General features: G+C 57.8%; 108 protein-coding genes, 1 tRNA gene, 1 rRNA gene, 1 other RNA gene and 1 pseudogene (1 of these 112 only partly in view). 79 read left to right on the forward strand and 33 right to left on the reverse strand.

Annotation, left to right across the window (positions count from 1 at the left end):
• Positions 1–77: 77 nt before the first annotated feature.
• From rrf to FO268_RS12155, 13 genes are all read left to right on the forward strand, one after another.
• Positions 78–193 (forward strand): 5S ribosomal RNA (rrf, locus tag FO268_RS12095).
• A 141-nt stretch (positions 194–334) separates the two neighbouring features.
• Entirely contained in the window at positions 335–1,885 is a 1,551-nt protein-coding gene (locus FO268_RS12100) for a 2-isopropylmalate synthase (RefSeq protein WP_150993368.1), read from the forward strand.
• A 28-nt stretch (positions 1,886–1,913) separates the two neighbouring features.
• Positions 1,914–2,741 carry a 2-isopropylmalate synthase gene (locus FO268_RS12105; protein ID WP_150993370.1) on the forward strand — a complete coding sequence of 276 codons (828 nt, stop codon included), beginning with the start codon at positions 1,914–1,916 and terminating at the stop codon, positions 2,739–2,741.
• A gap of 3 nt (positions 2,742–2,744) precedes the next feature.
• A complete protein-coding gene (gene rimI / locus FO268_RS12110) occupies positions 2,745–3,251 on the forward strand; it encodes a ribosomal protein S18-alanine N-acetyltransferase (RefSeq protein ID WP_225316677.1) in 507 nt (168 codons plus the stop codon).
• 96 nt (positions 3,252–3,347) lie between these two features.
• Positions 3,348–4,928, forward strand: coding sequence for a peptide chain release factor 3 (prfC, locus tag FO268_RS12115; RefSeq protein ID WP_150993372.1), 1,581 nt, complete (start codon positions 3,348–3,350; stop codon positions 4,926–4,928).
• Positions 4,929–4,944: 16 nt separating this feature from the next.
• Positions 4,945–5,733, forward strand: a complete 789-nt coding sequence (locus tag FO268_RS12120; RefSeq protein ID WP_150993374.1) for a TatD family hydrolase — start codon at positions 4,945–4,947, stop codon at positions 5,731–5,733.
• 241 nt (positions 5,734–5,974) lie between these two features.
• Entirely contained in the window at positions 5,975–6,403 is a 429-nt protein-coding gene (gene rplM, locus FO268_RS12125; protein WP_150993376.1) for a 50S ribosomal protein L13, read from the forward strand.
• Positions 6,404–6,415: 12 nt separating this feature from the next.
• On the forward strand, positions 6,416–6,808 hold the full coding sequence (rpsI, locus tag FO268_RS12130; RefSeq protein ID WP_150993378.1) for a 30S ribosomal protein S9: 393 nt from the start codon (positions 6,416–6,418) through the stop codon (positions 6,806–6,808).
• A 241-nt stretch (positions 6,809–7,049) separates the two neighbouring features.
• Entirely contained in the window at positions 7,050–7,646 is a 597-nt protein-coding gene (petA, locus tag FO268_RS12135) for a ubiquinol-cytochrome c reductase iron-sulfur subunit (protein WP_150993380.1), read from the forward strand.
• The gene (locus FO268_RS12140; protein WP_150993382.1) at positions 7,646–8,878 is read left to right on the forward strand and encodes a cytochrome b; all 1,233 of its coding nucleotides are present in this window, start codon (positions 7,646–7,648) and stop codon (positions 8,876–8,878) included. The genes petA and FO268_RS12140 overlap by 1 nt, the downstream gene beginning before the upstream one ends.
• On the forward strand, positions 8,878–9,633 hold the full coding sequence (locus FO268_RS12145) for a cytochrome c1 (RefSeq protein WP_150993384.1): 756 nt from the start codon (positions 8,878–8,880) through the stop codon (positions 9,631–9,633). Before FO268_RS12140 ends, FO268_RS12145 begins: the two co-directional genes overlap by 1 nt.
• Before the next feature lie 108 nt (positions 9,634–9,741).
• Entirely contained in the window at positions 9,742–10,371 is a 630-nt protein-coding gene (locus FO268_RS12150; protein WP_150993386.1) for a glutathione S-transferase N-terminal domain-containing protein, read from the forward strand.
• Between the two features lie 56 nt (positions 10,372–10,427).
• Entirely contained in the window at positions 10,428–10,847 is a 420-nt protein-coding gene (locus tag FO268_RS12155; RefSeq protein WP_191966963.1) for a ClpXP protease specificity-enhancing factor, read from the forward strand.
• A 69-nt stretch (positions 10,848–10,916) separates the two neighbouring features.
• Here the strand turns inward: FO268_RS12155 and FO268_RS12160 are convergent, their stop codons facing one another.
• The 3 genes from FO268_RS12160 to FO268_RS12170 are packed head-to-tail and all read right to left on the reverse strand — an operon-like array spanning position 10,917 to position 13,906.
• Positions 10,917–11,507: an SIS domain-containing protein gene (locus FO268_RS12160; RefSeq protein WP_150993390.1), complete on the reverse strand. Its 591-nt coding sequence runs from the start codon at positions 11,505–11,507 to the stop codon at positions 10,917–10,919.
• A gap of 2 nt (positions 11,508–11,509) precedes the next feature.
• Positions 11,510–11,884, reverse strand: a complete 375-nt coding sequence (locus FO268_RS12165; RefSeq protein WP_150993392.1) for a YraN family protein — start codon at positions 11,882–11,884, stop codon at positions 11,510–11,512.
• Positions 11,885–11,899: 15 nt separating this feature from the next.
• Entirely contained in the window at positions 11,900–13,906 is a 2,007-nt protein-coding gene (locus tag FO268_RS12170; RefSeq protein WP_225316679.1) for a penicillin-binding protein activator, read from the reverse strand.
• A 50-nt stretch (positions 13,907–13,956) separates the two neighbouring features.
• Here FO268_RS12170 and rsmI point away from each other — a divergent pair, with 50 nt between their 5' ends.
• From rsmI to lpxC, 18 genes are all read left to right on the forward strand, one after another.
• The gene (rsmI, locus tag FO268_RS12175; RefSeq protein ID WP_150993394.1) at positions 13,957–14,823 is read left to right on the forward strand and encodes a 16S rRNA (cytidine(1402)-2'-O)-methyltransferase; all 867 of its coding nucleotides are present in this window, start codon (positions 13,957–13,959) and stop codon (positions 14,821–14,823) included.
• A 63-nt stretch (positions 14,824–14,886) separates the two neighbouring features.
• An RNA gene (gene rnpB, locus FO268_RS12180) (RNase P RNA component class A) lies at positions 14,887–15,248 on the forward strand.
• A 305-nt stretch (positions 15,249–15,553) separates the two neighbouring features.
• On the forward strand, positions 15,554–16,006 hold the full coding sequence (mraZ, locus tag FO268_RS12185; protein ID WP_150993396.1) for a division/cell wall cluster transcriptional repressor MraZ: 453 nt from the start codon (positions 15,554–15,556) through the stop codon (positions 16,004–16,006).
• Positions 16,003–16,962 carry a 16S rRNA (cytosine(1402)-N(4))-methyltransferase RsmH gene (rsmH, locus tag FO268_RS12190; protein ID WP_150993398.1) on the forward strand — a complete coding sequence of 320 codons (960 nt, stop codon included), beginning with the start codon at positions 16,003–16,005 and terminating at the stop codon, positions 16,960–16,962. The genes mraZ and rsmH overlap by 4 nt, the downstream gene beginning before the upstream one ends.
• 34 nt (positions 16,963–16,996) lie before the next feature.
• On the forward strand, positions 16,997–17,404 hold the full coding sequence (gene ftsL, locus FO268_RS12195; RefSeq protein WP_150993400.1) for a cell division protein FtsL: 408 nt from the start codon (positions 16,997–16,999) through the stop codon (positions 17,402–17,404).
• Between the two features lie 30 nt (positions 17,405–17,434).
• Entirely contained in the window at positions 17,435–19,174 is a 1,740-nt protein-coding gene (locus tag FO268_RS12200) for a peptidoglycan D,D-transpeptidase FtsI family protein (protein ID WP_150993402.1), read from the forward strand.
• 4 nt (positions 19,175–19,178) lie between these two features.
• Entirely contained in the window at positions 19,179–20,663 is a 1,485-nt protein-coding gene (locus tag FO268_RS12205; RefSeq protein WP_150993404.1) for a UDP-N-acetylmuramoyl-L-alanyl-D-glutamate--2,6-diaminopimelate ligase, read from the forward strand.
• Positions 20,660–22,051, forward strand: coding sequence for a UDP-N-acetylmuramoyl-tripeptide--D-alanyl-D-alanine ligase (locus FO268_RS12210; RefSeq protein ID WP_150993406.1), 1,392 nt, complete (start codon positions 20,660–20,662; stop codon positions 22,049–22,051). Before FO268_RS12205 ends, FO268_RS12210 begins: the two co-directional genes overlap by 4 nt.
• On the forward strand, positions 22,036–23,121 hold the full coding sequence (mraY, locus tag FO268_RS12215) for a phospho-N-acetylmuramoyl-pentapeptide-transferase (protein ID WP_150993408.1): 1,086 nt from the start codon (positions 22,036–22,038) through the stop codon (positions 23,119–23,121). The genes FO268_RS12210 and mraY overlap by 16 nt, the downstream gene beginning before the upstream one ends.
• A gap of 14 nt (positions 23,122–23,135) precedes the next feature.
• A complete protein-coding gene (gene murD, locus FO268_RS12220; RefSeq protein WP_150993410.1) occupies positions 23,136–24,476 on the forward strand; it encodes a UDP-N-acetylmuramoyl-L-alanine--D-glutamate ligase in 1,341 nt (446 codons plus the stop codon).
• Positions 24,476–25,678 (forward strand): putative lipid II flippase FtsW, encoded by a 1,203-nt coding sequence (ftsW, locus tag FO268_RS12225; protein ID WP_150993412.1) that lies wholly within the window; start codon positions 24,476–24,478, stop codon positions 25,676–25,678. The genes murD and ftsW overlap by 1 nt, the downstream gene beginning before the upstream one ends.
• On the forward strand, positions 25,671–26,756 hold the full coding sequence (murG, locus tag FO268_RS12230) for an undecaprenyldiphospho-muramoylpentapeptide beta-N-acetylglucosaminyltransferase (protein WP_150993414.1): 1,086 nt from the start codon (positions 25,671–25,673) through the stop codon (positions 26,754–26,756). Before ftsW ends, murG begins: the two co-directional genes overlap by 8 nt.
• Positions 26,749–28,194 (forward strand): UDP-N-acetylmuramate--L-alanine ligase, encoded by a 1,446-nt coding sequence (gene murC / locus FO268_RS12235; protein ID WP_150993416.1) that lies wholly within the window; start codon positions 26,749–26,751, stop codon positions 28,192–28,194. Before murG ends, murC begins: the two co-directional genes overlap by 8 nt.
• Entirely contained in the window at positions 28,187–29,161 is a 975-nt protein-coding gene (locus FO268_RS12240) for a D-alanine--D-alanine ligase (RefSeq protein ID WP_150993417.1), read from the forward strand. The genes murC and FO268_RS12240 overlap by 8 nt, the downstream gene beginning before the upstream one ends.
• Positions 29,154–29,993, forward strand: a complete 840-nt coding sequence (locus FO268_RS12245; RefSeq protein WP_150993419.1) for a cell division protein FtsQ/DivIB — start codon at positions 29,154–29,156, stop codon at positions 29,991–29,993. The genes FO268_RS12240 and FO268_RS12245 overlap by 8 nt, the downstream gene beginning before the upstream one ends.
• Positions 29,994–30,029: 36 nt before the next feature.
• The gene (ftsA, locus tag FO268_RS12250) at positions 30,030–31,265 is read left to right on the forward strand and encodes a cell division protein FtsA (protein ID WP_150993421.1); all 1,236 of its coding nucleotides are present in this window, start codon (positions 30,030–30,032) and stop codon (positions 31,263–31,265) included.
• Positions 31,266–31,364: 99 nt separating this feature from the next.
• On the forward strand, positions 31,365–32,522 hold the full coding sequence (ftsZ, locus tag FO268_RS12255; protein WP_150993424.1) for a cell division protein FtsZ: 1,158 nt from the start codon (positions 31,365–31,367) through the stop codon (positions 32,520–32,522).
• Between the two features lie 215 nt (positions 32,523–32,737).
• The gene (gene lpxC / locus FO268_RS12260; RefSeq protein WP_150993425.1) at positions 32,738–33,652 is read left to right on the forward strand and encodes a UDP-3-O-acyl-N-acetylglucosamine deacetylase; all 915 of its coding nucleotides are present in this window, start codon (positions 32,738–32,740) and stop codon (positions 33,650–33,652) included.
• An 11-nt stretch (positions 33,653–33,663) separates the two neighbouring features.
• Here the strand turns inward: lpxC and FO268_RS12265 are convergent, their stop codons facing one another.
• Positions 33,664–34,110 (reverse strand): DciA family protein, encoded by a 447-nt coding sequence (locus FO268_RS12265; RefSeq protein ID WP_150993427.1) that lies wholly within the window; start codon positions 34,108–34,110, stop codon positions 33,664–33,666.
• A gap of 293 nt (positions 34,111–34,403) precedes the next feature.
• Here FO268_RS12265 and FO268_RS12270 point away from each other — a divergent pair, with 293 nt between their 5' ends.
• The 6 genes from FO268_RS12270 (at position 34,404) to ribA (ending at position 41,848) form a co-directional block, all read left to right on the forward strand.
• Positions 34,404–35,357, forward strand: coding sequence for a M23 family metallopeptidase (locus FO268_RS12270; RefSeq protein ID WP_150993429.1), 954 nt, complete (start codon positions 34,404–34,406; stop codon positions 35,355–35,357).
• A 175-nt stretch (positions 35,358–35,532) separates the two neighbouring features.
• On the forward strand, positions 35,533–38,280 hold the full coding sequence (gene secA / locus FO268_RS12275) for a preprotein translocase subunit SecA (protein WP_150993431.1): 2,748 nt from the start codon (positions 35,533–35,535) through the stop codon (positions 38,278–38,280).
• A 95-nt stretch (positions 38,281–38,375) separates the two neighbouring features.
• On the forward strand, positions 38,376–39,593 hold the full coding sequence (argJ, locus tag FO268_RS12280; protein WP_150993433.1) for a bifunctional glutamate N-acetyltransferase/amino-acid acetyltransferase ArgJ: 1,218 nt from the start codon (positions 38,376–38,378) through the stop codon (positions 39,591–39,593).
• A gap of 2 nt (positions 39,594–39,595) precedes the next feature.
• Entirely contained in the window at positions 39,596–40,555 is a 960-nt protein-coding gene (locus FO268_RS12285) for a Nudix family hydrolase (RefSeq protein ID WP_150993435.1), read from the forward strand.
• Positions 40,556–40,634: 79 nt separating this feature from the next.
• Positions 40,635–41,123, forward strand: a complete 489-nt coding sequence (gene moaC / locus FO268_RS12290; RefSeq protein WP_150993437.1) for a cyclic pyranopterin monophosphate synthase MoaC — start codon at positions 40,635–40,637, stop codon at positions 41,121–41,123.
• 110 nt (positions 41,124–41,233) lie between these two features.
• The gene (gene ribA / locus FO268_RS12295) at positions 41,234–41,848 is read left to right on the forward strand and encodes a GTP cyclohydrolase II (protein ID WP_150993441.1); all 615 of its coding nucleotides are present in this window, start codon (positions 41,234–41,236) and stop codon (positions 41,846–41,848) included.
• 18 nt (positions 41,849–41,866) lie between these two features.
• Here ribA and dxs read toward each other — a convergent pair whose 3' ends face one another.
• From dxs to FO268_RS12315, 4 genes are all read right to left on the reverse strand, one after another.
• A complete protein-coding gene (dxs, locus tag FO268_RS12300; protein ID WP_150993443.1) occupies positions 41,867–43,801 on the reverse strand; it encodes a 1-deoxy-D-xylulose-5-phosphate synthase in 1,935 nt (644 codons plus the stop codon).
• A gap of 142 nt (positions 43,802–43,943) precedes the next feature.
• Positions 43,944–44,843, reverse strand: a complete 900-nt coding sequence (locus FO268_RS12305) for a polyprenyl synthetase family protein (RefSeq protein ID WP_150993445.1) — start codon at positions 44,841–44,843, stop codon at positions 43,944–43,946.
• Positions 44,843–45,097, reverse strand: a complete 255-nt coding sequence (locus FO268_RS12310; RefSeq protein WP_137437402.1) for an exodeoxyribonuclease VII small subunit — start codon at positions 45,095–45,097, stop codon at positions 44,843–44,845. Before FO268_RS12310 ends, FO268_RS12305 begins: the two co-directional genes overlap by 1 nt.
• 48 nt (positions 45,098–45,145) lie before the next feature.
• Positions 45,146–45,931 (reverse strand): NRDE family protein, encoded by a 786-nt coding sequence (locus FO268_RS12315; RefSeq protein ID WP_150993447.1) that lies wholly within the window; start codon positions 45,929–45,931, stop codon positions 45,146–45,148.
• A gap of 84 nt (positions 45,932–46,015) precedes the next feature.
• On the opposite strand from FO268_RS12315, the gene FO268_RS12320 reads away from it, so the two are divergent.
• The 4 genes from FO268_RS12320 to FO268_RS12335 all read left to right on the forward strand — a co-directional run bounded on the left by FO268_RS12320 (position 46,016) and on the right by FO268_RS12335 (position 49,413).
• Positions 46,016–46,810, forward strand: coding sequence for a sulfite exporter TauE/SafE family protein (locus FO268_RS12320; RefSeq protein ID WP_150993449.1), 795 nt, complete (start codon positions 46,016–46,018; stop codon positions 46,808–46,810).
• Between the two features lie 15 nt (positions 46,811–46,825).
• Complete coding sequence (gene lgt, locus FO268_RS12325) at positions 46,826–47,614, forward strand: prolipoprotein diacylglyceryl transferase (RefSeq protein ID WP_150993451.1); 789 nt, start codon at positions 46,826–46,828, stop codon at positions 47,612–47,614.
• Complete coding sequence (locus FO268_RS12330; protein WP_150993453.1) at positions 47,611–48,450, forward strand: thymidylate synthase; 840 nt, start codon at positions 47,611–47,613, stop codon at positions 48,448–48,450. The genes lgt and FO268_RS12330 overlap by 4 nt, the downstream gene beginning before the upstream one ends.
• 447 nt (positions 48,451–48,897) lie before the next feature.
• Entirely contained in the window at positions 48,898–49,413 is a 516-nt protein-coding gene (locus FO268_RS12335) for a dihydrofolate reductase (RefSeq protein WP_150993455.1), read from the forward strand.
• Between the two features lie 9 nt (positions 49,414–49,422).
• Here the strand turns inward: FO268_RS12335 and FO268_RS12340 are convergent, their stop codons facing one another.
• Positions 49,423–50,943 carry a DEAD/DEAH box helicase gene (locus FO268_RS12340; protein WP_150993457.1) on the reverse strand — a complete coding sequence of 507 codons (1,521 nt, stop codon included), beginning with the start codon at positions 50,941–50,943 and terminating at the stop codon, positions 49,423–49,425.
• 206 nt (positions 50,944–51,149) lie between these two features.
• On the opposite strand from FO268_RS12340, the gene FO268_RS12345 reads away from it, so the two are divergent.
• Positions 51,150–51,938, forward strand: a complete 789-nt coding sequence (locus tag FO268_RS12345; protein WP_150993459.1) for an acyl-CoA thioesterase — start codon at positions 51,150–51,152, stop codon at positions 51,936–51,938.
• Between the two features lie 45 nt (positions 51,939–51,983).
• Positions 51,984–53,159 carry a YbfB/YjiJ family MFS transporter gene (locus tag FO268_RS12350; protein WP_150993460.1) on the forward strand — a complete coding sequence of 392 codons (1,176 nt, stop codon included), beginning with the start codon at positions 51,984–51,986 and terminating at the stop codon, positions 53,157–53,159.
• A gap of 57 nt (positions 53,160–53,216) precedes the next feature.
• On the opposite strand, the gene paaX is transcribed toward FO268_RS12350, so the two are convergent.
• On the reverse strand, positions 53,217–54,179 hold the full coding sequence (gene paaX / locus FO268_RS12355) for a phenylacetic acid degradation operon negative regulatory protein PaaX (RefSeq protein WP_150993462.1): 963 nt from the start codon (positions 54,177–54,179) through the stop codon (positions 53,217–53,219).
• Between the two features lie 305 nt (positions 54,180–54,484).
• Between paaX and FO268_RS12360 the strand changes: the two genes are divergently transcribed.
• From FO268_RS12360 to FO268_RS23000, 6 genes and pseudogenes are all read left to right on the forward strand, one after another.
• The gene (locus tag FO268_RS12360) at positions 54,485–55,642 is read left to right on the forward strand and encodes an ABC transporter substrate-binding protein (RefSeq protein ID WP_150993464.1); all 1,158 of its coding nucleotides are present in this window, start codon (positions 54,485–54,487) and stop codon (positions 55,640–55,642) included.
• A gap of 79 nt (positions 55,643–55,721) precedes the next feature.
• A complete protein-coding gene (locus FO268_RS12365) occupies positions 55,722–56,597 on the forward strand; it encodes a branched-chain amino acid ABC transporter permease (protein ID WP_150993466.1) in 876 nt (291 codons plus the stop codon).
• Entirely contained in the window at positions 56,597–57,604 is a 1,008-nt protein-coding gene (locus FO268_RS12370; RefSeq protein WP_150993468.1) for a branched-chain amino acid ABC transporter permease, read from the forward strand. Before FO268_RS12365 ends, FO268_RS12370 begins: the two co-directional genes overlap by 1 nt.
• The gene (locus FO268_RS12375; protein ID WP_150993470.1) at positions 57,601–58,359 is read left to right on the forward strand and encodes an ABC transporter ATP-binding protein; all 759 of its coding nucleotides are present in this window, start codon (positions 57,601–57,603) and stop codon (positions 58,357–58,359) included. The genes FO268_RS12370 and FO268_RS12375 overlap by 4 nt, the downstream gene beginning before the upstream one ends.
• Positions 58,360–58,397: 38 nt before the next feature.
• Positions 58,398–58,826: pseudogene (locus FO268_RS22995) on the forward strand (hemerythrin domain-containing protein); the annotation flags it as partial.
• Positions 58,827–59,036: 210 nt separating this feature from the next.
• Positions 59,037–59,741, forward strand: coding sequence for an ABC transporter ATP-binding protein (locus FO268_RS23000; protein WP_225316687.1), 705 nt, complete (start codon positions 59,037–59,039; stop codon positions 59,739–59,741).
• A 120-nt stretch (positions 59,742–59,861) separates the two neighbouring features.
• Here FO268_RS23000 and paaZ read toward each other — a convergent pair whose 3' ends face one another.
• The 12 genes from paaZ to paaF form a co-directional block, all read right to left on the reverse strand.
• Positions 59,862–61,907 (reverse strand): phenylacetic acid degradation bifunctional protein PaaZ, encoded by a 2,046-nt coding sequence (gene paaZ / locus FO268_RS12385; RefSeq protein WP_150993474.1) that lies wholly within the window; start codon positions 61,905–61,907, stop codon positions 59,862–59,864.
• A 91-nt stretch (positions 61,908–61,998) separates the two neighbouring features.
• Positions 61,999–63,078 carry a 1,2-phenylacetyl-CoA epoxidase subunit PaaE gene (paaE, locus tag FO268_RS12390; RefSeq protein WP_150993476.1) on the reverse strand — a complete coding sequence of 360 codons (1,080 nt, stop codon included), beginning with the start codon at positions 63,076–63,078 and terminating at the stop codon, positions 61,999–62,001.
• A gap of 13 nt (positions 63,079–63,091) precedes the next feature.
• Positions 63,092–63,661 carry a 1,2-phenylacetyl-CoA epoxidase subunit PaaD gene (paaD, locus tag FO268_RS12395; RefSeq protein ID WP_150993477.1) on the reverse strand — a complete coding sequence of 190 codons (570 nt, stop codon included), beginning with the start codon at positions 63,659–63,661 and terminating at the stop codon, positions 63,092–63,094.
• A complete protein-coding gene (paaC, locus tag FO268_RS12400; RefSeq protein ID WP_150993479.1) occupies positions 63,645–64,409 on the reverse strand; it encodes a 1,2-phenylacetyl-CoA epoxidase subunit PaaC in 765 nt (254 codons plus the stop codon). Before paaC ends, paaD begins: the two co-directional genes overlap by 17 nt.
• 12 nt (positions 64,410–64,421) lie before the next feature.
• Positions 64,422–64,703, reverse strand: a complete 282-nt coding sequence (gene paaB / locus FO268_RS12405) for a 1,2-phenylacetyl-CoA epoxidase subunit PaaB (RefSeq protein ID WP_027831090.1) — start codon at positions 64,701–64,703, stop codon at positions 64,422–64,424.
• 17 nt (positions 64,704–64,720) lie between these two features.
• Positions 64,721–65,713 (reverse strand): 1,2-phenylacetyl-CoA epoxidase subunit PaaA, encoded by a 993-nt coding sequence (gene paaA, locus FO268_RS12410; protein WP_150993481.1) that lies wholly within the window; start codon positions 65,711–65,713, stop codon positions 64,721–64,723.
• A gap of 316 nt (positions 65,714–66,029) precedes the next feature.
• The gene (gene paaK / locus FO268_RS12415; protein ID WP_150993483.1) at positions 66,030–67,340 is read right to left on the reverse strand and encodes a phenylacetate--CoA ligase PaaK; all 1,311 of its coding nucleotides are present in this window, start codon (positions 67,338–67,340) and stop codon (positions 66,030–66,032) included.
• 65 nt (positions 67,341–67,405) lie between these two features.
• Positions 67,406–68,635, reverse strand: a complete 1,230-nt coding sequence (gene pcaF / locus FO268_RS12420; RefSeq protein ID WP_150993853.1) for a 3-oxoadipyl-CoA thiolase — start codon at positions 68,633–68,635, stop codon at positions 67,406–67,408.
• A 14-nt stretch (positions 68,636–68,649) separates the two neighbouring features.
• On the reverse strand, positions 68,650–69,096 hold the full coding sequence (gene paaI, locus FO268_RS12425; protein ID WP_150993485.1) for a hydroxyphenylacetyl-CoA thioesterase PaaI: 447 nt from the start codon (positions 69,094–69,096) through the stop codon (positions 68,650–68,652).
• Positions 69,093–70,613 carry a 3-hydroxyacyl-CoA dehydrogenase PaaH gene (gene paaH, locus FO268_RS12430; protein WP_150993487.1) on the reverse strand — a complete coding sequence of 507 codons (1,521 nt, stop codon included), beginning with the start codon at positions 70,611–70,613 and terminating at the stop codon, positions 69,093–69,095. Before paaH ends, paaI begins: the two co-directional genes overlap by 4 nt.
• Positions 70,614–70,616: 3 nt before the next feature.
• On the reverse strand, positions 70,617–71,408 hold the full coding sequence (paaG, locus tag FO268_RS12435; RefSeq protein WP_150993489.1) for a 2-(1,2-epoxy-1,2-dihydrophenyl)acetyl-CoA isomerase PaaG: 792 nt from the start codon (positions 71,406–71,408) through the stop codon (positions 70,617–70,619).
• Positions 71,409–71,452: 44 nt separating this feature from the next.
• Positions 71,453–72,226 (reverse strand): 2,3-dehydroadipyl-CoA hydratase PaaF, encoded by a 774-nt coding sequence (gene paaF, locus FO268_RS12440; protein ID WP_150993491.1) that lies wholly within the window; start codon positions 72,224–72,226, stop codon positions 71,453–71,455.
• Between the two features lie 371 nt (positions 72,227–72,597).
• On the opposite strand from paaF, the gene FO268_RS12445 reads away from it, so the two are divergent.
• On the forward strand, positions 72,598–73,191 hold the full coding sequence (locus FO268_RS12445; protein WP_150993493.1) for a transferase hexapeptide repeat family protein: 594 nt from the start codon (positions 72,598–72,600) through the stop codon (positions 73,189–73,191).
• A 38-nt stretch (positions 73,192–73,229) separates the two neighbouring features.
• On the opposite strand, the gene FO268_RS12450 is transcribed toward FO268_RS12445, so the two are convergent.
• The 3 genes from FO268_RS12450 to FO268_RS12460 all read right to left on the reverse strand — a co-directional run bounded on the left by FO268_RS12450 (position 73,230) and on the right by FO268_RS12460 (position 74,965).
• Positions 73,230–74,129 carry a haloalkane dehalogenase gene (locus FO268_RS12450; protein ID WP_150993495.1) on the reverse strand — a complete coding sequence of 300 codons (900 nt, stop codon included), beginning with the start codon at positions 74,127–74,129 and terminating at the stop codon, positions 73,230–73,232.
• Between the two features lie 121 nt (positions 74,130–74,250).
• Entirely contained in the window at positions 74,251–74,499 is a 249-nt protein-coding gene (locus FO268_RS12455; RefSeq protein ID WP_150993497.1) for a hypothetical protein, read from the reverse strand.
• 121 nt (positions 74,500–74,620) lie between these two features.
• A complete protein-coding gene (locus tag FO268_RS12460) occupies positions 74,621–74,965 on the reverse strand; it encodes a hypothetical protein (protein ID WP_150993499.1) in 345 nt (114 codons plus the stop codon).
• A 124-nt stretch (positions 74,966–75,089) separates the two neighbouring features.
• Between FO268_RS12460 and FO268_RS12465 the strand changes: the two genes are divergently transcribed.
• Together FO268_RS12465 and FO268_RS12470 are read left to right on the forward strand one after the other, a co-directional pair.
• Positions 75,090–76,205: an AI-2E family transporter gene (locus tag FO268_RS12465; RefSeq protein ID WP_150993854.1), complete on the forward strand. Its 1,116-nt coding sequence runs from the start codon at positions 75,090–75,092 to the stop codon at positions 76,203–76,205.
• Positions 76,206–76,285: 80 nt separating this feature from the next.
• Positions 76,286–76,696 carry a peptidoglycan-binding domain-containing protein gene (locus tag FO268_RS12470; protein WP_150993501.1) on the forward strand — a complete coding sequence of 137 codons (411 nt, stop codon included), beginning with the start codon at positions 76,286–76,288 and terminating at the stop codon, positions 76,694–76,696.
• Positions 76,697–76,767: 71 nt separating this feature from the next.
• Here FO268_RS12470 and ilvD read toward each other — a convergent pair whose 3' ends face one another.
• On the reverse strand, positions 76,768–78,603 hold the full coding sequence (gene ilvD / locus FO268_RS12475) for a dihydroxy-acid dehydratase (protein ID WP_150993503.1): 1,836 nt from the start codon (positions 78,601–78,603) through the stop codon (positions 76,768–76,770).
• Between the two features lie 144 nt (positions 78,604–78,747).
• On the opposite strand from ilvD, the gene FO268_RS12480 reads away from it, so the two are divergent.
• Positions 78,748–80,004 carry an HDOD domain-containing protein gene (locus FO268_RS12480; RefSeq protein WP_150993505.1) on the forward strand — a complete coding sequence of 419 codons (1,257 nt, stop codon included), beginning with the start codon at positions 78,748–78,750 and terminating at the stop codon, positions 80,002–80,004.
• A 54-nt stretch (positions 80,005–80,058) separates the two neighbouring features.
• Complete coding sequence (locus tag FO268_RS12485; protein ID WP_150993507.1) at positions 80,059–80,637, forward strand: LON peptidase substrate-binding domain-containing protein; 579 nt, start codon at positions 80,059–80,061, stop codon at positions 80,635–80,637.
• 8 nt (positions 80,638–80,645) lie between these two features.
• Here the strand turns inward: FO268_RS12485 and FO268_RS12490 are convergent, their stop codons facing one another.
• From FO268_RS12490 to FO268_RS12500, 3 genes are read right to left on the reverse strand one after another with little or no spacing between them, the layout of a single operon-like run.
• A complete protein-coding gene (locus tag FO268_RS12490; RefSeq protein WP_150993509.1) occupies positions 80,646–82,100 on the reverse strand; it encodes a bifunctional DedA family/phosphatase PAP2 family protein in 1,455 nt (484 codons plus the stop codon).
• Positions 82,097–83,095: a GGDEF domain-containing protein gene (locus FO268_RS12495; protein WP_150993511.1), complete on the reverse strand. Its 999-nt coding sequence runs from the start codon at positions 83,093–83,095 to the stop codon at positions 82,097–82,099. Before FO268_RS12495 ends, FO268_RS12490 begins: the two co-directional genes overlap by 4 nt.
• Entirely contained in the window at positions 83,092–84,111 is a 1,020-nt protein-coding gene (locus tag FO268_RS12500; protein WP_150993513.1) for a GGDEF domain-containing protein, read from the reverse strand. The genes FO268_RS12495 and FO268_RS12500 overlap by 4 nt, the downstream gene beginning before the upstream one ends.
• A 198-nt stretch (positions 84,112–84,309) precedes the next feature.
• Here FO268_RS12500 and FO268_RS12505 point away from each other — a divergent pair, with 198 nt between their 5' ends.
• The 11 genes from FO268_RS12505 to lipB all read left to right on the forward strand — a co-directional run bounded on the left by FO268_RS12505 (position 84,310) and on the right by lipB (position 94,261).
• Entirely contained in the window at positions 84,310–85,548 is a 1,239-nt protein-coding gene (locus tag FO268_RS12505) for a glutamate-5-semialdehyde dehydrogenase (RefSeq protein WP_404802925.1), read from the forward strand.
• Positions 85,549–85,554: 6 nt separating this feature from the next.
• A complete protein-coding gene (gene nadD, locus FO268_RS12510) occupies positions 85,555–86,187 on the forward strand; it encodes a nicotinate-nucleotide adenylyltransferase (protein ID WP_150993517.1) in 633 nt (210 codons plus the stop codon).
• A gap of 86 nt (positions 86,188–86,273) precedes the next feature.
• The gene (gene rsfS / locus FO268_RS12515) at positions 86,274–86,624 is read left to right on the forward strand and encodes a ribosome silencing factor (protein WP_150993519.1); all 351 of its coding nucleotides are present in this window, start codon (positions 86,274–86,276) and stop codon (positions 86,622–86,624) included.
• Positions 86,625–86,626: 2 nt separating this feature from the next.
• A complete protein-coding gene (gene rlmH / locus FO268_RS12520) occupies positions 86,627–87,097 on the forward strand; it encodes a 23S rRNA (pseudouridine(1915)-N(3))-methyltransferase RlmH (protein WP_150993521.1) in 471 nt (156 codons plus the stop codon).
• 9 nt (positions 87,098–87,106) lie between these two features.
• The gene (gene mrdA / locus FO268_RS12525; RefSeq protein WP_150993523.1) at positions 87,107–88,999 is read left to right on the forward strand and encodes a penicillin-binding protein 2; all 1,893 of its coding nucleotides are present in this window, start codon (positions 87,107–87,109) and stop codon (positions 88,997–88,999) included.
• Positions 88,999–90,141 carry a rod shape-determining protein RodA gene (gene rodA / locus FO268_RS12530; protein WP_150993525.1) on the forward strand — a complete coding sequence of 381 codons (1,143 nt, stop codon included), beginning with the start codon at positions 88,999–89,001 and terminating at the stop codon, positions 90,139–90,141. Before mrdA ends, rodA begins: the two co-directional genes overlap by 1 nt.
• 89 nt (positions 90,142–90,230) lie before the next feature.
• On the forward strand, positions 90,231–91,259 hold the full coding sequence (mltB, locus tag FO268_RS12535; RefSeq protein ID WP_150993527.1) for a lytic murein transglycosylase B: 1,029 nt from the start codon (positions 90,231–90,233) through the stop codon (positions 91,257–91,259).
• On the forward strand, positions 91,256–92,128 hold the full coding sequence (locus FO268_RS12540; RefSeq protein ID WP_404802923.1) for a septal ring lytic transglycosylase RlpA family protein: 873 nt from the start codon (positions 91,256–91,258) through the stop codon (positions 92,126–92,128). The genes mltB and FO268_RS12540 overlap by 4 nt, the downstream gene beginning before the upstream one ends.
• Before the next feature lie 31 nt (positions 92,129–92,159).
• Complete coding sequence (locus FO268_RS12545; RefSeq protein ID WP_150993529.1) at positions 92,160–93,326, forward strand: D-alanyl-D-alanine carboxypeptidase family protein; 1,167 nt, start codon at positions 92,160–92,162, stop codon at positions 93,324–93,326.
• 28 nt (positions 93,327–93,354) lie between these two features.
• Entirely contained in the window at positions 93,355–93,624 is a 270-nt protein-coding gene (locus tag FO268_RS12550; RefSeq protein ID WP_150993532.1) for an HP0495 family protein, read from the forward strand.
• 4 nt (positions 93,625–93,628) lie between these two features.
• Positions 93,629–94,261, forward strand: coding sequence for a lipoyl(octanoyl) transferase LipB (gene lipB / locus FO268_RS12555; RefSeq protein WP_150993534.1), 633 nt, complete (start codon positions 93,629–93,631; stop codon positions 94,259–94,261).
• Here lipB and FO268_RS12560 read toward each other — a convergent pair.
• Positions 94,258–95,340, reverse strand: a complete 1,083-nt coding sequence (locus FO268_RS12560) for a GGDEF domain-containing protein (RefSeq protein ID WP_150993536.1) — start codon at positions 95,338–95,340, stop codon at positions 94,258–94,260. The genes lipB and FO268_RS12560 overlap by 4 nt on opposite strands.
• A gap of 259 nt (positions 95,341–95,599) precedes the next feature.
• Between FO268_RS12560 and FO268_RS12565 the strand changes: the two genes are divergently transcribed.
• Complete coding sequence (locus FO268_RS12565) at positions 95,600–97,042, forward strand: ABC1 kinase family protein (protein ID WP_150993538.1); 1,443 nt, start codon at positions 95,600–95,602, stop codon at positions 97,040–97,042.
• Here the strand turns inward: FO268_RS12565 and FO268_RS12570 are convergent.
• Positions 96,985–97,425, reverse strand: a complete 441-nt coding sequence (locus FO268_RS12570) for a YqaA family protein (protein WP_150993540.1) — start codon at positions 97,423–97,425, stop codon at positions 96,985–96,987. The two genes, FO268_RS12565 and FO268_RS12570, sit on opposite strands and share 58 nt — an antisense overlap.
• 34 nt (positions 97,426–97,459) lie before the next feature.
• Here FO268_RS12570 and FO268_RS12575 point away from each other — a divergent pair, with 34 nt between their 5' ends.
• Both FO268_RS12575 and FO268_RS12580 read left to right on the forward strand, forming a co-directional pair.
• Positions 97,460–99,586: a methyl-accepting chemotaxis protein gene (locus FO268_RS12575; protein ID WP_150993542.1), complete on the forward strand. Its 2,127-nt coding sequence runs from the start codon at positions 97,460–97,462 to the stop codon at positions 99,584–99,586.
• Between the two features lie 127 nt (positions 99,587–99,713).
• Positions 99,714–99,965 carry a GrxA family glutaredoxin gene (locus FO268_RS12580; protein ID WP_150993544.1) on the forward strand — a complete coding sequence of 84 codons (252 nt, stop codon included), beginning with the start codon at positions 99,714–99,716 and terminating at the stop codon, positions 99,963–99,965.
• 64 nt (positions 99,966–100,029) lie between these two features.
• Here FO268_RS12580 and FO268_RS12585 read toward each other — a convergent pair whose 3' ends face one another.
• On the reverse strand, positions 100,030–101,292 hold the full coding sequence (locus tag FO268_RS12585; RefSeq protein ID WP_150993546.1) for a 6-phosphofructokinase: 1,263 nt from the start codon (positions 101,290–101,292) through the stop codon (positions 100,030–100,032).
• Positions 101,293–101,446: 154 nt separating this feature from the next.
• On the opposite strand from FO268_RS12585, the gene mpl reads away from it, so the two are divergent.
• From mpl to FO268_RS12605, 4 genes are all read left to right on the forward strand, one after another.
• Complete coding sequence (mpl, locus tag FO268_RS12590) at positions 101,447–102,841, forward strand: UDP-N-acetylmuramate:L-alanyl-gamma-D-glutamyl-meso-diaminopimelate ligase (RefSeq protein WP_150993547.1); 1,395 nt, start codon at positions 101,447–101,449, stop codon at positions 102,839–102,841.
• Positions 102,842–102,879: 38 nt separating this feature from the next.
• Entirely contained in the window at positions 102,880–103,527 is a 648-nt protein-coding gene (locus FO268_RS12595) for a flavin prenyltransferase UbiX (RefSeq protein ID WP_150993549.1), read from the forward strand.
• A 116-nt stretch (positions 103,528–103,643) separates the two neighbouring features.
• Positions 103,644–104,789 carry an acyl-CoA dehydrogenase family protein gene (locus tag FO268_RS12600; RefSeq protein ID WP_150993551.1) on the forward strand — a complete coding sequence of 382 codons (1,146 nt, stop codon included), beginning with the start codon at positions 103,644–103,646 and terminating at the stop codon, positions 104,787–104,789.
• A gap of 153 nt (positions 104,790–104,942) precedes the next feature.
• Positions 104,943–106,790, forward strand: a complete 1,848-nt coding sequence (locus FO268_RS12605) for a hypothetical protein (protein ID WP_150993553.1) — start codon at positions 104,943–104,945, stop codon at positions 106,788–106,790.
• Between the two features lie 118 nt (positions 106,791–106,908).
• Here FO268_RS12605 and FO268_RS12610 read toward each other — a convergent pair.
• Positions 106,909–106,995 (reverse strand) — tRNA-Leu (locus FO268_RS12610).
• 272 nt (positions 106,996–107,267) lie between these two features.
• Between FO268_RS12610 and rnr the strand changes: the two genes are divergently transcribed.
• The 7 genes from rnr to dnaB form a co-directional block, all read left to right on the forward strand.
• Complete coding sequence (gene rnr, locus FO268_RS12615; protein WP_150993555.1) at positions 107,268–109,883, forward strand: ribonuclease R; 2,616 nt, start codon at positions 107,268–107,270, stop codon at positions 109,881–109,883.
• Positions 109,884–109,886: 3 nt separating this feature from the next.
• Positions 109,887–110,624, forward strand: coding sequence for a 23S rRNA (guanosine(2251)-2'-O)-methyltransferase RlmB (gene rlmB, locus FO268_RS12620; RefSeq protein WP_150993557.1), 738 nt, complete (start codon positions 109,887–109,889; stop codon positions 110,622–110,624).
• A 180-nt stretch (positions 110,625–110,804) separates the two neighbouring features.
• The gene (gene rpsF, locus FO268_RS12625) at positions 110,805–111,227 is read left to right on the forward strand and encodes a 30S ribosomal protein S6 (protein ID WP_150993559.1); all 423 of its coding nucleotides are present in this window, start codon (positions 110,805–110,807) and stop codon (positions 111,225–111,227) included.
• A 29-nt stretch (positions 111,228–111,256) separates the two neighbouring features.
• Entirely contained in the window at positions 111,257–111,487 is a 231-nt protein-coding gene (rpsR, locus tag FO268_RS12630; protein WP_007154918.1) for a 30S ribosomal protein S18, read from the forward strand.
• Positions 111,488–111,514: 27 nt separating this feature from the next.
• A complete protein-coding gene (locus FO268_RS12635) occupies positions 111,515–112,381 on the forward strand; it encodes a hypothetical protein (RefSeq protein ID WP_150993561.1) in 867 nt (288 codons plus the stop codon).
• 20 nt (positions 112,382–112,401) lie between these two features.
• Complete coding sequence (rplI, locus tag FO268_RS12640; protein ID WP_150993563.1) at positions 112,402–112,848, forward strand: 50S ribosomal protein L9; 447 nt, start codon at positions 112,402–112,404, stop codon at positions 112,846–112,848.
• 148 nt (positions 112,849–112,996) lie between these two features.
• Positions 112,997–114,153, forward strand: partial view of a replicative DNA helicase gene (gene dnaB / locus FO268_RS12645; RefSeq protein WP_150993565.1) — the 5' portion only. It continues 241 nt past the right edge of the window; 1,157 of the gene's 1,398 nt are visible here — the first part of the coding sequence; its start codon is at positions 112,997–112,999; its stop codon lies beyond the right edge, outside the window.

Below are 114,153 nucleotides of genomic sequence, written 5' to 3' on the forward strand. Positions count from 1 at the left end.
ACCCAAGACAATTGCGGATAACGCAACGAAATCAACATCACAGTCCTATCTCGTCCACCCAGTGATCAACCGTTTTGCCTGACGACCATAGCGGTCTGGAACCACCTGATCCCATCCCGAACTCAGCCGTGAAACAGACCAGCGCCGATGGTAGTGTGGCTTCTGCCCATGTGAGAGTAGGTCATCGTCAGGCTCTTAATACCTAAAACCCCGACAGCGTAAGCTGCCGGGGTTTTTTATTGCCTGAAGGAAACTGCAGGCTTTGACCTTTCCCCGGTCACTCAGTGATATACTGCCTGAAAACACTCGCTACGTTGTTCCGACGGAGATCGCTATGTCCGCGACAGACCACCTCGTTATCTTTGACACCACTTTGCGCGATGGCGAACAAAGCCCTGGCGCCACCATGACGAAAGCGGAAAAACTACGTATAGCGAAAGTCCTTGAGAAACTTCGTGTTGATGTGATCGAAGCCGGGTTCGCAATCGCCAGCCAGGGTGACTTTGATGCGGTGAAAGGCATTGCGGAGTCGATCAAGGGCTCTACCATTTGCAGTCTCGCCCGGGCTCTGGATAAGGATATCGATCGTGCTGCTGAAGCAGTAAGGCCGGCTGAACGCGGCCGCATACACACGTTTATTGCAACCTCTCCCATTCACATGAAGCATAAGCTGCAGATGCAGCCTGATGAGGTTGTGGAGCAGGCGGTCCGATCCGTCAAGCGGGCCCGTGGTCATGTCGATGATGTGGAGTTTTCCTGTGAGGACGCGGGCCGCTCAGAGCTGGACTTCCTGTGCCGAATTATTGAGGCGGCCATCAATGCCGGAGCCACCACCATCAATATCCCCGACACCGTGGGCTATGCAATTCCCGAGCAATTCGGCGAGACTATCCGGCAGTTGCTCAACCGTGTTCCGAATGCGGATAAAGCGGTTTTTTCTGTACACTGCCACAATGACCTCGGCCTTGCGGTTGCAAACTCCCTGGCGGCCGTCAGTAACGGTGCCCGGCAGGTCGAGTGCACCATCAACGGATTGGGCGAGAGGGCTGGCAACGCGTCCCTGGAAGAGTTGGTGATGGCGGTTCGTACCCGCCAGGATCTTTACACCATCGACACCCGCATTGATACGCAGCACATTGTGCCTGCCTCCCGGCTAGTGTCTACCATCACCGGGTTTCCGGTGCAGCCTAACAAAGCGATAGTGGGCGCGAATGCATTTGCCCATGAGTCCGGTATCCACCAGGACGGGGTGCTCAAGCACCGCGAAACCTATGAAATCATGCGAGCGCAGGATGTCGGCTGGCATACCAACAGTCTGGTGCTGGGCAAACATTCCGGAAGAAATGCTTTCCGTTCCCGCCTGCTTGAGCTGGGAATCCAGTTTGAGACCGAGACTGAGCTCAACGAAGCCTTCACCCGATTCAAGGCCCTGGCGGATCTGAAGCATGAGATATTTGATGAGGATTTACAGGCAATTGCCAGCCACACCCGCCAGAAAGAAGAGGATGGTCGGTACGGCCTTGTAACCATGCAGGTCTGCTCCGAAACCGGGGTAGTGCCCAGGGCCTTGCTGACGCTTCTAATGGATGGCAAAGAGCACAAGGTTGAGGCAGAGGGCAGTGGCCCTGTGGACGCTACGTTCAAGGCCATTGAGTCCCTGGTGGACTCGGGATGTAACCTTCAGCTCTATTCGGTCAACAACATTACCAGTGGAACTGACGCGCAGGGTGAAGTAACTGTACGCCTTGAGCGAGGCGGCCGTATCGTAAATGGCGTAGGAGCGGACACCGATATTATCATTGCCTCTGCAAAGGCCTACATCGAAGCTCTCAACCTGATCAGTCGCGGTGGTATTCGCCAGCACCCCCAGGGAGCTGACGTCTGAGCACGAAAGCAGGAAACGGATCAGTACTATGGTGATGACAGAGGCAGAGCGTCAGTATTACCTCGGGAAGGCGGGCATCCACCTTTGGTATGCCCGCGCGCCACTGCCGGGTGCTGCGCCCAGCCCCGAATTCCGGTTTCCGGAGGCCGATGATGCTCCTGAGGCCGACCCGGAACTGATAGTTGCACCATCTTCGCGGTCATCTACGCCAAATGCCCGCACTGATGGCCCGGGCAAAGATCGAATTGCCGGTCTGCAGGCATTAATGGCGAACACCAACTCTGAAGTGCGGAAGGACTCAGAGTCGGTGAAGCCGACCGAGCCGGCGAATGCCGGTCGCGCCGAGGCACCGGCTTCTGCACCCGATAGGCCGTTGTCGGGTGAGATAGTACCTGAACCGGATACTGCTGCAGAACCCGAACCACTGGGGCAGGTTGATGCGCATCTGGGCATCTGGATATCCGAGCATATGGTGCTTGTCAGTGGTATGTCTGACGAAGCCAGTGAGCGCTTGCAGCACACGCTGGCTGAAAATATTCTTTCCTCGCTTGGGGAATCCGTCGTGGCGGCACCGCGCCATATCCGCTGGCCTGTTTTTGGCAACCCACGTGTACCCGGCAATAGCGTGGAGGATTTCCGGCACACTCTCCGCAGTATGAGCAAAGAGTTCGGGGCCCGGAAACTTCTGTTGTTGGGGGTTATGACCGACGACATGGCCTCGGGTCGTGCTGAATGGCTAGCCGCTGCTCTCGGAGTTCCCGCAGTTGATTTTCCCCGAAGTCTGGCCGAACTCTCAGCGGTGCCGGCCTACAAGCGTGAGTTATGGCAACAACTCAAAGCTGGTCTCGGAGTCTGACCTGTGTCCAACGATGTCTACCGCAGGATCGAAGCCGGTACAATGACGATCAGGTCCCTGGGCGAGGACGATCTGCCTGAAGTGCTTGATATTGAATGTCAGGGCTATTCCTTTCCCTGGAGCGAGTCAGTCTTCCGAGGCTGTTTTCGTCCGGATTACCGGCTTTGGGCGCTGGAAAAGTGGGGTAGGCTAACGGGTTACGCAGTGGTTGCCTATATGGCAGGTGACGCGCATCTCCTGAATCTGTGTGTTGCTACCAGTGATAGAAGGTCCGGCGCCGGGCGGCACCTGCTGAGGCACCTGGTTGTAGAATCCGCGCGCGACGGCATGTCGCAGGTGCTCCTGGAAGTGCGGGACAGCAATGCTGGCGCGATAGACCTGTACGCCAGTGAAGGCTTCTCCGTTATCGGGCGCCGGCCGGGTTATTACCCCGGAGGCCCGGAACGCGAGGACGCTTTGGTGATGGCTCTGTCTCTCAATGGTCATTGTCCCTCTTCAGGTCCGCCCTAGCGCTGGTGTGCAGAGATGCGCATTCGCTTGAGTGGGTTATTACCCTTATAATGGCGACCGTTTTTACAGTCTCTCCGAATCAGGTTTTTACCAATTATGACGAGCCTTGCCAGCGAAGTATCCCATCGCCGCACGTTTGCGATTATTTCGCATCCGGATGCCGGTAAAACGACGATTACAGAAAAGGTGCTCCTGTTTGGTCAGGCCATACAGAAAGCTGGCACCGTTAAGGGCAAAAAATCCGGCCAGCACGCCAAGTCTGACTGGATGGAGATGGAAAAAGAGCGTGGTATATCGGTTACTACCTCGGTGATGCAGTTTCCTTATGGCGGCCGGCTGGTGAATCTGCTCGACACGCCGGGCCACGAAGATTTCTCGGAAGATACCTACCGGACCCTGACCGCTGTCGATTCCTGTCTGATGGTGATCGACAGTGCCAAGGGTGTCGAAGAGCGAACCATCAAGCTGATGGAAGTAACCCGCCTCCGGGATACCCCGATTCTTACATTCATGAACAAGCTGGACCGTGAAACCCGCGATCCGGTGGAGCTGATGGACGAAGTTGAAGACGTTCTCAAGATCGCCTGTGCTCCGATCACCTGGCCCATCGGAATGGGTAAGAACTTCAAAGGTGTATACCACCTGACGCGGGATGAAGTGATTCTCTATCAATCCGGCCAAGGACACATGATTCAGGAGAAGCGGGTTATCAGCGGTATTGATAATCCGGAGCTGGATACGGTGCTTGGCGCGTATGCGAATGACCTGCGGGAAGAGATTGAGCTGGTGAAGGGGGCGTCTCACGAGTTTGATCTGGAGGCCTTCCTGGCTGGTGAGCTGACTCCGGTGTTTTTCGGTACAGCCCTGGGTAATTTTGGTGTCGACCACATGCTCGATGGCCTGGTGGAGTGGGCGCCGGAACCGCAGCCGCGGGAAACTGATCAGCGCCTTGTAAAACCAGCTGAAGATGTGTTTTCCGGCTTTGTTTTCAAGATCCAGGCCAATATGGACCCTCAGCACCGGGATCGCGTGGCGTTTCTCCGGATTGTGTCCGGGCGATATCATCAGGGCATGAAAGCCCGCCACGTTCGCATCGGCAAGGACGTTCGGTTTTCTGATGCGCTGACCTTCATGGCGGGGGACAGGGAGCATGCGGGCGAAGCGTTTGCCGGGGACATTATAGGCCTGCATAACCATGGCACAATTCAGTTGGGCGATACGTTTACCTCGGGCGAAGAAATGAAGTTTACCGGCATTCCCAACTTTGCGCCGGAGCTGTTCCGTCGAATTCGCCTGAAAGATCCGCTCAAGTCCAAACAGCTGCAGAAAGGCCTGATTCAGCTTGCTGAGGAAGGGGCTGTGCAAGTGTTTCGGCCGCTGCGTAATAATGATCTGATTGTGGGCGCAGTTGGTGTGCTCCAGTTCGATGTTGTGGTCAGCCGGCTCAAGAGTGAGTACAAGGTAGAAGCAGTATATGAGCCCATCAATGTGGCGACTGCCCGCTGGGTGACATCTGCTGACGAGCGCAAACTTGATGAGTTTGAGCGCAAAGCCAACGATTTCCTGGCGCTTGACGGGAGTGATCGGCTGACTTACATAGCCCCGACCATGGTCAATCTGCAACTGGCCCAGGAGCGGCATCCTGACATAAGCTTCCATAAAACGCGGGAGCATTGATTCACCGGGGGAGTGGATGAGACTCATCGACGCACATTGCCATTTTGACTTTCCGGAATTTGACGGGCGTCGCGAGGCTGTGCTTGATGAAGCACGTAGTGCAGGCTTGTCCCACCTGGTTATTCCGGGCGTTCGCCGTCGTAACTGGGACAGAGTAAGCCGTATTGCCGCAGAGTATGAAGGGTTATATTACTGCCTTGGAATCCATCCCTGGTATGTGGAAGAGCATAACGAAGGCGACCTGAGCGCCCTGCGCGATGCACTTATGGGTCAACCGGGTCACTGCGTAGCATTAGGGGAGTGTGGGCTGGACCGCCTGCATGGTGATTTCAGTGAACAGTACCCGTGGTTTGAGGCGCAGGTTGATATTGCTGCACAGACGCACTTTCCGCTTGTGGTGCATTCCGTGAAGGCTCATGACGAAGTCTATGAAGTGCTGCGCCGCAAGCGTTTCGCAGGAAGAGCGCTTGTGCACGGGTTTTCAGGCAGTTTCCAGCAGGCGTCCAAGCTGATTGATCTGGGGTGTTTTATCGGTGTCGGCGGTGTAATCACCTATCCCCGCGCCAGAAAAACACGGGACACCATTGCCCGATTACCTGTCGATGCGCTGGTTCTGGAGACGGATGCGCCGGACATGGCGCCGGAGGGTGTATCGCCGGGGCAAAATTCGCCAACCTGTCTGCCGTTTATTTTCAATACACTCGTTGAGTTACGCGGGGCAGATCGGGAGGAGTTGGCGCGAGCACTGCTGGGTAATGTGCAGCGTCTATACGGCTGGAGCGAGATCGGGGCATCTGAGCGTTAGATCAGGTTGGCGGCAGGGTTACGGACAAGATAGGGGAATAACGAAACAAGCCGCTTCAGGGTTGGCTTTCCTTTTTGGTTCGGATATACTTCGCGCCCTGGCTTTTCAAGGCGATGCCATCATCTCAGCCCCGAATGATGTCACCGCCGCTTAATATACAGGTAAAGGACCTCCTCCGGATGCCGTGCATTTACCGGTGGTGGTTTTTAACGTTTCTTATATAGCGTTCAAGGCGGAATCAATGAAGACTCTGAGTGCGAAACCAGAAACAGTAACACGTGACTGGTACGTTGTAGACGCAGCCGGCAAGACGCTGGGTCGTCTGTCAACTGAAATCGCCCGTCGTCTGCGGGGCAAGCATAAGCCTGAGTATACCCCTCATGTCGACACTGGTGATTACATCGTGGTGATCAATGCCAGTCAGGTACGGGTTACCGGCAAAAAAGCATCTGACAAGATGTACTACAGTCACACCGGCTTTCCGGGTGGAATCAAGTCCATCAACTTCGAGAAGCTGGTCGACAAGGCTCCTGAGCAAATCATCCAGAAGTCTGTCAAAGGCATGCTTCCCAATGGTCCGCTCGGGCGTGCCATGTTCAAGAAGCTGAAAATTTATGCCGGCGCTGAGCATCCTCATGCAGCCCAGCAGCCCAAAGAACTCGACATTTAACGGAAGGCGGATATGTCTGTAGCACAAAATTACGGTACTGGTCGCCGCAAGACATCCACGGCTCGGGTTTTTATCAAGCCGGGAAGCGGTAACATTTCCATCAACGGGCGCACCATCGAGCAGTTCTTCGGTCGTGATACCCTGCGTATGATCGTTCGTCAGCCTCTGGTTGTCGCCGAATCTACTGATCGTTTTGATATCAACATCACCGTCAAGGGTGGTGGTATCAGCGGCCAGGCAGGCGCTATTCGCCACGGTCTGACCCGTGCCCTGATGGATTACGACGAAACACTGCGCCCTGCGCTGCGCAAAGCGGGCTATGTTACCCGCGATGCCCGTGAGGTTGAGCGGAAGAAAGTTGGTCTGCGCAAGGCGCGTAAGCGTCCTCAGTTCTCCAAGCGTTAAGTTTGCTGGAGCAGATCCGAAGAACCCGGTCCGTTGGCCGGGTTTTTTTGTGGTCGAAAAAAATCAATATCAATTTGATCCGGAACAGGTATTGGTCCGGCCTGAGACCTTTCCGACTTGTAAGGGCAGGGTAATTTCATTACCATTTGAGCGCTTATATTTTTGGGTTGTGAGAAGTCCTTTTCGATGTGCAGTTTCCCTTTAAACAGGGCTGCATGTCGCCTGATGGGAGAGAACCATAATGAGTAATGGCGACGTGAGCCAAGGCAGGCGCCGGTTTCTGATCGGTGCCACGTCTGTGGTGGGTGGTGTCGGCGTCGTCGGTGCGGCCGTGCCTTTCGTAGCATCCTGGAATCCCAGTGCCAAAGCGGAAGCAGCCGGTGCACCGGTCACCGTCAATGTCAGTAAGCTCGAGCCCGGTCAGCAGATGACTGTCGAGTGGCGCGGGAAGCCGGTGTGGGTCATTCGACGCACCGATGAAATGAATGAGAACATCCGCAAGCAGGATGAGCTCGTAAAAGATCCGCTGTCTGAGGATGCGGCCCAGCCTGCCTACATTGAAGGCGAGTTGCGTGCCATCAAGGAAGACTACGCTGTCGTTGTCGGCATCTGTACACACCTTGGCTGTTCTCCCCAGTTCCGTCCGGAAGTGGCTCCCGCTGACCTTGGCGAAGACTGGCTGGGCGGATTTTACTGTGCGTGTCACGGCTCGAAGTACGATCTGGCTGGCCGTGTCTTCCCGAATCAGCCGGCACCCACTAACCTGGAGGTGCCTCCCTACCGCTATGACGACGAGAACACCTTGACCGTCGGTCTGGATCCTGAGGGGGCAGCGTAATGAACAAGTTAGTGAATTGGGTTGATGAGCGTCTTCCGATTGTTGACGCGTGGAACAAGCACCTGGGCAAGTACTATGCGCCCAAAAACTTCAACATGTGGTATTTCTTTGGCTCCCTGGCCATGCTGGTGTTGGTGAATCAGCTGATCACCGGTATCTGGCTGACCATGAGCTATAACCCTTCCGCTGAAGGTGCGTTTGCCTCTGTTGAATACATCATGCGGGACGTGGAATGGGGCTGGCTGCTCCGTTATCTGCACTCCACCGGTGCTTCCGCTTTCTTCGTGGTCGTTTACCTTCACATGTTCCGTGGCCTCATGTATGGGTCCTACCAGAAGCCCCGTGAGCTGATCTGGATTTTCGGCATGCTGATCTACCTGGTGCTGATGGCAGAAGCCTTCATGGGCTATCTGCTGCCCTGGGGGCAGATGTCCTACTGGGGTGCTCAGGTAATCGTGAACCTGTTCGGTGCCATTCCTGTTATCGGTGACGACCTGTCGCTGTGGATCCGCGGTGATTACCTGATTTCCGGCATCACCCTGAACCGTTTCTTTGCATTGCACGTTGTTGCATTACCGATCGTCCTCCTCGGGCTGGTGGTTCTGCACATCCTCGCGCTGCACGAGGTGGGTTCGAACAACCCCGACGGTATCGACATCAAGAAGAACAAGGATGAAAACGGTGTGCCTAAAGACGGCATTCCATTCCACCCCTATTACACAGTTCATGATCTCATGGGCGTTGGTGTCTTCTTCTTTATCTTCTTTATCGTGGTGTTCTTCTTCCCGGAGATGGGCGGCCTGTTCCTGGAGAAACCGAACTTTGAGCCGGCAAATGCGCTCAAGACGCCTGACCATATCGCCCCAGTGTGGTACTTCACGCCATTCTACGCGATGCTACGTGCGGTCACCGTCGACCTCTTCGGTCTGGATGCCAAATTCTGGGGCGTGGTCGTCATGGGCGGCGCCATCGCCATACTGTTTGTCCTGCCCTGGCTTGACAGGAGCCCGGTGCGCTCCATGCGTTACAAGGGATGGCTCAGCAAAATCGCCCTGGTGATCTTTGCAGTGAGTTTCATCGTTCTGGGGTATCTCGGTATTGTTCCGGCAACAGCGGGGCGTACGACCGTTGCGCAGATTCTGACAACGTTCTACTTCCTCTACTTTATCCTCATGCCGTTCTACACACGCATGGAGAAAACAAAGCCAGTTCCAGAGAGGGTGACAGGATAATGAGAAAGCTGATAGTTGGTCTTTTCATAGCGATCCTGCCGGCTCTCGGGCTGGCAGCCGGGGCCTCCGTTGAACTGGATACGATGGAGCCGGACCACACCAACAAAGAGTCCCTCCAGCGCGGTGCGGCCCTGTTCACCAACTACTGCATGGGGTGCCACTCCATGGAGTACGCTCGCTATAAGCGGGTATCTGAAGATCTGGGCATTCCTCAGGAACTGTATGAGGAGAATCTGATTTTCACCGGCGCGAAAATCGGCGAGCTGATGAAGAATTCCATGAACAAGGATATGGCGGCCGACTGGTTTGGCGCTCCGCCACCAGACCTGACACTGGAGTCCCGTCTTCGCGGCGAGGATTGGATCTATTCCTACCTGCGTGGCTTCTACAAGGATGATACACGGCCATTGGGCGTGAACAATGTTGTCTTCGACAACGTTGGTATGCCCCATGTCATGGCAGACCTGCAGGGGCTGTGTGCCGTCGAGCCGCGAATTGGTGAGGGGGCAAGTGTTGACCCGCTCAGTGGCGACGTCCGCAATGCGGATATCTGTCCAGAGTGGGAAACCGAGGGCTCCATGTCGCCAGCGGAATTCAACAGCGCCATGTACGACCTGACCAACTTCATGTCCTACATGGGGGATCCGGTTAAGGTTGAGCGTGAAAGGCTAGGTATGTTTGCCCTCATCTTTGTGGCGATCTTCTTTATCTTTGCCTACCTGCTTAATCGCGAATACTGGAAGGACGTACACTGAGATTTCAGGTATAATCCTTATCCCTGAGTTCCAGCGGGCAATTGCCGGCCCGCTGGATTTTTGCGTTTTTCAGGGTCAATTCGGTTAGTCAAATCGTGAGGTAGTTCTATGGGCGTTGTGACCAAGCGGTCATCAATGACGTTTTTCTCGGACCCGGCCAGTCATTACAGCCACAGAGTCCGCATTGTGCTGGCAGAAAAGGGCGTAACAGTCGACGTCGTAAATGTTGATCCGGACAACCCTCCCGGAGAGCTGGCCGATCTGAATCCTTACAATGCCCTTCCCACACTGGTGGATCGTGACCTTGTGCTCTACGAGCCCAATATCATGATGGAGTACCTGGACGAGCGTTTCCCGCACCCGCCATTGCTTCCGGTATATCCGGTGGCAAGAGCGAACAGCCGGTTGATGATTCATCGCATCCAGAAAGACTGGTGTGGGCTGGTGGATCAGATTCTTGCCCAGCCAAATGCCAAGGCCTCGGATGCTGCGCGTAAAGAGCTTCGTGAGAGCCTGCTGGCGACCGCCCCGCTGTTTGGTGAAATGCCGTTCTTCCTGTCGGAAGAGTTCACTATCGTGGACTGCTGTATTGCCCCGATTCTGTGGCGCCTGCCTGCTCTTGGAATTGAGCTCAATGAAAAGCAGGCAAAACCGCTTCAAAAGTACATGGACAGCATTTTCAGTCGCGAAGGGTTCAAGGCAAGCCTGTCGGACCTGGAAGAAGATATTCGCAGTTGATTTGCAGAGCCTGAAACCGGTTCAGGAGAAAGGCAGTGCCTGATAGCAAGATAACCATGACATCGAGCCGCCCCTATCTCGTCAGGGCGTTCAATGAGTGGATTCTCGATAACGACTGCACCCCCTATATTGTGGTCGATGCAGGAATTCAGGGCGTGCAGGTGCCTACTGAGCACGTCGCAAATGGGCAGATTGTGCTCAATATCAGCCCCGGGGCCGTTCGCGGTCTGGTCATCGGAAACGGTGCACTGGAGTTCAGTGCTCGCTTCGGTGGTGTGCCTATGCAGGTGTTTATTCCTTTGCAAGCGGTTATGGCGGTTTACGCCAAGGAAAACGGCGAAGGTATGGTCTTTGGCAGTGAACCTGGCTCGCCGGATCCGGAAGGGCCGGAAGGCAAGGATGGAGATAGTGCTGGTGACAACGGCCAGAACGGAGAGCGGCCTAGTGGTCGGCCAACCCTCAAGGTGGTGAAATAACCTCCGATTGTGCCGGAAAGCGTTGTCAGCCCCAAAAAAGCCAGCTGTTATAACCAGCTGGCTTTTTTATTACCCACCGAAAAGTTTTTCGTCAATCAGCCCGCACAAGGCGTTGATAATCACCAGCATGATAGGTGTGGCGGCAGTGGGGGAAAGGTTATCGAGCGCAATTTCATGATCTTCGGGGTGCAATAGCGATGTAATGTCGGTTTTTTCCTTGGCGCTCAGCACCACAACGTTCATTTCCCGATCATGAGCGGCCTGTATGGCCTGTATCAGATTGGCCTTGTGACCATCATCCACAAAGACCATAAGCAGATCATTGGCCTTGCCAATGGCCCGTACCTGTCTGGAAAACGTATCGTTGAAACGGTTGTCGCGGCAGATGGCAGAATAGGTTGTTGCGTCAGCGCCGAGGTTGATTGCGGGCAGGGCAGGACGATCCTGCTCAAACCGATTAAGTAGCGCGGTGCAAAAGTACTGGGCAAGGATGTTGGCATTACCATTGGCGCAGGTAATAATTTTGCCATCACTGAGCAGTGTGCCTACGAGGGCGTCCGACGCTCTTTCTATGCCAGGTGCTGTTGAGCTGGCGGCGTGTGCGGTATGCTCCATGTGGGTGGCGAACCACTGATTAATCTGTTGCTCGGTATCCGTCATAGTCAGGCCTGAATGGCATTTTTGATCCATTGTATCCGGTATTTTGTGCGTTCGCCCGGTGCAATCGCAACAACATCGATACGACTGCAGGCATTCCACAGACCATGCTTGTGGAGATAGAACGAGGCGGCCCTGATCAGTCGTTTCTGTTTCGTGGGGGTGATGGACTCCGCCGCGCCGACCAGACTGCCGGCTCTCCGGAAGCGAACTTCAAAAAACACCAGAGTTTCGCCATCCCTGCCGACCAGGTCGATCTCTCCGCCTCGGCTGAACACGTTTCGTTCAAGGATATGAACGCCGCGACTCATAAGGTAGCGGGCGGCGACACCTTCTGCGTGATTGCCGGTAGATTTTCGGGATTGCTGAGCGCCATCCATGGCGGGGCCCCGGGTTTACTGTTCCTGAAGGGGAAGTTCGTCCATTTCCTGCGTTTCTGTCGTTGCGGCCTCTTCTACCGGCGGCAGTTCCTCTGGTGTTCCGTTGCGGAAGCGGGCCCACAGTTGTTCCCGGTGGATGCTGCCCTCGGGAGTCATGGCCAGTTCTCCGGTCTGTCCGTCAAGAGTCGCCCCTTCCACGTGCTGCAGCAGCTGCAGACGTTTGCTCAGATTCCAGGCATCCGCGCCCATGGCGAACAGGCGGCCAAGCTGGCCTCTGATGTCGGGCATGGCCTCTTTTACAACAGTTCGAAACTGATTGTTCTCTTCCAGTATCCAGGGTGTGTCTGTGAAATTAACGCCATTCAGGTCGCGGTCCCGGGAGGGGTCGGGGTTGCCCTCATAAACCATCGACGGGGAATATACAGGCAGATCGCCGCCAAAATAGAAGGCGAATAACGGCTTGAACTGTCTGGCAATCGTAGGCTCGGCCACCATGACAATGCCATCTGCATCCTGGCGGCGCCGGGGTTCGAACTCCACGTCGATACCGGCAGTGCGTTCGACGTCGATGGCCCGGTCACGGGAGACGGTGATCCCCAGCAAATCGGCTGTCACTGCGCGCAGATTGTCTTCAGGATAATACCGTTCTATATCCAGCGCCGCGCCTTCATTTTGTTCCAGGCGCTGAAGCAGTGCATTCTCGAGTCTGTCACCCCATTCCCCGGCTGGGATCAGTGCCAGGATCTGGTCAACGCCTTCAGCGGTCATGCGGTCAGCGATCTGCCGCGCCTCGTCTTCTGCAGAAAGACCGAACTGGTAAAGCCCGGACGGAGCTTCCGTGTCTTGGGGTAAATAGTTCAGTCCAAGAACCGGAACCGGCAAAGCGTCCATCTTGGCCAGTGATGCCAGCGCGTCCTTTTCCAGGGGGCCAACAATCAGGTCCTGGCCCTCATTGCTCAGTTCATTGTAGAGCTGGTTAAAGGAGCTGCCAGAGGTGTCCACGACACGGAGGCTGATTTTTTCCCGGTCCGCTGAGCCGTCTTCATAGTAAGCGGCAAAGAATCCATCGCGGATGGCGGCCCCGGCACTTGCGAGGGGCCCGCTAAGTGGAACTGCCAGAGTGATCCTTTCCGGGCGGGTTTCGGCCAGGCTGGCAATGAGCTTCAGCTCTGCCGGCGGGGTCGAGGCCGCAGGATGGTCCGACCAATTATTCTGCCAGTTGCGGATCATCCTGCCCTGTTCTTCCAGGTTGGTACCGGGCTCTCTGAGGATACCTGCCAGTTCAAGCCAGCCTTGGGCCTCATAGCCAATAGCGCGCCCTTCCTTATCAGCCAGTTCCGTGTCGGATGTCTGTTTCAGGTTCTGCCAGATAGCATCGTGGAGAGACTGGGTGTCAGCATTGGCGTCTGCCTCTGCAAGTAGAATCAGAGTGATAGCGGCTGCCAGGTTGTCGCCGGCAAGCCGATAGGTCTGTTCCTGCAGTTTTGCGGCGCGGTCAATCAGGTCCCGTTCATAGTTCAGAAAGTGGTCCGGTGTGATTCTTGCCGCGATATCGTCTGCCCATGGAGCGTCATCCAGGGCGGTTGCGCTTGCCATGGACAGCAGTAGTTGTTGGTTTTCCGTCTCCTGATCAGCCGAATCAAACTGGTTACTCTGCAGAAGTGTTCTGGCGTCCCGGTGCTGGTTCTGATTCTGGAACCTGTCCGCTGCCTGCAACAGATAGGACTGTGCCTCTTTGCGGTCTCCTGTGCTGGCAGCAACATCAAGAGCTTCGCTGGCGCTTGTGGCGACGTGAGAGTCGAGGTTCACGCTGGCGCAACCCGCAAACAGCAGTACCATCGCCATAAAGAGGGCGGTGATTCTCAGGTTCAGGCGATATCTGGTCATGGCTGGCTCACAATACTCCGGGTTATTACGCTTGTGGCGCCGGGTAATCGGCGGCATCATGCCGGAAGCCAGGACCCTGCCGGGCTTCCCGTAAATGGTTTGCTTTATCAGGCCCGCAAGTTTAACAGCTCCCACGTGAATTCACATGACGTTGGTGTCATACGCCGGAGCAAAGAGAGGTACTCGTGAACTCGGAGAATGACCAGCCAGAGAAATCTGGCACACTTTATATAGTGGCCACTCCCATCGGTAATCTGGACGATATGTCTCCCAGGGCCGCCTCAATTTTATCACGGGTTTCCGTAATCGCAGCGGAGGACACCAGGCATAGTGGCCGGCTCATGCAGCACCTGGGAATTCGGAAGCCAATGATGGCGCTGCACGATCATAATGAGCGGGACAAGGCCGGGCAGGTTCTGGACAGGCTTGCGGCCGCCGAAGATGTCGCTCTGATCTCCGATGCCGGAACACCGCTGATTTCTGATCCGGGGTATGTGCTTGTGCGAGAGGCGCGTGCACGTGGTTTTCGGGTGAGTCCCGTGCCCGGGGCCTGTGCTCTCGTCTCGGCATTAAGCGCTGCCGGCTTACCAACCGACCGGTTCTTGTTCGAGGGTTTTCTGCCCGCCAGACGGGGCGCCCGCAAGGCAGTGTTGGAGGACCTTGCCAGAGAGTCCGCAACCCTGGTGTTCTACGAGTCTCCCCATCGAATTGTCGACACGGTCAGAGAGATCGAAAGGGTTATGGGGAGTGAGCGTGAGCTGGTGCTGGCCCGGGAGCTTACAAAAGCATTCGAGACTTTCTATGCAGGCGGCGCCGGCTCGGTTGCAGATGCCCTTGAGGCCGACCCCCATGGCAGTCGCGGTGAATTCGTGGTCATGGTTCATGGAGCCAGTGAGACCGAGGTTGCCGTAGGTTCCGCTGAGGTGGACCGCGTGCTGGGATTGTTGCTGGAGGAGCTGCCGGTTAAAAAAGCGGCAAAGCTGGCGGCGGAGTTGACTGGCCGCTCCAAGAACGAGCTCTACCAGCGTGCACTGGAGTTGAAAGCGGAATAATCGGGGCGTCGATGTTGTTCGTTTTCCCTTGCCTGCTACCGTGAGCTGGAGTATGGTCTCGCCCGAGCTCGCCAGACAGTCGCCGCCGGTTTTACCGGGGGAGGAAAGTCCGGGCTCCACAGGGCAAGGTGCCAGGTAACGCCTGGGCGGCGTGAGCCGACGGAAAGTGCAACAGAAAGTATACCGCCTAAGTGGCCGTGACACGTTCACGGGCACCGGTAAGGGTGAAACGGTGCGGTAAGAGCGCACCGCGTGACTGGCAACAGTTCACGGCGATGGTAAACCCCACCTGGAGCAAGACCAAATAGGAATCCTATGGCGCGGCCCGCGCTGGATTCGGGTAGGTCGCTTGAGGCCTGTGGCGACGCAGGCCCTAGATGAATGACTGTCCCAGACAGAACCCGGCTTACCGGCGAGCTCATTTTTCTTTTCCGCTTTATGTGACATCTGACATTCTCACCAGCGTCCTTTTATAGCCAAAAAATCTTAGAGCTCACTTGTCATCTTCAGTTCTGTCTGCAGGTGATTGATTTTTGGGTTTTTCTTTTCCGTAATCTCCAGCCTGATGCCAATCTTGTTCTGTAACCTCTTGTCATAAAAGGAACTTTCCCAGGTGTGGTGCTGTTCGCGGCGCTTGCATTGTGTATTGCGTGTTTCTATAGTGTGCACAAGTGGGAAAAAGTGGTTTCTAGTGGTTATTTGTGGTTTCTGAACCCCGGAATTGGTGCAAATGAGCAATTTTCTTGGCAGTCATGCCATCAATATGGATGCGAAGGGTCGCCTTGCGATCCCCGCCAGAGTGCGTGAAGAGTTCGCGCACGCCTGCGGTGGGCGCATCGTATTGACGGCCAATGCCGATGAAGAGCGCTGCCTGTTGGTGTATCCGGAGCCGCAGTGGGAGGCCCTGAGGCCGCAGATTGAAGCACTTCCCAACATGAACAAGGCAGCCCGCAGGCTGCAGCGCCTGTTGCTGGGGCATGCCACGCCATTGGAGCTGGACTCCGCCGGCCGAATCCTGGTACCGCCGACGTTGCGCAGTTATGCGCGCCTCGAGAAAAAGCTGATGTTGATAGGGCAGGGCAAGAAACTTGAGCTCTGGAGTGAAGAGCGCTGGTTCGCATGGCTGGACGAGTCGTCGGACGAAGAAGAAATGCCGCCGGAAATGGAGGCATTGTCGCTATGAGCGCCGGCCGCCGTCAGGAGTCGGCCGGTGAGTACCGGCATCGCTCTGTGCTCCTGGACTCTGCGGTCGATCTGCTGGTTAACGATCCGGAGGGTGTCTATATCGATGGCACCTTCGGTCGCGGGGGGCACAGCCGCCTTATTCTCGGCCAGTTGGGACCAGGCGGCAAACTGCTTGGCATCGACAAGGATCCGGAGGCCATTCAGGTGGCCCGTGAGCTGGCGGACGAAGATTCGCGGTTTCGACCCTATCATGGTTCCTTCGCGGAACTGGGCGCGGCGGCTGATGCCCAGGGGTGGACGAAGGTTAATGGCGTGTTGCTGGATCTTGGTGTTTCATCCCCGCAACTGGATGACGCTACCCGGGGGTTCAGCTTCATGCGTGATGGTCCGCTGGATATGAGAATGGATCCGGGCCAGGCGCCGAGTGCCGCGCAGTGGTTGGCCGAAGCGGATGAAAAAGACATCGCATACGTGATCTGGCGATACGGTGAAGAAAGGTTCTCCCGCCGTATCGCCCGTCTCGTTGTAGAGCGCCGTAAAGAGGCGCCGCTTGAGACCACGCATCAGCTGGCGTCACTGGTCAGCGAGGCGGTTCCGAAAAAAGAGAAGCACAAGCATCCGGCTACCCGGACGTTCCAGGCGATCCGTATTTTTATCAATCGGGAACTGGAAGACCTGGAAGAGGGGCTCAGTGCTGCCGCTGAAAAGCTGATGCCCGGCGGAAGGCTGGTGGTGATCAGCTTTCACTCGTTAGAAGACCGACTGGTCAAGCGTTTCATGCGTGACCTGGCTCGCGGCCCGAGACTGCCCAAAGGCGTGCCGGTAACTGCAGCGCAGGAAGCGTCGGCATTCCGGCTGATTGGTAAGGCGAACAAGGCGGATTCAGAAGAAGTCAGTGACAACGTGCGTGCGAGAAGCGCTGTTATGCGTGTTCTCGAACGGATACCGGAATAACACAAGCAACACCACAATTAGGGAGCGCGTGAAAATGGGCGCGGTAGCCATAGAAAGGCCGACAAAAACAGCACGGCTCAACAAGCAGCGGGTCAGGGATGGTGTGGCTACAGCGGTCAGGCTGTCGCAGCAGGTATTCACCGCGCTACAACAAAGGCGTGTGCTGATATCCATGGGGCTGGTGATGCTTCTGGTGATTTCCTCACTGGGTGTTGTCGTCAGTGCCCATGAGAACAGGGAGCTGTTCAATACCCTGTCGCAGCTGCAGGAGCAGCGGGATAACTACCAGCGCGAGTGGAGCCAGTTGCTGCTGGAGCAAAGTGCATTGAGCGCACACGGACGGGTGGAGCAGTTGGCGTCCGAGCGTTTTGACATGGTTGTGCCGGGGAAGCAGGACATCGTTCTGGTGCCATTGATAGCGCCTCTCGTTGGGGCGCGATAAACGACCATAACAAACCGTAAGGTGAAGGCATTGTCCGATCAGGGAAAGACAGCATCATGGGGCCAGCGACTGGCTGCCGGGCTTGGAGCCTGGCGGTATGGCACCGTGTTGGGTGTATTTCTTCTGGTTGTGAGCGCCCTGGCATGGCGCCTGGTTGATCTGCACGTAGTGGATAACGAGTTCCTGCGAAAGCAGGGCGACGTGAGGACCATACGGGTCGAAAGTATCGATGCCCATCGGGGGGTTGTCACGGATCGCCATGGCGAGTCGTTGGCGGTCAGCACACCGGTTCAGACGATCTGGGCGAACCCGTCGGAGATCGATCCGGAAGAGCCCGCACTGACGAATGTCGCGCGATTACTGGGTATCAATGAAGCCAGACTCCGGGAGCGCCTTCGGACGTATGCAGCACGGGAGTTTGTCTACCTGCGCCGTAAACTTCAGCCAGAGATCGCCAGGCAGGTACTTGCCATGGGCATCCCCGGGTTGTATAGCCGCCAGGAATACCGTCGCTATTACCCCGCCGGAGAGGTGACTTCCCATGTCGTGGGCTTCACCAATATTGATGAAAGCGGCCAGGAAGGTATCGAACTGGCCTACAACGAGTGGTTGAGCGGTGAGAGCGGCCGAAAGCGGGTGCTGAAGGACAATCGTGGGCGTGTCATCAAGGACCTGACGTTGATTCGTGATGCCAAGCCCGGGCGAAATCTTGAGCTCAGTATCGATTTGCGATTGCAATACCTGGCTTACCGGGAACTCAAGGCTGTGGTGGGTGCTCATGATGCGCGGGGCGGAACTCTGGTGATGCTGGATGTGGACACCGGTGAAGTTCTGGCGATGGTAAACCAGGGGTCTTACAACCCTAATGATCGCACCCAGCTTAGCCCCGACCGTTTGCGGAACAAAGCGATAACCGACCTGTTTGAACCCGGGTCGACTATGAAACCGGTGTCTATGGCCGCTGCCCTCGAATCCGGAAAATTCAAGGCGTCCAGCACAATAGATACAGCGCCAGGATATCGGCGTTTTGGTCGTTTTACGATCCGGGATCATCGGAATTATGGCGTCATCAGTCTTACAGATGTGATTGCAAAATCCAGCAACGTCGGTATCAGCAAGATTGCCACTGAACTGGGCGGCGACACCATCCGGGACCTATACGCTCGCCTCGGGCTGGGCCAGCCCACAGGGATCGGGTTTCCTGGTGAGGCTGTTGGCGTGCTACCGGCTCCACCAAAGTGGCGGCCCGTTGAAGAGGCAACCCTGTCTTACGGCTACGGCATGAGCGTCAACGCTCTTCAGTTGGCTCAGGCCTACATGGTGTTGGCCAACGGCGGCATCCGCTATCCGTTAAGTCTCCTGAAAGCTGAAGAGCGCCCTGTGGGGGAACGAGTTCTTTCTGAAGAAGTCTCATTTCAGGTCAGGGAGATGTTGCGGGAAGTGGTGGAAAACGGTACCGGGAAACGCGCTCAGCCGGGTTTCTATTCCGCTGGCGGCAAAACCGGAACCGTTCACCTGGTGGGCAAGGGCGGATATGAAGACAGCCAGTACAAGGCCATATTTGCCGGTATGGCTCCGATCGACAATCCGAGAATTGTCACAGTGGTGGCGGTGGATGCGCCCCAGTCCGGAGAATATTACGGTGGCGAAGTGGCTGCACCGGTATTCGCCCGGGTTATGGGTGACGCGTTACGGCTGCTGAACGTAAAGCCGGAACTGGAGCTGGGCAAGGCGCAAGAGCCGCGCCGGGCTTCCGGGGAGCGGGGTTAGGGTTATGTGTATTACATCACTCAGCACATTGTTGCAGGGGATCGCGCCGGTGCCATCGGTGTTTGATGTCACTATTCACGGCCTGAAAACCGACAGTCGGGAAGTCAGGGCCGGCGACGCTTTTGTTGCGCTGGCCGGAGCCCGAACGCCCGCGGACCACTATATTGAACATGCCATCCACGCGGGTGCTACCGTGATCCTGCTGGAAGTAACGCAAGCGGACGAATGCCACGAGCATGAAGGTGCGCTGATCGTGCCGGTAACGGATTTGCGAGTCCGCCTGGGGAAGATCGCGGACCGGTTCTTCGAGCACCCCTCCCAGCGATTGCGCCTGATCGGTGTGACCGGCACCAATGGCAAAACCTCCGTGAGTCATTACATCGCGACCCTTTTGCAGGAGACCGGTACCCCCTGTGGCGTTATAGGTACTGTTGGTTACGGGATGCCCGGTGCACTGCAGCAGGGTTCCCATACGACCCCGGATGTTGTTGAGATAAACCATGTGCTGTCGCGGATTCTTGCCCAGGGTGGGCGTGCAGCGGCGATGGAAGTGTCGTCCCATGCTCTTGATCAGGGGCGTATCGATAACCTGACCATGACCGGGGCGGTTTTTACCAACCTTACCAGGGATCACCTCGACTACCACGGGTCCATGGAGGCCTATGGTGCTGCCAAGGCCCGTCTGTTTGACCGGGAAGAGTTGCACTTCGCCGTGGTCAATTTTGATGACCCGTTCGGAAGGCAGCTTTATGAGCAGCTTGAGGGTAAATGTGACCGCGTCCGTTACAGTCTGCACGAGGCCCAGACCGAGCTCTGGATGACAGAGTTCTCGCCCTTGAACGATGGTTTTACTGCCAGCGTTGATGGGCTCTGGGGGCGGTTTGAAATTTCCGCTCCGGTACTGGGTAGCTTTAATGTCAGCAATATTCTGGCCGCGATGGCGGCGGTTCTCAGCCTCGGCGTACCGGTAGAAAGGGTGCAGCGCGCCGTTGAACGGTTATCGCCGCCCCCCGGGCGGCTGGAGCCATTCGCCGGTGGGAACGGCGTCCGCGTGGTGGTGGACTACGCTCATACGCCGGATGCCCTCAACAGCGCACTCGCAGCCTTGCGTCCCCATGTTAGTGGGCGGTTGTTCTGCGTTTTTGGCTGCGGCGGAAACCGCGATACCGGCAAGCGCCCCGAGATGGCCCGGGAAGCAGAAAAAGCAGCGGACGTGGTGATCGTGACGGATGACAACCCCCGCAGCGAGAACCCGGATGCCATAACCGACGAGATAGTGGCCGGTTTCAGCCACCCGGAACAGGTGGCAGTTATCCACGACCGTGCCGAAGCCATCCGACAGGCCATTAACCTGGCGGTTGCGGGCGATATTGTCCTGATAGCGGGCAAGGGGCATGAGGCCTGGCAGGAAATGGCAGGCCAGCGTATTCCGTTCAGCGATGCTGAGCAGGTGAGGCACGCACTGTCACTGAACGGAGGTGTCGCATGATGCAGGCGTTTGCTTTGACCGATGCCCAGACCTGGCTTGGGGGCACCACCGCTGGAGACAGCCTGGAAGGGCTGGTGTTCGGTGGTGTCTCTACCGACACGCGCAAAATCGCGACCGGGGATTTGTTTGTAGCGCTGCGTGGTGAGAATTTTGACGGGCATGACTACCTGGCGGTCGCCGAGAAGGCAGGCGCCGTAGCTGCGGTGGTGGACAAGACTGATCCGGACCTGGCCCTTCCACAGATCCTGGTGGCAGACACGGTAGAAGCACTGGCAAAACTGGCCGCGGGTAACCGTAACGCCAGTCGGGCCCGGTTTGTGGCCATCACCGGTAGCAGTGGAAAAACCACGGTGCGGGAAATGGTAGCTGCCATCCTCTCCCGCGTTGGCAATACCCTGGCTACCGAAGGCAACCTTAACAATCATATCGGCGTCCCGCTGACCCTGTTCCGGTTGGCGCCTGAGCATGAGTACGGCGCCATTGAGCTGGGCGCCAGCGGGCTGAACGAAATTTCCCACACGGTCAACATCGTACGACCTGATGTATCCATACTGACCAACGCGGGGCAGGCCCATCTGGAAGGCTTTGGCGGCTACGACAACATCGTGCTTGCCAAGGGTGAAATTATTGACGGCGTCGCAGAATCCGGCCTGGTTGTGCTTAACCGGGACGACCCTGCATTCGATACATGGAAACGGCGAGCCGGTGAGCGACGGGTTGTTGGTGTCAGCAGGCAGGCCAGCGCCGGAGGCGACTACTTTTCCGAAAGCATCCGTGACGATGAAAATTCGCTGGTCTTCCGCGCTTGTGGCCCCGAGGGCTGGGCTTGTGATGTAAGCCTGCCATTGCACGGTGAGCACAACATTACCAATGCACTGCTGGCGATTGCTGCCACACGCGAGTTGGGCGCCAGTGATGAGGCTGTTCAGCTGGGGCTGGCGTCAGTGCAGGCGGTCAAGGGGCGGCTGCAGATTCTTGAGCTGTCGCCCCGGTTAACCGTCATCGATGACAGCTATAACGCCAACCCGGCCTCGATCAAGGCAGCATTAGGCGTGTTGGCTGCGCGTCCAGGCAGCCGCATTGCGGTTCTGGGGGGCATGGCGGAACTGGGGCCGGACAGTCTCGGGCTGCATCGGGAGGTGGGTGAGTTTGCCAGGGCCATGGGTATCGAACGCCTGCTTGTCGTGGGCGATGGTTGTGAAGGATATGTTGACGGGTTCGGGGATGCCGCCGAGGTGTGTACGACCCATGAGGACGCGGTGCGTCGTCTGTTTGAGGGGCCTGCCGATTCGCAGACGGTACTGGTCAAGGGTTCTCGCAGTTCCGCCATGGATCGCGTGGTGGAGGGAATAAAAGAAAAGGTGGGTAACACATGCTGCTCTGGCTGACAGAGGCTCTTTCACAATATTTTTCCGCGCTGACGGTTTTCCAGTACCTGACCGTCCGGGGCATTTTCGGTGTGCTGACGGCATTGCTGATTTCCCTGCTCATCGGGCCGTTCATGATTCGCAAGCTGAGCCAGTACCAAATAGGTCAGGCGGTACGTGACGACGGACCGCAGACGCATCTGAGTAAAGCCGGGACCCCGACCATGGGTGGGGCTTTGATCCTGGTGGCAGTGGGGGTCAGCTCATTGCTCTGGGCTGATCTGAGCAACCGGTATGTCTGGGTCGCAATTCTGGTGACCCTGTTCTTCGGCGCCATTGGCTGGGTGGATGATTATCGCAAGGTGGTGGAACGCAACCCCCGAGGTTTGCCGGCCCGCTGGAAGTACTTCTGGCAGTCCGTGATTGGTGCCACGGCGGCCTTTGCATTGTTCATGAGCTCTTCGCTACCCCAGGAAACCTCGCTATATGTGCCGTTCCTGAAGAATGTGTCGCTGACCCTGGGGCCGGTGCTGTTCATCCTGCTGAGTTATTTCGTGATTGTCGGCAGCAGTAACGCGGTGAATCTCACCGACGGCCTTGATGGCCTCGCGATTATGCCGACGGTTATGGTAGCGGCGGCTCTGGGTATCTTTGCCTATGTTTCGGGCCATGCCCAGTTTGCGGATTATCTGCTGATCCCCCACCTGCCGGGGACCGGCGAACTGATTGTTTTCTGCGGAGCCCTGGTGGGAGCCGGGCTGGGCTTCCTGTGGTTCAACACTTATCCGGCCCAGGTTTTCATGGGCGATGTGGGAGCCCTGGCCCTGGGTGCTGCCCTGGGCGTGGTGGCGGTTATTGTGAGGCAGGAAATTGTGCTTTTCATTATGGGCGGCGTGTTCGTGATGGAAACCATCTCTGTGATTTTACAGGTGGCGTCTTTCAGGCTGACCGGCAGGCGGATATTCCGCATGGCGCCCCTGCATCATCATTTTGAATTGAAAGGCTGGCCTGAGCCGCGGGTTATCGTGCGCTTCTGGGTCGTTACCGTTGTACTTGTACTGGTTGGCCTGGCCAGCCTGAAACTGAGATAGGGAAGCAGAACACCATGGGTGTCATCGTTTCAGATCGTCGTACGCTGGTGGTAGGGCTCGGTAAAACCGGGCTCTCCTGCGTGCGCTATCTGTGCGAAAAAGGCCGCGAAGTTGCCGTGGCCGACAGCCGCACGGCGCCGCCCGGTCTTGAGGAGCTCTCGGCCGGTTGGCCCGAGCTGCCCGTGTATCTGGGTGATTTTGATCCGGAAGTGTTCGCCGGTTTCAATGAGCTGGTGGTCAGCCCCGGTATCAGTATCGCCGAGCCCGCTATTCGCCATGCGGCAGAACAGGGCGCAACCATCCGTGGTGATATCGACCTTTTCGCCGAGGCAGCTGACGCGCCGATTGTTGCCATTACCGGCTCCAATGGCAAAACCACTGTGACCACGCTGGTGGGGGAAATGGCCCGTGCAGCCGGTCGCCAAGTTGAGGTGGGTGGTAACATCGGCACCCCTGCGTTGGATCTTCTTGGTCGCGGGGCCGATCTTTACGTGCTGGAGTTATCCAGTTTCCAGTTGGAGACCACACGTGAACTCAACGCTCTGGCAGCGACAGTTCTCAATGTCAGTGATGACCACATGGATCGCTACCCGACAAAAATGGCCTATTTCCAGGCCAAGCAGCGGATTTTTAACGGCTGCAAGAATGCTGTGGTGAACCTCGACGATGCCTTGAGCACGCCGATGGCGCGGGACAGTCTTCGGTTCCTGTGTTTCGGTTTCCACCGGGTCAATCCCGAGACCTTCAGTACCCGGGAGGACGACGAGGGAACCTGGATCACCTTCGGTTTCGATAACCTGTTGCTGGCCAGTGAGCTGCGCTTGATGGGCAGTCACAACATCAGCAATGTGATGGCGGCTCTCGCTCTGGGGCACGCTGCAGGCTTACCGATGGACGTAATGCTGGAGATCGTCCGGAACTTCAGGGGGTTGCCGCACCGATGCGAGTTCATCCGCCGGGTTGGTGAGGTGGATTTCATCAACGATTCGAAGGGCACCAATGTCGGAGCTACTGTCGCAGCGATCGAAAGCCTGTCGCCAGCGAGCGGAAAAGTGGTTCTTATTGCCGGTGGCGAGGGTAAGGGGGCCGACTTTTCGCCACTGGCGGAGCCGGTCGCGACACACTGCAGAGCGGTAGTGCTGATGGGGACCGATGCAGAACGGATCGCGTCTGCCCTTGGTTGCCAGACCGAGATTGTAATGGCAGCCACTATGGAGGATGCCGTTCGCAAGTCCGTTGGACTGGCTGATCCCGGAGACCGGGTCCTGTTGTCGCCGGCCTGCGCCAGTTTCGACATGTTTCGCGATTACAACGATCGCGGAGACAGTTTCCGTAAACAGGTGGAGGGGCTGTGATGCACGCAAATCTGTCTCTCCCGAATCACAAAGGGCTCGTCCGCGACCTGCGCCCGCTGCCACTGCTGGTTATCAGTGCCGCTGCGCTGCTGGTTATGGGGATTGTGATGATCTCATCCGCGTCAATGGATATGGCAGCGGAAACCATGGGCAATAGTTACCACTACGTGATCCGGCAGCTTATCTTTGCCGGCATTGGGTGTGTGTTCGCCCTGATTGCGGTAAACGTGCCGATCTCCTGGTGGGAGCGCAGCGGCTGGCTGCTGCTGGCGATCGGGCTGTTGTCATTGCTGTTGGTGTTGACACCACTGGGCCGCACGGTTAATGGCTCCACACGCTGGATTTCTTTTGGCTTCTTCAATGTGCAGGTGTCCGAGATCGCAAAGTTGTGTCTTATCGCTTACCTGGCGGGATACGTGGTGCGTCGGCGGGAAGAGCTGCTGAATACCTGGTCAGGATTCCTGAAGCCACTCGGTGTTCTTGGCGTTGCCTCCGTTCTGCTGGTTATCGAGCCAGATTTCGGGGCCACAGTGGTGCTTGTCGCTGCCGCTGCAGGCATGATTTTTCTGAGCGGGGTTCGGCTGAGCCGGTTCATGCCACTGATTGGCGTGCTGATAGTGATGGGCGCCGTCCTTGTGTTTACCCAGCCTTACCGTTTGAAACGGGTTGTCAGCTATCTCGATCCCTGGAAAGACCAGTTCGACACCGGCTACCAGCTTACCCAGTCGTTGATTGCCTTTGGTCGCGGTGAATGGGCAGGCACGGGGCTTGGTAATTCGGTGCAGAAGCTGTTCTACCTGCCCGAAGCCCATACTGATTTTATCTTCGCCATCATCGCCGAAGAGTTCGGACTACTGGGTTCACTCATTGTACTGGGCCTCTTCACCATCCTGGTGGTTACCGGATTCGTGATCGCCAGAAGGGCAGAAAAGGCCGGGATGCCGTTCGCGGCGTGCTTCTCCTACGGCATCACACTGCTGATAGGTTTGCAGGCCAGTATCAATATGTCGGTCAGCACCGGGCTGCTGCCTACCAAGGGGCTGACACTGCCTCTGGTGAGCTACGGCGGCTCAAGCCTGATGATTACCGCCGTCTGTATCGGCGTGTTGGCGCGGGTGGAAATGGAACGGCTCGACCGCGAAAGAGTCTCCAGCGAGAAGTCACGTAAACCGGCAACCAGAGGAGGTGCGGCTTATGACTGACAAGCGGCGCTTTCTGATGATGGCCGGGGGTACCGGTGGCCATGTGTTTCCCGCATTGGCAACCGCGAGAAACCTTCAGGAAAAAGGTCACGAAGTGTTCTGGCTAGGCTCCAGAGGGGGAATGGAAGAGCGCTTGATTGGTGAAACTGACATACCTCTGTCATTGATCCGGATTTCAGGATTGCGAGGCAAGGGCGGGTTGGCCCTGCTGCTGGCTCCCTTCCGGTTGATGAGGGCATTGGGACAGGCTTTTATGGTGGTCCGCGGCATCCGCCCCCACTGTGTCATTGGCATGGGTGGGTTTGTCACAGGCCCCGGTGGTGTCGCTGCCTGGCTGACAAAAGCGCCGTTGGTGATTCATGAACAGAATGCCATTGCGGGCATGACGAACAGGATCCTGGTGCGTTTCGCCACCACGGTGCTGGAAGCATTTCCAGGCAGTTTCGGTGCGGGCGTGATAACTCGCTGCACCGGCAATCCGGTAAGGCAGGACCTGGCTGCATTGCAGGAGCCGGAAACGCGGATGTCGGGCCGCGCGGGAGCGCTCAGGTTGCTGGTGGTGGGCGGAAGCCTTGGCGCCCAGGTTTTCAACCGCACTTTGCCAGAAACCCTGGCGAAGATGCCCGAGGCCAAGCGCCCGACGGTGCGTCACCAGTGCGGCGAGAAGAATGCAGACGAAGCCCGGGATGCCTACCAGGAACACGGAGTGCAGGCGTCCGTGGAGCCCTTTATCAAAGACATGGCTGAGGCCTATGGCTGGGCAGATATTGTACTTTGCCGGGCCGGGGCTCTGACGGTGTCTGAGCTGTGCGTCGCCGGTATCGGTGCAGTTCTGGTGCCGTTTCCCCATGCCGTGGATGACCATCAGACCAAGAACGCGCAGCAAATGGTTAACACCAAAGCTGCAATCCTGATTCCGCAACCAAAGCTGTCGGCGGATCTGTTGGCGGAAACCCTGACGGATCTGGCAAAGGACCGCAGCCGGATTATTGATATGGCGAAGGCAGCAAAAAGGCTGGCCCGCCCTGATGCAACGGAGAGAGTCGTGAATTACTGTCTGGAGGCCGCCAATGGCTGAGCCCACTAATCCCCCGCTGGTCTATCAGGTGCCTGAAATGCGCCGTATCCGCAATATCCACTTTGTGGGGATAGGCGGTGCCGGCATGAGCGGTATTGCCGAAGTGTTGAAGAACCAGGGCTACGAAGTCTCCGGTTCGGATATTCGTGAAGGTGCGGTTACCGACCGATTGACATCGATGGGTATCGAAGTGTTCATCGGCCATCGTGAACAGAACAGTGCGGCGGCGGATGTCGTGGTGGTGTCGTCGGCGGTGAGCAGTGACAACCCGGAAGTGAGTGCGGCTCGCAGCCGCCGGGTGCCCATCGTGCCGCGCGCGGAAATGCTGGCGGAAATCATGCGTTATCGCCACGGTATTGCTGTAGCCGGTACCCATGGCAAAACCACCACTACCAGCCTGATTGCATCAATACTGGGCGAAGCCGGCCTTGATCCCACGTTCGTGATTGGCGGCAAGCTCAACAGTGCCGGCACCAATGCCCAACTGGGCGGGTCCCGATACCTCGTCGCCGAAGCCGACGAGAGTGATGCCTCGTTCTTGCATCTGACGCCGGTTATCTCTGTGGTCACCAACATCGAAGCGGACCATATGGACACCTATGGCGGTGATGTGGGACGGCTGAAGCAGACCTTTGTGGACTTTCTCCACAATCTGCCATTTTACGGCGTTGCCGTAATGTGTGTGGATGACGACTATGTGCAGGAGATTATTCCCAGGATTTCCCGCGCCATTATCACCTACGGCATCGACAACCCGGAGGCGGATTATCGCGCTGAAAACATTCAGTCGGACGGACTCAGAACCCGTTTTGTTGTTCGTCGTCCGGGAGGGCGCAGTGATCTCTATGTGGAACTGAAAATGCCGGGTCGCCATAACGTCCTGAATGCTCTGGCGTCCATTGCCGTGGCTACGGATGAAGGCGTGGAAGATGCTGCGATATGTCGTGGCCTGGCAGGTTTTGCCGGTGTTGGTCGACGGTTCCAGGTCTATGGTGACTACAAGACCCGCAAGGGCACCATCACGTTGATTGATGACTACGGCCATCACCCAACGGAAGTCGAGGCGGTTATTCGTGCGGCCCATGATGCCTGGCCTGATCGCCGGTTGGTGATGCTTTACCAGCCCCATCGCTACACCCGCACCCGAGATCTTTATGAAGATTTCGTGCGGGTGCTGTCGGAAGTGGATGGATTGCTGCTGATGGAGGTTTATTCCGCGGGCGAGCCTTCCATTAACGGTGCCGACGGCCGTGCACTGTGCCGCAGTATTCGCCAGCGTGGCAGCGTCGAGCCGGTCTTCGTGGAAGACAACAACGAGATTGAAGCCCTGCTTGCCAATAATCTGCAGGACGGCGACCTGCTGATTACTCAGGGGGCGGGGGATATTGGTGGTGTCGCGGCCCGTCTGGCGGCGGCAGGAGTGATTGCAGATGAGTGAATTGAACCGGGTGGACACCCAGGGTTATCAGGCCGATCCCGAATTGCTGAAAGCATTCGGGCGTGTTGCGGTCTTTATGGGGGGAGATTCCGCCGAGCGCGAGGTCTCTCTGAAAAGCGGCCAGGCAGTGCTGTCTGCGCTGCTGTCTGCTGGCGTTGACGCTTACCCCGTGGATGTTCGTGGCTGCCTGCTTAAAACAGTGGAAGACCCGCAGTTTGACCGTGTATTCATTGCGCTACACGGCCGCGGTGGGGAAGACGGCACCATTCAGGCGATCCTGTCCCAGGCAGGGATTCCCTATACCGGCAGTGAGCTGTTGGCCTCGGCACTGGCCATGGACAAGTTGCGAACCAAGTATGTTTTCGAGGGCTGCGGGTTGCCAACGCCGAAGTTCCGCGCAATGGGATCGGTGGACGAAGCCGACAGTATTCTGCAGGCTCTGACTCTGCCGCTCAGTGTCAAGCCTTCCAGGGAAGGCTCCAGTATCGGTATCCGCAAGGTGGCCAGCCGCCAGGAACTGGTTGACGCCTATGAGCAGGCTGCGGTACTGGATCCGCTGGTACTTGTTGAGGAGTGGGTTGAAGGCCCGGAATTCACGGTAAGCCTGCTGCAAGACCAGCCGCTGCCGGCCATCGGTCTAAGCACCGATCACGTGTTCTATGACTATGACGCCAAGTACCTGGCCGACGATACCCGCTACCAGATTCCCTGTGGCCTTGAGCCGGACAGTGAACTGGAACTTCAGCATCTGGCGCTGGAGGCGTTTCGGGTACTGGGCTGCCGTACCTGGGGGCGGGTGGACATCATGCAGGACAGGAGTGGTGACTTCTGGCTGCTCGAGGTGAATACGGTACCGGGTATGACTGATCACAGCCTGGTGCCGATGGCGGCGAAAGCCGCGGGTATCAGTTTCGAAGAGCTGGTGGTGCGAATCCTTACAGATACGCTGGAGGCTGGCAATGCTTGAACGGCTGCTGATCCGGAGTCGGGCGGTTCCGTCTGATCCACCCAGGCGCAAGGGAGCGACATCCCTGGGGCCTGAGCGGGACCGGTTTGGTTTGCTGAAGGCAGTGCTGGCAGCGGCGCCCTGGGGCCAGGTAATGATGGGGGCGGCCATTGTTTTACTGGCTGCGATGGTGCCCTGGGGGACCAGCCAGGTGCTCACTGCCATGGACCGTCAGGTGATGGCTATTGATGTTACCGGCGCGCTGGTAGGTGAGAACCGTACGTCGCTGGAACGCAGTGCCGGTAAATGGATTGGCCGTAGTTTTTTTGCCACTGACCTTTCCGAGATCAAGGACAGCCTGGAGCAGCGGCCCTGGGTAGAGTCTGCGGCGGTCAAGCGGGTATGGCCGGATCGGCTGCAGGTCGAGGTTCGTGAGAAAAAGCCGCTCGCTTACTGGAACAATGACCGGCTGGTGAGCCGAAATGGCGAGCTTTTCGCGCCGGGTAATCCGGAAGTGGCAGGGAAGCTGCCACGACTTGCCGGCCCGGACGAGCGGGTCAAGGAAGTGATCAGCATGGCAAGGCTTATGGCAGACACGCTTACCGGCCACAACCTCGGATTTGCGGGGTTGAGACTGGAGCAGCGGGGCGCCTGGACGCTGACCATGGCCAATGGCATTGAGGTGGTTCTTGGCAGGGACCAGGTGGAAGAACGCTTTGAACGTTTTATTACGGTTTATCAGGAACGGCTGGCGTCTCGCTCAGACGAGGTCAGCCGGGTGGATGCCCGTTACAGCAATGGGGTAGCGGTTCAGTGGAAGTCGGTAGATACGGCGTCCCGGTCAAAATCATAGCAACGCTAAATTCAGACCTACGGTTTGGTGGAATACATGTCATCGGTTGAAACGGAAAACATGATTGTCGGCCTCGATATCGGAACCTCGAAAGTGGTTGCGATTGTCGGCAAGCGCAAAATGGACGGGACCATTGAGGTGGTGGGTATCGGTTCCAACCCATCCCGCGGGCTAAAGCGTGGTGTGGTGGTGAACATCGAAACCACCGTCCAGGCGATACAGCGGGCTGTAGAAGAAGCAGAACTGATGGCTGGATGCCGGATTCATTCGGTCTATGCCGGAATTGCCGGCAGCCACATCAAGAGCCTGAACTCCCACGGCATTGTCGCCATCCGCGACCGGGAAGTAACCCAGGCGGATATCGACCGGGTTATCGACGCGGCCCAGGCGGTGGCTATCCCGGCAGACCAGAAAATTCTCCACATACTGCCCCAGGAATTCGTCATCGACAGCCAGGAAGGTATCAAGGAACCCATGGGCATGTCCGGGGTGCGCCTTGAGGCGAAAGTGCATTTGGTGACCTGTGCGGTAAACGCCGCGCAGAACATCGAAAAATGCGTGAAGCGCTGCGGCCTGGAAGTGGATGACATCATCCTTGAGCAGCTGGCCTCCAGCCACGCGATCCTCACTGAAGATGAGAAAGAGCTGGGTGTCTGTGTCGTGGATATCGGTGGGGGCACGACGGATATTGCGGTGTTTACCGGGGGCGCCATTCGCCATACCGCGGTGATTCCCATTGCCGGTGACCAGGTCACCAACGACATCGCCATGGCCCTTCGCACGCCCACGCAGAATGCCGAGGAGATCAAGATCAAATACGCCTGTGCCCTGACGCAGCTGGCCGGCGCGGACGAAACCATCAAGGTGCCCAGTGTGGGCGACCGGGCGCCGCGGGATCTTTCCCGCCAGGCCCTGGCCGAGGTGGTGGAGCCACGCTACGAAGAGCTGTTTACCCTGGTGCAGTCAGAACTTCGCCGTTCCGGATTTGAAGACCTGATCCCGGCCGGCATCGTGATTACCGGCGGTTCCTCCACCATGGAAGGTGTGGTGGAACTGGCCGAGGAGATCTTCCACATGCCGGTAAGGCTGGCCTGTCCGCAGGCGGTCTCCGGCATGACGGAGGTGGTCAACAACCCGATCTACGCCACTGGCGTTGGGTTGCTGATCCATGGCTTCCGCCAGATGGATCTGGGGCGGACGCCTGCGCTTAAGGGTGAAGACGCACCCACGCTGTTTGAGCGCATGAAAGCCTGGTTTACCGGTCATTTCTGACGGTAGCCGGGAGAAGACGTACACGAAGGTATCTCGAAAATCATAATCTCGAAAAATCAGTCTGGAAAAGGCTGATAAACAGCACGAAGGAGTAGGGGAATGTTTGAACTCGTCGATAATGTCCAGCAAAACGCTGTCATTAAAGTAGTGGGTGTTGGCGGTGGTGGCGGCAATGCCGTGCGCCACATGCTCAACAGTGATATTGAAGGTGTGGAGTTCATCTGCGCCAATACCGATGCCCAGGCCCTGACGGACCTGGATGCACGTCAGGTCATCCAGCTTGGTGGCAACATCACCAAGGGCCTGGGTGCAGGAGCAAATCCGGAAGTGGGGCGCCAATCGGCTCTGGAAGACCGTGACCGCATTGCCGAGGCACTGAAAGGCGCCGACATGGTGTTCATTACCGCCGGTATGGGCGGCGGAACCGGCACCGGTGCTGCCCCCGTGGTGGCGGAAGTGGCCCGCGAACTGGGCATCCTGACCGTGGCCGTGGTGACCAAGCCGTTCATGTTCGAGGGCGGCAAGCGCATGAGCGTTGCTGATGCCGGCCTGAAGGAACTGGAAGAAACTGTTGATTCCCTGATCACCATCCCCAACGAAAAATTGCTGGCGGTGATGGGTAAGAAAACCAGCCTGCTGGACGCTTTTGCGTCAGCCAACGACGTGCTGCTGGGAGCAGTTCAGGGTATTGCAGACCTGATTACCCGTAACGGAATGATCAACGTCGACTTTGCCGACGTAAAGACTGTCATGTCGGAAATGGGCAATGCAATGATGGGTACCGCGCGTGCCACCGGCGAGAACCGGGCCCGCGAAGCCGCCGAAGCCGCAGTACGCAGCCCGTTGCTGGAAGATATCAATCTCCAGGGCGCGAAGGGTATTCTGGTCAACATCACCGCCGGTATGGACCTCAACCTGGGCGAGTTTTCCGAGGTTGGCGATATTGTTCGTGAATTCGCATCCGATTCTGCCACTGTTGTGGTGGGTACAGTGATCGATCCGGATATGACCGACGAACTCAAGGTAACGGTGGTGGCAACCGGCCTGGGTGGTGATCGTGAAAAGCCCACCAAGGTAGTGGATAACACCCGCAGCCTTGATGGCACAACCGATTACAATCAGCTTGATCGTCCGGCCGTGTTGCGTCGCAGGGCAGTGGCCCATGGCAACGTGGCGATTGATCACAGCAAAGACCGCGAAGAGCAGGGGGTCGACTATCTCGATATTCCCGCATTCCTTCGCCGTCAGGCTGACTGATAATCTGTTGCAAAAGCGTTCAGAAGTGGAACCATTTTCGCTGAATGACGTGTGCTGTCTATCAGTCTGGCCGCGGGCCAGGAAGCCAGTCGAGTAGTTACAAAGAGCTACAATAGGTACGATTGGTTAAATGGTATTCAGTTTTACTTTCTGGTATTCTCCGGGCAGATTTTTGCCCTGACAATATCGCATTTATGTGACGGAAATATGTACCGATGATCAGACAACGGACACTCAAAAACACCATCCGCGCCACCGGCGTCGGACTTCACTCAGGTGAAAAGGTTTACCTGACCCTGAAGCCGGCCCCAGCGGACTCGGGCATCGTATTCCGCCGTACCGATCTTGACCCTGTGGTCGAAATTCGGGCCTGTGCGGAAAACGTGGGTGAGACCATGCTTTCCACGACACTGCTGAAAGACGGTGTCCGGGTTGCAACAGTAGAGCATTTGTTGTCAGCCATGGCTGGTCTCGGGATTGATAACTGCTTCGTCGAACTCAGCGCGGCAGAAGTGCCCATTATGGACGGCTCGGCCGGACCTTTTGTGTTTCTTCTGCAGTCTGCCGGCATTGCCGAGCAGGACGCAGCCAAGCGATTTATCCGCATCAAGCGTGAAGTAACGGTTGAAGAAGGTGACAAAAAAGCGACCCTGCTGCCATTTGAAGGCTTCAAGGTCAGCTTTGGCATCGACTTTGATCACCCCGTATTCAAGGGGCGCGCCCAGACCGCGACCGTTGACTTTTCCAGCACGTCGTTCGTGAAGGAAGTCAGTCGCGCACGGACTTTCGGGTTCATGCGTGACATCGAGAAGCTGCGGGCGATGAACCTGGCACTTGGCGGAAGTGTGGATAACGCGATCGTCGTTGATGATTACAAGATCCTCAACGAAGACGGGCTGCGTTACGACGATGAATTCGTCAAGCACAAGCTGCTGGATGCCATTGGTGACCTCTACCAGTTGGGCAATAGCCTGATTGGCGAGTTCCGTGGTATCAAATCCGGCCACGATCTGAATAACAAGCTGTTGCGCAAGCTCAGGGCAGAAGAGGACGCGTGGGAAGTGGTGACCTTTGACGATGAGGCCGCTGCCCCCATTTCCTATATGAAACCTGTGCTGGCGGCGGGCTAAGGCAGGACGCCTTAATCCCGGACGTGGCTTGCGAGTTTTTCGAGAACCTCGCGTAATTGTTTGTCCTTCGTGTGCCCGGCTTCCTCTTTGAGGAGCCGGGCATTTTCGCTACTCAGGGGTGTCATTTTCACTTTTGGCCGCTCACTGAATCGTGGCGGCGCTACTTTCACCTTCAGTTTCCAGACAAAGCGGAAAAGCTCCTGCTTGCGCAACTCTTCCATTATTTCGTGCTGGCGAAAACGGATCTGGCTGGCGGTGGTGGCTGCCGCCGCCGACAACACCAGTTCACCCTCCTTGCAGCTGACAAACCGGGTACCTTTGGCAAGACTCTCCGGCAGTGCAGCGACAACCAACTGTTCAGCCCTGGCGTGATGCTGAGCCTTGGCCATCAGCTCCCGCAGGGTTGAAGCCCTGGAGAAACTGTCCGGAGTCAATTCGAGGTCGGTTTTCTTTTTCATGGCAATCAGTAGTTCTCGACGACAACGGTAACGATTGGTTACACTTCGGCACGGTTAATAGGCAGAGCCTGTATTACACTCGTTTTACATTGCTTGGCGCGTGTATGTCCACGGGTGACTGCCATTTTAATAATTGTAGTCGTTGCAGTGGATGGCAAGGGCGTTGTCAAGCGTGGTCTATGCTGCCCAGGATTGAGTATCCGGAGAGGAACTCCGCAATCTGGCAAAGGATGCCACGGCAGGCCCAGTCAGAACACTCAGGATGCAACACTACAGGATCGGGTTGCGTCCCCATGAAACCAGAAAACGATATGAACATTATCCTCGTTGGCAAACGCCATGGGAAGTCCCGTGCGGTTTCTGTAAACGCTCCGGTTGCAGTCGGTCTGGTCTTTACCGTAACTCTGCTGCTCGCACTGGCAGGCTGGTCTGGTTATCAGGTCGCCCTGCAACAGGTCGAGGCGGTTAAACCTGCAGAGTCGGAACTGGTGGCCGAGTGGCGGTCTAAACTGAGTGAGCAGAAAGTCGAGCTCGCGCAAATCGAGCAGAATGTCCAGCAGCAGGTGGATGCACTGACACTTCGGCTGGGTGAGATGCAGGGGCGTCTGCTTCGCCTGGATGCGCTCGGTCAGCGTTTTGTGGAATCCGGCCTTGTGGCCAGCGACGAATTCGATTTTGATCAGCCGGCTGCGGTAGGTGGTCCCGAAGACAGTCTGGACGGAGATTCCTATACCGCTCCCGAGCTCACCGGCATGATTGATCAGTTGGCAAAGCGTATTGAAGATCGCGAACAGCAACTGCGTATGCTGGACATGGTCACTTCCCGCCAGAAGCTTGAAAAAGAACTTTATGTGCAAGGCCGCCCGATCACCTGGGGCTGGTTGTCGTCCAAGTATGGCTATCGTTCAGACCCCTTCACCGGAAAACGTACGTGGCACGCCGGTGTTGATCTGGCGGGCAAGGAAGGCAGTGATATCATCTCCGTTGCCGGAGGTGTGGTCACCTATGCTGATGAGCGCTACGGTTATGGCAATCTTGTGGAAGTGGATCACGGGGATGGTCTGCTGACCCGTTACGCCCATGCCAAGACGATCAAGGTCAAGGTCGGGGACGTGGTGCAGAAAGGCCAGGTGTTGGCACTGATGGGCAGCACCGGCCGTTCTACAGGCCCCCATGTGCATTTTGAAGTAATTCGTAACGGCAAGTCCGAGAACCCGGAAACCTATATCAAAAGGGCCAGCCGCTAAGCGGTCTGTCTGGCCTCCCAAGCGGAGCCAGACTCCTTCCTGTTGCCCCGGCCTGGCACTCTTTATTCAATCTTTTCAGCGTTGTGACAGGCTTCTGTGAGGCCTGACTTTTGTACTGCTGCGAAATAAGGTTAGAATGCCGGCTTCCTCCGTTTAATCAAAGAAGCAGTGGTCTATGTTCACAAAGCTTGCAACCAAGATGTTCGGCAGTAAGAACGCCAGAGAAATCAAGCGAATGCGCAAAACTGTCTCGCGCATTAATGAACTTGAAGAGCAGTATGGCAATTTGTCGGACACCGAGTTGCAGGGAAAGACTGCCGAATTCCGTCGCCGTTATGAAGAGGGCGAAAGCCTTGACGCTTTGCTTCCGGAGGCCTTTGCTACCGCGAGGGAAGCCAGCCGGCGGGTGATGGGCATGCGTCACTACGACGTACAGATGGTCGGCGGTATCACACTGCACGAAGGCCGGATTTCAGAGATGAAAACCGGTGAGGGTAAAACCCTTGTGGCCACGCTGGCGGTTTACCTCAATGCCCTGACCGGAAAAGGCGTTCATCTGGTTACGGTAAACGATTATCTGGCCCGCCGCGACGCCGAATGGATGGGCAAGCTGTACCGTTTTCTTGGCCTTCAGGTGGGCGTCGTTGTGGCCGGTCAGCCCCAGGAAGAGAAGCGGGCCGCGTATCAGGCTGACATTACCTACGGTACCAACAACGAGTTCGGTTTCGATTACCTGCGGGACAACATGGCGTTCAGCACTGAAGACAAGGTGCAGCGCGGATTGCACTTCGCCATTGTGGATGAGGTGGACTCCATCCTGATTGACGAGGCCCGTACTCCGCTGATTATCTCCGGCGCCGCCGAAGACAGTTCCAAACTCTACCAGGCCATCAACGAACTGGTGCCAAGACTTGAGCAGGGCGAAGTCAGCGAGGAAGAGGCCGAGCCCAGCGGTGACTTCACCATCGATGAGAAATCCCGTCAGGTCGAACTGACCGAGAGTGGCCATGAGCGAGTGGAAGAGCTGTTGCTGGAGAGGGGCCTGCTGAAAGAAGGCGAGAGCCTTTATTCCGCAGCCAACCTCAGCCTGTTGCACCATATTCACTCCGCCCTCAGAGCACACCACCTGTTCCAGAAAGACGTGGACTATATCGTTCAGGGTGACCAGGTTGTCATCGTAGATGAGCATACCGGCCGCACCATGCCGGGCCGCCGCTGGAGTGAAGGCCTGCACCAGGCGATTGAGGCCAAAGAAGGTGTTCGTATCCAGGCGGAAAGCCAGACCCTGGCGTCCACCACTTTCCAGAACTATTTCCGTCTTTACGAAAAGCTCGCGGGCATGACCGGTACGGCCGATACGGAAGCCTTCGAGTTCCGCCAGATTTACGGTCTGGACGTTGTGGTTATTCCTCCCAACAAACCGATTCAGCGGATCGACTATAACGACCTGATCTATCTGACCCAGGAAGAAAAATTCCACGCTATCATTGACGAGATCAAAGACGTAACGACAGAAGGGCGGCCCATTCTGGTAGGCACGGCCTCTATCGAAGCGTCCGAGCTTTTGTCCATGCTTCTCAAGAAAGCGCGGATTGATCATAAGATCCTGAACGCCAAGCAACACGAAAGCGAAGCCCAGATCATTGCCCAGGCCGGTCGCCCGGGGGCGGTTACTATTGCCACCAACATGGCGGGCCGTGGTACCGACATCGTGCTGGGCGGTAACTGGGAATTCGAGGTTGCGGGTCTGGACAACCCCTCTGAAGAGGAAGTTGCCCGGATCAAAGCGGAGTGGACTGAGCGGCACAACCAGGTACTGGAGGCCGGTGGTCTGCACATCATTGGTACTGAACGCCACGAATCCCGTCGTATCGACAACCAGCTCCGTGGCCGTGCCGGTCGTCAGGGCGATCCCGGCTCATCACGCTTCTTCCTGTCCCTGGAAGACAACCTCATGCGGATCTTTGCTCCTGACCGGGTGAAGAGTCTGATGCAGGCCATGGGCATGAAAAAGGGTGAAGCCATTGAACACCGTATGGTCACCAACGCGATCGAGAAGTCCCAGCGCAAGGTGGAAGGCCGCAACTTTGATATGCGGAAAACCCTGCTGGAATACGATGACGTTGCCAATGACCAGCGTACGGTGATCTACGACCAGCGTAATGAAGTGATGTCCTCGGAAGATATTTCTGACATGGTCAGGACTATCCGCGAGGATGTGGTGGATTCGTTGATCAGCGAGTTCATCCCGCCACAGAGTATGCCCGAGCAGTGGGATGTGCCTGGCCTTGAAAGCCAGTTGCAGTCGGAGCTGGCCATTAGCCTGCCCGTTCAAAAGTGGCTGGATGAAGACAGCAAGCTGTTCGAGGAAAATCTAAGGCAGCGGATTCTGGACGAAGTTGTCGCAGCCTACGAGGCCAAGGAAGAGATTGCCGGTTCCGAGCCCATGCGCAAGTTCGAGAAGCAGGTCTTCCTGCAGGTGCTCGATACCCTGTGGAAAGAACACCTGTCGAATATGGATCATCTTCGCCGTGGTATTCATCTGCGCGGTTATGCCCAGAAGAACCCGAAGCAGGAATACAAGCGTGAGGCCTTCAACCTGTTTGAAAGCATGCTGGAGACCATGAAGCGCGATGTGGTGCGGGTTCTTTCCCACGTTCGCGTTCAGAGTCGCGAAGAGATGGAAGAGGTGGAGCGTCGCCGCAAGGAAGAGCTGGAGCGTGAACTTGCCCAGGCTCGTCTGCGCCATGACGAAACCAGCGTCACTGGCCAGAAGCAGGACGACAACGCCGGTGCTTCCGGCGCGCAACCCCAGGGTACGCCCGAAACCTTTGTGCGACAGGAAAAGAAAGTTGGTCGCAACGAGCCTTGCCCCTGCGGGTCCGGCAAGAAGTATAAGCAGTGTTGCGGAAAGGTCAGCTGAAGCCCGGTACTGACCAGTAGAATAACGACCCGCACCCTGACCCAGTCAGGCTGCGGGTTTTTCGTTTGGTAGCTGTTGATGGAAGGAGAACGAAGATGGCAGTTGGTCCAGGCACCTTGCCGACATTTTTTCCGGTTGCCGGCGTCCGGCTGGGCATCGGTAGCGCCGGCATCAAAAAGCCGGGCAAAAAGGATCTGGTGGTTATTGAGCTGGCTCCGGGCAGCCGTGTGGCGGGTATCTTTACCCGTAACCAGTTCTGCGCAGCGCCGGTCCATATTACCCGTCGCCACCTCACCAGTGACGCCCCCCGTTACCTGTTGATCAACACCGGCAATGCCAATGCCGGTACCGGGGAGCAGGGCATGAAGGACGCACAGGCCTGTTGCCAGGCGCTGGCAGAGCGGGCCGGCGTGGCGCCCGGGGCAGTATTGCCGTTCTCAACAGGCGTTATTGGTGAGCCACTGCCGGTGGATAAAATCATTGCTGCCCTGCCGCAGGCGTTGAAGGACGTTTCCGAATCACACTGGGCGGAAGCCGCCTCCGGGATCATGACCACAGACACCCGGCCCAAGGGCGCCACCCGCCAGATTGAGCTGGATGGCCACAAGGTGTCCATTTCCGGTATCAGCAAGGGGGCAGGGATGATCCGGCCCAACATGGCGACCATGCTCGGGTTTATTGCAACAGATGCAAAGATTGCCCCGGACGTATTGTCATCCTTGGCCTCGGAGCTGGGGGAGAACTCCTTCAACCGCATAACCATTGACGGCGACACCTCCACCAACGATGCCTGCATGCTGATCGCCAGTGGCCAGTACGGCGGGCCGGAGATCACCGCTGGCAGTCCCGGCCTTCCGGAACTCACGGCGGCGCTGAAAGAAGTTTTCCTTGAGCTGGCCCACGCCATTGTCCGGGACGGAGAGGGGGCCACCAAGTTTGTAACCATTGAGGTGAGCCGGGCAGGTTCCGTCCAGGAGGCCCTGGACGTCGCCTACACCGTCGCTCACTCACCCCTGGTCAAGACTGCCCTGTTCGCTTCCGACCCCAACTGGGGGCGAATCCTGGCGGCTGTAGGCCGTGCTGGCGTGGAGGAGTTGGACCTCAGCGCGCTGGAAATATGGTTGGGGGAGGTCTGCCTGGTGCGCAACGGTGGTCGTGCAGAAGACTACAGCGAATCCAGGGGGAAGGCAGTGATGGATGGCGAGGAAATTACCATTCATATCGACCTCAAACGTGGTGATGTCATGGAGCGGGTCTGGACCTGCGACTTTTCCCACGACTATGTCACCATCAATGCTGAGTACCGTACCTGACCATGACGGCTGTGCGGGAAATACACGTTGCGGTGGGAGCCATATTCCGTAACGGCAAAGTGCTGATCGCTCGGCGTCCGGATCATGTTCACCAGGGCGGGTTGCTGGAATTTCCCGGCGGAAAGGTGGAGGCCGGTGAAAGTGTTCAGCAGGCGCTGGTGAGGGAAATCCGGGAAGAGACAGGGTTGCGAATTGCCCCGGGCTCCCTGGAGCCCCTTATTGAAGTTCGCCACGACTACGGTGACAAGCAGGTGTTTCTTGACGTCTGGTTGACATCATCCGCTGAGGGCAATGCAGAAGGTTGTGAAGGTCAGGAGATTCGCTGGCTCGATGTCCGTGAGTTGGCTGATGCTGACTTCCCGGCCGCGAACCGGCCGATTATCCGCGCGCTACAGCTGCCCCGACACTATGCCATCACTGGCGCTGCGGATAACGAGGATACCTTTCTCAAAAGGTTGCAGGAAAGCGGAGGAAAGAGTGGTACAGAGCTTTGTCTGCTCCGGGCGCCAGAGTTGAGCGAGGACGCATACGCCCTGCTCGCCGATAGGGCTCTGGAGCTCTGCCAGGCCGGCGGTTTCATGCTGATGTTGCACGGTTCTCCGTCCCTGGTCGAACAGTTTCCGCGGGCTGGCGGAGTTCATCTTCCCTGGCGTGTGGCTCGACAGCTTTCCGCCCGTCCTGTTCCGGAGAGTTACCTGCTGGCGGTCTCCTGTCACGATGAAAAAGAAATCGCCCATGCCATCCGGTTAGGGGCAGACTTCGTTACTCTTGGTCCGGTGAAACCCACGCCCTCCCATCCGGGAGTGCCCGGTATTGGCTGGCGCCGTTTCCGCGAACTGGTCGCTGCCGCAACGGTTCCCGTTTACGCCCTGGGCGGGCTCTCTCTGGCCGATATGGCTGAGGCTCGCGGTGCTGGTGCGCAGGGTGTTGCCGGCATCAGCTTCTGGTGGTCAGGCGTCTGATATTGATCAGGCTGCAGAGCCTGTTGCCTCTGGTATGATAGTCACGATAACACCCACCCGATGATTCCCTGGAGAGATTGTGAGCAAACTGACGCATCTTGATGAAAAAGGCGCCGCACGGATGGTAGATGTGACGTCCAAGGCGGTGACCGAACGAGAGGCCAGGGCCGAAGCCCTGATCAGGATGGCGCCTGAAACCCTTGCAATGATCGTAGAAGGGCAGCACCCCAAGGGTGACGTGTTGGCAGTGGCCCGGGTAGCCGGCATTATGGCGGCCAAGAAAACCCACGACCTGATCCCTTTGTGCCACGCGCTGAACCTGACCTCGGTGAAAGTTGAGCTGACGCCGGGTGAAGATGGTGCGTCGGTCCATATTGCCACCTTGTGTAAACTCTCGGGGCAAACCGGGGTTGAGATGGAGGCTCTCACAGCAGCCAGCGTTGCCGCACTGACTCTCTACGATATGTGTAAAGCGGTTGACCGCGGTATGGTGGTGGATAACATCCGCCTGTTGGAGAAGAAAGGCGGCCGCAGTGGCCATTGGTCCGCTTCAGGCTCCGGTACGTAAGTGCTGTATACACCAGCGATTCCGGAGGAATGACCGTGCAGAGACTACGCCAGGAAGGTGGCCACGTGATAGAATGCGCGGCCCGATTGACTGAACCACGAGGAAGCACTGTGGCCGTTCGTTACATCCAGACATGCCGGTTGCCTACCCCTTTCGGCGTTTTCGACATGCACGGTTTCGAGGAACCGGACACCGGGAAGGAACATGTGGCGCTTACGCTGGGTGATCTTGACAGCCCCGAGCCGATGCTGGCGCGCACTCACTCCGAATGCCTGACTGGTGACGCGCTCTACAGCATGCGTTGTGATTGTGGTTACCAGCTTGAAGAAGCGCTGCGCAGCATTGCCCGTGAAGGTCGTGGCATCCTGATGTACTTACGTCAGGAGGGCCGGGGTATCGGCCTGTTGAACAAGATCCGTGCCTATAATCTGCAGGATCAGGGCGCGGACACGGTGGAAGCCAACGAACAGCTTGGGTTTGCCGCTGACTTGCGGGATTACAGCATGTGCCGGGATATGCTTGAGCATCTGGGCATCAGCAGCCTCAGGCTGATGACCAACAATCCCCGCAAGGTAGACGCGCTGACGGACCTGGGTATCGAAATCGCGGAACGGGTGCCGCTGCATGTGGGGCGCAACCCCCACAACGAGCATTACCTGAATACCAAGCAGAGTAAACTCGGACACTGGTTCGAGACCCATCAGGATGACGATCCGACCGTCTGATTACCGCTAGCTGACTGCTTACTTCACTGCCTTGAGCGACTGACTGTATCTCATTCGCTCCCGGCGGCCTTCGATAGCTTTCTTGATCCCTTCGGCGTCCAGGCCACAGGAAGACAGCAGTTCACCATGTTTGCCGTGGTCGATGAAGGTATCCGGTAGCCCGATCTGCAGTACCGGCTGGCTGACATCGTGGCTGTTCAGGAACTCTGTCACCGCGCTGCCGGCGCCACCAGCAATTGCATTTTCCTCGACAGTGACCAACAGTTCGTGCCGTTCCGCCAGTGACAGAACCAATTCTTCATCCAGCGGTTTAACAAAACGCATGTCGGCCACCGTTGCGCCGAGTGCTTCGGCCGCTTCCAGTGCCGGCGTGAGCAGGGTGCCAAAGTTCAGGATGGCAATGTCTGTGCCTTCCTTTATCAGCCGCCCCTTGCCGATGGGCAAGGATGCGAGCTCCCGGATAATCTCGGTGCCAGGCCCGGTCCCCCGGGGATAGCGAACCGCTGCAGGCCCTTCGAACAGCATTCCCGTATGCAGTAGCTGTCGGGTTTCATTTTCGTCAGACGGTGTCATCACAATCATGTTGGGGATGCAGCGCAGGTAGCTGATATCGAAAGCACCGGCATGGGTGGGGCCGTCCTCTCCCACCAGGCCTGCGCGATCAATGGCAAACAGTACATCCAGATTCTGTATGGCCACGTCGTGAATCAACTGGTCATAGGCGCGTTGCAGGAACGTGGAGTAGATGGCAACCACTGGCTTGGCGCCGTCACAGGCGAGCCCGGCGGCCAGGGTAACTGAGTGCTGCTCGGCAATGGCGACGTCAAAATACCGGTCCGGGAAGCGTTGGGAAAATGCCAGCAGATCGGAGCCTTCACACATGGCGGGGGTGATGCCAACAATGCGTTCATCGGCTTCAGCGGCGTCACACAGCCACTGGCCAAAGATATTGGCATACTTCGGCCTGGATGGTTTGGGAGTCACCGGCTCCGGCTTGGTGGGTGGCACCGGCTCGATCTTGTTGATGGCATGGTAACCAATGGGGTCGGCTTCAGCCGGCGCAAAACCCTTGCCTTTGGTTGTTACTACGTGAAGGAACTGAGGCCCGTCCAGCTCGCGGATATTCTCCAGCGTTTCCACCAGCAGGGGCAGGTCGTGGCCGTCGATGGGGCCGATATAGTTGAAGCCGAGCTCCTCGAACAGGGTGCCTGGAGCAATCATGCCCTTGAAGTGTTCCTCGGTCTTGCGGGCGAGTGCCATCAGGTGGGGCGTGCCCTGTAGCACCCGCTTGCTGCTGTCGCGTACCTGGTTGTAGGTTCGGCTCGCCAGTAACTTGGCAAAGTAGTTCGACAGCCCTCCGACATTGCGGGAAATGGACATGTCGTTGTCGTTGAGGATCACCAGCATATCGGCGTGCAGGTGGCCGGCGTGATTGAGTGCCTCAAAGGCCATTCCTGCAGTCATGGCGCCATCGCCGATCACGGCGATGCTCTTGCGGCCCGTCCCCTGCATGCGAGAGGCGATGGCCATGCCCAGGGCAGCACTGATAGAGGTGCTGGAATGTCCCACGCCAAAAGTGTCGTATTCGCTCTCGGCCCGTTTCGGGAAACCCGCCAGCCCATCCTTGCGGCGAATGCTGTTCATGCGCTCACGCCGACCGGTGAGGATCTTGTGGGGGTAGGCCTGATGCCCTACATCCCATACCAGGCGGTCTTCGGGAGTGTTGAACACATAATGCAGGGCAACGGTCAGTTCAAGAACCCCGAGGCCGGCACCAAAGTGCCCTCCGGTTTGTCCTACGGACCACAGCAGGAACGCGCGCAGTTCCCTTGCCAGTTGAGTGAGCTGGTCGTCTGCCAGCTCACGCAGCTGTGCGGGAGCATCAATCCTGTCCAGAAGCGGCGTGTTGGGCCGTTTTGACGGGATTTCCTTGAAAGTATATGTATCCTGCATCTGCTCGGGTCTTTTCCGGGTGGTTCAAATTATGGGTTCTATTATAGGGGATGAAGGAACCCGGTTTCATACTGATTGGGCCAGACAGGCTCCACCAGCCCTTCATCCTGACTACCAGTGTGCACGCCAGCGCCGTGATGGTTCAATGGGTGCGGGCAACCACATAGCCGGCCATGTCCCGGAGTATGTCGCCTTCCTTGCCAAAGCCCTCCAGGCTAGACAGTGCCGAGTCCAGCAGCTGGGACAGGTAGTCCCTGGCGCCCGTGGTGCCGAGCAGCGAGGGGTAGGTGGGCTTGGCGCGTGCCAGGTCCGACCCCTGGGGTTTTCCGATAACGGTGGTATCCCCCTCAATATCCAGCAGATCATCCTGTACCTGGAAGGCAAGCCCCAGGGTTTGTGAATAAACGGTAAGGGCTGCCAGTTGATCTTCACTGACATCGGGGGCGGTCAGAGCACCCATCCGCACACTGGCAGCAATCAGGGCCCCGGTTTTGTGGCGGTGCATCTTCTCCAGCTCACCGATTGTCAGGCTTTTGCCGACCGACTCCAGATCTATGGCCTGGCCGCCCACCATACCGAGATGCCCGCTGGCACAGGCCAGCTCCCTTATCATCGCCAGGCGGACCTGGTCGTTCAGCCCCGGGGCTTCCGCCAGCCAACCGAATGCCAGGGTCTGGAGGGCATCACCGGCGAGAATCGCCGTGGCCTCGTCAAAGGCGATATGAGTTGTGGCGCGACCCCGCCGTAATTCGTCGTCGTCCATGGCAGGCAGGTCATCGTGAATCAGCGAATAGGCATGTACCAGTTCCAGGGTGCAGGCCGGCACAATCGCGTTTTCCTGCGGCTGACCCAGTGCTGAAGCTGCTGCCATGCACAGGGCGGGGCGAATACGTTTACCGCCGCCGAGGACGCTGTACCTCATGGCCTGCTGCAGGCGATCGGAACCATCGCCGGTGACTGATAGCTGGCGCTCCAGTTCTGTGTCGATTCGCTTGCGGCAACCTTCCAGAAATGTTGTCAGACGGGTATTCGGTGCTGGCATCAGGCAGGTTCGTCCGGGGTGAAAGGTCTTGTTTCCAGGGTGCCGTCGCTGTTTTCCACCAGCTGTTCCACGCGCTGTTCCGCTGTCTTGAGCGCCTGCTGACACTCGCGTGTGAGCTTTACCCCCCGCTCGAATGCTGTCAGCGACTGCTCCAGGGACAGTTCTCCCTGTTCCAGGTCACGGACCAGTTTTTCCAGCTCATCCAGGGACTTCTCAAAGTCGGCAATAGACGCTGTGCTTTTCTCACCGGCCATACAGGGCCTCCGGTTGCTTCGCGGAATTTCGCGGATTATATCAAAGCTTCAGGCCAGCCGCTGCCAGCAGAATGCTCTGGCATCCTCCTTTTTGCCCTTCGGCCCCCAAACCTGCTCGGTCACGCGAATCTCCCCGGAGGCACTTACGGTTACAACTGTAGTGGCACGGGTACCGTAATCACTGCCAATAATGAAAGGGGAAGAGAGAAAACGCTCCGTCTCCCGGTCTACTCCGGTGTCTGGCAATAGATGGTCAGGAGCGGGCGTCGTGTCCTGAAGCTGGGTTATCAGGTTTTGATGGAGTTCTTCCGTGGTGGCGGAGCTGGCTTTCTCAAGTAGCCCTGAAACCGAGTTCCTGAGCCGGAGCAGCTTGGGCCAGGGCGTTTGCAGCAGATGATTGCTGAGCCCATAGGTACCACGGTGAACATGGCGGCCAGGGTGGGCGTCCCGATTACTGAAATACCAGCCATGTTGGGTATTCAGGTTAACCAGGTTGAATCCGGAGTATCGGCTCTTCTGTTGCTGGAGCCGGGATTCCAGAGCGTCACTCTCCTGGGCAAGAGCCAATAATGGAAGCTCCCCGCGGGAGTTAGTGCCGGGAGCTTGCGAGCCTTCCCGTACATTGGTCACTGCCGAAACCTTGCCATCGGTGTCAACGGCAAGCCAGGTGCCGCCGGACAGCAGGTCGCGACCCGCAAGAATCTCTCTCCCGGCGGTTTCGCTGGTCCACCAGTCCATGGACGCGGTAGGGCGGCGAAAGAACTCATCACGATTTGCGGCCACCACCAGTGGGAAATCGGAATGCTGGCGCAGAGAAAAAACAATCAGGCACATGGGTGGGCTCATCCGTCGCGAGTGAACAAAGGTGCGTCGGTGTGTATCATACCAGCCTGTTTTGTTCTCTGCGTGTGGTTGAGTATGACCCTGATTGCGGTAATTGGTCTTTATCTGGCGCTGGGCGCCCTGGCGGGCACCATGGCGGGCCTTTTCGGTATTGGTGGCGGGCTGGTGATCGTGCCGGTTCTGATCTTCAGTTTTGGTTTGCAGGGAATCAGTACTGAAATTACCGCGCACCTGGCTGTGGGAACCTCTCTGGCGACCATCGTTTTCACATCGATGAGCTCCATTCGCTCGCATCACCTCCATCAGGCGATTCGCTGGGAGATTTTCCGGCCAATGACCGCCGGTATCGTGATAGGTGCCATGGTTGGCGCCTGGACCGCGTCCATGCTCAGTGGCGATGCCCTGGAACTGATCATCGGTGTGTTTGTCATTCTGGTGGCGCTGAAAATGCTGCTGCAGGTCAATCCGAAACCCGGCCGCGACGTGCCCGGGCCGGCCGGCCTGGGCGGTGCTGGCGCAGGAATTGGCTGGGCCTCTGCGATCTTTGGTATAGGCGGCGGTACGCTGACGGTGCCTTTTCTGAGCTGGTGTAACGTCCGCATGCAGCAGGCGGTGGGCACCTCCGCCGCCTGTGGCTTGCCCATTGCCGTGGCGGGCGCGCTGACGAACATCGGCACCGGCTGGCAAAACCCGCAGTTGCCGGATCTCAGTGTGGGATTCATCTACCTGCCGGCGTTTCTGGGGATTGTCCTCACCAGCGTATTGTTCGCCCGGGTAGGTGCCAACCTGGCACACCGCCTGGACGCCGCGTTACTGAAAAAAATCTTCGCCATGGTGCTGATCGTGGTGGGTATCCGTTTTCTGTTATGACCTGAGAGGTTATTGATGCTCCAGCATCCACAAATCGATCCGGTGGCTATTTCCATCGGCCCGCTGAAAGTGCATTGGTACGGCCTGACCTATCTGGTTGGATTTCTGGTGGGTTGGTGGCTGGGGCGTATCCGTGCCCGCAAACCCTGGTCTCCCATTAACGAAGCCCAGATGGGCGACATGCTCTTCTACATCGCTCTGGGTGTCATACTTGGCGGACGCTTTGGCTATGTGATCTTCTACAACTTCGGGGCCTTTGCCTCCGACCCATTAATGCTGTTGCGAGTCTGGGAGGGGGGAATGTCCTTCCACGGCGGCCTCTTGGGCGTCATGTTTGCCATGTGGTGGTTTGGCCGTAAAGTGGACCGCACATTCTGGCAAATTGCGGATTTTGTCGCGCCGCTGGTGCCGGTCGGCCTTGGTGCCGGACGTATCGGCAACTTCATCAATGGCGAACTCTGGGGCAAGCCCACGGACCTGCCCTGGGGCATGGTCTTCCGCACGGCCCCCGACGCGCTGGCAAGGCACCCGTCCCAGCTGTACCAGTTCGCGCTGGAAGGGGTGGTATTCTTTATTATCCTGTGGTGGTTTTCCTCAAAACCCCGGCCCCGTATGGCGGTGTCTGGCCTGTTCCTGATGTGTTACGGCATTTTCCGCTTCCTGGTGGAATTCGTACGCCAGCCCGACCCCCAGCTTGGCTACCTGGCCTTCGACTGGCTGACCATGGGGCAGGTTCTGTCGTTCCCGATGATACTGGCGGGCGCCGGACTGATTGTTTTCGCTTACCGGAGAAACGCTGAATGAAAGCTTATCTCGACCTGATGAAAGACGTGGTGGACAACGGCACGGACCGTGGCGACCGCACCGGTGTCGGCACCCGGTCCGTGTTTGGCCGCCAGATTCGCTTCAACCTGCAGGAAGGCTTTCCTCTGGTGACCACCAAGAAAGTTCACCTGCGCAGCATCATTCAGGAATTATTGTGGTTCCTGCAGGGCTCTACCGACAACACCTGGCTGAAAGAACGCAACGTTTCCATCTGGAACGAGTGGGCCCTGGAGAACGGTGATCTGGGCCCTATCTACGGCAAACAGTGGCGCAGCTGGCAATGCCCGGACGGCAGCACAGTCGACCAGATCAGTGACGTGATCGAGCAGATCCGTAACAAGCCCAACTCCCGCCGGTTGATTGTCTCCGCCTGGAACCCGGCCGAACTCCCTGACGAATCCATCGGCCCCCAGGACAATGTCCGCCAGGGCCGAATGGCACTGGCCCCGTGCCACTGCCTGTTCCAGTTCTACGTCTCCGACGGCAAGCTCTCCTGCCAGCTTTACCAGCGCAGTGCCGACCTGTTTCTGGGCGTACCGTTCAACATCGCATCCTACGCTCTGCTGACCCACATGATCGCCCAGCAGTGCGATCTGGACGTTGGCGAGTTCGTTCACACTTTCGGTGATTGCCACCTGTACCAGAATCATCTGACCGACGACATCGTGTTCGAACAACTGAAACGGGAGCCGCGGGCGTTGCCTCAACTCGTGATCAAACGGAAGCCTTCCTCGATCTTTGAGTACGAGCTGGAGGATTTCGAGTTTGAGGGGTATGCCTCTTATCCTGGGATTAAGGCACCTATTGCGGTTTGACCTTTTGGCCTGGTTTCCGGCCCTATGGTTTTGGGGGCTGCAGGTCAGCGGGTGGGGCTTTCAGGAAAACGCCTCAAGACGTCCGTGTGCGGCTTGGGCTCCGCCATCCCTGGCTCCGCACATTTCCTGAAAGCCCCACCCGCTGCCCCGCGACCGAACATCAGAGATCGATTATCCGGAAGATTAGGTCAGCTTGGGTCGCCGGTTTTGATTTACGCTAAACAATTGCTCTACCCGTAGTAGTCATGGATCAGCCGACTGAATTGTCGAATCGCGAGAGGGCGGGAAGACGTGTCCAAAAATGTGCGGAGCCATGGATGGCGGAGCTCAAGCCGCGCATGGATGCCTTGAGGCGTTTTTTGGACACGTCTTCCCGCCCTCTTGCAGCCCCCGAAACCCCGAGGGCCCCGGATCCGGGCAGCTCTCAAGCAAGAGGACAAGCAATCAATGAGGAAAGCCCTGATAGTGGCCATGTCCCAAAACCGGGTCATTGGCCGGAACAACAAGTTGCCATGGTATCTGCCAGGGGATCTGAAGTACTTCAAGCAGGCCACTATGGGTAAGCCCATTATCATGGGGCGGAAAACCTGGGATTCTATTGGCCGGCCATTGCCCGGGCGGATGAACGTGGTGATTTCACGGAATCCGGAATGGGAAGCACCTGCTGGAACGGTGGCTGCGAAGTCGTTAGACGAAGCGCTGGTCAAAGCCGAAGCTCAGGCGGAGATTGAAGGCGGGGAAGAAGTAATGATTATCGGTGGCGGGCAGATTTACGCAGAAGCCCTGCCGATGGTGGACCGGATCTACATTACCCAGGTGCACGCAGAGGTAGAGGGGGACGCATTCTTTCCGGAAGTGAACTGGGGGGAATGGGAAGAAATCGGACGGGAGGATTTCTCCGCGTCCGATAATAACCCTTACGATTACAGCTTCGTCGTCTATCAGCGCCTTAGTCAGCCCTGAGTGACTGGCTCAGGCCTGACGGGGCGGGCGTTTTCCGGCGGGCTTGCCACCTTTACCCGGGGGCTTGCCCTTCGGGCCGGGGCCGCCGCGGCCCTTGGGGCCTTTCTTGAAGCCCGGTTTGTAACCCGGCTTGCCACCTGGACGACCACCGCCGCCGCCTTTGCGATCCCTGCGTGGGGGTGCAGTGGCTGAAATCTCCGGCAGGGCCTCTGGCTGCTCCAGCGGCAATGAGCCGGGCTGGGACGCTTCCAGCCAGCAGGCCAGGGCGCCGGCTACCATGGCGGTGTCCATTTCATTGCGCTCGGCAATCTCATCCAGCAGCGCCATCGCTTTGGCAAGCTTGCCATCTTCAGCAAAACCCAGCAGTTGTGTTTCAAACTGCTCTTCACGCATCTTCTTGAGTTCAACGGGCGAGGGCAGCTGATAGGATTTCATCGGCGAGTTGGTGGCGCGCTCCAGGGTGCGCAACCAGCTGCGCTCACGGGGAGTGACCAGCAGAATCGCCTTGCCTTCGCGACCCGCGCGGCCGGTGCGGCCAACCCGGTGGATATAGGCTTCCGTATCGTAGGGCACGTCGTAGTTGATAACATGGGTAATACGTGGCACGTCCAGGCCGCGCGCGGCGACGTCCGTTGCCACGATGATATCTTTCTTGCCGCGCCTGAGGTCTTCCACCGTCTGCTCGCGCTGGCGCTGGTTCAGATCGCCGTTCAGCGGCGCTACCGCATGCCCGCGGGCTGACAGCTTTTCCGCCAACAGCGTGGTTTCCGCTTTGGTGCGGACAAAGACAATGGCGGCATCCAGCGGTTCTACTTCCAGAATGCGCGTCAGGGCGTCCAGTTTGCGTTCGGCATAAACGGGCAGCACATACTGCGAAATACGCTCAACCGTGCGGGTTTCGCTCTCGATTTTTACTTCTGTGGCATCGCGCAGATAGGTCTGGGCGACTTTCTTGATCTGCGGCGGCATGGTCGCGGAGAAGAGGGCGCGCTGACAGTTTTCCGGAGTTTTCGCCAGAATGGCTTCCACGTCATCAATGAAGCCCATGCGGAGCATTTCATCGGCTTCGTCGAGCACCAGGGCTTTGAGGCTGTCCAGCTTCAGGGTGCCCTTGCGCAGGTGGTCCAGCATACGGCCCGGAGTGCCCACGATTACCTGGGCGCCGCGGCGCAGGCCTTTGATCTGAGGGAAGAAATCCTGGCCGCCGTAAATCGGCAGTACATGGAAGTTACGGAATTTGCTGGCGTAGGTGGTAAACGCTTCGGCCACCTGGATGGCCAGTTCCCGTGTGGGCGCCAGCACCAGGATCTGGGGCTCCATAAGCGAGGCATCAATGCGGCTCAGCAATGGCAGCGCAAAGGCAGCGGTCTTCCCGGTGCCGGTCTGGGCCACGCCCAGCAGATGCTTACCGGCCAACAGCGCAGGAATGGTCTGGGCCTGTATGGGAGAAGGTTTTTCATAGCCGACGGCGGCAACAGCTTCAAGGACAGCTGGATCCAGGCCGAGTTCGGCAAAAGACAAGTCAGACATTAAAGTACTCGGAATTCGAAGGGTAGAGCATTGCAATGCAATGCATGATGTGGCGGGGATTATAACTGGTTTCTTGAGTCTTTAACACGGCTAATGCCGGCGGTGCTGTAGGTAGTTGCCGGCTTGCCGGCGCCGACAGTTGCGTTACTGGCGGATATTCGGCAATCTCCGGATTGAGTCGGATAGGATGCTAATAAGGCAAGCTGATGAATTTCGAAAAGTTATTGGAAGTGGCCGCAAAGGGTGGCGAAGTAACCATTCCGTCTTCGTGGGCGCAGGGCCGAGCCTCGTTTGGCGGTGTGAGTGCGGCGCTTGTGTTTGACCGGATGGCGAACGTTGTTACCCCTGGCCGACCAATGCGGTCCATGCAGGTGTCTTTTGTGGGCCCGGTAACGCCGGACGAGCCTGCGACGGTCGAGGCCGAACTTCTGCGTGAAGGTAAAGCTGTCAGCCAGGTGTTGGGGCGCATTGTTCAGGGTGGCGAGCCCAGGCTGGTGGCTCTTGCCAGTTTTGGTGGCGACAGGGAGTCGGACGTGCAGGTGGAAGCCTTGCCGGCACCGGAAGCGAAACCGGTAGACCAGTGTAACGGATTGGATTATATCAAAGGGGTGACTCCGGAATTTATCCAGCAAATCGAAATGCGCTGGGCTTTTGGAAATCTGCCGTTCAGTGGCAAAGGTGGCCGCGAGCTTGGTGGCTGGATGCAGTTCAGAAAGACTCCGGAAACCTTTTCAGATGCCCACATTATCGCACTCGTTGATGCATGGCCGCCTGCTGTTTTGCCATACGTAAAAGGGCGGGTGAAAACCAGTTCCCTGAGTTGGACACTTGATATCGTCCATCCCCGGCCACCTCTGGAGCCAGGTGACTGGTTGCTGTACAAGGCTACGATTGACGAGGCAAGCGCAGGGTACGGCCACACTCATGCAGGGGTCTGGACTGCACGCGGAGAGCTGGTAGCTCTGAGCCGGCAAACGGTAACGGTATTTGGGTAGCGGCAATAGCAACGTCCACTCCTGTCTTTGAAGTAAGGAATCCCCGTGAAACCAGTCGAAACAATGAAAGTGCTGGTGGCCAGCGTGATTGCCGTTGTAGTCATGGTGGGTATTGCCCGGTTCTCCTATACGCCGATGATTCCCGAGATGGTCGGCGCGCTTGGTCTGAGCACCTCCGTAGTGGGCATGCTGGCCACGGTGAATTACGCTGGCTATCTTACCGGCGCGCTGCTTATCACCCGGATCAGCGATCTTGGGCTCAAAGTGCGGTTGTACCAGCTCGGGCTGGTTGTGGCAGTGATTTCCACGGTTCTGATGGGCTACACCACCAATGTGTGGTTGTGGTTCATACTGCGGTTCATTTCCGGCCTCAGCACTTCCGCAGGCATGTTACTGGGGGCCGGTCTGCTGATGAGTTGGCTGATCAAGCACAATCAGAAATCCGAGCTGGGTGTGTTCTTTTCTGGCATCGGGCTCGGGATTGTCCTTACGGCGGTGGTGGCTGAGCTGATCAAGGATGCCTTCACCTGGGATGCCCAGTGGGTCATCTACGGGCTGGTGGCATTAGTGTTGCTGGTTCCTGCCTGGCGCTGGATGCCGGACTACCGTGCCTGCGCCCTGCCACAAACGGCGGGTAAAGGGGCGGGGGACGGCCGGAGCCGCTTCATCCGGATTTTGCAGTTTGCCTATTTTTGCGCGGGTGTAGGCTATGTGGTTACAGCCACCTTCCTGGTGGCTATCGCGGAAGCCATGCCGCAGCTCAGTGGTCACGGTTGGCTGATCTGGCTGGTTGTCGGCCTTGCCGCCACACCGGCGTGCTGGCTGTGGGACGTGTTTTCGCGCCGGTGGGGGCAATGGCTCGCGCTTTATCTGGCTTATACCCTTAACGCTGTCAGTATTATGATGCTGATCCTCAACGCCGACATGATCGGTGTGATGCTTAGTGCCGTGATTTATGGCGCCAGTTTCATCGGTATTGTCAGTATGATGCTGGCTATGGTGGGGCGGGTTTTTCCCGAGAATCCGTCCCGACCTATGAGCCGGCTTACATTCAGTTATGGCATCGCCCAGATGCTGGCGCCCGCCGTGGTGGGATATCTGGCCGACGTAGAAGGTAACTACACCAACGGCCTCTGGCTTACCCTGATTGTGATGGCGCTTGGCGTGGTGATGCTGCACCTGGCTCGTAAAATGGAACAGCGGGGGCAGGGTGCTTCTTAGAGCTCCCCCACCCCCCAATAGCAGCTAGCAGCCAGAATAATCGAATTCGGGACGCCTTTATTCCATTTCCGTCAGGGTTTCGTTCAGGGTCCCCGCGTCGCGCAGCCCCCCGAAGCGTTTATAGAACTTCTCACCGGGCCCTGGCAGAGGGCCGGAAGCATTTTCCAGAGTCTCATCCAGCCACTGCTCGGCGCGCACATAGATCTGACGGTACAGGTTGCGGCAGAGCTGTTTGGCGCTACGGCCTTCCCAGTCCCCCGGTAACAGTTCGTCGGGGAGCAGAGGGTCACGAAGCAAAATTTTACGATACTCGTGGATCAACAGAACCCGCAGCAACAGGCATTCTTCCGGGTTGAGGGTGTCTTCGGACTGCAGTTCCCGCCACAGCGGACGGAACTGTTTCAGAAAACGCCGGTAGCGCCCCCCGAGTTCGTCTAGATTCCAGCTTTCGCGAACCTGCAGCCGAAGTGCTTTCGGGCTCTTCTGTTCCATGGGCATGGTCTGCATCACGATGGTGTCATCCACCGCGCCCCATTCCTGCAGCATGGGCATCAGCTCACTGCGGGTAAACCGCGGGTGCTCCATAAGCCCCGGGGCCATACTGCCAAAGCTGAGCCACTTCAGCTCTTCCCTGACTTTCTGTCTCAGTTCGGGAGCCAGCTGATTCAGGTAGACAAGGCACCAGCTACCGTTCCACTCCGCCGTATCCAGATTGTAAACGTGCTGAAAGGCCTGCTCGAATCGACGCAGTCCGGGCCCGGTGAGGCTGTAGTAGCTGCAGCGCCCGACCTTCTCGGTTTGCAGCCACGATTCCTGAACCAGGCGATACACCGAGGTGCGCACCAGGCGCTGGCTGATGCCCATGGGTTCTACCAGTTTCATCAGGCTGCCAAGCCAGACATTGCCGCCGCGGGGAACGATGGCATCGCCATAGATGGTGATGATGAGAGAGCCGGCGCGAAGTGGCCGTTTCTTCTGGAAGTTTTCGACGAGCAGTTCGAGCTGGTTTTTTGCAGTCATGGCCCTGGGTTCGCAAATAAGAATCAATGAAACATGTTGCGCGTATTATGCGGGTCTTACGTGTCAGGTAAAGGTTTGTCTCTCCGACCGGTGTGCTGGCGCGTTGTACCTGCGTCAGCTTTACTTGACTAGCATAGCCCGGACGCCCGGAAATCGGTTGACATGGAAGTTATGATACAATAACTTCGTTTGATATTCGTCAATGGTATCGAATTTACCGGTAGCGAAGAGAAGGGATTGGTGCAATCAAGGATGAAGTGACAAAAACATACTCAAGCCCTGCACAATTCGGGAGAACAAAAACAATGTTTAAAACTATGATGCGTCGCGCAGGAAAATGCGCAGCCGTTGCTGCTGCCGGTCTCATGATGATGAGTGCCCAGGCAGCTGAACCAATCAAGATCGGGTCGTTCCTGTCTGTCACAGGTCCGGCATCTTTCCTTGGCGATCCCGAGCTGAAGACGCTCGAGATGTACGTCGAAAAAATTAATGAAGAAGGCGGTGTTCTGGGTCGTCAGTTGGAGCTGATCCACTATGACGACGTTGGCAATGCCTCTTCCGCCCGTAACTTCGCCAGCCGCCTGGTCCGCTCCGACCGGGTTGATATTATTGTTGGCGGCAGCACCACCGGTGCCACCATGGCGGCAGTACCGCTGATTGAACAGGCTCAGGTTCCATTCATCTCGCTGGCCGGTGCCGTGGTTATCACCACCCCGGTGAAAAAGTGGGTGTTCAAGACGCCACAATCCGACCGTATGGCCGCCGAGCGTATCCTGAGCGACATGAAGGATCGTGGTATCACCAAAATTGGTTTGATTTCCGGTACCGATGGATTCGGCAGCTCCGGCCGCACCCAGACTCTGGAGGTGGCAGAGAAAATGGGCATGGAAGTACTTGCGGATGTCACCTACAGCGGATCTGATACAGACATGACCGCCCAGTTGACCAATATCCGTAACACAAACGGTGTTGAGGCGGTTCTGAACTTTGGTTTTGGCCAGGGCCCGGCCATTGTGACCCGGAACTACGCCCAGCTCGGAATGAATCTTCCATTCTATCAGTCCCATGGCGTGGCCTCTGACGGCTTCCTGGAGCTGGCTGGCTCCTCGGCCGAAGGTCTTCGCCTGCCGGCGTCGCCACTGTTGGTTCCTGACTCCCTGCCGGAGGACGACCCCCAGAAAGCAGTCGTGCAGAACTACAAGTCAGAGTATGAAGCCCGCTGGGATTCCAAGGTCTCAACCTTCGGTGCCTATGCTTATGACGGCCTCATGCTGGCGGTTCGTGCCATTGAAGAGGCTGGCTCAACCGATCCTGAAGCCGTACGGGAGGCACTGGAAAACATCAAGGGTTACGTTGGGGTGACGGGTGAATTCAACATGTCTCCGGATGACCACAACGGCCTTGACCCAGATTCCTTCCGCATTCTGGAAGTCCAGAATGGCGAATGGAAACTGATTGACTGATACCCCTTTCACCTGTCTCGCGGCTGGCGGCTGCTCACCGAAGTAAGTCGCCAGCCGATGTTCGACCGGAACCACCGCTATGCTCGCAGAATTCTTACAATACCTGTTCACCGGGATTACCATCGGTGCGACCTACGCCCTGATAGCTCTCGGTTTTACCCTGATTTACAACGCCAGCCATGTCATCAACTTCGCCCAGGGCGAATTCCTGATGATCGGAGGCATGGCGACAGTTTCCCTGACAGCCATGGGCGTACCCATGGTGTTTGCGGTCGTGCTGGCGATCATTCTGGCTGGGGTGCTGGGGATTGCCCTTCAGCGTCTGGCCATTGCGCCCGCAAAACAGGCGGATGTGGTAACCCTGATCATCATCACTATTGGTGCCTCCATCTTTATTCGTGGTATTGCCCAGGTTGTCTGGGGCAAGGAATATCATGTGATGCAGAATTTCAGCACGGACCAGCCAATTCAGGTGTTTGGCGCGGTGCTTAATAGCCAGAGCCTCTGGGTTCTGGGTATTGGAGCGGTGATGGTTGTAGCTTTGGTTCTGTTCTTCACCAAGACTCTGATTGGCAAGGCGATTCTGGCTACCTCCATGAACAAGGAAGCGGCACGCCTGGTGGGTATTCGCACCCAGATGGTGTTGATGCTGGCCTTCATGGTATCCGCCTTACTGGGGTCGGTCGCGGGTATTGTCGTTGCGCCGATTACCTTCACTTCTTATGACATCGGAATCATTCTCGGCCTGAAAGGCTTCGTCGCTGCGGCGATCGGAGGGCTTGGCAGTGGCGTGGGTGCCGTGGTCGGGGGTCTCGCACTTGGGATTGTTGAAGCCATGGCAGCTGGATATATTTCCTCCGATTACAAAGATGCAGTGGCGTTCTCCATGATCCTGCTGGTGCTCTTTTTCATGCCCCGCGGACTCTTCGGCGCCAAAGTTGTGGAGCGTGTCTGATGTTGAACCGATTTATGCAGTCGCGCCTCCGGGGGTTGATGATCCTCGCACTGATTCTGATTATTCTTCCGGCCTTTCTGGGCAACCCCTTTCATTATGAACTGGTTACCCAGATGGCGATCATTGCCGCCACGGTTGTGGGGCTTAATCTTCTGGTGGGGTTTGCCGGCCAGATCAGCCTTGGTCATGCCGGCTTCTTTGGTCTCGGAGCTTATTTTAGCGGCATTGCGACGGGAACCTACGGGTGGCCTTCCGTGCCAGCGCTTTTGGTAGGAGCCATTCTGGTTGCCCTTATTGCCTGGATTGTCGGGCGTCCTATCCTGCGTCTCAAAGGGCATTACCTGTCCATGGCGACGCTGGCTGTGGGCTTTATCATCGCCATTATCCTGAACAACGAACGTGCGCTGACCGGTGGCCCGGATGGCATGCCTGTGCCTGCGTTCGAGGTGTTTGGCTGGGAGCTGAGTGCATTTGGCCGGTATTCACTGTTCGGGCTGGAGATTGAAGGTTTCCAGGCCTGGTATATCTTTGCCAGTGTGGTATTGCTGGTGGCTGTCTGGTTTGCGCTTAACCTGATTGAATCACCGATTGGTCGCGCTTTGCGTTCGGTGCACGGCTCCGAAGTGGCGGCCAGTGTCGTTGGCGTGAACACGGCAAAGTATAAAAGCCTGGTGTTTGTGATTTCTGCCATATACGCCAGCCTGATGGGCGGCCTCTATGCGCACTTCCAGGGCTTTATCACGCCGGCAGTGGCAAGCTTCGAGTTTTCCATTCTCTTTATCACCATGGTCGTCCTTGGTGGCATGGGGTCCACCTTCGGTGTGATTCTGGGCGCCGTGGTGCTGAAACTGTTGCCTCAGGTGCTGGCGGATTTCCAGGAACTCGAAACGGTCATGTTCGGCCTGATCCTGATGCTGACCATGATCTTCATGCCCAAGGGCCTGTTGCCCACGCTAACCGCAATTGTTTCCAAAAGAATGCGCAAGAAAGCGGGAGGTGAGGCATGACGGCACTGGTAGAAGTAAAAGGGCTGGACAAGGCCTTTGGTGGTGTTCATGCGGTGGAAGGTGTCAGCTTCGCCGTGGAGGCAGGGCAGGTCTATTCTGTGATTGGTCCGAACGGCGCCGGCAAGACCACGCTGTTCAACCTGATTACCGGGCTCTACATCCCCACGAAGGGTGAGATTCTGCTGAACGGTGAGAGTACTGCCAGGCTGGAACCAAACCAGCTCGCAGAACGGGGCATGTGCCGGACGTTTCAGCAGATGCAGATCTGTATGAACATGACGGCCATCGAGAACGTAATGCTTGGCCGACACCTCCAGCTCAAGAGCAACCTGTTCACCACCCTGTTCCGCTTGCCGGCTTTGCGCCGGGACGAGGAGTCTGCATACAAGCGCGCCGCTGAACTTATGGAATACGTGGGTTGCGGCGAGTACGTGGGCGCAGAGGCTTCTGCAATGTCCTATGGCGCGCTCAAGCGCCTGGAGATTGCCCGGGCCCTGGCGGCGGACCCCAAGGTCATTCTGCTGGATGAGCCGGCGGCAGGCCTTAACGCAACAGAGACCGCAGCATTGGAAGACCTGATCCGGAAAATTGCAGATCAGGGGGTGACTGTGATGCTGGTCGAACACGATATGAAGCTGGTGATGGGAATATCCGATCGCCTGCTGGTGCTTAACTATGGTCGCGTTCTGGCCGAGGGCACCCCCGAAGAAATCCGTCAGAATCCAGACGTTATAGCCGCCTACCTCGGTGGCTGAGCAAGGAGACATTTCACATGAGCGAGCAACACACTGAAATGGCGCCTGCCCAGTCACGCAGTGAGCAGGCCGTCCGTATTATTGTTCACGAGCACCAGGCGCTTTGGCGGATACTGGATCTGCTGGACCAGCTTCTGAGCGATATGAATGTCAATGATCAGCGGCCGGATGAGCGGCTGCTCACGACGATCTTTGATTATATCCAGCACTTTTCCCAGCGGGTACACAGTACGCCCACGGATATCGAGCTCTACAAGCGGCTCAGCGAGAAATCCCCTGAGACAGCGCCCCTGCTGGAGAAGCTGGCCAAAGGCTATGTGGTCGGGCATGCAAAACTTCTGGAGTTGCGGCAACTGCTGGCGCAATGTGAAGAACGCTGGCCGGAAGGTCGTGAAGAATTCAGTCATGCCCTGGCACGTTTCACCGAAGCCTTGCGGAAGCATATCCGCAAGGAAGAAGGCGTGGTTATTCCCAGGGCCAGGAAACTGCTTACCGAGGAAGACTGGCAGCAGATCATCGAAGCGCGGGATGTGGAAAACGACCCGCTGTTTGGTGAGCGGGTCCGTGAAGAGTTCCGGGAATTGCGTCACCAGATAGTAAGCTATACCCCGGAAAAATTCGGCGGGCTGGGTCTCAAACACGTAGCCCGGGTCACGGCGCCTCATGCCAGAGAGGAAATGCTCTCCATCAAGGGGCTGGTGACTTCCTATGGCCAGATCGAGGTCCTGCACGATGTGGATATCCATATCAACAGCGGGGAGATTGTCTCCCTGGTGGGGGCGAACGGCGCTGGCAAGTCCACACTGCTTATGACGATCTCCGGGTTGCAGCCTACAGACCGTGGCGCAATAACCTTTGAGGGCAAGGACCTGGCGAAGATACCTGCTGATCAGCGGGTGGCCAATGGCATTGTGCAGGTGCCTGAGGGGCGGCAGGTGTTCAAGGACCTCAGTGTCCATGACAACCTTCTGCTGGGCGCCTATACCCGGGGCAAGACGCCTGAGGTAATGGAGGATCTGGAGCGCATGTACACCAAGTTCCCTATTCTTCGACAGAAGCGCCATAACCTGGCCGGTGAGCTGTCCGGTGGTCAACAGCAGATGCTTGCCATGGGGCGGGCCCTGATGGCCAAGCCAAGGTTGCTGCTGATGGATGAGCCCAGTATGGGCCTTGCGCCGTTGATCATCGAAGAGATTTTCAACATCGTAAAAGAGCTGAAGGAAGAGGGGATAACCATCTTCCTGGTAGAGCAGAATGCGTCCCAGGCGCTGGCTCTGGCAGACCGTGGCTATGTGCTGGAAACCGGAAAGGTGGTGATTGAAGGTACTGGCCGTGAGTTGCTCAGCAATGAGAAGGTTCGCGAGGCCTATTTGGGGATGTAATCCCCCACGTTTTTGGGGCACCAATAAAAGGGGGACAGGTCTTGCGACCTGTCCCCCTTTTATTTGCCTGTGACTTTCTCCCTGGGGTCCAGGACAGGGAGAAAGCAGGTGAGCCCGATGTTACTCGGGCTTTTTGGCAACCAGTGTCAGGATGTCGTAGCTCGCAACCATTTCGTCGTTCTGGTTATGAACCTGAACATCCCAGACCACCACGCCCTGGGGGTGTCCGTCAGGAGATGTCCGACCCTGATCGATCTTGCGCTTGCAGGTCAGTCGGGCCCTGATGGTGTCTCCCGGAGCAACCGGCTCGATAAAGCGTAGGGTATCCAGACCGTAGTTCGCCAGAACCGGACCTTCGCCCGGATAAACGAACAGACCGGCCGCAGCGGAAAGTACAAAGTAGCCATGGGCAATGCGCTTGCCGAATTGAGAGTCCCGCGCCGCAATTTCATCAAAGTGCATATAGAAGTGATCGCCGGACAGGCAGCCGAAGTTGACAATATCCGCCTCGGTGACTGTGCGCCGGTGAGTCAGCAGGGATTCGTTGATCTGCAGGTCTTCAAAGTGGCGACGGAACGGATGCACATCGGTTTCGATCAGATCGGCCCCGCGCACGTACTCGCGTGTCACCGCTGCCAGCATGGACGGAGAGCCCTGGATTGCAGTTCTCTGCAGATAATGATGCACCGCCCGGATGCCACCGAGCTCTTCACCACCACCGGCGCGACCCGGGCCGCCATGCTTGAGCATGGGCAGCGGCGAACCGTGCCCGGTGGACTCTTTCGCCGCTTCGGCATCCAGCAGGTGCAGGCGTCCGTGGAAGGCTGCAAGCAAAGGAGCGATTCTGCCAGCAATGGCCGGGTCCCGGGTGGTCAGGGTGGTTACCAATGAGCCACGGCCTTCGGCACACAGGGAAACAGCATCGTCGATGGTGTCGTAGGGAATCACCGTCGCCACCGGGCCAAAGGCTTCGATGTCGTGGGCGCCACAACCATTTTCCGGGTTCCGGCACAGCAGCAGGTGCGGCTCAATGAACGCACCTTTGTCGGTGCCTTCGCCAGTCGGTTTGAAGCTGCCATCGCCACCGATGATCAGTTCACTCGTTTTCAGCAGTTCCTGGATGTTGGCTTTGACATCTTCAAGCTGGTCGATAGAGGCCAGGGCGCCCATGCGAACACCTTCCACGGAAGGGTCGCCGACGGTGACTTTCGACAACCGCTCTTTGAGCTTTTCGCAGACGGCGTCTACCTGATCTTTCGGTACCAGGATACGACGGATGGCGGTGCATTTCTGACCGGCCTTCGCGGTCATCTCGCGGCCTACTTCCTTCACGAAGATATCGAACTCCTCGTGCTCGGGGGTCACATCCGGCGCCAGAATGGCGCTGTTGAGTGAATCGGCCTCGGCGTTGAACGGAATCGAACGGTTGATGATGTTCGGGTGATTCTTGAGCTTGCGAGCGGTTGCAGCGGAGCCGGTAAAGGTAACAACGTCTTGCTCTTCAAGGTGTTCGAACAGATCGCCGGTACTGCCGATGATCAGCTGCAGGCTGCCTTCGGGGAGCGCGCCGGATTCCTGCATCAGGCGAACAGCAAGCTCGGTGACGTAACAGGTAGAAGTGGCTGGCTTCACGATGCAAGGCATGCCCGCCAGGAAGGTCGGCGCAAACTTCTCCAGCATGCCCCACACCGGGAAGTTGTAGGCGTCAATGTGGACTGCCACGCCGCCCCGGGGCACCAGGATATGGGTGCCGGCAAAATGGTTGTTCTTGCCCAGCGGTGTTACCGGTCCTTCGTGCACTACGTTGCCGGAAGGTAGCTCCCGGCGGCCCATACTGGCGTAGGAGAACAGGGTGCCGAAACCGCCATCGATATCAATGCCGTTATCGCCCTTGGTAGAACCGGTATGCATCGACAGCGCGTAAAGCTCTTTCTTGTGTTCCTGGAGGTACATGGCCATCGCCTTCAGGGCCAGGGCGCGCTCCTGGAAGTCCATGGCCATCAGGTTCTTGCCGCCAACCTTGCGGCCATACTCAACGGCATTTTTGAAATCTAGGGTGTCATCATGGGTGTGTGCGACGATCTCGCCGTTGATGGCGCTGGGCAGTGCCTTGGCAGGCTTTTCGCCGACCCAGTGGCCGGCAATGAAACTTTTCAGGACTGACATGGGGAACTCCGTTTGTTTCTGAAACGCCAAGGCAAGCCCTGAATTTTCGGGGCTTGCCTTGTTCGTGTCTTACTTGTTGGCTGGCCGGGAACTACATTTCGTCGTAGTCCAGAACCACCTTGTCACTGACCGGGTAGCACTGGCATGAAAGCACATAGCCAGCTTCCACTTCGTAGTCTTCCAGGGCAAAGTTCTGGTCCATCTCCACTTCGCCTTCCACTACCTTGGCGCGGCAGGTGGAACAGACGCCGGCTTTGCAGGAGTAAGGCAGGTCCGCGCCTTCCTCATTGCCGGCTTCGAGGATACTTTTGGTATCACGAATCAGTGGGAAGGTCAGGGAGCGGCCATCCGCTATAACGGTCACTTCGCTGACGGACTGGGGGTCCACCTTGGAGGGCGCTCTGTCCTTACGGGCCTGGGGCGCGCCACCGACCGGCGTAAACAGCTCGTAATGGATCTTGCTTTTATCCATGCCATGGCGAAGCAGCGAGTCCCGTACGTCCTCGGTCATCAGCTGGGGGCCGCAGATGAAGGCGGCGGTAAGATCCTTGGCGTTGATCCAGTGATCAAACAGGGCATCGCACTTATCGTGGTCAATCCGCCCGTTGTACAGGTCGATGTCCTGCTCTTCACGGGTGAAGATGTAGACCAGGTTCAGGCGGGCCATGTATTCGTTCTTCAGGTCCTGGAGCTCATCCCGGAACATGGTGCTGCTGGTGGCCTTGTTGCCATAGAACAGCGTTACCTCGCTCCTGGGTTCGGTTTCCAGAGTGGTCTTGACGATCGACAGGATCGGGGTGATGCCACTGCCCGCGGCGACCGCCAGGTAATTACCTTCCCGCTCGGGATCCAGGTCAATGGAGAAATGGCCCTGGGGCGGCATGACTTCCAGCGTCTGGCCGGGCTTCAATTGCTCATTGGCAAACGTGGAGAAACGCCCACCGGCGACTCGTTTGACTGCGATACGCAGCTCCTGATCGTTGACACTGCGGCAGATCGAATAGGAACGGCGCACTTCCTCGCCGTCCATCTGCGTTCTGACGATCAGGTGCTGGCCCTGCTTATAGCTGAACTTGTCCGCCAGATCTGCCGGCAGGTCAAAAGCAAGTGATACGGCGTTTCTTGTTTCAGGTCTGACCTCTTTGAGGGTCAGTGAGTAGAATTTGTTCATGATCGTATCGGCTCTAGATGCATTTGAAATAGTCGAAGGGCTCGAGGCATTCCTTGCAACGATAAAGTGCTTTGCAGGCGGTGGATCCGAATTCGCTGACCCGCTCGGTCTCCTTGCTGCCACAGTGGGGGCAGGCAATGACGTCCGGTTCGCCGAGCAGGCTCAGCTTGCTGGAGCTGCCCTCGGGCGGTGCGATTCCGAATGCCCGAAGCTTCTCTTTGCCTTCGGCTGTGATCCAGTCGGTGGTCCAGGCAGGGGTCAGTACCTGGTTGATCTTCGGATCCCGGAAGCCTGCGGCGCGCATGGCTTCAGTAATCAGTTCCTCAATCAACTCGGTAGCCGGACAGCCGGAGTAGGTCGGGGTTACGTCGATGGACAGTTCTTTTCCATCCCAACGAACGGCCCGGACAATGCCGAGCTCCACGACACTTACCGCCGGCACTTCAGGGTCTTTGACCTCTTCAAGCAGTGCCCAGATGTCGTCCTCTGTCAGCAGATCAGGGCGGGCGTTTGCCGGCACCCGGTCACTGGCAATCAGGATATCGACGGCTGACCTGTGGTCTGACTCACCATGTTGTGGCATCGGGATAGGCCCTCTGCAGGAACTGCATTTCTGCCAGAATGAAACCGAGGTGTTCGGTGTGCTCGCCGTGCTTGCCGCCCATGTACATCCAGGCATCTTCGGCGCCCGGTGTCAGGGTGGCCTGGGTGAGCACCTCGTTGACCATGCCGCGCCAGTCTGTGGCCAGCTGGTCGGGGTCCGGGCCAATGCCCGCTTCGGCCAGGACACGGTCGGTGTCGTCCGGAGTGATCAGTTCGCCAGTGAAGCGCCACAGGATATCAATCGCATCCTGCATGCGTTGGTGGCTCTCTTCAGTGCCATCACCCAGACGCTTGACCCACTCGGACGACCGGCGCAGGTGATACGTGGCTTCTTTCAGGGCCTTGGCGGCGATAGCGGCGATACGCTCATCGCTGGACCCGGTCAGGCTCTTGAGGGTGAAGTAATGCCATACGTCGAAGAAAAACTGCCGACCCATGGTGACCGCATAATCCTCGTTGGGCTGCTCGGTGAGCAGCAGGTTGCGGTAATTATGGGCATCACGGCGGAACGCCAGCTTGTCGGCATCACGGCCGTCATCAATCAGCTCCGCAGCATACTCGTACCAGTTGCGGGCCTGGCCGACGAGGTCCAGGGCAACGTTCATCAGCGCCATTTCTTCCTCAAGCGCCGGTGCCTTGCCGCACAACTCGCAGAGCCGTTGGCCCAGGATCATGTCGGAGTCTGCCAGGCGCAGCAGGTATTCCTTTAATGCTTCTGCTTGTGTCATTGGATCCGCTCCTTACATGTGTCCGACTTCATCGGGCAGCTCGTAAAAAGAAGCGTGCCGGTAAATCTTGTCTTCCGACGGGTCGAAAAGTACTTCTTTCTCGTCGGACGCGGAGGCCGTGATGGTGTCGGAGGGGACGACCCAAATACTCACACCTTCGTTACGGCGTGTGTAAAGGTCACGGGCGTTTTCCATGGCCATCTCGGCGTCAGAGGCGTGCACGCTGCCGACATGTTTGTGGTTAAGGCCGTGCTTGGACCGCACGAAAACTTCATAAAGGCGCCATTCAGACATGTTGTATTCCTCCGGTATCAGGCGGCTTGTGCGCGCTGTTTTTGTTTTTTGGCGTAGGCGACGGCGGCTTCACGTACCCAGGCGCCCTCGTCAATGGCTTTCTTGCGAGTGTTGATGCGCTCGCGGTTGCAGGGGCCGTTGCCCTTGAGAACGTCGTAGAATTCCTGCCAGTTGATCTCACCAAAATCGTAATGGCCGGTTTCTTCGTTCCATTTCAGGTCCGGATCCGGCGCGGTGCATCCCAGGAATTCGAGCTGTGGGATGGTCTGATCAATGAACATCTGGCGCAGTTCGTCGTTGCTCTTGCGCTTGATCTTCCAGGCCATGGACTGCTGTGAGTTCGGGGACTCGTCATCGTGCGGGCCGAACATCATCAGGGCCGGCCACCACAGGCGGTTGATGGCGTCCTGCACCATCGCTTTCTGCTCCTCGGTGCCTTCGCGCATCATGTCCAGCAGGATCTGGTAACCCTGACGCTGGTGGAAACTCTCTTCCTTACAGATGCGGACCATAGCCCGGGAGTATGGGCCATAGGAGGTACGCTGCAGCACAACCTGGTTGACGATGGCAGCGCCATCCACCAGCCAGCCAACCGCACCCATATCTGCCCAGTTCAGGGTCGGGTAGTTGAAGATGCTGGAGTACTTGGCTTTGCCCTGATGCAGCTTCTCGATTTCTTCATCGCGGTCTGCACCTAGGGTTTCCATGGCGCTGTACAGGTACAGGCCGTGGCCTGCTTCGTCCTGAATCTTGGCCATCAGCTGAAGCTTGCGCTTGAGTGTGGGTGCGCGGGTCACCCAGTTGCCTTCCGGCAGCATACCGACTACTTCGGAGTGGGCGTGCTGGGAGATCTGGCGAACCAGCGTCTTGCGGTAGCCTTCAGGCATCCAGTTCTTGGGTTCGATCTTGGTTTCGGCGTCGACCTTTTCCTGAAACTCGCGCTCTTCAGGCGACATCTCTTCCAGGGTCTTCAGGCGCTTGGCGCCGGTTTCAACGAGCTGGGCGTACATAAAATACCTCCGGATCGGGCTTGTTGTTCTGTAGCTCCGTGAACACTGGCACCCTCAATTCACAACAGAGGGCGAATAGGTCCATACTATATGATACTGAATAAATATCAAGAATAGTCTTTGTGTGTCATGTTATATCTCAAGTATCGCTTATTAAAGCTTAACCATATGATTTAAATGATAAAAATCATGATACGTGAACAAATGCTATCGAGATCATTGGTCGGAAAGTGAAATTAAATCGACGTCTTTGGGGTGGGCAGCAGTCAGGGGGCGTCACAAGGGCGACGGGCCGCCCCCTGAGAATCATACGGCGCTATTGTTTGCGACGGTCAAACACGCGCTTGGCCTTGCCTTCGGAGCGGGCCAGACGATTGGTTTCCACCACTTCGACGCGGGTGCTGATGCCGATGTAGGACTTGATGTGGTGGGCCAGTTCCTTGGCTGCCGCGGCACGACTTTCGGGGGTGTCCGTTGCGCCAGGTTTCAGCTCGGTCCGGATGTCCACGCAGTCCAGGTTGCCTTCCTTGTAAACCTCGATCTCATAGTGCGGCGCCAGAGCCTCGCATTTCAGTACCTGTTCCTCGATCTGGCTCGGGAACACATTCACGCCACGGATGATCAGCATGTCATCACTGCGGCCGGTAATCTTGTCGATCCGGCGCATCGGGCGTGCGGTGCCTGGCAGCAGGCGAGTGAGATCCCGGGTGCGGTAGCGCAAAATCGGCAGGGCCACCTTGGTCAGCGACGTAAATACCAGTTCACCGTATTCACCGTCGGGCAGAACTTCGCCGGTTTCCGGGTTAATGATTTCCGGATAGAAATGGTCTTCCCAGATGGTCGGGCCATCCTTGGTTTCGACGCACTCCATACCAACGCCAGGGCCCATGACTTCGGACAGGCCATAGATATCCAGGGCCTGGATACCGAGGCGTTCTTCAATCTCGGTGCGCATGGCGTTGGTCCAGGGTTCTGCCCCGAAAATACCCAGCCGCAGGGGCAGTTTGTGGGGGTCTATACCCTGGCGGTCCATCTCGTCGGCGATGTTCAGCATATAGGAAGGCGTCACCATGATGATGTCGGGCTCGAAGTCCTTGATCAGTTGGACCTGTTTCTCGGTCTGGCCGCCAGACATCGGAATGACCGTGCATCCGAGGCGTTCGGCGCCATAGTGGGCGCCAAGGCCGCCGGTGAACAGGCCGTAGCCGTAGGCTACATGGACTTTGTCGCCGCGGGAGCCGCCGCCTGCCCGGATAGACCGTGCCACAATGTCGGCCCAGGTGTTGATATCGCTCTGGGTATAGCCGACGACGGTAGGCTTGCCCGTTGTACCACTGGACGCGTGCACCCGCACGACGTCGGACATGGGAGTGGCGAACATGCCGAACGGGTAGTTGTCGCGCAGATTCGCCTTGGTGGTAAACGGCACCTTGGCGAGATCATCCAGGGAATTGATATCCATCGGCTTGAGGCCGAGATCGTCAAAGGCCTTCCGGTAGAATGGCACGTTGGTGTAGGCATGGACGACGCTCCAGCGCAGGCGCTGCAGTTGTTCGTGGCGCAGCTCGTCAATGCTGGCTGTCTCCATGCGGTCAAGTTTGCCAAGTTTTTGTAGTGGTAAGCTCATGATTCTGTCCTGCGTTGTTCTTGTCGAATAATGGTCTTTGTTCTGTTCTGTCCCGGTCGGTGGCTTTAGCCCACCACATCCGTCCGCTCAATAATCAGCGCGATCCCCTGGCCAACGCCGATGCACATGGTGCAGAGCGCGTAACGGGCTTTCTCGCCCGCCGCGTGGCGGCGCTCAAGTTCATTCAGGGCGGTGGTCACGAGCCGGGCACCGCTCATTCCGAGGGGGTGGCCCAGGGCAATGGCGCCACCGTTCGGGTTTACGTGCTCGGCGTCATCGGCAAGTCCGAGGTCGCGTGTCACGGCGAGGGCCTGGGCAGCGAAGGCTTCGTTCAGCTCAATTACGTCCATATCGGCCAGTTCCAGGCCCGCGGTTGCCAGCACCTTGCGGGTTGCCGGTGCGGGACCGAAGCCCATGATCCGTGGCTCAACACCGGCGGTTGCCATGGCAACGATCCGGGCGCGGGGTTTGAGGTTGTATTGCTTGAGCGCATCGGCCCCGGCCAGAAGAACGGCGCAGGCGCCATCGTTGACGCCGGACGCGTTGCCCGCGGTCACGGTGCCGTTTTCACGGAAGGGCGTAGGCAACGAGGCGAGCTTTTCAAGGCTGGTTTCCCGGGGATGCTCGTCGGTATCCACCACCAGTGGGTCCTGTTTGCGGCGAGGGATGGTTACCGGCGTAATTTCAGCGGCAAGTCGGCCTTCTTTCTGGGCTGCTGCCGTACGCTGCTGGCTGCGCAGGGCGAAGGCATCCTGATCTTCCCTGGAAATACCGAAATCGGCGGCGACGTTCTCCGCCGTTTCCGGCATGGAGTCGATACCGTACTGTTTTTTCAGCACCGGGTTTACAAAGCGCCAGCCGATCGTGGTGTCAAAGATCTCCGCCTTGCGGCTGAACGCGGAGTCGGCCTTGCCCATCACGAACGGAGCCCGTGACATGGACTCGACGCCGCCGGCAATCATCAGTTGGGTTTCACCGGTGCGGATGGCCCGGGCAGCGCTGCCGATGGCATCCATACCGGAGCCGCACAAACGGTTGATGGTGCTGCCCGGCACGTCTACCGGCAGGCCTGCCAGCAGCAGAGACATGCGGGCAACGTCACGGTTGTCTTCGCCGGCCTGGTTGGCGCAGCCATAGAGAACGTCATCGATTTTTGACCAGTCCAGATCCGGGTGACGTTCGGTCAGCGCCTTGATGGGGATGGCGCCCAGGTCATCTGCACGCACCGCGGCCAGAGCACCGCCATAACGACCAATGGGGGTGCGGATGGCATCGACGATGTAGGCGTCTTTCAGGGAATTGTCGGTGCTCATGCAGTTTCCTCCGCGTTGCGTACGGTGCCACGAACCTCGTAGGAGCGGCCCCGGAACAGGGCGACCCTACGGCCGTCCTGGTTGATTAATGTGATGTCGTAGATACCGGTGCGCCCGCCACGGGCCTGTTCTTCGGCGGTGGCGGTCAGCCGGTCGCCCTCTTTGGCGCCGTACATATAGTCAATGCTGCAGCCGGAGGCGACGGTGGCCCGGTCGTAACTGTTACAGGCAAAGGCAAATGCGGAATCGGCCAGGGTGAACAGGTAGCCGCCATGGCAGGAGCCGTGGCCCTGGATCATGTCGCCGGTGACGGTCATGGTGAGTACCGCTTTGCCGGGGGCGACAGATTCAATGCTCATGCCCAGGTTCTGGCTGGCACGGTCTCGCGCGAACATGGCCTTGGCGCATTCCTCGGCGAGTGTCTGTGGATCCATCTCGCTCATGAATAAAACCCCTTCTGTGCAAATGCGTTCTTCCGGAGCAGCAGGGCAGGGCGATAGCGATCTTCTGCATAGCTGTTCTGGATGTTGGTAAGTACGTTGAACACGTGACCGGCACCGAGGCGGTCGCTCCAGTTCAGCGGGCCGTCGGGATAGTTCAGGCCCGCCTTCATGGCCAGATCGATATCCGCAACTGTGGCTACGCCGTGAAGGGCAGCATCGGCGGCTTCGTTCGCCAGGGTGGCTACCGTGCGCATAATTACCAGTCCGGGACGGTCAGCCACCAGGCTCACGGCAATGCCTGCTCTTTGCAGTAAAGCACAGGCGCAGGAAACCGCTGTGTCGGGGGTCTGGTCTGCCGGCGCTAACGCCAGCCGGGATGCCTTGCTGTAGTCGAAGGCAAGGTCAAAAAGCACCAGGTTGGAAACGCCGTCAGTGGCTGCCCGCTCGGTGGCCATGCGCCCATCAGTCAGCGCAAGTATGGCAGTGCCGAAGCGAAGCTGGCCGGGGCCGTCGCGCTCAATGATTGTCACGCCCGCCGCTCTCAGGCGCTGGACGAGCGGCGCTGCCACGCCGGGATTGCCTTCAACGATAAGCACGGTTTCGTCAGACTGGTGCTCCGGTTCCGTCTGTGGCTCGGGCTTTTCTGCGTCTTCGCCATAGGCGTAGAACCCCCGGCCGTTTTTGCGGCCCAGCCGGCCGGCTTCCACCAGTTCCTTCTGGATCAGTGAGGGTAGGAAGCGCGGGTCCTGGTAATAGGAGTTGAATACCGAGTTGGTCACCGCGTAGTTGACGTCGTGGCCGATCAGGTCGGTCAATTCAAAGGCGCCCATGCGGAACTGGCCCGCTTCGCGGATGATGGCATCCAGCGTGGCGGCATCGGTAGTCTGTTCCTGAAGCAGGCGCAGGCTTTCGGCGTAAAACGGGCGCGCCACACGGTTGACGATGAAGCCCGGGGTTGAGGTTGCGTATACCGGCTTCTTGCCCCAGGCGGTGGCCGTGGCGTGAATGGTGTCGGCAACGGCTTTGCTGGTGGCCAGACCCATCACCACTTCTACCAGTGCCATCAAAGGCGCCGGATTGAAAAAGTGCATGCCCACGAGACGCTCGGGCTTCTGCATTTCGGCGCCGAGGGCAGTGACGGAAATGGAAGATGTATTGGTGGCGAGGATTGCATCCCCGGCACACAGCTCTTCCAGGTTTGCCAGCAGCTGTCGCTTGACCTGCAGGTCTTCGATAATCGCCTCAATTACCAGTCCCGCATCCGCAACTTCGTCGAGGTTCGCAACCGGCTGAATCCGGCCGATAACGGTGTCAAGATCCTGTTGCTGCATCTTGCCTTTGTCGACACGACGCTGGAGCTGTCTGGCGATACTGTCCCGGCCTGCCTTTGCGGCACCTTCTCTCTGGTCGTGGAGATAAACCTGGTGGCCTGCCTGGGCTGCGACCTGGGCAATGCCGGAACCCATGGCGCCAGCGCCGACGACGGCGACTCTGATTTGGCTGTCCAGTGCCGGCATGGCTTATTTCCCCTTGAAGTTCGGTGTGCGTTTTTCCATGAAGGCGCCGACGCCTTCCCGGTAGTCGTCTGTCTGCCCGGCCATGCGCTGGAGATCCCTTTCCAGGTTGATCTGCTCTTCGAAGGTGTTGCTGGCGCTGGCATGGAGCGCACGCTTGATCAGGGCCAGACCTTTGGTAGGTTGGGTAGCGAAGTGCCGGGCCATTTTCATGGTTTCTTCCATGAGCTGGTCGTTGTCCACGCACCGCCAGATCATGCCCCAATTCTCGGCCTGCTCAGCACCGATCTTTTCTCCCAGCAGTGCCATACCTTTGGCCCGGGCCATGCCGGCCACGCGGGGCAGAATCCAGGTGCCGCCTGAGTCAGGAACCAACCCCAGCTTGCAGAATGCCTGAACAAAACTGGCTGAACGGGCTGCCAGCGTAATATCGCAGGCAAGCGCAATGTTGGCGCCGGCGCCGGCAGCGACACCGTTAACGGCACAGAGGACTGGCATGGGTAAATCACGCAGGCTGCGCAGCATCGGGTTGTAATAGTTCTCCAGGGAAGCGCCCAGGTCGGGTACTTCCTGGTCCGGAGACACGCTGCGGTCAGAGAGGTCCTGCCCGGCACAAAAGCCCCGGCCAGAGCCGGTAATGACCAGTACACGGACAGACTCATCCTTGCGCACGGTGCTGATGGCGTCCCGCATCCGTTCGTGCATCTCGACATTGAAACTGTTCAGGCTGTCCGGACGGTTAAGGGTAAGCAGAGCCACACCCTGATCGATTTCGAGAAGAATGCTCGGTTGAGTCATGGCGTTATCCTGTAAATGAAATGATGGATGGCTTTATGGGGGGATTATCGGCCCGTGAATCGGGGTTTTCGCTTTTCCAGAAATGCATCAAGGCCTTCCTGTCGGTCTGCCGTGCCGGCCAGCACAGTGAAAGCGTGGCGTTCAAAGCGCAGGCCGTCGGCAAGGCTCATGTCACTGGCCTTGCGAACCGACTCCTTGGTGAGGCGAACAGCAATAGGGGCTTTCCGGGCAATGGTGCGGGCAATACCGATGGCTTTTTCAACGGTCAGCTCGGGCTGGCAGGTCTCACTGACGAGGCCTGCTTCAAGGGCGCGTTTGGCATCTATCGGCTCGCCTGTCAGTACCATGCGCATGGCGAGAGATTCGCCAACTTTTCGCACCAGTCTCTGGGTGCCGCCCGCGCCGGGCATGATGCCGAGATTGATTTCCGGCTGGCCAAATCGGGCATTTTCACCGGCAATCAGAATATCGGCATGCATGGCCAATTCGCAGCCGCCCCCAAGCGCAAAGCCGTTGACTGCTGCAATGAGAGGCTTGGTGAAGCGGGCTATTCGCTCCCAGTGAGCGATGCGGGGGTCTTCAAGGATGCCAACGAGGTCACGGGCAGCCATCTCGTTGATATCGGCTCCGGCTGCGAATGCCTTCTGGCTTCCGGTAATGACCACAGCGCGGACTTCCGGGTTGGCTTCTGCGTCATCCAGCGCTCGGGACAGATTGGCCAGCAGCTCGGTATTCAGGGCATTCAAAGCCTCGGGGCGGTTCAGTGTAAAGACCTGAACCCCTTGTTCTGGCCCCTCGATGAGCAGGTTGTTGGGCATAAGCGATCCGATGTGGCTTTGTTTTTATCTGGAGAATGTCTCAGCCGTGTGGAACCGGAATTGCCCTGAGGCGATATCTCCGTATGAACAGGCTGATTTTCGAATCAGTATATCTGTAAATTGATACTCGTCAAGGTTTGAGAATTCGACATTTTGTATCACGTTTGATTTTTATGGCCGAAATCTCTTTAGTGTCTGATAGTTAGAGGTTTTCTTGATTTTTATCCAGCCCATAGGTGCCTTTTTTGTACTTTGGTGGCGTTTTATTTCCCTTTTTTCTGTAAAAACATCCCTGATAAGCGGTAAAGTGATGCGGAAAATGAATCAGAATGTGTCGTCAAATTCCGGGCTTGTCTGTGAGGGAGAGAAGCATGCCTAGTTACAGTATTGAAGGCATTCAGCCTGTTGTACATCCGACCGCGTACGTTCACCCAGCTGCGATTCTGATCGGGGATGTGTGGATTGGACCTGGCTGCTACGTTGGCCCGGCGGCCTCTCTGCGTGGCGACTTTGGGCGCATCGTGTTGAAGGAGGGGGCAAACATTCAGGATACCTGCGTTGCCCATGCGTTTCCGGGCAAGGACGTGGTGGTGGAGAAAGACGGGCACGTGGGTCATGGTGCCATTCTTCACGGCTGTACCGTTGGTGAGGGCGCAATGGTTGGAATGAATGCTGTGATCATGGACGAAGCCCTTATAGCGCCCCGCTCAATTGTTGGCGCCGGGGCCCTGGTTAAAGCCGGATTTCAGTGTGAGCCCGCATCCCTGATTGTCGGCACACCGGCCAAGGTCTTGCGGTTGTTGAGTGAGGACGAGGTGGCCTGGAAAGCGAAGGGGACTGAAGAGTACCAGAGGCTGACACTGCGCTGCTTCGAGAGCCTGGAGGAGTGTCAGCCACTGGAAGAGGCGGATCCTGATCGGTCGAGAGTTGTTGCTGGCAGTCACCAGCTCAAGCATGAGAGCTGAAACGGGCCAGTCGGTCTTGCCCCTGGCCAGTCAGGGCTTCAGGCCGCCAGCTCCGATTTAAGGGCATCAATTATGATACGGGCAAAGTCTTCGGGAGAGTCTTCCTGAAGGAAGTGCCCACCCCGCAACGTAATATGGGGCTGCCCATGGGCCCCCGGTATGCGCCGCTGCATATGGCGGTCGCCGCCGCGGGTTATGGGGTCGCCGCTGCTGAAGCAGGTGATGAACGGTTTTTTCCATTTTTCCAGAACCCGCCAGGCGGCCTTGTTGGCCTCACTGGAGGGGTCGTCCGCAGACACCGGCACCAGTTTGGGAAAGGCCCGTGCGCCTGCCTTGAATTCGGCGCTGGGGAACGGGGCCTCGTAGGCCGCAATTTCGCCCTTGGTCATGGTTCTTTCTGTTCCCAACTGAACTATCCGGCCCACCGGAAACCAGGGGCTGTGGGTGGCAAACGCCTTCCAGAGTGAAAACACCGCGGGTACCGGCGCATCCCCCGTCGGCAACATGCCATTACCAACAATAATCCGGCGGAACAGCTGAGGGTGCTCGGCCGCCAGTCGCAGACCGAGCAAGGAGCCCCAGTTCTGGCAAACCAGGGTGATATTTTTCAGATCAAGTGCATTCAGCCACTGGGAAAGCCACTCTATGTGACGATCATAACTGTAGTCACTCACATCGGAGGGTTTGTCGGATTTTCCGAAACCCACGAGGTCGGGCGCCAGCACCCGGTGGCCGGCACCGGCTACCAGCGGGATCATGTGCCGGTATAGGTATGACCACGATGGTTCCCCGTGCAGCATCACGACTGGTGCCGAATCGTTCGGGCCCTCGTCTACATAGTGCATTCTCAGGCCTGGCTCGACGTCCAGATAATGAGGTGTAAAAGGATAATCCGGAAGGCCTGCGAAGCGGGCTTCATCGGTTCTCAGAATACGCATGCCATCGACTGTCCTGACTGAGTGGTTGCGTGGCTGGGTTGTCGCAGCCTTCACGAATCAGGATAAAGCAGATCGGAATTTTGTGTGTTTGGTTTACGTAACAGTGCGTTGGCTGTTTGAATCAGGACGCTTTGCTGATCAGATCGTCCCCGTTCTCAAGCCGCGCCAGCGCTGCGTCACAGCAATTCAGGGCACCGCAGTCATCTGCCGGGCAAAGGGCTATCGTGTCGCAGCTGATGCCATAGGGGTGCTGCTCTCCATTACGGAAGATGCGACCGCGGGAAAGGGTCGAGTGACAGTGTCCGCACAAGAGGGTTGGCACCGCACTGCGTTGCGAGGCAATGGCCTGGAAATGTTCTGTCTGTGTCATAAAAAACCTCCAATACTTCCAAACTAGGGGCGAGCTGTGACAATTCAATGTCAGTCGCCTTCAGGTTAACCTGCAAGTACGAAGAACCAGTGGCCCGGGCTCACCTGTCCCGGGCCGGCCATCAGTGATCCGAGTCAGCAATGGGCCGTCGGTTGGAGCGCTTGTCGTCCCAGTTGAGTGACTTCGGATCGTACCAGCCTATGCGGTCGAGCACCTTCTCGCGGGTGGCGGGAGACAGTGTTGGCCACAGTTCGTGGAATTCCTCAAGGCCCCGCTCCCGCTGGCGCAGTTGCTTGCCCTGAAGTTGCCGGATGATACGGGGAAGGTGCAAGGCTTCTCCCAGTTGCCCGGGCACAAGCACCTCTTGCCCCATCACCTTGCGGCGATGGGTTCTGGCAGCCAGCACCCGGTGAAGGGCAGCAGCTGCGTCCAGCGCTGTTTCGACATCAAACTCTTCGTTACCCAATGTCTTACCCGTTTAACGAATGACCAATAACCGTCAACTATACCCTGAAAGCCGCTAGACTGGCCACGGGGCCGTGGTAGTCTGGTGTCCCGGTTGGCAATCAGATTCAGGATCACTCTTTATGATGTACGGAAAACTGGAAACACGGACTTTTCTGGCCATGCTTGTGGGCGTCTCCCTTGCTTTCGTGCTTTTGATGAAGCCGTTTTTTGGTCCGATCTTCTGGGCCGTGGCCATTGCTTTGATATTTCACCCGATTCGGGAGCGTCTGGCGCGGCGGCTGGGTAACCGTCCAAATGTGATCGCGTTACTGACGCTTCTGATCTGCATGGTTATTGTGGTAATTCCGGTGCTGGCGCTGGTGACATCCCTGGTGGCAGAGGGGCTTTCAATTTACCAGAAGATTCAGGAAGGTGAGCTTCGCCCCGGGGAATACATCGACCGGGTGAACCAGTCCTTTCCTGCTATCGAGTCCTTCTTTGCCCAGTTCGGAATGGATTTTGCCGAGGTAAGGGACCGCGTGGTCAGCGCCTTTGTCGGCGGTAGCCAGTTTCTGGCGAAACAGGCCTTGGGGGTCGGCCAGAACACCTTCCAGTTCTTTCTGGGGCTCTCATTAATGGTGTACCTGGCGTTCTTTCTGATCAGGGATGGCAGCAAACTGGTTGATCTGCTGATTCAGGCATTGCCCCTGGGTGATGAGCGGGAGCGCCTGTTGTTTGCCAAGTTTGCCGAGGTTACCCGGGCAACGGTCAAGGGCAACCTGTTGATAGCGATCATCCAGGGTGCACTTGGCGGTCTGATTTTCTGGCTGCTGGATATCCAGGGGGCGCTGCTATGGGGGGTGGTAATGGCGATTGTCTCACTCATTCCGGCAGTGGGCGCAGCGCTGGTATGGGTGCCGGCAGCCCTGTATCTGGCAGCGACCGGCGAGATTGTTCCGGCGGTGATCCTGACCGCTTTCGGGTCAATTGTCATAGGGCTTTCCGATAACCTTTTGCGTCCGATTCTTGTCGGCCGGGACACCAAACTGCCGGATTACATTGTGCTGTTGTCCACACTGGGCGGGATCGTGATGTTCGGCGTCAACGGCTTCGTGATGGGGCCGTTAGTGGCGGCCCTGTTCATGGCCTTCTGGGGAATCTTTATTCGCGAATTCGGGGAGATGCCGGGAACGGCGGTGCACAACATGACCGGCTCGACTACAGAAACGCAACAATCGGAAAAGCCCCGGCCAGACTAACTATGTTAACCTCTTGTAATAGTGTCCATCCTGTAGGGACTGGCAACACAATAAAAAACAACAGGTAACCGGAGTAGATCATGATCAGCAGATCAGCAAAACGAAGCCGGCTGGCGGCGGCCATTGTGCTCGGAGCGATGACGTTCGCAGCCCCCCACGCGCTGGCAAACGACACTGTCGCGCTGAAGAATGCGCTCTACGGTGCTGGCTATGAGATCACCAATGTCAGCCCGCAAATGGATGAGGCAACACGCTCTGCGCTCACCGCATTCCAGCGGGAGCAGGGGCTGACTGCGTCGGGTGAACTGGACAAGGCCACAAAGGAGGCCCTGGGAATGGTGTCCGTGCAGGTTGCGTCCTCTGGCTCCGCCGGCTCTTCGCAAAATGCCGCTGCATCGTCCAGCGCTGCGCCCGAGCCTGAAGAGTCACCGGACGTTCAGGCCGAAGAAGATGATATCGAAGAAGACGATGATGGTGGCTGGTTCTTCTAGCAGGTTCATCGAAGTCGGACTTCAATAAACCGTCGGGCCCGGTGGTACTCTGTACCCCGGGCCCGATGCGTTCAGTCCAGTTTTTCCAGGTCCCTGACCGCGCCCTTGTCGGCGCTGGTCGCCAGCAGCGCATAGGCTTTCAGTGCTGCTGAAACCTTGCGAGGCCTTGCCAGTTCCGGTTTCCAGCCCTTTTGGTCTCGCTCTTCACGGCGCCGATCCAGCTCGTTCTGATCGATCTCCACGTTGATGGAACGGTTGGGGATATCGATGCGGATCAGGTCGCCATTTTCGATCAGACCAATGGCGCCACCTGCAGCAGCTTCCGGAGAAGCATGGCCGATGGAGAGGCCGGAGGTGCCGCCGGAGAACCGGCCATCCGTCAACAGGGCGCATTCCTTGCCCAGGCCTTTGGATTTCAGGTAACTGGTGGGATAGAGCATTTCCTGCATGCCTGGCCCGCCACGTGGGCCTTCGTAGCGAATAATGACCACTTCACCCGGTTTGACTTCGTCGTTGAGAATGCCGGTAACCGCCGTATCCTGGCTTTCAAAGACCCTTGCCTTGCCTTCGAACACGTAGATGCTCTCATCCACGCCGGCAGTTTTGACCACGCAGCCATCCCGGGCGATGTTGCCAAAGAGAACCGCCAGGCCGCCTTCGGAGGAGTAGGCGTGCTCGACGGAGCGGATGCAACCGGCTTCACGGTCGCCGTCCAGGGAGGGCCAGCGGGTGCTCTGGCTGAAGGCAGTCTGGGTGGGAATACCGGCAGGGCCTGCCTTGTAGAATTCCACCACTTCCGGTGTCGGTTCCTGCATGATGTCCCAGGTTTTCAGGGCCTCGCGCATGGTTTTGCTGTGCACTGTTGGAAGGTCCGTGTTGATCAGGCCGCCCCGTTCCAGTTCGCCGAGGATGCCCATGATGCCGCCGGCGCGGTGTACGTCTTCCATGTGGTATTTCGGCGAGTTGGGTGCAACTTTGCACAGTTGCGGAACCCTGCGGGAAAGCTGATCAATGTCGTTGAGGGTGAACGGAACACCGCCTTCCTGCGCCGCCGCCAGCAGGTGCAGAATGGTGTTGGTGGAGCCGCCCATAGCAACGTCCATAACCATGGCGTTTTCAAATGCCTCGGTGGAGGCGATGCTCAGTGGTAGCACACTGGCATCGTCTTCTTCGTAATAGCGCCGGGCATTCTCTACAATCTGTCTGCCCGCCTTGAGAAACAACTGCTCACGGTCGGAATGGGTGGCAAGCAGCGAGCCATTCCCCGGCAGGGCCAGGCCGATGGCTTCTGTCAGGCAGTTCATTGAATTGGCGGTAAACATGCCTGAACAGGACCCACAGGTGGGGCAGGCACTGCGCTCATACTCGGCAACGGTTTCGTCGTCCGCGTTCGGATCAGCGGCAATAACCATGGCGTCCACCAGATCAAGCTTATGCTCTGACAGCTTGGTTTTGCCCGCTTCCATGGGGCCGCCGGAGACGAAGATGGTGGGGATGTTCAGGCGCATCGCAGCCATCAGCATGCCCGGGGTGATCTTGTCGCAGTTCGAGATACACACCAGTGCATCTGCACAGTGCGCGTTAACCATGTATTCCACAGAATCGGCAATGATTTCCCGCGACGGCAGGGAATACAACATACCATCGTGACCCATGGCGATGCCGTCATCCACGGCGATGGTGTTGAACTCTTTGGCAACGCCGCCGGCCTGCTCGATTTCACGGCATACGAGCTGGCCCAGATCCTTGAGATGGACATGGCCGGGAACGAACTGGGTAAAGGAGTTGGCAACGGCAATAATTGGTTTGCCGAAGTCGTCATCCTTCATGCCGGTGGCGCGCCAAAGAGCGCGTGCGCCAGCCATATTGCGGCCTGCGGTGGATGTCCGCGAACGGTACTGGGGCATGGTTTTCTGGTCTCTCTTCTGCAGCTTGGTCAAAAACGGAAGGCAAAAGGATACCAGATTACTTCTTGATCGCATGGTTGTTTTGGCAATCCGCGCTTACAATGTGTAACAGAGTAAAAGGGCAATTGATCAAGGAGTAGTCCTATGGCTGGGCAGGAAAGCCTGCCACTGCGTCGTCTCAAACAGTTTCAGCCATTGAACCGGCTGACGGACGACCAGTTGGTGTTGCTGGCAAGCCGGGCAGAGCGCAGAACCCACGGCCCGGGTCAGCGGGTGGTGGAGCGGGGCGTTCGTGATGGCCTGGATTTCTTCCTGGTCGCAGGGAGCGTGGAGCTGGAGTCCATTGACGGGCGTAAGTCCACCATAGATGCGGATAGCGACAAAGCCGTCAACCCTATCGCCAGGTTACAGCCGCGAATGTACGACGTGACCGCCACCAAAGCCAGTGAGTTTCTGGTGATCCAGCAGGATATCCTGAACCAGCTGCTGCGCTCGGCACCGGTGCCACAGGTGGAAATGGATTCCGGGGACGGCGATGACGATGACGGCAGTGAGGAGCACCACCTGCTGATGGAGTTTTATGCTGAGTTGCGCTCCAACCAGCTCAGCCTCCCCAGCGTTCCGGACGTGGCCTGGAAAGTTCGCAGAACCGTGGACCGCGAGGATTCCACCGCAGACCAGGTGGCCAGCGCCATTTCCGCCGACCCCTCGATGGCAGCCAAGTTGGTTCGCGCCTGCAACAGCCCGCTGTACCGGGGCTTCAGCGATGTCCGCAACGTTCGTGAAGCTGTCGTCAGGCTGGGTATGCGCACCACCCGCCAGTTGGTCACGGTATTTTCCTTGCGGGAAGTGTTCAAGACCAGGCAGGCATCGCTGCAGAAAGAGATGGACAAGCTCTGGCGCCACTCCCGCGAGGTTGCGGCACTGTGTTGGGTGCTTGCCGACAGCGCCACTTCTATCAACCCGGAAGAGGCTCTGCTCGCCGGTTTGCTGCATGATATCGGGGTAGTGCCAGTGCTCGTCCAGGCCGAACATCATGTCAATCTTTTTGCAGATCAGGCCAATCTTGAGCACGCCATTGGTGAGCTCAGGGGGGACGTAGGCACCGCAATTCTGGAAAGTTGGTCGTTCCCTGCAAGCTTTCTGGAAGCCGTCCGCCATGCGGAGGACTGGGCCCACGAAAGCAGGGAATCGGCCCCCCAACTGGTGGATATTGTGATTGTGGCCCAGTTGCATGCCATGATTGGTTCCAGCCAGAATGGTAACCTGCCTCCGTTTGATGAGGTGCCTGCCTATCGCAGGCTGGGCGAGCTGGAGCTCAATGCTTCCCGCAGCCTGCAACTGCTGACGGAAGCCCGTGCAAGGGTGGACGAAGTCCATCGCCTGCTTTCAATACACTGAGGATTTGACAGGGTAGTCAGTCTTCTGGCGCTCTCTACTAGTGACAATACAACAATGAACGTACCTCTTTTTCCATTGAACTCTGTCGTACTGCCGGGGGGAAGGATCCCGCTCCAGCTGTTCGAGCCAAGATATATAGACATGCTGACCCGTTGCCTGAAGGAAGACCGGGGCTTCGTCGTCGTGTTGCTCAGGGAAGGGCTGGAAACCGGCACGGCGGCTGCTTTCTATGATATTGGCACCTATGTGCGCATTATTGATTTTCAGCAGATGGATAATGGCCTGCTGGGTATTACGGTCGAAGGTCAGGACAAGGTGACAGTGGTGCGTACCTGGCAGCAGCCGGACGGCCTGAACGTCGGGGATGTCGAGTGTCTGCTGGCGGAAGAGGAGTGGCCGATTCCGGAGCGTTTTACCGAGTTGCCTTCCGTGCTTAGGGCGCTGTTTCGCCATCCGGTCATCCGCGAGCTGGGTATGAGCGTGGACTACAACGACGCCCGTGATGTCGGCTGGCGGTTGACGGAACTGCTCCCTCTGGACAAACAGGAAAAACAGCGTCTGGTAGAACTGCAGGATCCGATGGAGCGGCTGGAGCGGCTGCTGGGCCTGTTGGAAGCGCTGGAACAGAAGTGACGGCGTGCTCAGCCTGCCGCTGGTCCATAGAGCAGGGTGGCTTTTGGCCAGTGTTCAGCGGTATACCAGATAATGTAAAGCACCCAGGCGACACCCGCCGCCAGTAACGAAGTGTCTGTTGTCAGCGGAATGTTGTCATAGCGGCTATAGCTGGCTCTTGTCAGCCCCGCAACAAACAGTCCCAGAAGAATCCCCCCGACAACATCTGTAAACCAGTGGACCCCGAGGTAAATGCGGCTCAGCGCAACCAGAACGATGGGGATGCTGAACAGGAGATAATAGCGCCAGCGCCAGCGATGCCGGCTTTCACGGGCGATAAAGCTGGCGGCCAGGGACGAAAAAACGGTAATACCGGTGGTGTGTCCACTCGGAAAGGCACCGGACGCGGGCGGGCCCATCACAATGTGTGGCCGCGGGATCGCCGTAAAATATTTGAACGCCCAAACCAGCACGGTTGCCAGCAAGGCGGCACCGAGAATATGCAGCGTTGCCGCGTAGAACCCCCGCACACCCAGCGCCATGGCGGCCAGTACCGCAGCCGCCAGCATTATGGGGGGATCTGCCAACAGCGTCACCATCACCATCACCGGGTCCAGCAGGGGATTTCTCAGCTGTGCCAGCCATTCCAGGGTCAGGGTGTTAAAAGGCTCGAACAGCCGCGTTGCCGTTGCCAGTTGCCCCAGTATCATGAACAGCGCCCCGGCCCCCAGTGCCATGGACAGAGAGGGAAGCGGAAATTCGCCGGCCTGGGCTGGCCGCTGGCTGGTGTAAAGCCGCCAGAAGCGGTGCGTGGTGTGATAGCGGGCCATGAGACCGGCAAGCCAATGGTAAAGCGGGCTGCTGTGGCCAAGGCCGAGCTGGAAACGGATAAGCAGCAGGTAAATCACCAGCAGAATTGCGGCGCTGATGCCGATGACCGGGTAAAAATGCGCCGGTGGTTCAAAATCGCTGGCCAGCGCGCTGCCGACCAGGTAGCCCGGCAGAACATAGGTGGGGGACCAGGCGATGGCGGAGGAGAGGTTAAACGCCAGAAATCGCCGCCAGGGCATCAGAAAGGCGCCGGCAATTAACGGAATAATGGGGCGTATCGGGCCAACAAAGCGCCCGATAATCACGCTCTTACCCCCATGAAGGTGGAAGAAAACCTCACCCTTGGCGATAAAGCCCGGAAAATGGTTTAGTGGCCAGAGCCGTTCAAGGCGGCCCTGGAACAGTCTGCCCAGGGCAAAGCTTATGCTGTCGCCGGCAATGGCGCCCGTGCCCGCCCAGAAAAGTACCTCCAGAAGGGGCAGGGCTACCTGGCCCGCAAGTGCCGCCACGGCAAAAATGATGGCCACACCCGGGATCAGTATGCCGGCCAGAGCCAGCGACTCAAGAAAAGCGGTGGCAAAAAGGGCACCTGAGAGCCAGCCCGGGTTGGCGCTGAGCCATGCGGTCAATGCCTGCAGCCACTCCGAACTCATGGCTGGCGAACTTCTCCCTGGCTATACCAGACCGAGTCGGCTCCCCGTTTCCTGGCTTCCTCCAGCGCCTGCCGCACCCGTTTCCGCAGATCGGTAGTGCGGGTATCTGTGCTGGCGCGGGTGGTGCAACCCAGGCTGACAGTGACCTTGCCTGCCAGGGGCCAGGTCTGTTCTGAAATAGTCCGTCGAATGCGTTCTGCGATGACCCTGACGCCCTCCTCCGGGGTGAAGGGCAGTATCAGGAAGAATTCGCCGTCCTCAAGGGTGTAGAGGGTGTCGCCGGCACGAATGACTCCGAACAGGTGCTGTGTGAGATCCCTGAGCAGCCGCTGCATGCCGGCCTTGCCGTGGAGATCCTCGGCTTCATCGGCGTAATCAATGGTGAGGGAAACGACAGACAGCGAGTGCGACATTTCGATTGCTCGGCTGATTTCCTTCTGCAGGGTTTCATCCAGGAAGCGTGCGTTATGGGCACCGGTCACCGGGTCCGTGATAGCCAGGTCTTCGGCGGACTGTGCCATGTGGTCGTAGTGCCAGATATACAGAGCTGCCACCGATATCAGCGCAAACACGCCCGAGCTGATGGTGACGGTATGGGTAAGCGACTGGGTTAGCAGCAGGAACACCGCCAGCGCAACCAGTAACAGCAGCGAGAGAATGATTCCCTGACGTAATGGCAGGACCAGCAGGTTCAGAAGCATCAGGGGCATCACCCAGTGACTGATCCCGGGCGGGTCCAGCGCGTACATTGCTGCTACCAGGCCGCTGTTGAGCGCAGTCAGGAAGATCAGGTGCCCGGGCGCCGAGAGCTGATGGCGGCGGCACAGGAACGTATAGCCGGCCCCGGCGATGGTCAGCAGCGCCATGCCGGAAGCGAGAAAGAACAGTTCGTAAAACCCATAGCGAAGATTCTGGAAAGCCAGACTGGCGATGAAAAGACTGGCAAACAGGTAACCGGCCAGGTGAGTGAAGCTTCTGAGGCGGGTCTCGGTCATGATGCAGGCCCTCCGGTACCTTCGGTGCTTGCCGGTGGGGCGGTGTGGGACCAGGTGCTGTAGGACTGGGCCCGGTTGCCGCCCTGCTGTTGGGCCCTGCGCAGGGCATTGGCCGCGGACTGCTGCAGACTATCGGCATCATCGCCGATATTCAGCCCCGCAATACCGGCGCTGACGGTAAGATCCAGCTGGTGGGAGGCAAGCAGAGTGCTCAGACCTCTGCGGATGGTCTCTGCCAGTGTCGCTGCCTCTGTGGTTGCGATGCCAGGCAGGATGATCAGGAACTGCAGGTCAGCCACACGGTAGTATGTGTCGAAATCCCGCAGTTGCGAGTGCAGGTAGCGGCCAATTCGTGGCAATATGGAGCGAATGTCCGCGTCAGCGTTACTGTCGCTGAGGTGGGTGTCCAGGCCGATCATGATCACCGACATGTCGATGCCTTCCCGTTCGCTGCGCTGGATTTCCTTGTGCAGGTCGGCAGAGAGGTATTCCCGGCTGGCCGCCTGGGTCAGTTCGTCGGTGCGGCGCAGAGGCGCCAGCTGCCGTGACTTGTACTCCCGGAGAAATACCAGTAAACCGGACAGCATGATGGTCAGTAGCAGAGCACTGATCATCTGGTGGCGTTCCGGAATTCCCCCGGCCCAGTGCGTGGCGAAGATCGCCATAAACGCAATCAGAACAGTGATGCAGGCTCCCCATAAAACCGGCAGCAGGGCAAACCCGATCAATGGTGCCACATAGAGCCAGTGGGTCAGGCTCCAGGGACCGGTCCACAGGCTGGTGACCAGAAGTAATGCCAGGGCCCCGAACAGCAAGCGATGAATCGCCGGCCAGGGCTGCCGGAAACGTCCGGGGTGGAAAGCACTGCTGGTGAAAATCAGGCCAGCGCCGACGATTGCCGTGATGGCTGTCAGTGGCTCTCGCTGAATCACCGCGAATAAAGCAATGGCGAGCAGGATCAGGAATCCTGTTCTCGACAATCGGCTTAGCAGGAATTTTTCGGCCATCTGGGCCATGGTATCCGTCCTCTCCCGGGCGTCCGTGTATTCAAAGCATACAGCAGGTACTGTTCAATAACCCGCGTATTAACGTCAGTCTGGGCGGTATAATAATCGCTTGGGATGCGTACTTGAAACGGGAAAGGTAAAGTTAGGCACTGATTCGCACAAACGGTTTTAAAATCTAAAGGTAATCGGATGGATATTGCAGCTTACATGGCTGAGGTGGGACAGCAGGCGCGGAAAGCCGCCGTCGCGGTAGCGCGGTCCACGACAGCGGTTCGCAATCAGGCACTGGTGGCCACTGCGGAAGCTCTGGACGCTTCGAGAAGTGAACTGGCCGCGGCAAACGCACAGGACCTGGAAAAGGGTCGCAACAATGGTCTTGATGACGCCATGCTGGACCGGCTGGAGCTGACGCCGGCACGCATTGATGCAATGATCGAGGGGCTTCGCCAGGTGGCAGCCCTGCCGGACCCGATCGGCGAAATTACCGACATGACCTATCGTCCCTCGGGCATCCAGGTGGGGCGTATGCGAGTGCCTCTCGGGGTTATCGGCATTATTTACGAGTCGCGGCCCAACGTGACTGTAGAGGCTGCCAGCCTGTGCCTCAAGTCCGGTAATGCGACCATACTGAGAGGCGGCTCAGAGGCAATTCACTCCAACCAGGCTATTGCGCAATGTCTGGCCAGGGGGCTGGCCGATGCGGGTCTTCCCGGAAATGCCGTCCAGGTTATCAAAACCACCGACCGGGCTGCAGTGGGGGAACTGATCACAATGCCCCGGTTTGTCGATGTGATTGTGCCCCGGGGCGGTAAGGGCCTGATCGAGCGAATCAGCCGCGATGCCCGGGTCCCCGTGATCAAGCATCTGGACGGCATCTGCCACGTGTATATCGACAGCCATGCCGATCCTGAGAAAGCCCTGGCGGTGGCGGTCAACTCCAAGACCCAGCGGTACGGTACCTGCAACACCATGGAAACCCTGCTGGTGGATCAGGAAATCGCCGATGACATCCTGCCATTGCTGGCGGCCGCGTTCCGCGAGAAAGAGGTGGAGCTCCGTGGTTGTGAGCGCACAGTGCAGATATTGACCGGGGTGGTCGCTGCCACCGAGGAAGACTGGGCGACAGAGTATCTGGCTCCGATTCTTGCGATAAAGGTGGTCGACGGTCTGGATGGTGCTATCGCACATATCAATCGCTACAGCTCGCAACATACTGACAGCATCATTACCGAGAATTACACCCGGGCGCGCCGGTTCCTGACTGAGGTGGACTCTGCCTCCGTCATGGTGAACGCCTCCACACGGTTCGCGGACGGATTTGAATATGGCCTGGGTGCGGAAATCGGTATCTCGACGGACAAAATCCACGCCCGGGGCCCTGTCGGCCTTGAAGGCCTGACATCTCAGAAGTACGTGGTGTTCGGCGACGGCCATATCCGGACCTGATTCTGCATGCATGTCATTTACGGCGGTACCTTCGATCCCATTCATCATGGCCACTTGCGCCTGGCGGTAGAGCTTCGGGAGCGGCTGGGCGTGCCTGAAGTGTCACTCATGCCGTGCCACGTGCCTCCGCACCGGGACGTTCCCGGGGCAACCAGCGAGCAGCGGGTTGCGCTACTTGAGCTGGCCATCGCCGATGAGCCCGGGCTGACCCTGGACGCCAGGGAGCTGGGCCGTGAGGGAGCGTCCTATACCGCGGAGACTCTGCGTCAAGTCCGTGCCGAACTGGGCCCGGACCAGCCAATAGCAATGGTGCTGGGCACGGATTCCTTCGCCGGCTTTGATCGTTGGCAGGAATGGCAGCGCATTCCCGAGCTGGCGCACATTGTGGTGGTGCGGAGGCCGGGGCCCGGACTGACGCCGGGGAGTGTGCCGGCGCGCCTGCTTGAGGAGCGCTGCGTTGGCGAGGTGGAGGCCCTCTATCAGGCCCCCTGCGGCCACATTCTGGAACTCGATCCGCCCCTGCTGGATATCTCCGCAACCGGGATCCGCGACCGGATTCTTTCCGGTCGGTCACCCAGGTATCTGCTGCCTGACAGTGTGTGGCAGGAAATTCGTCACCAGGGACTCTACGGTGTGTGACCTGCCGGGAACTTTTAGTGCTACAATCCCGTCTGAATAGACTTTTCGGGTGGCCGCCTTCGCCGCTGCCCGCCAACAGGGTGATTATGCAGGCAGAGCAACTGAAAGAACTGGTCGTGGGTGCGCTTGAGGACGTCAAGGCGCAAGACGTGAGCATTATTGATGTCAGGGGAAGAACCAGCGTGACCGATTATATGGTGCTGGCTTCCGGAACCTCCAACCGACACGTGAAATCCCTCGCGGATTCGGTGCTGTCGGAAGCGAGGGACCAGGGCGTCAGAGCCAACAACGTGGAAGGTGCCAACGCCAGCGACTGGATTCTGGTTGATCTTGGTGATGTGGTGGTCCATGTCATGATGCCGGCTACCCGCGAATTCTATGATCTTGAGCGTCTCTGGCGCGATGCCCCGGATCTGGGTGTTGCAGGTAGCGAATAGCAATGCGGTTACGCCTGGTCTGTGTAGGGCAGAAAATGCCCGAGTGGGTCAGTCAGGGTTATAACGAGTATGCCCGCCGCATGCCGCCGGAAATGCCCATTGAGCTGGTTGAGGTTCCGATGGCTCACCGTGGCAAAAATCCGGATATCCCCCGATTGATGCAGCGGGAATCAGATTCGATTCTTTCCGCCGTTGCCCCCCGCGACCGTGTCATTGCACTGGAGGTGGGTGGCCGCGCCTGGTCCACCGAGAAACTGGCCAGTCAGCTTGAAAACTGGCAGCAGGACGGCAGGGATGTGAGCTTCCTTGTAGGCGGTCCCGATGGCCTCGCCGATGCCTGTCGCGCCAGAGCTGACCAGTTGTGGTCCCTGTCGTCCCTGACGCTGCCCCATCCGCTGGTGCGTATTCTGCTTGCCGAGCAACTTTACCGGGCCTGGTCTGTCACCCGCAATCACCCATACCACCGGGCCTAGGAAACTTATATGCCCTGGGGAGAATTCAAAGACATTGCAGCGGAGCGGCGCCTTTTCCAGCGGCGTACCATAGTGATGTTGCTGCTGGTGTTTGTGATGCTGAGCCTGCTGATTGCCAGGATGTATCAGTTGCAGGTGGTTGAGCACGACATATACACCACGCTTTCCGACAAGAATCGTGTCCAGGTGCAGTCCGTAGCTCCACCCCGGGGGCTGGTCTATGACCGCAACGATGTGCTGCTGGCGGAAAACCGGCCGGTTTTCAGCGTAACCCTGGTGCCCGAACGGGTTGGCGACATGGAGCAGACCCTTGCCAAGCTGCAGGGTATGCTCAGCATCTCTGAAGAGGATATGGAGCGTTTTCACCGGCGGCTGCTTGAGCCCCGCCGACCCTTTCAGGAACTGCCTCTGCGTTATGATCTCAACGAGCAGGAAATTGCCCGCCTGGCGGTTCATCGGCATGAGTTGCCGGGTGTCGAGGTATCTGCGGAGCTGGTGCGTTACTATCCCCACAGCGAGCTGACAGCTCATGCCCTTGGTTATGTGGGGCGCATTAACCGGGAGGAACTGCAGCAAATTGATCCGGTTAATTACGCGGGTACCAACTATATCGGCAAGTCGGGTGTGGAGCGATTCTACGAAAAGCTTCTGCACGGACGCGTCGGCTACCAGCATGTGGAAACCAATGCGCGGGGCCGGACCTTACGGGTGCTCGAGCGCGAGAATCCCGTGCCTGGCGAGGATATCCGGCTACACATGGATTTACGCCTACAGCAACTGGCACACGAACTGCTGGACGGCCGGCGGGGCGCCATTATTGCAATTGAGCCGGCGACCGGGGGAATCCTCGCCCTTGCGAGTGTCCCCGGTTTCGACGCCAACCTCTTTGTAACCGGTATCGGTGTCGATACCTATCGCGAGCTGAGCAATAGTGTCGATAAACCACTGTTTAACCGGGCCCTGCGCGGGCAATACCCACCGGGTTCTACGCTCAAACCCATGCTTGCCATCGCCGCCCTGGACAGCAATGCCGTAACCCGGGACAAGACCATATGGGACCCCGGTTACTTCCGCCTGAGGCCTGGCGGGCGTCCCTGGCGCGACTGGAAGCGGGGTGGTCACGGCTGGGTCGACCTGAAGTCAGCGGTAGCGGAGTCCTGCGATATTTACTTCTATGAAGCGGCGGTCACCATGGGCGTTGACACCATGCACAAGTACCTTTCCGACTTCGGGTTCGGTGAAGATGCCACCCTGGATGTTGCCGGTGCCCTGAGTGGCCTGCTGCCTTCCAGAGACTGGAAGCGGGCGGTTCATAGTGAACCGTGGTATCCGGGAGACTCGGTAAATCTCGGAATTGGCCAGGGGTACATGCTGGCAACGCCGCTTCAGCTGGCGACTGCCACTTCCGTACTCGCAAACCGTGGCAACTGGTCCGAGCCGCGGCTGCTGAAAGGTATCAAGGGCGACCGATCGGTTGATGAAGTGCTGCCGCCCGGTAGTCATCAGTCGATCGGGCTTAAGAATCCCGATGACTGGGAGTATGTCGTGGAGACCATGGCTGAAGTCATGCACGGCAGCAAAGGTACGGCTCGTGGTGCAGCGAAGGGCGCGCCGTATCGGATGGCTGGCAAAACCGGCACGGCCCAGGTATTCAGCCTGGCAGAAGACGAAGAGTACGACGAGGAGGAGATCCGGGAGCGCTTGCGGGATCACGCCCTGTTTGTTGGTTTTGCGCCGGTGGACGACCCTCAGATTGCTGTCTCCGTGATCGTGGAGAACGGCGGCAGTGGCAGTGGTACCGCAGCACCTGTGGCGCGGGCAATGTTTGATGCCTGGCTACTGGGCTTTCCCAAGGAAGGAGAGGCACTGATTATGGGTGCATCCGAGGGGGAATCTCACTGATGGCGGCCGGAAGCATGCTCAACCAGTCCTCGCGGCATCCATTGTTGGGCCCCAGGGGGATCTGGTCTTTCTTGCACATTGACCCGGTGCTGATGTTGCTTTTGCTGGCTCTTATCACCGGTGGGCTGGTGGTGCTCTACAGCGGGGCAGACCAGAATATGGCGGTGGTCAAAGCCCAGGGTGTCCGTATGGGGGTGGCACTTGTGGTCATGCTGGTGTTCGCGCAGCTTGATCCTTCTGTTTTCAGACGCTGGGCACCCTGGCTCTTTGCCGTGGGCCTGGCCGGGCTGGCTGCGGTATTACTGGTGGGCGTGGGTGCCAAAGGGGCCCAACGTTGGCTGGCAATACCGGGGTTGCCGCGTTTTCAACCCTCGGAATTGATGAAACTGGTGGTGCCAATGATGGCAGCCTGGTATCTGTCGCGCCATTACCTGCCGCCGCGCCTTCGCCACGTAGCCGTGGCGCTTGTGATCGCCCTGGTGCCCATGGCTATGATCATTCTGCAGCCGGACCTTGGCACCTCTTTGCTGGTGGGGGCTGCTGGCATCTTTGTCGTGTTTTTTGCAGGTATCAGCTGGCGTTTGATCGGGGCTTTTTTTGCCATGGTTTCTGTGGCGGCGCCACTGATGTGGTTCTTTGTGATGCGTGAGTACCAGAAACAGAGAGTGCTGACCCTGCTGGACCCTCAAAGCGATCCCCTGGGCGCGGGCTGGAATATCATTCAGTCGAAAACCGCGATCGGGTCCGGTGGCATGGATGGCAAGGGTTGGCTGCAGGGCACCCAGTCCCACCTCGAGTTTCTGCCCGAAAGCCATACCGACTTCATTGTGGCAGTGCTGGCGGAAGAGTTCGGTTTTGTCGGCATGCTGGCCCTGCTTGTCCTATACCTGCTGATTATCCTGCGCTGCCTCTATATTGCCGCGACTGCCCAGGACTCTTTCAGCCGCCTGCTGGCAGGGGCATTGACCATGACATTTTTCATCTACGTGTTTGTCAATGTGGGGATGGTCAGCGGGCTGCTCCCGGTGGTCGGGGTTCCGTTACCTCTTGTCAGCTATGGTGGAACGTCCAGTGTTACGCTTATGGCGGCCTTCGGGGTGCTGATGTCTATCCAGACTCACCGGCGTATGATCAGTGCGTGATGTTGCACATGTCAGCATGGACGCCGGGTAATGGTTGCTTCACAGGTGGTCATGGTAATCTTGGCAGCCTCATTCTCGCAGGGAGTTTCATGAACGCAGTCATAAACCGTGCCCGTAACGGACTGGTCGCCGTTGCTCTCTTGCTCTCCCCGGCTCTGGCCTCGGCCCAGTACGACAAGACACCCGAAGGACAGACCTTCATTCGCGAGATGGCAGAGCGTTACGGCTTTCCGGCCAGTCGGGTGGAAGCGTTACTTGCCTCCGCCGAGCGCAAGGATTCGATACTGGAGGCCATCAGCCGGCCGGCGGAAAAAACGCTGGAATGGCACCAATACCGCAAGATTTTTATCCGCAAGGAAAGGATTGATCAGGGTGTTGAGTTTTTAAGGCAATACGGGGAAGCATTCGAGCGGGCTGAAGACGAGTACGGGGTGCCGGCCTCTGTCATTGCCGCCATTATCGGTGTGGAAACCTGGTATGGCACATACAAGGGTAAGCACAGGGTGCTCGATGCACTTGCCACTCTGGCATTCGATTACCCCCCGCGGAGCCGCTTCTTTCGCAGCGAACTTGCGCAATACCTGCTAATGACCCGCGAGCAGGGTTTTGACCCGGAAGAACTGACCGGTTCCTACGCGGGAGCAATGGGGTACGGCCAGTTCATCTCCAGCAGCTACAGGCATTACGCCATCGACTTTGACGGCGATGGCGTGGTCGACATACTGGATAATCCGGTGGACGCTATCGGCAGTGTAGCCAATTACTTCCGGGCCCATCACTGGAAAGAGGGTGAGCCAGTCGCCGAGAAGGTGCAGGACAGCCTCCCGGAAGGTTCGACGTTGCTGACCAGGGAACTCAAGCCGGACCTGACAGTCAATGATTACCGGCAGGCCGGCCTGAAGCCCGGCGCCGATGTGGCGGGCGACGCCAAAGCCCGGGCAATCCGTCTCGCCGGCGCGGATGGAGCTGAGTTATGGCTGACATACCATAACTTTTATGTGATAACCCGCTACAATCACAGTCATCTCTATGCCATGGCTGTATTTCAACTGGCCGAGGCGCTGCGCGAACAGGCGAGGCTGCCAGAAAAACAAAACGGGGTGAGTAATAACTCGTGATTACACGCTATTTTTTCTTGGTTGTCGCAGGAGCCCTGGTTCTGGCGGGATGTGCTTCATCCCCCGCACCGGATCATTCTTCCCGATACACGCTGTCTCAGGACAGGGCCCCGGACGGCAATTTTGATGCCTCCGGTCTGCAGGACGCAACACCCCGTTTTGAGGAGCCTCGTGGGGCCGGTAACAAGTCTCCGTATAACGTATGGGGCAAGGAATATTCTGTCCGCCAGAGTAATGACGGTTATGTCCAGCGCGGCACGGCCAGTTGGTATGGCGAGAAATTCCATGGCCATAAAACCTCCAATGGGGAGGTTTTTGACATGTATGAAATGACCGCGGCTCACAAGAGCCTCAGGATTCCGGGGTATGCCCGCGTTACCAACCTTGATAATGGCCGTTCTGTGATTGTGAGGGTAAATGATCGCGGGCCATTCCATGGTGATAGACTGATTGATCTTTCCTACGCTGCGGCCAAGAAGCTTGGGTATCAGGGCAAGGGTACGGCGCGAGTCGAAGTCGCAGCCATCACTGTTAACCGGGATGGCTCCATGACCCTGGCGGGAAAACCGTTTCCTGACCGAGAGGCTCCGGTTCCGGCAGAGCGCCTGGCGGATTCTGGTGGCGACAGTAAGGCACTGTTCGTCCAGTTGGGCTCATTCAGCCAGCGCAGTCCAGCGGAGGTACTGCTCAAGCGCGCCCGTGAGGCTGTCAGCGACCCGATGAGAGTGCGGGAGGTGAAAACGGCTTCAGGCCTTTTTCACCGCGTACAGGCCGGGCCCTTCAGCGATGAAGACGAAGCCCTGCAAGCCCAGAGCCGGCTTGAAAACCAAGGATTCGGTCAGTCAATATTGCTGACCGATACTCACTGAACCAGTCACCCACTAGATATTGAATGGACCCATGGCAATAAATAACGTATTCCGCGCCTGTACCGCAGTTCTCATATTGGCCCTGTTGACGGCAATGCCGGCTGCGGCACAGTCTGTGCTGATTCCTTCACCGCCTCAGATCGGCGCGAGCTCCTATATACTGATGGATCCGCTGTCCGGGCGGATCATCATGGAGGAAAACAGCCACGAACGTCTGCCTCCGGCGAGCCTTACCAAGATGATGACGGCCTATATCGTTGAGCGGGAGCTGGACGAGGGGCGGATTGCCATGGCCGACATGGTGCCTGTCAGTGTCAACGCCTGGCGGACCGAAGGTTCCCGTACCTTCGTGCAGGAAGGTACCCAGGTGTCCGTTGAGGATCTTCTGAAGGGTGTCATTATCCAGTCGGGTAACGACGCGTCCGTCGCTCTGGCGGAGTTCGTCGCCGGCAGTGAAAGCGCGTTCGTTGATATCATGAATCAGCAGGCGCAGATACTGGGTATGAACGAATCCAGTTTCGCCAATGCCACCGGCTTACCGGCACCGGACCATTTTTCGACTGCCTATGATCTGGCCCTGCTGGCGAAGGCGATCATTAATGATTACCCCGAAAACTATCCGTTGTACGCGCAGAAACATTTCACCTTCAATAATATCCGTCAGCCCAACCGCAACAGTCTGTTGTGGCGTGATGACAGTGTCGACGGCCTGAAAACCGGCCACACAGAAGAGGCGGGCTACTGCCTGGTGGCGTCAGCCAAGCGCAACGATACCCGCATGATTGCCGTGGTAATGGGCACTCCCAGCACGGCCGCCCGAGCCCAGGAAGTCCAGAAAATGCTCAACTATGGCTTCCGCTATTACCAGACAGAGCGTCTGTTCCGTAATGGCCAGGAGCTGTTGGAAGCGCAGGTCTGGGGTGGCGAGAGCGACAGTCTCTCAGTAGGGCTCATGGAGGATGTTCACGTAACGATCCCCAGGGGGGCACGTGATTCCCTGGAGTCCACCGTCGAAATGGATTCTGTGATCAGGGCGCCTGTGTCCAAAGGGGACGAGCTTGGGCGGGTGACGGTGAAACTGAACGACGAAGTGGTGGTTGACCAGCCGGTACTTGCCCTCAGTGATGTGCCCGAAGGTGGCTTCTTCAAGCGCATCTGGGACGCTATCAAGCTATTCTTCATGCAGTTGTTTGAGTAAGGGCCGGTGCGCCCGGGAGTAATCCGCGATGAATGAACCAAAGGCACCCAAAATCGAATTCCCCTGTGACTATGTGATCAAAGTCATCGGGGATTCCGCCCCGGACTTTGTGGAGTTCGTGGTGGAGGTGGTTGAGCAGCACGCACCAGGGCTTTCCGAAAAAGACGTATTTGTCAGGGAGAGCAGCGGGGGGCGGTTCTCGTCGGTCAATCTGACCATTCTCGCCACAGGTGAGCCACAACTTAAAGCCCTGTTTGAAGAGCTGAAGGCCAGTGGCCGGGTCCACATGGTGCTGTGACCAGATGGACGAGCTGATTGTCCGTACACTGGGAGAGCAGCCCTACCTTGAAACCTGGGAGGCGATGAAATCCTTTACCGCCGACCGTGATGCTACAACGCCCGACGAGATCTGGCTGCTGGAACATCCGCGGGTATACACGCAGGGGCAGGCGGGGAAGCCCGAGCATATTCTCGCGCCCGGAGACATTCCGGTCATCAAGGTTGATCGTGGCGGTCAGGTGACTTATCACGGCCCCGGGCAACTGGTGGTTTACCTGATGATCGACCTGGCCAGGCACAAGCTGGGCGTCCGTTCACTGGTGGATGTGATCGAGCAGTCCATCGTCCGGACCCTTGCGGAGTTCGGGATTACTGCATCACCACGGCCTGATGCGCCTGGTGTCTACGTTGACGAGGCCAAGATAGCCTCCCTGGGGCTGCGAGTGAAGCGGGGCTGTTCCTTCCATGGCCTGGCGCTGAATGTGTCCATGGATATGGAGCCGTTTCGTCGCATTAATCCTTGCGGCTACGCCGGCCTGGCAATGTGCCAGGTCAGCGATTTCGTACCGGGTGTGGAGATCAGTGACGTTGCCAGCATTCTGTCTGGCGAGCTTGCAGCAAACGTGGCCCAAGGCAGCATCCGACGAATTTCCTAGTGCCCCCTGAAATCACACACCTGATTGCGGCCCAGAGTTTTTGCGCGATATAGGGCTTCATCGGCCCGTTGCAGGAGGCGGTCAATAGATTCCGAGCCCTGAATGCTCGCCACGCCAATACTGATGGTGGCGTTGATGCTATGGCCATCGGCGTTTACCGGGGTGGAGGCAATCTTCTGGCGTATTCTATGGGCTGTCTGGATGGCATCAGCCGTATCTGTTTCCGGCAAAAGTGCCAGATATTCCTCGCCACCCCAGCGCGAGAGGGTATCCACCTTCCTGCTTTGTTCCTGTAGCGTATGGGCTACCATGATGATGGTTTGGTCACCCACGTGGTGGCCATAATTGTCATTCACTGACTTGAACAGATCGATGTCCATCAACATGACTGAAAACGGTCGTCCGTTGCGAAGGTAACGCTGGTATTCAGCCTCCAACTGCTCATGGGCTTCGCGCCGGTTAGCCAGCCCGGTCAGGGCATCGTGCTTGGCGGCGTACTCGAATTCCGCTGCCAGTTTCAGCAATCCCAGCTTGCTGCGACGCCGGCTCTGATCCAGCACGTAGCAGGTCGACATTTCGAAAACCAGCACTGCCAGCATGGTCAGGCGAAAGCTGGTGCTGTACGGGGAATTGAACGCCATATCTCCCAGCGGGCTGAACAGAAGGGTTACCGCTGCGAGACCACCGGCGCAGGCAATGACGCCCACTCTTGCCTCGCTGATGTAAAAGATAATCGGCGGATAAGCAAACAACCAGATGATGGCAGAACCATCCTCAACCGCATTCACAGCCAGGTAGGTAAACAACACTGTAATAACCGTAATAAATCCACGGCGTTGAAGGGTGCAGTTGTGGCTTGCAAGATAGATAATGCCATTGAGACTGAGCAGGGCGGCGAAAATGATCAGAACGGTGGCGGAACCTGTCAGGCCGCGATCGAGAGAGCGCCAGGCAAACAATAAAAGAATCGGCACCGCCGCAAGTGTCAGGCGTCCGATCAGCAGGGGGACGGGGATTTCGCCTTTTACCCGGAATTGCGACAGCTTGGTGTCTGATGTTCTGCTGGTGGCCTGTGTCATTTTGAAGTTCTGTTGTCGTTTTGTTCGTCAGCGGTATACCTGTAGCCCGTGCGCTCATACTAAACGCCTTTAGACGCGGTATCTGTGTAAAAACGTAAACCGCTGGCGTATCTCATGAGTAAACAGCAGCAAGGGTATTTGCATTGGCTTCACTGTCGTGATGTCGGTGGCACGTCGGTTAGGTTTGAGCGACGAGGTATCCGTATAATGATCTCAAAGGCTGTTAACGCCGACACTTACTGAACCGAGCAGGTTTTTGATGGCATCCAGACCAAAGAACACCTCTGTTGCACGTATAAAGACCGGAAGCTTCGAGCGCCGGCTTACCCTCACAAGGGCCGGGTTGTTTGCCGGTACACGCATGGCGTCCCATATGGCTACCAACTGGTTCGGCAGCAAGGACAAGCGCGACGCCAGGCATCGCGCCATGCTGTCCAGCCAGGCTGAATTTCTGGTGGACGAACTTGGCAAGCTCAAGGGCAGTGTGGTCAAGATCGGCCAGGTGATGGCGCTGTATGGCGAACACTTCCTGCCAGAGGAGGTGACAGAAGCGCTGCATACCCTGGAGGATCAGACCACCTGGCTCGAGTGGGCCTCGATCGAACGTGTGCTGAAGGATGAGTTGGGTGCTGAGCGACTGGCGGAACTGGAAGTGGACCCGGACCCGATCGGCGCCGCGTCGCTGGGCCAGGTTCATCGCGCTCGCCGGCGTAGTGACGGCCTTGAACTGGTGCTGAAAGTTCAGTACCCGGGCGTTGACGAAGCCGTTGACAGCGATCTGAACTCGGTTGCTCAACTGCTGAAGGTTGCGCGCCTGGTGTCATTCGGACCCGAGTTTGATGACTGGCTGGAAGAAGTGCGGGACATGATGCATCGGGAGGTGGACTACCGCCTTGAGGCCCGCACCACCGAGAAGTTCCGGCAGATGTTACTGGACGACCCCCGTTTCGTGGTGCCCCGCGTGCTGGAAGAATTTTGTACTGCCCATGTGATTGCGTCTACCTATGAACAAGGTCATTCCGTCAGTTCGGTTGCCGTCAGGGAGTTGCCCCTGGAGCGTCGCAGCGAGCTTGGCCGGGCTGCCCTGGAACTGTTTTTCAGAGAGCTGTTCGTCTGGGGGGAAATTCAGACGGACCCCAATTTCGGCAACTATCGCATTCGCATTGCTGGTGAGAATGGGGCCGACAGTGAGCATGACCAGATCGTATTGCTGGATTTTGGCGCGGTTCAGTCGTATTCGGCGAAGTTTCTTGACCCGGTTATCCAGATGATCAGGGCATCCTACGAGGGTGACCTGGATGCGGTGATTGATGGTGGTGTAAAGCTCCGCTTCATGAGCCGGGAGTGGCCCGCGGACGTATTGGAAAAGTTCGGCTCGGTCTGCATGTCGGTACTTGAGCCCCTGTCGCGGGACCAGAGCAGTTGGCCGGATTACGCGGTAAACGACAAGGGCCAGTACCGCTGGAAACAGAGCGACTTGCCCTCGCGGGTGGCACGCCAGGCCGCAAGATCCGCCATCAACCGTTACTTCAAGGTTCCGCCCAAAGAATTCGTTTTCCTCAATCGCAAGCTGATAGGCGTCTACACCTTCATAGCGGTGCTCAACGCCGAGTTTAATGGTGAGGACTTGCTGCGGGAGTATCTTTATGGCGACCCGGGAACACCCGACGCCTCCAGTACAAGCCATATCACCAAGGCATAGCGGAGCCCCTTGCCAATACCCACCAGCACCACAAAGTTGAGCCAGGGTACGCGCATGATGCCGCCCACCAGGGTAAGTGCGTCGCCACCGATCGGTAACCAGCCCATAAGCAGTGACCATTGCCCGTAGCGGTTGAACTGCTTGCGTGCTTTTTCAAGCTGGCTTTCTGTCATCGGAAACCAGCGTTTGTGCTTAAAGCGATCCACTTGCCTGCCGATAACCCCATTAATCACCGAGCCTGCGGTATTGCCCGCTGTGGCCCAGAACCAGATCCACCAGAGCGAATACCCTTGTGAAACCATACCGCCGAGCAGTATTTCCGAGTACGCCGGCAGCAGGGTGGCGGCGGCCAGGGCCGTCAGGAACAGGGTTAAATAGGCCAATGGTGACTCCTCATCAAAACAGGTTGTTGTACCAATGAAAAAGCTGTCACTTCGATTCAAACTCTATGCCCTTGTGATTACCCTGCTGCTGATTATGGGAATCAGCATCGTTGTAACAGCACAACTCTCCCTGGGGCAAATGGAGCAGAGAATCACCTCTGAAACCCGTGAAACTGTTCAAGGTATGGCCGTCGAGCGTCTGAGTGCAACGGCTGGCAAATACGGCGAGCTGGTCAGCGGCATGTTCGCCACAGCCTACCGGACGCCGGAAGTGGTTCGCAACGTGGTCAGCCGGAACATCCAGGCCGACAGCTCCGGGCGCATCAGCCGTATCGACCTTCAGGAAACCATCGGCGCGATACTGGAGGAGCAACGCAGTCTGAGCTCCATCTACGCTCAGTTCGAGCCCGATGCCTATGATGGCCAGGACCGTTATTTCACCGGTGGAGTGGAAGATCACAGCAGTGATAGGGGCACTCTGGAGATCTATTACTATCGCACGCCAGAAGGGGATGTGAAGTTCAGCCGCACCGAAGACCCTGCCGTAAAGTACCTGGAGGCGCGCAATGAATTCGGGATCCGAGAGGCGGAATGGTACCTGTGCTCCAGGGATGCCAGAAAGCCCTGCATTATGGAGCCTTACGAATATGAGATCGAGGAGGGCTATTCCGAGCTGATGACCAGCCTGGTAATGCCTATTCTCAAGGATGGCGAGTTTGCCGGTGTGACGGGGGTCGATATCAACCTGTCCACGCTACAGAAAACCGTCCAGAACGTCAGTCGTGAGCTCTACGATGGTGAGTCCCGGGTCACCCTGCTCAGTAACAAGGGGCTGATCGCCGCCTCCAGCCACTATGGGGAGCATCTGGGCCGACCACTCTCCGAAGCATTGCCACAACAGGCAGGTGAATACACCGTTTTACATCGCGGAGAGGGCACTTACGATGACGGGGAAACGCTGGCGGTGTCCTATCCCATCGAGATTGCCCTGCCAGACACAGAGTGGTCACTGCTGATCGAGCTGCCCCGGGAAACCGCTCTGGCGGATGTCGCCGAGATTACCGGGCTGCTGGCCAGTGAAGTGGGAGCCACTGCAGGGCGCCAGACGATGGTTGGCATACTGGTGTCCATTATCGCCATTCTGGTTCTGGTTTTCCTTGTGCGTTCGGTCACCAGGCCGCTCAATGAGATCCGTGATCGCATGAAGAACCTGGCCAGTGCCGAGGGGGATCTCACTCACGAGCTGGATATCGATACCCATGCAGAGCTGATTGAACTTGCCGGCGGATTTAACCGGTTCCTTGGCCGGCTTAGGGAGATGATCAACGACCTGAAAGAGGTCAACGGTAAGGTAAGACAGCAGGCTGCTGATGTGGGTGTGATTGCCGGTGAAACCGATGAGCAGACCGAGCGCCAGCATCAGGATATCGAAAGTGTTGTTGCGGCCATGAACGAGATGTCGGCGGCCGCTGGCGAGGTGGCCGGATTTGCCGGGGAAGCGGCGGAAAATGCGCAAATGGCCCAGGACGGCGTGCGCTTTACCCAGGACACGCTGACCTCAGCCCTGGAGGGTGTCAGCGCACTCGCGGGTGATATGGACGAGGCCAGCACCGCCATCAGCCATGTTGCCACCCGCAGTGAAGACATAAACCGGATTCTCGAGGTTATCCGGGGGATTGCGGAGCAGACCAACCTGTTGGCCCTGAACGCGGCCATAGAGGCGGCCCGGGCAGGGGAGCAGGGTCGCGGTTTTGCAGTTGTGGCGGATGAGGTAAGAACCCTCGCCTCGCGTACCCGTGAATCCACCGACGAGATCAGTCAGATGATTGATGGTCTGCAAAGTGATGTGAGTGGCGCCGTCACTGTTATCCAGAGTGGAGTCGACCGCGCTACACAGGCGGTTGACGGTACCCGGGAGGCTGACCATTCCCTGGCTTCGGTGGTAGAGCGCATTACAACCATCGTAGAGCACGTTACCCACGTGGCGACCGCGGCGGAGGAGCAGAGTTCCGTAAGTGAGGAAATCAACCGGAACCTCACCCGCATAGGTGATGCTGCCAATGATCTGCGAGCTCTGGCGCAAAGAGTGAGTGGTAGCGGGCGCACGCTGGATGAGCAGGTCCAGGTCCTGGATTCCGAGCTGGGTCGACTTAAAACCTGAGCGGCATCGTCTGTTGCTATCGGCACGATTCAGCCCATCAATTTTATTTTTGGGCAAACGTGCGATGATAATGTGGTTTATCCGAGGCTGTGATGGCCCGCTTATTTTCCGGACCAGGAGTTTAATTATGGAGCAAGTCACCATTTTTGGCCGTGCTTCCTGTGGTTTCTGTACGCGTGCAAGGCAGCTGTGTGAGATCAATGATTTCCCCTATCGCTACGTGGATATCGTCGAGGAGGGGATCAGCAAAGAGGATCTGTCGAAAACCATAGGCAAGCCCGTTCATACGGTGCCGCAGATATTCGTGGGGCAGGAGCATATCGGTGGGTTTGATCACTTTTCCGAATACCTGGAACGGCTCGGTACTACGGCCAACTGAGCAGTAATCCAGAAAAAACGGCGCCCAGTAGTCAACCGGGCGCCGTTTTTTTGTATGGGGCCAATCAGAGCTGGAAATCGGCCTTCAGTCGCTTTTCCACCAACTGGTTTTTCAGCTTTGCCACCCGCGGCAGGCCGTTATCAAACGGCGGAAAGCTTTCACCGTAGATCAGGGGCTCCAGGTAGTCCCGGCAATCCTGGGTGATTCCGTAGCCGTCATCGGTGATATAGTGGATCGGCATTTTCTTTTCCTGGTTGGCAACGTCCGCCAGGGGAGCTTCGCCGATGTGCCACCGATAGGGGCGTGACTGCTCGCGCACGATGGTGGGCATCAGTGCCTGCTTGCCGGCAAGGGCCATTTCCACAGCTACCCTGCCCACCGCGTAGGCCTGCTCGACATCCGTGGCGGAGGCAATATGGCGTGCGCTACGCTGCAGATAGTCCGCAACCGCCCAGTGGTATTTGTGTCCCAGGGCCTGGCGCACCATATTGGCAAGAGTCGGGGCTACACCGCCGAGTTGGGTATGGCCGAAGGCATCCTTGGCGCCGGCGTCGGCCAGGAAACGGCCATCTTCATACTGGGCGCCTTCAGACGCTACCACCACGCAGTACCCATATTCCCTGACGCAGAAATCCACCCGTTCGAGGAACCGCTCCCGTTCGAACGGCACCTCCGGGAAAAGAATCACGTGTGGGGGGTCACCTTCACCCTGGCCGGCCAGGCCGCCAGATGCAGCAATCCAGCCGGCATGTCGCCCCATCACTTCGAGGATGAACACCTTTGTGGAGGATTCGCACATGGAACGGATGTCGAGGCTGGCTTCCAGTGTCGAGGTGGCAATGTACTTGGCAACTGAGCCAAATCCCGGGCAGCAATCGGTGAAGGGGAGATCATTGTCCACGGTTTTGGGAACGCCGATGCAGGTAATCGGGTAGCCCATTTTCTCGGCAAGTTGCGATACCTTGTAGGCCGTGTCCTGGGAATCACCGCCACCGTTGTAAAAGAAATAACCGATATCGTGGGCGCGGAAGACTTCGATCAGGCGCTCGTACTCCCGCCGGTTTTCGGCGAAGTTCTTCAGCTTGTGACGGCAGGACCCGAACGCACCGCCGGGAGTGTGGATCAGGGCCTGGATATCGTCCTCGCTTTCCAGGCTGGTGTCGATCAGCTCCTCTTTCAAAGCGCCGATGATACCATTGCGCCCGGCGTAGACCTTTCCGATCTGGTCCGGGTATTTGCGAGCGGTCTGTATGACCCCGCAGGCACTGGCGTTAATAACGGCGGTGACACCGCCTGACTGGGCATAGAATGCGTTTCTGGTGGCCATTTCCGGCTGTTGCCTCCTGCAGTTTCGTCGAATGCGGCAGATGATACGCCAATCGCTGTTTTTTTTCATGACATCAAACGTCGTAACGAACGCTTGACGACCCGCATTCTATACGGGACGCTTTGCAGGTTTCATCCAAGAGGTCGACAACCGAATGCATATTCACATCCTGGGAATCTGTGGCACCTTCATGGGCAGCCTGGCCGTGCTGGCCAGAGAGCTCGGACACTCCGTGACCGGCTCCGATCAGGGCGTGTATCCCCCCATGAGTACCCAACTGGAAGCCCAGGGCATCGGGTTAATGGAAGGTTACAATCCTGACAACCTCAAGGCACAACCGGATCTGGTGCTCATTGGCAACGCCATGTCCCGGGGCAACCCGGAAGTGGAAGCCGTTCTGAACCAGAACATCGACTATATGTCTGGCCCCGAGTGGCTGGCCCGGGAGGTGTTACGTCATCGCTGGGTGCTCGCGGTTGCCGGCACCCATGGCAAGACCACTACCACGTCGATGCTGCTATGGATTCTTGAGCAGGCGGGGTTCGAGGCCGGTTATCTGGTGGGCGGTGTGCCTAACGATTTTCCCGTCTCGGCGCGGCTTGGCAGCAGTGACTTCTTCGTGATTGAGGCAGACGAGTATGACAGCGCCTTCTTCGACAAGCGCTCCAAGTTTGTCCATTACCGGCCCCATACGCTCATCCTGAACAATCTGGAGTTCGATCACGCGGATATCTTCGATAACGTGGAGGCCATTGAGCGTCAGTTTCATCACCTGGTCAGAACAGTGCCCTCACGTGGGCTGATCATACGCCCGGCGCTGGATACTCATCTCGACAGTGCGCTGGAACTGGGCTGCTGGACCAGTGTGCAGGCCACGTCCGTCGGTAGTGAAGTGCCTTATATGGCCGACTGGCGGGCGGAGTTGCTGGCCGAGGACGGCAGCCGCTTCATGGTGGTTCACCACGAACAGCCTGTCGCGACGGTGAGCTGGTCACAGACGGGAATACACAACGTTCGCAATGCTCTGGCCGCGATTGCCGCCGCCCGCCACGTGGGTGTGACGCCGGATCACGCCGTGGCGGCACTGTGCCGGTTTTCGGGCGTTAAACGGCGGATGGAACTGCTGGCGGACGTTGGTGGCGTCCATGTCTATGACGATTTTGCCCATCACCCCACCGCCATCACCACTACTCTGGAGGGTTTGCGCAACAAAGTGGGGGAGGAGACCATTCTCGCCCTGATCGAGCCGCGGTCCAACACCATGCAGCAGGGGGTACATCAGCACACATTGCTGCCCAGCGCGGCAGCAGCGGACCGGGTGATCTGGGCCAACCTTAATCAGATGGACTGGCTTCCCGAACTGGTGGACGGCTATAACGCCACCGCGGAAATGCCGGAACGCCATTCCGTGGAGTCGACGGTGGATGCGCTGATCAGCCGGGTTCTGGAACAGGTGTCCGGCCCCTGCCATATTGTCATCATGAGTAATGGCGGATTCGGGGGTATCCATCAGAAGCTGATTGCCGAACTGGAACGTAATACCGGCTGACCGAGCGTTTGCCTCCTAATCGATCAGGGAACATCAGCATGACAGCAACATCAGACAATCCGCGGGTGATCAACCTGGCATTTACCGGCGCCTCTGGCGCCCAGTACGGCCTTCGCCTGCTGCAGTGCCTGGTGGCGGCGGACTGCCGGGTGCATGTGATGATCAGCAAGGCCGCCCAGGTGGTGATCGCCACCGAAACGGACCTGAAATTGCCGGGTAATACGCCGGCCATGCAGGACTTACTGACACGATATGCCGGCGCCAGGCCCGGGCAGGTTCTGGTGTTCGGTCGGGAAGACTGGTTTTCTCCGCCGGCATCCGGTTCAGGCGAGAAAGCCCCGCTGGTCATTTGCCCCTGCAGCACCGGCACATTGTCTGCACTGGCCACCGGCGCCAGCAATAACCTTATTGAGCGTGCCGGCGATGTGGCCCTTAAAGAGCGCCGGCAACTGATCCTGGTGCCCCGGGAAGCGCCGTATTCCGAGGTGCACCTGGATAATATGCTGCGCCTGACCCGCATGGGCGCCGTCATCATGCCGGCCAGCCCCGGGTTTTATCATCAGCCGCAATCGGTCAGTGACCTGGTGGACTTTATTGTCGCCCGTCTGCTCGACCACCTGGGGCTGCCGCAGGACCTGATGCCGCGCTGGGGCGAGGAGCGGCTGAGGGCAAAGCAGCCCGACTGACCACCGGCGATGGTTTTGGTCAGCCCGATTGATGCTTTTCATCATTGAGCGAAAACGCCGCGCCCCCGAGACTTGGTGAACGACAACCACAAGACAGTCATTCACCGAGGTTCACCATGATTCCACGCACACTCTTCGATGCCGACCTTGAAGGTTTCCGGGATTCCGTCCGCAAGTTCCTGCAGCAGGAGGCCGCCCCGTTTCACGAACAATGGGAAAAGGACGGCCAGGTCAGCCGCGAGCTCTGGACCAAGGCCGGGGAGCTGGGCTTCCTGTGCCCGACGATGCCGGAAGAGTACGGCGGGGTAGGGGTAGATTTCCGATACAGCGCGGTCATTATGGAGGAGGTGTCCAGGGCGGGACTGTCCGGTATTGGCTGGACCCTGCATTCCGACATCGTCGCCCCCTATATCCTCAACTACGGGTCCGAAGCGCAGAAACAGTATTACCTGCCAAAACTGGCCACCGGTGAGATGATCGGAGCCATTGCCATGACCGAGCCCGGTGCCGGTTCGGACCTGCAGGGCGTGAAAACCACGGCGGTAAAGAACGAGGCAGGCGACCATTACGTGCTGAATGGCTCCAAAACCTTCATCACCAACGGCCAGATGGCGGACCTGGTGATCGTGGTGGCCAAGACCGATCCTAAAGAAGGCGCCAAGGGCACCAGTCTGCTGCTGGTGGAAAGCGCCTGGGAGGGCTTCGAAAAAGGACAGAACCTGAACAAGGTGGGCATGAAAGCCCAGGATACCTCCGAGCTGTTCTTCCAGGACGTCAAAGTGCCGGTGGACAAACTGCTGGGTTCCATGGAAGGCCAGGGCTTTTTCCAGTTAATGGCGGAACTGCCGGCCGAGCGCCTTCAGGTGGGCTTGACCGCTGTGGCCGCAGCGGAGGCCGCCTGGCAGTGGACGCTGGACTACGTGAAGGAGCGCAAGGCGTTTGGCAAGCCGGTGATCGCGTTCCAGAACACCCGCTTCAAGATGGCGGAGATGAAAGCTGAAATCACTGCGGCCCGAGTGTTCTGTGACCGTTGCCTGGAGCTGCATCTTGAGAAGAAGCTGGATATCCCCACGGCGGCGATGCTGAAGCAGCATACGACTGACCTGCAATGCAAAGTCATGGACGAATGCGTCCAGCTTCACGGTGGCTATGGTTATATGTGGGAGTACCCCATTGCCCGGGCCTGGGCCGATAGCCGGGTGCAGCGTATTTATGCCGGCACCAACGAAATCATGAAGGAAATCGTTGCGCGCTCGTTTTAAAGCGTGACCTGAACTGCCGGCGCGCCGCCGGAATCTCTCCGCCGGCGCGCTTTTGTTACCAAAGTTTACAAATTGCCAAACCTATCAAGGTTCACCCCGGCAACATCCCCTAAAGTAGCGGCACAACCTCTAACAAGGATAATGGTTGCCGCAATGAAACGCCTGCTCCCCATATCAGTTGCCCTGTTTTCACTTGCCCTGGCCGGATGCGGCGAGGAATCGGACGAGTCACCGGTGGATGGCCGCGATTTTGACGCCCAGGATTACAGCGAACCCAGGCCCTACACCGGCAGGGTCATAGACGGCTACCTGCGTAATGCCCGGGTGTGGCTGGATATGGACGGCGACAGCCAGTACACCCCGGGACCGATGACCATCACGAACAGTGCCGGCACCGAAATTACTCTGCCCAATGGGGAGCCTACCGCCATGAGTGGCGAGGGCGGCGAATTTACCCTCGACACCACGGAGCTGCTTCAGGATCCATCGGTGGCACCGGACATCGATCCCAGGGATTTTCCGCTCTTTGCCGTCATTCTGCCTGGTCAGACGCTTGAGCAAACCCGTATGGGGGAGGTGGTGCTGGAAGACGCCTACATGCTCAGTGCTCCGCCGGGCGTTCGCAATGTCACACCCCTCAGTACGCTGGTACGGCAGCGCCGGGTCATTGGTGTGCGGGATCTGACGGCCACCACAAACGACCTGGCGGATGCGTTGGGGAATGTGAACCTGCTCAGCGACTATGTTAAATCCGGAGATCACCGGGCCCATGCCTATGCCCGCGCCTTTGCACGGTTTATGGCCAGTCAGTTTCCGGAATCCACGGCCACCCAGTTGCGCGATAGCGATGGTCGGGAGTGGAGTCTGAGTGAGGATGCAGCATATCTTCTGGGTGTCTCGTTTGTTCGTAATGCTCTGGATGTGGTGAAGTTAGTGGACGAGGCTGCCGCCGCGGGCAACTACGAAAATGTGGATGTTGCCGGCCTGGCGCTGCCGGAGGTGCCCATTGAACTGGAGGATCCGCTGATTCTGGAGAGCCAGACGGTGCTTGCGCGGGGCGAGGGCAGCGAGCTCCCCGCTTCCATGTCCAATCTCGGCGTGTCCGCAGAACTGGTGTTCGATTATTCCGAAGATGGGCGGGTAACCTCCATTACCGCCCACGGCTGCATGATGCCATCCCTGAGAGAAATCGCCCGCCTGGTCAATGCCGGTGGCAAGATTGCGGACACCGGCACCCAGTGGATGCCGGGCATATCCCTGTCACAGGAAAGCGCCACTTTTCACGAGATTGAAGGGCCGGACGAGCGCCTGGTGTTCGACTGGGAAGAGGGCGAGGCAGCCTTTGAAACAACCACAAGCTGTCATCCGGGCCTGGCGTCATCATCGGCATTGGGGGGCACGGCGGCGATCAGTTACTATTGGACCATGAGCGATGGTCGGGTCCAGTCGTTGACAGCAAGTGCAGGAGATACGACCGAACGGCTGGAGCCCGATTATCAGAATGGCACTGAGGCTTTCTTCGGCTTTACCCGCAAGGTCGACGGCACTGAAGAAGAAATTATGACCCTTTCTGACAGCCTTCAGACCTGCGCCATTGATCCGGAGGACGCAGACGCAGCGCTTGTGGTTTCCGCCCAGCAACCCTACACCGTATCCGGAACTATTCCCCAGCCAGAGGGATTCAGCCCACTGGCACTGGAGTTTGATACGCGGGATGGGTTCCTGCGCCCTTTGCGGTTCGGCTTTCTGGACCAGAAAATGGCTTCCACCGCCGGCGTTGAGAACACCGAGGGTTTTGATTGGGCATTCTACTACCCGTTCGAAACCTCAAACGAATTCGTGGCGGATCAGCCGAGCCTCGTCAGTACTGCCTACCTGAACCGGCATGGTGGCAGCAGGGCCTGTGGAAGGGAGTTCGAGAGAATGCCCTCGGCTGCCTATGCCCGTGTGAATTACACCTATCAACGGCTTTCCGAGTATCTTTCAGGGCTGGTGGAGTAGGGCGAAAAGAGAGCGGCTCCTCGGGTATAGCCGGGGAGTCAGCACGTCATTGGCGAACAACGCTTGCGACATGTGCTTATAAACGTTTCGGATTCGTAACACTTCCTGAGGAAGGAAGTGGTGCCGAGGAGAGGACTTGAACCTCCACGGGGTTGCCCCCACTAGCACCTGAAGCTAGCGTGTCTACCAATTTCACCACCTCGGCAGGTGATTTGCAGCTTTTCCGGTGGGGAATCAACGGCTTTAGCTTGTTGAATTTCCGGTACTTCTGCCTCGGTTGCAGGCATTGCCGTCAACCGATGGCGCGTACTTTAATCATTCGGAAAAAGGCTGTCAAACATTTTTTGTCGGCCAGAGTCGGTTTTTGCGCCTATTTTTTATGGCTGGTTAGGCAGGTTGCCGCTGGCGGCGTTATACTCTTCGGAAAATGCCATATAACGAGTGATTTCCGTTGGGGAATCAGAGCTAAGGATACGAATGGTTTCCAGGAAAAAGACAGATAACGACCCCCACGCACAGCGTGAGGCCAGCAAGTATGACAACCCCATCCAGAGCCGGGAGTTCATTCTCGGGCACTTGAAGGAGAGGGGCGCGCCGGCCACCCACGAAACATTGTGCGAAGAATTGGGGCAGCAGTCCGAAGAGGGCATTGAGGCCCTGCGCCGCCGGTTGATCGCCATGTGTCGCGACGGGCAGCTGATCTGCAATCGCCGCGGTGCCTACCTCCCTATCGAAGAGGCAGACCTGGTAACTGGCCGGGTAACGGGGCACAAGGACGGGTTCGGGTTCCTGATACCGGATGACGGTGGGTCCGACCTGTTTCTGACGGCGCGCCAGATGCGCCAGGTATTCCATGGCGACCGGGTTGCCGCGCGGGTAGACCGGGTCGATGATCGGGGGCGACGCGAAGGGGTGATTGTTGAGGTGCTGGAATATCGCACCCATCAGACCGTCGGCCGGCTGTTCCAGGAAAGCGGCATTTCGTTCGTGGTGCCGGAGAATGCCCGCATCAACCATGAAGTGCTTATTCCCGCCGAACACATTAACGAGGCGCGGCACGGGCAGTACGTGGTGGTGGATATACTGCGTCAGCCAACCGTTCGCACCCAGCCTACCGGCAAGGTGGTCGAGATACTGGGCGAGCACATGGCGCCAGGGATGGAGATCGATGTCGCCATCCGCTCCTACGATATTCCCCACAGCTGGCCACCCGCGGTGGGTGAGCAGGCTGCAGGTATTCCTGAGGAGGTCACGGAAAAGGACAAGCAGCACAGGGTGGATATCCGCAACCTGCGCCTGGTGACCATTGATGACGAAACCGCACGGGATTTTGATGATGCCATCTATTGCGAACCACGCCCTCGGGGCGGCTACCGATTGCTGGTAGCGATTGCCGATGTATCCCACTATGTGCGGCCGGGCACGCCCCTGGATGAAGAGGCGATCAATCGCGGTAACTCGGTGTATTTTCCCGACCACGTTGTACCTATGCTCCCGGAAAAGCTGTCCAACGGATTGTGTTCACTGAACCCCGGAGTGGACCGGCTGTGCATGGTGGCCGACATGACCATCAGCGCCGCGGGTGCAATTAGTGGCTACACCTTTTATCAGGCAGTGATGCACAGCCATGCGCGATTAACCTACAACAAGGTCAGCGATATGCTGGAGCGGCCTGATTCCGAGCCGGGCTACAGGCTGTCAGAGCAGTATGCTCACGTATTGCCGCACCTGCACAACCTGTACAACCTGTACAAATTGCTGCGCAAGGCCCGGACCGAGCGGGGTGCCATTGATTTCGAAACCACGGAAACCAAGGTGGTGTTCGATGCCAATCGCAAGATTGAGGAAATCGTTCCGGTTCAGCGTAACGATGCCCACAAGATTGTCGAGGAATGCATGCTGGCGGCCAACGTGGCAACCGCACGCTTCCTGAAGAAACACAAAGTGCCTTCTCTGTATCGTGTTCACGACGGCCCGTCCGAAGAGCGCCTTAATGCCGTGCGGCTATTTCTGGGCGAACTGGGTCTTCAGCTGGGCGGCGGCGACAAGCCAACCTCGGCGGATTACCAGGAACTGTTGTCCAGTATTTCAGACCGCTCCGATGCCAACGTTATTCAGACGGTGATGCTGCGCTCTCTCAGTCAGGCGGTGTACAGCCCGGATGAGGGGGGGCACTTTGGTCTTGGCTTTACCAGCTATGCCCACTTTACCTCGCCGATTCGCCGCTACCCGGACCTGATTGTGCACCGGGGTATCAAGTCTGTTGTTCATGGTGAAGAGGGTAGCAAGGATGTGGTAGAGCCCCCCAAGCGTGATCCTGAGCTTGCGGATTACCCTTACGATACGCCTCGCATGCACCAGTTGGGCGAGCACTGCTCAATGACCGAGCGGCGCGCTGACGATGCCACCCGGGATGTCATGGCGTGGCTGAAGTGTGAGTACCTGAAGGATCATGTAGGCGAGGAATACGATGGCGTGATCGCCGCCGTCGTGCCCTTCGGTTTCTTCGTGGAACTGTCAGGGGTCTATATAGAAGGCCTTGTACACGTATCCACCCTCAGCGGCGACTACTTCCACCACGACGCTGCCAAGCATCGGCTGATTGGCGAGCGCACGGCCATGAGTTTCCGTCTCGGCGATGATGTACGGGTGAAGGTGGTACGCGTGGGCATGGAAGATCGCAAGATTGACCTGGAGCTGGTGAGCGAGCCTCAGCACCGTCAGGCCGACCGGGATGCGCTGGAAATTACCAAGCGGGAGCCCCGGGAAAAAGGCAAGGGTCGGGGCAAGGGTGGAAAATCCGCCCCAGGCCGCTCTGGCCGAGGTGAGCGTGGGGGCGGCGACCGCGAGAAAGCCGGCGATACGGCTGCGAAGCCGCGCCGGAGGAAAGGGTCGGCGCCAGGCGCCGCTGGCAAATCAGCGAAGCCTGAAAGCGTGGCCCCGACCTATGAAGACGACGGCGAATTATCCGCCCGGGACAAGCTGGTAGCAGAAGCCGCAAAGCTCGCGCTGGGCAAGGGCAAAGGCAAGAAGTCAGCCGGTAAAACCACCGGTGCTGACAAGAAACGCAAGCCTCGCAAATCAGGAAAATAAGCTGTGTCTGAAGAGTTTATTTTTGGATGGCATGCCGTTGAAGCCGTCCTGAAGCGTGAGCCCGAGCGTTTGCAGCAGGTGTGGATTCAGACCGGGCGGGAAGATCGCCGGGTCAAAACCGTCACCGATGCCCTGAACGAACTCGGGGTGCGCTGGCAGGTCGTGCACCGTAAGGAACTGGACCAGCGGGTTGCCGGGGTCCACCAGGGTGTTGTGGCTGCGGTGTCCGAAAGCCGTGAATGGAGCGAGGACGATTTGCTGGCCATGCTGGCAGGTTCTGATAAGCCGCCATTTCTGCTGATTCTGGATGGTGTGACTGACCCCCACAACCTGGGCGCATGCCTGCGGACCGCCGATGCCGTCGGTGTTCAGGCGGTGGTGGTGCCAAAAGACAAGTCAGCCTCACTGTCGCCCACAGTGCGGAAGGTGGCCTGCGGGGCTGCCGAAACCGTACCCCTGGTGCGAGTCACCAATCTCGCCCGGTTCATGCGAACCATACAGGACAACGGGGTATGGCTTATCGGCACTGCGGGCGAGGCGAAAAGTACCGTATATCAGGCCGATTTTACCGGCCCGGTGGCTCTGGTAATGGGGGCAGAGGGCAAGGGCATGCGGCGGCTGACCCGTGAGCACTGTGATCTGTTGATCAATATCCCCATGTTTGGCCATGTAGACAGCCTCAACGTTTCCGTGGCCACCGGCGTTTGCCTTTATGAAGCTTTGCGCCAGCGGCTTGCATAGTACCCTCCACACGCCTAGAATACGTGACCCCCTTTCCAGGGGGCGGTGCTGTATTGCCTGAAATCGGGGCACTCGGCATCAAGAAGCCGGCGGCTATGGCTGCCACCTCCTTGCTTCTTGCATTTGCCCGGTCTTTTCCTGTGCGTTTGCTGGAGGCTGTTTAAACCGTAGGGAGAACTCATGCGTCACTACGAAATCGTATTTATGGTACACCCGGATCAGAGCGAGCAGGTGCCCGCGATGATCGAGCGTTATACCGGTGTCATCAATGAAGATGGCGGCAAGGTACATCGCCTGGAAGATTGGGGCCGTCGTCACCTGGCTTACCCGATCAACAAGATTCACAAGGCTCACTACGTACTGATGAACATCGAATGTTCCCAGGCAGCGATGGACGAGCTGACTCACAACTTCCGTTTCAACGATGCCATCATCCGCGACATGATCCTGCGCCGCGATGGTGCCGATACGGATCTGTCCCCGATGAAAGCTTCCGAGTCCCGTGAAGACCGTCGTGGCGGCGATGATCGCCCACGTCGCTCAGCTGAATCTGACGAGCCACGTCAGCAGGCTGAGACTGAAACCCAGGACGAAGAAGAGTAAAACCATCACCGGAGTTGAGGAGTTAAGTTATGGCTCGTTTTTTCAGACGTCGTAAATTCTGCCGCTTCACGGCAGAAGGTGTTAAAGAGATCGATTACAAGGATCTGGACACCCTGAAAGGTTACATTACTGAGACCGGCAAAATCGTGCCCAGCCGTATCACCGGCACCAAGGCACGCTATCAGCGTCAGCTGGCTACCGCTATCAAGCGTGCCCGCTACCTGGCACTGCTGCCGTATTCGGACAGCCACGATAACTAAGTAACAGAATAAACAGGACCCGGGACCATGCGTGCACTGGCACAGTTTGTAATGCGCGGTCCTCTGCAGGCAGGCGGGGTTGCTGCAGTTACCACTGCGATACCTCTGTTGTTCTGGATTGGTGCAGCCGTAATCGGCCTGGTAATTCTCAGGCTGGGTATCAGCCAGGGGCTTAACATTGGTCTCTGGGCATTGCTTCCGGCACTCGGCTGGAGCTGGTTCGGGCAAGACCCGACAGCACTGGCGGTACTGCTTCAGGTAATGCTGATTGCATCGATACTGCGAACAACCCTGTCCTGGGAGAAAGCGCTCCTGGGGGGCAGTTTCCTGGGTATTGTGACAGGCATGATGCTGCCTCTGGTGTATCCGGATCTGCTTAATGATCTGGTGCAGACGGGGGTGAGGTTTTACCAAGAATACAACGCCGAAGTGGCCAGGAGTCTTGGCGACAACCTGGAAACAGTTATTCGGCAGACCATGAATGCGAGCATGGCAGGCACCTACCTGGTTACCGGTGTGGGCATGACCATGTTGGCAAGATCCTGGCAGGCGGGGTTGTATAACCCTGGCGGATTCCGGGCCGAGTTCCACTCGCTCCGGCTGTCACCGGCAATCGCAGTTATCTGTGTGATTACCATGGTGGCAGGGCCCGTTCTCGGGCTGAATTCCATGCTGCTGGGCTGGGCCGGAGGGTTGCCGCTGTTTCTGGCGGGGCTGGCCCTGGTTCATGGCGTTGTTGGTCGTAAAAACCTGAGTGGTCAGTGGCTGGTGATGTTCTATCTGGCGCTGGTGCTGCTTGGTCCCAGCCTGATGATTCTGTTGGTAGTTCTGGCTTTTGTGGATAGCTGGCTGGACATCCGGAGGCGAATAAAACCCTCCGGCCCGGCTGAATAAAGCACGAAGAGGTTAACGAGATGGAAGTTATTCTGCTCGAAAAAGTAGCAAACCTTGGTTCACTGGGTGACAAGGTCAAGGTAAAGGCCGGTTACGGTCGTAATTTTCTGCTGCCGTATGGCAAGGCTGTTCCGGCAACCGCCGACAACCTGAAGGCGTTCGAAGAGCGTCGTGCAGAGCTGGAAAAAGCGGCAGCCGAGAAGCTGGCCGAAGCCCAGGCTCGCGCTGAGAAGCTGGAAGGCGCCTCCGTCACCATCACCTCCAAGGCTGGTGAAGAAGGCAAGCTGTTCGGTTCTATCGGTGTGCGTGACATCGCGGATGCGATTACCGCCACTGGCACCGAAGTCGAGAAAAGCGAAGTTCGTCTGCCGGAAGGTCCACTCCGTGTGGTCGGCGAGTACGAAATTGAGCTTCAGCTGCACTCCGACGTGACCGTTGCGATTAACCTGGCTGTTGTTGCAGAGTAAGCAGCCGAGTAAGTTGCACGTCAAGCGGTAACGCCGGGTTCCGACCCGGCGGCAGCCATACAAGCCCGGAATCCGCTCAGGTGGATTCCGGGCTTGTTGCTTTGTGGTGTATGATTTGTCCTTGCCCTAGCTAGACGAAGAAGTTTCCATGGCCAACCCGAATTTCAAACCGGTAAACAGCGACCCTGAAACCAGTCGGATCAAGGTTCCTCCCCACTCCGTCGAGGCTGAACAGGCGGTTCTCGGCGGCCTGATGCTGGACAACCGCCGATTCGACGAGATCTCGGAAATGATCTCCGCGGTCGATTTCTATCGCCAGGATCACCGGCTCATCTTCGGTGCAGCAGAGCGCCTTGCCAGTGAGAGCGAACCGCTGGATGTGGTTACGCTGACAGAATTCCTTGAGCGAGCCGGTGATATTGAAGACGCCGGGGGGCTTTCCTACCTGGCGGAACTGGCAGAAAAAACCCCGGGTGCTGCCAATATCCGCGCCTATGCGGACATCGTGCGGGAGCGCTCGATACTTCGCCAACTGGTTGAGGTTTCCGGGACAATATCGGATTCCGCATTCAACCCTCTCGGACGTACCAGCAGTGAAGTACTTGACGAGGCAGAGCGGAACGTTTTCAAAATCGCGGAATCGCGAGTCAAAGAGGGTACGGGCCCTCAGGCCATCAACCCGATACTGACCAAAGCGCTCAGCAGGATAGAGGAGCTGTTCGAGTCCGGTGAAACCACAACGGGCCTGACCACAGGGTTCAAGGATCTGGACGAGTGGACTTCCGGGATGCAACCGGCAGATCTGCTTATCGTGGCGGGGCGCCCCTCCATGGGTAAGACCACGTTTGCGATGAACATTGTCGAGAATGCGCTGATCAGTACCAGCACGCCGATTCTCGTGTTCAGTATGGAAATGCCGGCGGATGCGCTGGTTATGCGTATGCTGTCCTCCCTGGGCCGGATCGACCAGAGCCGTATCCGCAGTGGCAAGCTGGAAGAGGACGACTGGCCCAGGCTGACCTCGGCCGTCAGCTTGTTGAAAGACAAGCCCCTCTACATTGATGACACTCCGGGCCTGAGCCCCACAGAGATGCGCTCCCGCGCCCGCCGCATCGCTCGTGAGAACAACGGCCAGCTCGGCATGATCATGGTGGATTATCTACAGTTGATGCGGGTGCCGGGTAACACCGAGGGCCGTACCGCCGAGATTTCCGAGATTTCCCGTTCCCTGAAAGGCATCGCCAAAGAGTTGAGTTGCCCCGTGGTGGCGCTGTCGCAGCTTAACCGGAGCCTGGAGCAACGGCC

This window comes from Marinobacter denitrificans, from assembly GCF_008795955.1.
GTDB lineage: Bacteria > Pseudomonadota > Gammaproteobacteria > Pseudomonadales > Oleiphilaceae > Marinobacter > Marinobacter denitrificans.

Excerpts from the sequence above, each read along its gene's own strand:
- FO268_RS12370 (WP_150993468.1), top strand. The coding sequence starts at position 56,597 with ATGTTGAACCGATTTATGCAGTCGCGCCTCCGGGGGTTGATGATCCTC.
- rsfS (WP_150993519.1), top strand. The coding sequence starts at position 86,274 with ATGCAGGCAGAGCAACTGAAAGAACTGGTCGTGGGTGCGCTTGAGGAC.
- FO268_RS12320 (WP_150993449.1), top strand. The coding sequence starts at position 46,016 with ATGACCCTGATTGCGGTAATTGGTCTTTATCTGGCGCTGGGCGCCCTG.
- FO268_RS12480 (WP_150993505.1), top strand. The coding sequence starts at position 78,748 with ATGGCTGGGCAGGAAAGCCTGCCACTGCGTCGTCTCAAACAGTTTCAG.
- secA (WP_150993431.1), top strand. The coding sequence starts at position 35,533 with ATGTTCACAAAGCTTGCAACCAAGATGTTCGGCAGTAAGAACGCCAGA.
- paaD (WP_150993477.1), bottom strand. The coding sequence starts at position 63,661 with ATGCCACAACATGGTGAGTCAGACCACAGGTCAGCCGTCGATATCCTG.
- mraY (WP_150993408.1), top strand. The coding sequence starts at position 22,036 with ATGCTGCTCTGGCTGACAGAGGCTCTTTCACAATATTTTTCCGCGCTG.
- paaC (WP_150993479.1), bottom strand. The coding sequence starts at position 64,409 with ATGACACAAGCAGAAGCATTAAAGGAATACCTGCTGCGCCTGGCAGAC.
- ftsZ (WP_150993424.1), top strand. The coding sequence starts at position 31,365 with ATGTTTGAACTCGTCGATAATGTCCAGCAAAACGCTGTCATTAAAGTA.
- FO268_RS12345 (WP_150993459.1), top strand. The coding sequence starts at position 51,150 with ATGAATTTCGAAAAGTTATTGGAAGTGGCCGCAAAGGGTGGCGAAGTA.
- rplM (WP_150993376.1), top strand. The coding sequence starts at position 5,975 with ATGAAGACTCTGAGTGCGAAACCAGAAACAGTAACACGTGACTGGTAC.
- FO268_RS12545 (WP_150993529.1), top strand. The coding sequence starts at position 92,160 with ATGGCAATAAATAACGTATTCCGCGCCTGTACCGCAGTTCTCATATTG.
- FO268_RS12245 (WP_150993419.1), top strand. The coding sequence starts at position 29,154 with ATGCTTGAACGGCTGCTGATCCGGAGTCGGGCGGTTCCGTCTGATCCA.
- mltB (WP_150993527.1), top strand. The coding sequence starts at position 90,231 with ATGAACGCAGTCATAAACCGTGCCCGTAACGGACTGGTCGCCGTTGCT.
- FO268_RS12565 (WP_150993538.1), top strand. The coding sequence starts at position 95,600 with ATGGCATCCAGACCAAAGAACACCTCTGTTGCACGTATAAAGACCGGA.
- paaK (WP_150993483.1), bottom strand. The coding sequence starts at position 67,340 with ATGAGCTTACCACTACAAAAACTTGGCAAACTTGACCGCATGGAGACA.
- FO268_RS12150 (WP_150993386.1), top strand. The coding sequence starts at position 9,742 with ATGGGCGTTGTGACCAAGCGGTCATCAATGACGTTTTTCTCGGACCCG.
- FO268_RS12635 (WP_150993561.1), top strand. The coding sequence starts at position 111,515 with ATGCGTGCACTGGCACAGTTTGTAATGCGCGGTCCTCTGCAGGCAGGC.
- FO268_RS12100 (WP_150993368.1), top strand. The coding sequence starts at position 335 with ATGTCCGCGACAGACCACCTCGTTATCTTTGACACCACTTTGCGCGAT.
- FO268_RS12305 (WP_150993445.1), bottom strand. The coding sequence starts at position 44,843 with ATGCCAGCACCGAATACCCGTCTGACAACATTTCTGGAAGGTTGCCGC.
- FO268_RS12450 (WP_150993495.1), bottom strand. The coding sequence starts at position 74,129 with ATGCGTATTCTGAGAACCGATGAAGCCCGCTTCGCAGGCCTTCCGGAT.
- ilvD (WP_150993503.1), bottom strand. The coding sequence starts at position 78,603 with ATGCCCCAGTACCGTTCGCGGACATCCACCGCAGGCCGCAATATGGCT.
- murC (WP_150993416.1), top strand. The coding sequence starts at position 26,749 with ATGGCTGAGCCCACTAATCCCCCGCTGGTCTATCAGGTGCCTGAAATG.
- FO268_RS12485 (WP_150993507.1), top strand. The coding sequence starts at position 80,059 with ATGAACGTACCTCTTTTTCCATTGAACTCTGTCGTACTGCCGGGGGGA.
- mraZ (WP_150993396.1), top strand. The coding sequence starts at position 15,554 with ATGAGCAATTTTCTTGGCAGTCATGCCATCAATATGGATGCGAAGGGT.
- rodA (WP_150993525.1), top strand. The coding sequence starts at position 88,999 with ATGGCGGCCGGAAGCATGCTCAACCAGTCCTCGCGGCATCCATTGTTG.
- dxs (WP_150993443.1), bottom strand. The coding sequence starts at position 43,801 with ATGCAGGATACATATACTTTCAAGGAAATCCCGTCAAAACGGCCCAAC.
- argJ (WP_150993433.1), top strand. The coding sequence starts at position 38,376 with ATGGCAGTTGGTCCAGGCACCTTGCCGACATTTTTTCCGGTTGCCGGC.
- petA (WP_150993380.1), top strand. The coding sequence starts at position 7,050 with ATGAGTAATGGCGACGTGAGCCAAGGCAGGCGCCGGTTTCTGATCGGT.
- FO268_RS12145 (WP_150993384.1), top strand. The coding sequence starts at position 8,878 with ATGAGAAAGCTGATAGTTGGTCTTTTCATAGCGATCCTGCCGGCTCTC.
- FO268_RS12210 (WP_150993406.1), top strand. The coding sequence starts at position 20,660 with ATGATGCAGGCGTTTGCTTTGACCGATGCCCAGACCTGGCTTGGGGGC.
- rnr (WP_150993555.1), top strand. The coding sequence starts at position 107,268 with ATGGTTTCCAGGAAAAAGACAGATAACGACCCCCACGCACAGCGTGAG.
- rpsR (WP_007154918.1), top strand. The coding sequence starts at position 111,257 with ATGGCTCGTTTTTTCAGACGTCGTAAATTCTGCCGCTTCACGGCAGAA.
- FO268_RS12310 (WP_137437402.1), bottom strand. The coding sequence starts at position 45,097 with ATGGCCGGTGAGAAAAGCACAGCGTCTATTGCCGACTTTGAGAAGTCC.
- FO268_RS12600 (WP_150993551.1), top strand. The coding sequence starts at position 103,644 with ATGATTCCACGCACACTCTTCGATGCCGACCTTGAAGGTTTCCGGGAT.
- FO268_RS12330 (WP_150993453.1), top strand. The coding sequence starts at position 47,611 with ATGAAAGCTTATCTCGACCTGATGAAAGACGTGGTGGACAACGGCACG.
- FO268_RS12375 (WP_150993470.1), top strand. The coding sequence starts at position 57,601 with ATGACGGCACTGGTAGAAGTAAAAGGGCTGGACAAGGCCTTTGGTGGT.
- FO268_RS12265 (WP_150993427.1), bottom strand. The coding sequence starts at position 34,110 with ATGAAAAAGAAAACCGACCTCGAATTGACTCCGGACAGTTTCTCCAGG.
- lipB (WP_150993534.1), top strand. The coding sequence starts at position 93,629 with ATGGACGAGCTGATTGTCCGTACACTGGGAGAGCAGCCCTACCTTGAA.
- paaH (WP_150993487.1), bottom strand. The coding sequence starts at position 70,613 with ATGCCGGCACTGGACAGCCAAATCAGAGTCGCCGTCGTCGGCGCTGGC.
- paaA (WP_150993481.1), bottom strand. The coding sequence starts at position 65,713 with ATGTACGCCCAGCTCGTTGAAACCGGCGCCAAGCGCCTGAAGACCCTG.
- FO268_RS12205 (WP_150993404.1), top strand. The coding sequence starts at position 19,179 with ATGTGTATTACATCACTCAGCACATTGTTGCAGGGGATCGCGCCGGTG.
- FO268_RS12500 (WP_150993513.1), bottom strand. The coding sequence starts at position 84,111 with ATGGCCCAGATGGCCGAAAAATTCCTGCTAAGCCGATTGTCGAGAACA.
- FO268_RS12455 (WP_150993497.1), bottom strand. The coding sequence starts at position 74,499 with ATGACACAGACAGAACATTTCCAGGCCATTGCCTCGCAACGCAGTGCG.
- prfC (WP_150993372.1), top strand. The coding sequence starts at position 3,348 with ATGACGAGCCTTGCCAGCGAAGTATCCCATCGCCGCACGTTTGCGATT.
- mpl (WP_150993547.1), top strand. The coding sequence starts at position 101,447 with ATGCATATTCACATCCTGGGAATCTGTGGCACCTTCATGGGCAGCCTG.
- FO268_RS12315 (WP_150993447.1), bottom strand. The coding sequence starts at position 45,931 with ATGTGCCTGATTGTTTTTTCTCTGCGCCAGCATTCCGATTTCCCACTG.
- lpxC (WP_150993425.1), top strand. The coding sequence starts at position 32,738 with ATGATCAGACAACGGACACTCAAAAACACCATCCGCGCCACCGGCGTC.
- FO268_RS12585 (WP_150993546.1), bottom strand. The coding sequence starts at position 101,292 with ATGGCCACCAGAAACGCATTCTATGCCCAGTCAGGCGGTGTCACCGCC.
- FO268_RS12285 (WP_150993435.1), top strand. The coding sequence starts at position 39,596 with ATGACGGCTGTGCGGGAAATACACGTTGCGGTGGGAGCCATATTCCGT.
- ftsL (WP_150993400.1), top strand. The coding sequence starts at position 16,997 with ATGGGCGCGGTAGCCATAGAAAGGCCGACAAAAACAGCACGGCTCAAC.
- FO268_RS12465 (WP_150993854.1), top strand. The coding sequence starts at position 75,090 with ATGTACGGAAAACTGGAAACACGGACTTTTCTGGCCATGCTTGTGGGC.
- paaI (WP_150993485.1), bottom strand. The coding sequence starts at position 69,096 with ATGAGCGAGATGGATCCACAGACACTCGCCGAGGAATGCGCCAAGGCC.
- murG (WP_150993414.1), top strand. The coding sequence starts at position 25,671 with ATGACTGACAAGCGGCGCTTTCTGATGATGGCCGGGGGTACCGGTGGC.
- FO268_RS12160 (WP_150993390.1), bottom strand. The coding sequence starts at position 11,507 with ATGACGGATACCGAGCAACAGATTAATCAGTGGTTCGCCACCCACATG.
- FO268_RS12270 (WP_150993429.1), top strand. The coding sequence starts at position 34,404 with ATGAAACCAGAAAACGATATGAACATTATCCTCGTTGGCAAACGCCAT.
- FO268_RS12105 (WP_150993370.1), top strand. The coding sequence starts at position 1,914 with ATGGTGATGACAGAGGCAGAGCGTCAGTATTACCTCGGGAAGGCGGGC.
- rsmH (WP_150993398.1), top strand. The coding sequence starts at position 16,003 with ATGAGCGCCGGCCGCCGTCAGGAGTCGGCCGGTGAGTACCGGCATCGC.
- FO268_RS12155 (WP_191966963.1), top strand. The coding sequence starts at position 10,428 with ATGACATCGAGCCGCCCCTATCTCGTCAGGGCGTTCAATGAGTGGATT.
- FO268_RS12335 (WP_150993455.1), top strand. The coding sequence starts at position 48,898 with ATGAGGAAAGCCCTGATAGTGGCCATGTCCCAAAACCGGGTCATTGGC.
- FO268_RS12120 (WP_150993374.1), top strand. The coding sequence starts at position 4,945 with ATGAGACTCATCGACGCACATTGCCATTTTGACTTTCCGGAATTTGAC.
- lgt (WP_150993451.1), top strand. The coding sequence starts at position 46,826 with ATGCTCCAGCATCCACAAATCGATCCGGTGGCTATTTCCATCGGCCCG.
- FO268_RS12580 (WP_150993544.1), top strand. The coding sequence starts at position 99,714 with ATGGAGCAAGTCACCATTTTTGGCCGTGCTTCCTGTGGTTTCTGTACG.
- ftsW (WP_150993412.1), top strand. The coding sequence starts at position 24,476 with ATGCACGCAAATCTGTCTCTCCCGAATCACAAAGGGCTCGTCCGCGAC.
- FO268_RS12550 (WP_150993532.1), top strand. The coding sequence starts at position 93,355 with ATGAATGAACCAAAGGCACCCAAAATCGAATTCCCCTGTGACTATGTG.
- FO268_RS12575 (WP_150993542.1), top strand. The coding sequence starts at position 97,460 with ATGAAAAAGCTGTCACTTCGATTCAAACTCTATGCCCTTGTGATTACC.
- FO268_RS12140 (WP_150993382.1), top strand. The coding sequence starts at position 7,646 with ATGAACAAGTTAGTGAATTGGGTTGATGAGCGTCTTCCGATTGTTGAC.
- paaE (WP_150993476.1), bottom strand. The coding sequence starts at position 63,078 with ATGAACAAATTCTACTCACTGACCCTCAAAGAGGTCAGACCTGAAACA.
- FO268_RS12360 (WP_150993464.1), top strand. The coding sequence starts at position 54,485 with ATGTTTAAAACTATGATGCGTCGCGCAGGAAAATGCGCAGCCGTTGCT.
- FO268_RS12445 (WP_150993493.1), top strand. The coding sequence starts at position 72,598 with ATGCCTAGTTACAGTATTGAAGGCATTCAGCCTGTTGTACATCCGACC.
- FO268_RS12165 (WP_150993392.1), bottom strand. The coding sequence starts at position 11,884 with ATGGATGGCGCTCAGCAATCCCGAAAATCTACCGGCAATCACGCAGAA.
- paaZ (WP_150993474.1), bottom strand. The coding sequence starts at position 61,907 with ATGTCAGTCCTGAAAAGTTTCATTGCCGGCCACTGGGTCGGCGAAAAG.
- rpsF (WP_150993559.1), top strand. The coding sequence starts at position 110,805 with ATGCGTCACTACGAAATCGTATTTATGGTACACCCGGATCAGAGCGAG.
- rplI (WP_150993563.1), top strand. The coding sequence starts at position 112,402 with ATGGAAGTTATTCTGCTCGAAAAAGTAGCAAACCTTGGTTCACTGGGT.
- FO268_RS12495 (WP_150993511.1), bottom strand. The coding sequence starts at position 83,095 with ATGACCGAGACCCGCCTCAGAAGCTTCACTCACCTGGCCGGTTACCTG.
- FO268_RS12470 (WP_150993501.1), top strand. The coding sequence starts at position 76,286 with ATGATCAGCAGATCAGCAAAACGAAGCCGGCTGGCGGCGGCCATTGTG.
- rlmH (WP_150993521.1), top strand. The coding sequence starts at position 86,627 with ATGCGGTTACGCCTGGTCTGTGTAGGGCAGAAAATGCCCGAGTGGGTC.
- FO268_RS12560 (WP_150993536.1), bottom strand. The coding sequence starts at position 95,340 with ATGACACAGGCCACCAGCAGAACATCAGACACCAAGCTGTCGCAATTC.
- paaB (WP_027831090.1), bottom strand. The coding sequence starts at position 64,703 with ATGTCTGAATGGCGCCTTTATGAAGTTTTCGTGCGGTCCAAGCACGGC.
- mrdA (WP_150993523.1), top strand. The coding sequence starts at position 87,107 with ATGCCCTGGGGAGAATTCAAAGACATTGCAGCGGAGCGGCGCCTTTTC.
- FO268_RS12365 (WP_150993466.1), top strand. The coding sequence starts at position 55,722 with ATGCTCGCAGAATTCTTACAATACCTGTTCACCGGGATTACCATCGGT.
- FO268_RS12340 (WP_150993457.1), bottom strand. The coding sequence starts at position 50,943 with ATGTCTGACTTGTCTTTTGCCGAACTCGGCCTGGATCCAGCTGTCCTT.
- rpsI (WP_150993378.1), top strand. The coding sequence starts at position 6,416 with ATGTCTGTAGCACAAAATTACGGTACTGGTCGCCGCAAGACATCCACG.
- FO268_RS23000 (WP_225316687.1), top strand. The coding sequence starts at position 59,037 with ATGCTCTCCATCAAGGGGCTGGTGACTTCCTATGGCCAGATCGAGGTC.
- ftsA (WP_150993421.1), top strand. The coding sequence starts at position 30,030 with ATGTCATCGGTTGAAACGGAAAACATGATTGTCGGCCTCGATATCGGA.
- FO268_RS12505 (WP_404802925.1), top strand. The coding sequence starts at position 84,310 with ATGGCTGAGGTGGGACAGCAGGCGCGGAAAGCCGCCGTCGCGGTAGCG.
- paaF (WP_150993491.1), bottom strand. The coding sequence starts at position 72,226 with ATGCCCAACAACCTGCTCATCGAGGGGCCAGAACAAGGGGTTCAGGTC.
- FO268_RS12240 (WP_150993417.1), top strand. The coding sequence starts at position 28,187 with ATGAGTGAATTGAACCGGGTGGACACCCAGGGTTATCAGGCCGATCCC.
- paaX (WP_150993462.1), bottom strand. The coding sequence starts at position 54,179 with ATGACTGCAAAAAACCAGCTCGAACTGCTCGTCGAAAACTTCCAGAAG.
- nadD (WP_150993517.1), top strand. The coding sequence starts at position 85,555 with ATGCATGTCATTTACGGCGGTACCTTCGATCCCATTCATCATGGCCAC.
- FO268_RS12595 (WP_150993549.1), top strand. The coding sequence starts at position 102,880 with ATGACAGCAACATCAGACAATCCGCGGGTGATCAACCTGGCATTTACC.
- murD (WP_150993410.1), top strand. The coding sequence starts at position 23,136 with ATGGGTGTCATCGTTTCAGATCGTCGTACGCTGGTGGTAGGGCTCGGT.
- FO268_RS12490 (WP_150993509.1), bottom strand. The coding sequence starts at position 82,100 with ATGAGTTCGGAGTGGCTGCAGGCATTGACCGCATGGCTCAGCGCCAAC.
- FO268_RS12605 (WP_150993553.1), top strand. The coding sequence starts at position 104,943 with ATGAAACGCCTGCTCCCCATATCAGTTGCCCTGTTTTCACTTGCCCTG.
- paaG (WP_150993489.1), bottom strand. The coding sequence starts at position 71,408 with ATGACTCAACCGAGCATTCTTCTCGAAATCGATCAGGGTGTGGCTCTG.